At 65.3% G+C, this 115,343-nt stretch carries 118 protein-coding genes and 4 tRNA genes (2 of these 122 only partly in view); 43 read left to right on the top strand and 79 right to left on the bottom strand.

The window, feature by feature from the left end:
- The 4 genes in view from CH281_RS02205 to CH281_RS02190 are tightly spaced (each overlapping or abutting the next) and all read left to right on the top strand, a layout consistent with a single transcriptional unit that may run on beyond the window.
- A protein-coding gene (locus CH281_RS02205; protein ID WP_094692724.1) for a type I polyketide synthase crosses the window boundary here: on the top strand, window positions 1-5,479 show its 3' portion. It extends 944 nt beyond the left edge of the window; only the last 5,479 of its 6,423 coding nucleotides appear in the window; its start codon lies beyond the left edge, outside the window; the stop codon is at window positions 5,477-5,479.
- A complete protein-coding gene (locus CH281_RS02200; RefSeq protein WP_094692722.1) occupies window positions 5,476-6,852 on the top strand; it encodes an aminotransferase class I/II-fold pyridoxal phosphate-dependent enzyme in 1,377 nt (458 codons plus the stop codon). The genes CH281_RS02205 and CH281_RS02200 overlap by 4 nt, the downstream gene beginning before the upstream one ends.
- Entirely contained in the window at window positions 6,849-9,005 is a 2,157-nt protein-coding gene (locus CH281_RS02195) for an MMPL family transporter (RefSeq protein WP_094692721.1), read from the top strand. The genes CH281_RS02200 and CH281_RS02195 overlap by 4 nt, the downstream gene beginning before the upstream one ends.
- A complete protein-coding gene (locus tag CH281_RS02190) occupies window positions 8,995-9,609 on the top strand; it encodes a GNAT family N-acetyltransferase (RefSeq protein ID WP_236254188.1) in 615 nt (204 codons plus the stop codon). The genes CH281_RS02195 and CH281_RS02190 overlap by 11 nt, the downstream gene beginning before the upstream one ends.
- On the opposite strand, the gene CH281_RS02185 is transcribed toward CH281_RS02190, so the two are convergent.
- The 16 genes from CH281_RS02185 to CH281_RS02110 all read right to left on the bottom strand — a co-directional run bounded on the left by CH281_RS02185 (window position 9,606) and on the right by CH281_RS02110 (window position 27,420).
- Window positions 9,606-12,176, bottom strand: a complete 2,571-nt coding sequence (locus tag CH281_RS02185) for an aminotransferase class III-fold pyridoxal phosphate-dependent enzyme (RefSeq protein WP_094692898.1) — start codon at window positions 12,174-12,176, stop codon at window positions 9,606-9,608. The two genes, CH281_RS02190 and CH281_RS02185, sit on opposite strands and share 4 nt — an antisense overlap.
- Window positions 12,177-12,388: 212 nt before the next feature.
- Window positions 12,389-13,267, bottom strand: a complete 879-nt coding sequence (locus tag CH281_RS02180; protein WP_094692719.1) for a hypothetical protein — start codon at window positions 13,265-13,267, stop codon at window positions 12,389-12,391.
- Window positions 13,268-13,325: 58 nt separating this feature from the next.
- Window positions 13,326-14,003, bottom strand: a complete 678-nt coding sequence (locus CH281_RS02175) for a hypothetical protein (RefSeq protein ID WP_032365277.1) — start codon at window positions 14,001-14,003, stop codon at window positions 13,326-13,328.
- An 83-nt stretch (window positions 14,004-14,086) separates the two neighbouring features.
- Window positions 14,087-15,334: an MCE family protein gene (locus CH281_RS02170; protein ID WP_032365276.1), complete on the bottom strand. Its 1,248-nt coding sequence runs from the start codon at window positions 15,332-15,334 to the stop codon at window positions 14,087-14,089.
- On the bottom strand, window positions 15,331-16,596 hold the full coding sequence (locus CH281_RS02165; RefSeq protein ID WP_094692896.1) for an MCE family protein: 1,266 nt from the start codon (window positions 16,594-16,596) through the stop codon (window positions 15,331-15,333). Before CH281_RS02165 ends, CH281_RS02170 begins: the two co-directional genes overlap by 4 nt.
- A gap of 29 nt (window positions 16,597-16,625) precedes the next feature.
- A complete protein-coding gene (locus tag CH281_RS02160; protein ID WP_032365274.1) occupies window positions 16,626-17,906 on the bottom strand; it encodes an MCE family protein in 1,281 nt (426 codons plus the stop codon).
- Entirely contained in the window at window positions 17,906-18,904 is a 999-nt protein-coding gene (locus CH281_RS02155; RefSeq protein WP_032365273.1) for an MCE family protein, read from the bottom strand. Before CH281_RS02155 ends, CH281_RS02160 begins: the two co-directional genes overlap by 1 nt.
- The gene (locus CH281_RS02150) at window positions 18,901-19,968 is read right to left on the bottom strand and encodes an MCE family protein (protein WP_032365272.1); all 1,068 of its coding nucleotides are present in this window, start codon (window positions 19,966-19,968) and stop codon (window positions 18,901-18,903) included. Before CH281_RS02150 ends, CH281_RS02155 begins: the two co-directional genes overlap by 4 nt.
- Window positions 19,965-21,320 carry an MCE family protein gene (locus CH281_RS02145; RefSeq protein WP_094692717.1) on the bottom strand — a complete coding sequence of 452 codons (1,356 nt, stop codon included), beginning with the start codon at window positions 21,318-21,320 and terminating at the stop codon, window positions 19,965-19,967. Before CH281_RS02145 ends, CH281_RS02150 begins: the two co-directional genes overlap by 4 nt.
- Complete coding sequence (locus CH281_RS02140; RefSeq protein WP_032365270.1) at window positions 21,317-22,177, bottom strand: MlaE family ABC transporter permease; 861 nt, start codon at window positions 22,175-22,177, stop codon at window positions 21,317-21,319. The genes CH281_RS02145 and CH281_RS02140 overlap by 4 nt, the downstream gene beginning before the upstream one ends.
- Window positions 22,178-22,182: 5 nt before the next feature.
- On the bottom strand, window positions 22,183-22,977 hold the full coding sequence (locus tag CH281_RS02135) for an MlaE family ABC transporter permease (RefSeq protein ID WP_032365269.1): 795 nt from the start codon (window positions 22,975-22,977) through the stop codon (window positions 22,183-22,185).
- Window positions 22,978-22,982: 5 nt separating this feature from the next.
- The gene (locus CH281_RS02130) at window positions 22,983-24,152 is read right to left on the bottom strand and encodes an ATP-binding cassette domain-containing protein (RefSeq protein WP_094622920.1); all 1,170 of its coding nucleotides are present in this window, start codon (window positions 24,150-24,152) and stop codon (window positions 22,983-22,985) included.
- 489 nt (window positions 24,153-24,641) lie between these two features.
- Window positions 24,642-25,028 carry a 50S ribosomal protein L7/L12 gene (gene rplL / locus CH281_RS02125; protein WP_032365267.1) on the bottom strand — a complete coding sequence of 129 codons (387 nt, stop codon included), beginning with the start codon at window positions 25,026-25,028 and terminating at the stop codon, window positions 24,642-24,644.
- An 81-nt stretch (window positions 25,029-25,109) separates the two neighbouring features.
- Entirely contained in the window at window positions 25,110-25,691 is a 582-nt protein-coding gene (gene rplJ / locus CH281_RS02120) for a 50S ribosomal protein L10 (protein WP_032365266.1), read from the bottom strand.
- Between the two features lie 332 nt (window positions 25,692-26,023).
- Window positions 26,024-26,455, bottom strand: coding sequence for a class F sortase (locus CH281_RS02115; RefSeq protein ID WP_052053114.1), 432 nt, complete (start codon window positions 26,453-26,455; stop codon window positions 26,024-26,026).
- Between the two features lie 197 nt (window positions 26,456-26,652).
- Complete coding sequence (locus CH281_RS02110) at window positions 26,653-27,420, bottom strand: CHRD domain-containing protein (RefSeq protein ID WP_032369727.1); 768 nt, start codon at window positions 27,418-27,420, stop codon at window positions 26,653-26,655.
- Between the two features lie 211 nt (window positions 27,421-27,631).
- Here CH281_RS02110 and CH281_RS02105 point away from each other — a divergent pair, with 211 nt between their 5' ends.
- Window positions 27,632-28,096 carry an RNA polymerase sigma factor gene (locus CH281_RS02105; RefSeq protein ID WP_094692715.1) on the top strand — a complete coding sequence of 155 codons (465 nt, stop codon included), beginning with the start codon at window positions 27,632-27,634 and terminating at the stop codon, window positions 28,094-28,096.
- Window positions 28,093-28,863, top strand: coding sequence for an anti-sigma factor domain-containing protein (locus tag CH281_RS02100; protein WP_032369729.1), 771 nt, complete (start codon window positions 28,093-28,095; stop codon window positions 28,861-28,863). The genes CH281_RS02105 and CH281_RS02100 overlap by 4 nt, the downstream gene beginning before the upstream one ends.
- Here CH281_RS02100 and CH281_RS02095 read toward each other — a convergent pair.
- Genes CH281_RS02095 through CH281_RS02075 form a run of 5 tightly spaced genes read right to left on the bottom strand, consistent with a single transcriptional unit; the run spans window position 28,845 to window position 34,473 of the window.
- On the bottom strand, window positions 28,845-31,139 hold the full coding sequence (locus tag CH281_RS02095; RefSeq protein ID WP_094692713.1) for an MMPL family transporter: 2,295 nt from the start codon (window positions 31,137-31,139) through the stop codon (window positions 28,845-28,847). The two genes, CH281_RS02100 and CH281_RS02095, sit on opposite strands and share 19 nt — an antisense overlap.
- On the bottom strand, window positions 31,136-32,302 hold the full coding sequence (locus CH281_RS02090) for a hypothetical protein (protein ID WP_032381283.1): 1,167 nt from the start codon (window positions 32,300-32,302) through the stop codon (window positions 31,136-31,138). Before CH281_RS02090 ends, CH281_RS02095 begins: the two co-directional genes overlap by 4 nt.
- Complete coding sequence (locus CH281_RS02085; protein WP_094692711.1) at window positions 32,299-33,039, bottom strand: phosphatidylserine decarboxylase; 741 nt, start codon at window positions 33,037-33,039, stop codon at window positions 32,299-32,301. The genes CH281_RS02090 and CH281_RS02085 overlap by 4 nt, the downstream gene beginning before the upstream one ends.
- Window positions 33,039-33,236, bottom strand: coding sequence for a hypothetical protein (locus tag CH281_RS02080; RefSeq protein ID WP_032369733.1), 198 nt, complete (start codon window positions 33,234-33,236; stop codon window positions 33,039-33,041). Before CH281_RS02080 ends, CH281_RS02085 begins: the two co-directional genes overlap by 1 nt.
- Before the next feature lies 1 nt (window position 33,237).
- Window positions 33,238-34,473, bottom strand: coding sequence for an SDR family oxidoreductase (locus CH281_RS02075; RefSeq protein ID WP_032381281.1), 1,236 nt, complete (start codon window positions 34,471-34,473; stop codon window positions 33,238-33,240).
- 236 nt (window positions 34,474-34,709) lie between these two features.
- On the opposite strand from CH281_RS02075, the gene CH281_RS02070 reads away from it, so the two are divergent.
- Both CH281_RS02070 and CH281_RS02065 read left to right on the top strand, forming a co-directional pair.
- Window positions 34,710-36,656 carry a CocE/NonD family hydrolase gene (locus CH281_RS02070; RefSeq protein ID WP_094692709.1) on the top strand — a complete coding sequence of 649 codons (1,947 nt, stop codon included), beginning with the start codon at window positions 34,710-34,712 and terminating at the stop codon, window positions 36,654-36,656.
- 10 nt (window positions 36,657-36,666) lie between these two features.
- Window positions 36,667-37,578 carry an alpha/beta fold hydrolase gene (locus CH281_RS02065; protein WP_032365255.1) on the top strand — a complete coding sequence of 304 codons (912 nt, stop codon included), beginning with the start codon at window positions 36,667-36,669 and terminating at the stop codon, window positions 37,576-37,578.
- A gap of 71 nt (window positions 37,579-37,649) precedes the next feature.
- On the opposite strand, the gene rplA is transcribed toward CH281_RS02065, so the two are convergent.
- The 11 genes from rplA to CH281_RS02010 form a co-directional block, all read right to left on the bottom strand.
- Window positions 37,650-38,369 (bottom strand): 50S ribosomal protein L1, encoded by a 720-nt coding sequence (gene rplA, locus CH281_RS02060; protein WP_027498276.1) that lies wholly within the window; start codon window positions 38,367-38,369, stop codon window positions 37,650-37,652.
- 83 nt (window positions 38,370-38,452) lie between these two features.
- Window positions 38,453-38,887, bottom strand: coding sequence for a 50S ribosomal protein L11 (rplK, locus tag CH281_RS02055; protein WP_008713829.1), 435 nt, complete (start codon window positions 38,885-38,887; stop codon window positions 38,453-38,455).
- A gap of 65 nt (window positions 38,888-38,952) precedes the next feature.
- Complete coding sequence (gene nusG, locus CH281_RS02050) at window positions 38,953-39,789, bottom strand: transcription termination/antitermination protein NusG (RefSeq protein ID WP_032381279.1); 837 nt, start codon at window positions 39,787-39,789, stop codon at window positions 38,953-38,955.
- A gap of 64 nt (window positions 39,790-39,853) precedes the next feature.
- Entirely contained in the window at window positions 39,854-40,315 is a 462-nt protein-coding gene (gene secE / locus CH281_RS02045; RefSeq protein WP_032369898.1) for a preprotein translocase subunit SecE, read from the bottom strand.
- A 30-nt stretch (window positions 40,316-40,345) separates the two neighbouring features.
- Window positions 40,346-40,418 (bottom strand) — tRNA-Trp (locus CH281_RS02040).
- Between the two features lie 190 nt (window positions 40,419-40,608).
- On the bottom strand, window positions 40,609-41,034 hold the full coding sequence (gene hadB / locus CH281_RS02035; protein ID WP_032381278.1) for a (3R)-hydroxyacyl-ACP dehydratase subunit HadB: 426 nt from the start codon (window positions 41,032-41,034) through the stop codon (window positions 40,609-40,611).
- Window positions 41,021-41,533, bottom strand: a complete 513-nt coding sequence (gene hadA, locus CH281_RS02030; RefSeq protein ID WP_048316186.1) for a (3R)-hydroxyacyl-ACP dehydratase subunit HadA — start codon at window positions 41,531-41,533, stop codon at window positions 41,021-41,023. The genes hadB and hadA overlap by 14 nt, the downstream gene beginning before the upstream one ends.
- Before the next feature lie 91 nt (window positions 41,534-41,624).
- The gene (rpmG, locus tag CH281_RS02025; RefSeq protein ID WP_027498281.1) at window positions 41,625-41,792 is read right to left on the bottom strand and encodes a 50S ribosomal protein L33; all 168 of its coding nucleotides are present in this window, start codon (window positions 41,790-41,792) and stop codon (window positions 41,625-41,627) included.
- Window positions 41,793-41,873: 81 nt separating this feature from the next.
- A tRNA-Met gene (locus tag CH281_RS02020) sits at window positions 41,874-41,946 on the bottom strand.
- 63 nt (window positions 41,947-42,009) lie between these two features.
- Window positions 42,010-42,082, bottom strand: a tRNA-Thr gene (locus CH281_RS02015).
- 183 nt (window positions 42,083-42,265) lie between these two features.
- Window positions 42,266-42,348: transfer RNA gene (locus tag CH281_RS02010), tRNA-Tyr, on the bottom strand.
- A gap of 175 nt (window positions 42,349-42,523) precedes the next feature.
- Between CH281_RS02010 and CH281_RS02005 the strand changes: the two genes are divergently transcribed.
- A complete protein-coding gene (locus tag CH281_RS02005) occupies window positions 42,524-43,024 on the top strand; it encodes a YajQ family cyclic di-GMP-binding protein (RefSeq protein WP_094692707.1) in 501 nt (166 codons plus the stop codon).
- Window positions 43,025-43,090: 66 nt separating this feature from the next.
- On the opposite strand, the gene htpX is transcribed toward CH281_RS02005, so the two are convergent.
- Window positions 43,091-43,960, bottom strand: coding sequence for a zinc metalloprotease HtpX (gene htpX, locus CH281_RS02000; protein ID WP_027498283.1), 870 nt, complete (start codon window positions 43,958-43,960; stop codon window positions 43,091-43,093).
- Window positions 43,961-44,047: 87 nt separating this feature from the next.
- Complete coding sequence (locus CH281_RS01995; protein WP_032365250.1) at window positions 44,048-45,067, bottom strand: polyprenyl synthetase family protein; 1,020 nt, start codon at window positions 45,065-45,067, stop codon at window positions 44,048-44,050.
- 294 nt (window positions 45,068-45,361) lie between these two features.
- Here CH281_RS01995 and CH281_RS01990 point away from each other — a divergent pair, with 294 nt between their 5' ends.
- Entirely contained in the window at window positions 45,362-46,609 is a 1,248-nt protein-coding gene (locus CH281_RS01990) for a geranylgeranyl reductase family protein (RefSeq protein ID WP_094692705.1), read from the top strand.
- Between the two features lie 12 nt (window positions 46,610-46,621).
- On the opposite strand, the gene CH281_RS01985 is transcribed toward CH281_RS01990, so the two are convergent.
- From CH281_RS01985 to CH281_RS01970, 5 genes are all read right to left on the bottom strand, one after another.
- Window positions 46,622-47,317: a demethylmenaquinone methyltransferase gene (locus CH281_RS01985; RefSeq protein ID WP_027498286.1), complete on the bottom strand. Its 696-nt coding sequence runs from the start codon at window positions 47,315-47,317 to the stop codon at window positions 46,622-46,624.
- A gap of 14 nt (window positions 47,318-47,331) precedes the next feature.
- Window positions 47,332-48,471, bottom strand: coding sequence for a glycosyltransferase family 4 protein (locus CH281_RS01980; RefSeq protein ID WP_179274081.1), 1,140 nt, complete (start codon window positions 48,469-48,471; stop codon window positions 47,332-47,334).
- Between the two features lie 63 nt (window positions 48,472-48,534).
- Entirely contained in the window at window positions 48,535-48,783 is a 249-nt protein-coding gene (locus CH281_RS01975) for a glutaredoxin domain-containing protein (RefSeq protein WP_094692701.1), read from the bottom strand.
- A complete protein-coding gene (locus CH281_RS26720) occupies window positions 48,784-48,960 on the bottom strand; it encodes a hypothetical protein (RefSeq protein ID WP_179274080.1) in 177 nt (58 codons plus the stop codon). It abuts the gene before it with no gap.
- The gene (locus CH281_RS01970; RefSeq protein ID WP_179274079.1) at window positions 48,953-49,411 is read right to left on the bottom strand and encodes a DUF3592 domain-containing protein; all 459 of its coding nucleotides are present in this window, start codon (window positions 49,409-49,411) and stop codon (window positions 48,953-48,955) included. Before CH281_RS01970 ends, CH281_RS26720 begins: the two co-directional genes overlap by 8 nt.
- 55 nt (window positions 49,412-49,466) lie before the next feature.
- Here CH281_RS01970 and CH281_RS01965 point away from each other — a divergent pair, with 55 nt between their 5' ends.
- Window positions 49,467-49,970 carry a DUF2505 domain-containing protein gene (locus tag CH281_RS01965; protein ID WP_027498290.1) on the top strand — a complete coding sequence of 168 codons (504 nt, stop codon included), beginning with the start codon at window positions 49,467-49,469 and terminating at the stop codon, window positions 49,968-49,970.
- Here CH281_RS01965 and menD read toward each other — a convergent pair.
- Window positions 49,967-51,577 carry a 2-succinyl-5-enolpyruvyl-6-hydroxy-3-cyclohexene-1-carboxylic-acid synthase gene (menD, locus tag CH281_RS01960; protein WP_094692699.1) on the bottom strand — a complete coding sequence of 537 codons (1,611 nt, stop codon included), beginning with the start codon at window positions 51,575-51,577 and terminating at the stop codon, window positions 49,967-49,969. The two genes, CH281_RS01965 and menD, sit on opposite strands and share 4 nt — an antisense overlap.
- 62 nt (window positions 51,578-51,639) lie before the next feature.
- Here menD and CH281_RS01955 point away from each other — a divergent pair, with 62 nt between their 5' ends.
- The 4 genes from CH281_RS01955 to CH281_RS01940 are packed head-to-tail and all read left to right on the top strand — an operon-like array spanning window position 51,640 to window position 55,606.
- Entirely contained in the window at window positions 51,640-52,227 is a 588-nt protein-coding gene (locus CH281_RS01955; protein ID WP_032365245.1) for a flavin reductase family protein, read from the top strand.
- Window positions 52,224-53,288 carry an AbrB family transcriptional regulator gene (locus tag CH281_RS01950; protein WP_027498293.1) on the top strand — a complete coding sequence of 355 codons (1,065 nt, stop codon included), beginning with the start codon at window positions 52,224-52,226 and terminating at the stop codon, window positions 53,286-53,288. The genes CH281_RS01955 and CH281_RS01950 overlap by 4 nt, the downstream gene beginning before the upstream one ends.
- Before the next feature lie 49 nt (window positions 53,289-53,337).
- Window positions 53,338-54,186 carry a siderophore-interacting protein gene (locus tag CH281_RS01945; RefSeq protein WP_094692697.1) on the top strand — a complete coding sequence of 283 codons (849 nt, stop codon included), beginning with the start codon at window positions 53,338-53,340 and terminating at the stop codon, window positions 54,184-54,186.
- A gap of 22 nt (window positions 54,187-54,208) precedes the next feature.
- The gene (locus CH281_RS01940; RefSeq protein ID WP_032390592.1) at window positions 54,209-55,606 is read left to right on the top strand and encodes a DUF2252 domain-containing protein; all 1,398 of its coding nucleotides are present in this window, start codon (window positions 54,209-54,211) and stop codon (window positions 55,604-55,606) included.
- 42 nt (window positions 55,607-55,648) lie between these two features.
- Here the strand turns inward: CH281_RS01940 and CH281_RS01935 are convergent, their stop codons facing one another.
- The 3 genes from CH281_RS01935 to CH281_RS01925 are packed head-to-tail and all read right to left on the bottom strand — an operon-like array spanning window position 55,649 to window position 57,757.
- A complete protein-coding gene (locus CH281_RS01935) occupies window positions 55,649-56,092 on the bottom strand; it encodes a DUF6918 family protein (RefSeq protein WP_027498296.1) in 444 nt (147 codons plus the stop codon).
- 52 nt (window positions 56,093-56,144) lie between these two features.
- Complete coding sequence (locus CH281_RS01930) at window positions 56,145-57,116, bottom strand: o-succinylbenzoate synthase (RefSeq protein WP_032365242.1); 972 nt, start codon at window positions 57,114-57,116, stop codon at window positions 56,145-56,147.
- Window positions 57,113-57,757 carry a PaaI family thioesterase gene (locus CH281_RS01925; protein WP_027498298.1) on the bottom strand — a complete coding sequence of 215 codons (645 nt, stop codon included), beginning with the start codon at window positions 57,755-57,757 and terminating at the stop codon, window positions 57,113-57,115. Before CH281_RS01925 ends, CH281_RS01930 begins: the two co-directional genes overlap by 4 nt.
- 68 nt (window positions 57,758-57,825) lie before the next feature.
- Here CH281_RS01925 and CH281_RS01920 point away from each other — a divergent pair, with 68 nt between their 5' ends.
- From CH281_RS01920 to CH281_RS01910, 3 genes are all read left to right on the top strand, one after another.
- A complete protein-coding gene (locus CH281_RS01920) occupies window positions 57,826-58,719 on the top strand; it encodes a 1,4-dihydroxy-2-naphthoyl-CoA synthase (RefSeq protein ID WP_027498299.1) in 894 nt (297 codons plus the stop codon).
- Between the two features lie 6 nt (window positions 58,720-58,725).
- On the top strand, window positions 58,726-59,847 hold the full coding sequence (locus CH281_RS01915) for a GGDEF domain-containing protein (protein WP_230591125.1): 1,122 nt from the start codon (window positions 58,726-58,728) through the stop codon (window positions 59,845-59,847).
- Window positions 59,848-59,948: 101 nt separating this feature from the next.
- Window positions 59,949-60,329, top strand: a complete 381-nt coding sequence (locus CH281_RS01910) for a VOC family protein (RefSeq protein WP_032386217.1) — start codon at window positions 59,949-59,951, stop codon at window positions 60,327-60,329.
- Here the strand turns inward: CH281_RS01910 and CH281_RS01905 are convergent.
- Together CH281_RS01905 and CH281_RS01900 are read right to left on the bottom strand one after the other, a co-directional pair.
- Entirely contained in the window at window positions 60,326-61,597 is a 1,272-nt protein-coding gene (locus CH281_RS01905) for a sensor domain-containing phosphodiesterase (RefSeq protein ID WP_027498302.1), read from the bottom strand. The genes CH281_RS01910 and CH281_RS01905 overlap by 4 nt on opposite strands.
- A 105-nt stretch (window positions 61,598-61,702) precedes the next feature.
- Entirely contained in the window at window positions 61,703-63,031 is a 1,329-nt protein-coding gene (locus CH281_RS01900) for a hypothetical protein (RefSeq protein WP_230591124.1), read from the bottom strand.
- 177 nt (window positions 63,032-63,208) lie between these two features.
- Here CH281_RS01900 and CH281_RS01895 point away from each other — a divergent pair, with 177 nt between their 5' ends.
- Genes CH281_RS01895 through menE form a run of 5 tightly spaced genes read left to right on the top strand, consistent with a single transcriptional unit; the run spans window position 63,209 to window position 66,496 of the window.
- A complete protein-coding gene (locus CH281_RS01895) occupies window positions 63,209-64,381 on the top strand; it encodes an inorganic phosphate transporter (RefSeq protein WP_032386216.1) in 1,173 nt (390 codons plus the stop codon).
- Window positions 64,382-64,386: 5 nt separating this feature from the next.
- Entirely contained in the window at window positions 64,387-64,674 is a 288-nt protein-coding gene (locus CH281_RS01890; protein ID WP_027498305.1) for a hypothetical protein, read from the top strand.
- Between the two features lie 26 nt (window positions 64,675-64,700).
- Window positions 64,701-65,030, top strand: a complete 330-nt coding sequence (locus CH281_RS01885) for a DUF3349 domain-containing protein (RefSeq protein WP_032369750.1) — start codon at window positions 64,701-64,703, stop codon at window positions 65,028-65,030.
- A 4-nt stretch (window positions 65,031-65,034) separates the two neighbouring features.
- The gene (locus tag CH281_RS01880; RefSeq protein WP_032386215.1) at window positions 65,035-65,349 is read left to right on the top strand and encodes a DUF3349 domain-containing protein; all 315 of its coding nucleotides are present in this window, start codon (window positions 65,035-65,037) and stop codon (window positions 65,347-65,349) included.
- A gap of 10 nt (window positions 65,350-65,359) precedes the next feature.
- Entirely contained in the window at window positions 65,360-66,496 is a 1,137-nt protein-coding gene (menE, locus tag CH281_RS01875; RefSeq protein WP_094692695.1) for an o-succinylbenzoate--CoA ligase, read from the top strand.
- Between the two features lie 22 nt (window positions 66,497-66,518).
- On the opposite strand, the gene aztA is transcribed toward menE, so the two are convergent.
- On the bottom strand, window positions 66,519-67,169 hold the full coding sequence (aztA, locus tag CH281_RS01870) for a zinc ABC transporter ATP-binding protein AztA (RefSeq protein WP_032365239.1): 651 nt from the start codon (window positions 67,167-67,169) through the stop codon (window positions 66,519-66,521).
- A 53-nt stretch (window positions 67,170-67,222) separates the two neighbouring features.
- Here aztA and aztB point away from each other — a divergent pair, with 53 nt between their 5' ends.
- From aztB to aztD, 4 genes are read left to right on the top strand one after another with little or no spacing between them, the layout of a single operon-like run.
- On the top strand, window positions 67,223-68,104 hold the full coding sequence (gene aztB, locus CH281_RS01865) for a zinc ABC transporter permease AztB (RefSeq protein ID WP_218829763.1): 882 nt from the start codon (window positions 67,223-67,225) through the stop codon (window positions 68,102-68,104).
- Window positions 68,086-69,309: a hypothetical protein gene (locus tag CH281_RS01860; RefSeq protein ID WP_032386213.1), complete on the top strand. Its 1,224-nt coding sequence runs from the start codon at window positions 68,086-68,088 to the stop codon at window positions 69,307-69,309. Before aztB ends, CH281_RS01860 begins: the two co-directional genes overlap by 19 nt.
- A complete protein-coding gene (aztC, locus tag CH281_RS01855) occupies window positions 69,306-70,232 on the top strand; it encodes a zinc ABC transporter substrate-binding protein AztC (RefSeq protein ID WP_032386212.1) in 927 nt (308 codons plus the stop codon). The genes CH281_RS01860 and aztC overlap by 4 nt, the downstream gene beginning before the upstream one ends.
- A 29-nt stretch (window positions 70,233-70,261) precedes the next feature.
- Complete coding sequence (gene aztD / locus CH281_RS01850) at window positions 70,262-71,455, top strand: zinc metallochaperone AztD (protein WP_179274078.1); 1,194 nt, start codon at window positions 70,262-70,264, stop codon at window positions 71,453-71,455.
- A gap of 47 nt (window positions 71,456-71,502) precedes the next feature.
- On the opposite strand, the gene CH281_RS01845 is transcribed toward aztD, so the two are convergent.
- Both CH281_RS01845 and CH281_RS01840 read right to left on the bottom strand, forming a co-directional pair.
- The gene (locus CH281_RS01845; protein WP_063216100.1) at window positions 71,503-71,883 is read right to left on the bottom strand and encodes a nuclear transport factor 2 family protein; all 381 of its coding nucleotides are present in this window, start codon (window positions 71,881-71,883) and stop codon (window positions 71,503-71,505) included.
- A 5-nt stretch (window positions 71,884-71,888) separates the two neighbouring features.
- Entirely contained in the window at window positions 71,889-73,445 is a 1,557-nt protein-coding gene (locus tag CH281_RS01840) for an alpha/beta hydrolase (protein ID WP_094692890.1), read from the bottom strand.
- A 182-nt stretch (window positions 73,446-73,627) separates the two neighbouring features.
- Here CH281_RS01840 and CH281_RS01835 point away from each other — a divergent pair, with 182 nt between their 5' ends.
- The 3 genes from CH281_RS01835 (at window position 73,628) to CH281_RS01825 (ending at window position 76,253) form a co-directional block, all read left to right on the top strand.
- Window positions 73,628-74,407 (top strand): PIG-L family deacetylase, encoded by a 780-nt coding sequence (locus CH281_RS01835; protein WP_027498315.1) that lies wholly within the window; start codon window positions 73,628-73,630, stop codon window positions 74,405-74,407.
- A gap of 62 nt (window positions 74,408-74,469) precedes the next feature.
- Complete coding sequence (locus CH281_RS01830) at window positions 74,470-75,423, top strand: ATP-binding cassette domain-containing protein (protein WP_094692693.1); 954 nt, start codon at window positions 74,470-74,472, stop codon at window positions 75,421-75,423.
- Complete coding sequence (locus CH281_RS01825) at window positions 75,420-76,253, top strand: ABC transporter permease (RefSeq protein ID WP_032390596.1); 834 nt, start codon at window positions 75,420-75,422, stop codon at window positions 76,251-76,253. The genes CH281_RS01830 and CH281_RS01825 overlap by 4 nt, the downstream gene beginning before the upstream one ends.
- Here the strand turns inward: CH281_RS01825 and CH281_RS01820 are convergent.
- Entirely contained in the window at window positions 76,250-79,519 is a 3,270-nt protein-coding gene (locus CH281_RS01820; protein WP_094692691.1) for a BTAD domain-containing putative transcriptional regulator, read from the bottom strand. The two genes, CH281_RS01825 and CH281_RS01820, sit on opposite strands and share 4 nt — an antisense overlap.
- Before the next feature lie 118 nt (window positions 79,520-79,637).
- On the opposite strand from CH281_RS01820, the gene CH281_RS01815 reads away from it, so the two are divergent.
- The gene (locus CH281_RS01815) at window positions 79,638-80,888 is read left to right on the top strand and encodes an Hsp70 family protein (RefSeq protein WP_143544750.1); all 1,251 of its coding nucleotides are present in this window, start codon (window positions 79,638-79,640) and stop codon (window positions 80,886-80,888) included.
- Between the two features lie 47 nt (window positions 80,889-80,935).
- Window positions 80,936-81,805, top strand: a complete 870-nt coding sequence (locus CH281_RS01810) for a 1,4-dihydroxy-2-naphthoate polyprenyltransferase (protein WP_032399445.1) — start codon at window positions 80,936-80,938, stop codon at window positions 81,803-81,805.
- Here CH281_RS01810 and CH281_RS01805 read toward each other — a convergent pair.
- The 5 genes from CH281_RS01805 to CH281_RS01785 all read right to left on the bottom strand — a co-directional run bounded on the left by CH281_RS01805 (window position 81,802) and on the right by CH281_RS01785 (window position 83,907).
- Window positions 81,802-82,182 (bottom strand): phage holin family protein, encoded by a 381-nt coding sequence (locus CH281_RS01805; protein WP_032390699.1) that lies wholly within the window; start codon window positions 82,180-82,182, stop codon window positions 81,802-81,804. The two genes, CH281_RS01810 and CH281_RS01805, sit on opposite strands and share 4 nt — an antisense overlap.
- 33 nt (window positions 82,183-82,215) lie before the next feature.
- Window positions 82,216-82,719 carry a Clp protease N-terminal domain-containing protein gene (locus CH281_RS01800; protein ID WP_094622729.1) on the bottom strand — a complete coding sequence of 168 codons (504 nt, stop codon included), beginning with the start codon at window positions 82,717-82,719 and terminating at the stop codon, window positions 82,216-82,218.
- Between the two features lie 6 nt (window positions 82,720-82,725).
- Window positions 82,726-82,941, bottom strand: coding sequence for a hypothetical protein (locus tag CH281_RS01795; protein WP_032365231.1), 216 nt, complete (start codon window positions 82,939-82,941; stop codon window positions 82,726-82,728).
- A 55-nt stretch (window positions 82,942-82,996) separates the two neighbouring features.
- Window positions 82,997-83,338: a hypothetical protein gene (locus CH281_RS01790; RefSeq protein WP_094692888.1), complete on the bottom strand. Its 342-nt coding sequence runs from the start codon at window positions 83,336-83,338 to the stop codon at window positions 82,997-82,999.
- A 68-nt stretch (window positions 83,339-83,406) separates the two neighbouring features.
- A complete protein-coding gene (locus CH281_RS01785; protein WP_052061312.1) occupies window positions 83,407-83,907 on the bottom strand; it encodes a MarR family winged helix-turn-helix transcriptional regulator in 501 nt (166 codons plus the stop codon).
- 74 nt (window positions 83,908-83,981) lie between these two features.
- On the opposite strand from CH281_RS01785, the gene CH281_RS01780 reads away from it, so the two are divergent.
- From CH281_RS01780 to CH281_RS01765, 4 genes are all read left to right on the top strand, one after another.
- Window positions 83,982-84,890, top strand: a complete 909-nt coding sequence (locus tag CH281_RS01780) for an NAD(P)/FAD-dependent oxidoreductase (RefSeq protein WP_032399446.1) — start codon at window positions 83,982-83,984, stop codon at window positions 84,888-84,890.
- Between the two features lie 67 nt (window positions 84,891-84,957).
- Window positions 84,958-86,352: an HNH endonuclease signature motif containing protein gene (locus CH281_RS01775; protein ID WP_094692687.1), complete on the top strand. Its 1,395-nt coding sequence runs from the start codon at window positions 84,958-84,960 to the stop codon at window positions 86,350-86,352.
- A 25-nt stretch (window positions 86,353-86,377) separates the two neighbouring features.
- On the top strand, window positions 86,378-88,837 hold the full coding sequence (pepN, locus tag CH281_RS01770; protein ID WP_094692685.1) for an aminopeptidase N: 2,460 nt from the start codon (window positions 86,378-86,380) through the stop codon (window positions 88,835-88,837).
- 5 nt (window positions 88,838-88,842) lie between these two features.
- Window positions 88,843-89,154, top strand: coding sequence for a hypothetical protein (locus tag CH281_RS01765; protein ID WP_094692886.1), 312 nt, complete (start codon window positions 88,843-88,845; stop codon window positions 89,152-89,154).
- Between the two features lie 6 nt (window positions 89,155-89,160).
- On the opposite strand, the gene CH281_RS01760 is transcribed toward CH281_RS01765, so the two are convergent.
- Window positions 89,161-90,243 (bottom strand): PLP-dependent cysteine synthase family protein, encoded by a 1,083-nt coding sequence (locus CH281_RS01760; RefSeq protein WP_032365228.1) that lies wholly within the window; start codon window positions 90,241-90,243, stop codon window positions 89,161-89,163.
- Window positions 90,240-90,593 carry a DUF4229 domain-containing protein gene (locus tag CH281_RS01755; RefSeq protein ID WP_027498324.1) on the bottom strand — a complete coding sequence of 118 codons (354 nt, stop codon included), beginning with the start codon at window positions 90,591-90,593 and terminating at the stop codon, window positions 90,240-90,242. The genes CH281_RS01760 and CH281_RS01755 overlap by 4 nt, the downstream gene beginning before the upstream one ends.
- 199 nt (window positions 90,594-90,792) lie before the next feature.
- Between CH281_RS01755 and CH281_RS01750 the strand changes: the two genes are divergently transcribed.
- Both CH281_RS01750 and CH281_RS01745 read left to right on the top strand, forming a co-directional pair.
- A complete protein-coding gene (locus tag CH281_RS01750; RefSeq protein ID WP_027498325.1) occupies window positions 90,793-91,008 on the top strand; it encodes a BldC family transcriptional regulator in 216 nt (71 codons plus the stop codon).
- Window positions 91,009-91,143: 135 nt separating this feature from the next.
- Complete coding sequence (locus CH281_RS01745) at window positions 91,144-91,341, top strand: membrane protein (protein ID WP_027498326.1); 198 nt, start codon at window positions 91,144-91,146, stop codon at window positions 91,339-91,341.
- A 9-nt stretch (window positions 91,342-91,350) separates the two neighbouring features.
- Here CH281_RS01745 and CH281_RS01740 read toward each other — a convergent pair whose 3' ends face one another.
- The gene (locus CH281_RS01740) at window positions 91,351-92,640 is read right to left on the bottom strand and encodes a MinD/ParA family ATP-binding protein (protein WP_080733441.1); all 1,290 of its coding nucleotides are present in this window, start codon (window positions 92,638-92,640) and stop codon (window positions 91,351-91,353) included.
- Window positions 92,641-92,644: 4 nt separating this feature from the next.
- On the opposite strand from CH281_RS01740, the gene CH281_RS01735 reads away from it, so the two are divergent.
- Window positions 92,645-93,157 (top strand): hypothetical protein, encoded by a 513-nt coding sequence (locus tag CH281_RS01735; protein WP_143536282.1) that lies wholly within the window; start codon window positions 92,645-92,647, stop codon window positions 93,155-93,157.
- On the opposite strand, the gene ccsB is transcribed toward CH281_RS01735, so the two are convergent.
- The 6 genes from ccsB to hemL are packed head-to-tail and all read right to left on the bottom strand — an operon-like array spanning window position 93,139 to window position 99,173.
- Window positions 93,139-94,122: a c-type cytochrome biogenesis protein CcsB gene (gene ccsB, locus CH281_RS01730; protein WP_027498328.1), complete on the bottom strand. Its 984-nt coding sequence runs from the start codon at window positions 94,120-94,122 to the stop codon at window positions 93,139-93,141. The genes CH281_RS01735 and ccsB overlap by 19 nt on opposite strands.
- A gap of 3 nt (window positions 94,123-94,125) precedes the next feature.
- A complete protein-coding gene (gene resB / locus CH281_RS01725) occupies window positions 94,126-95,745 on the bottom strand; it encodes a cytochrome c biogenesis protein ResB (RefSeq protein ID WP_094692683.1) in 1,620 nt (539 codons plus the stop codon).
- The gene (locus CH281_RS01720; protein WP_032365436.1) at window positions 95,742-96,551 is read right to left on the bottom strand and encodes a cytochrome c biogenesis CcdA family protein; all 810 of its coding nucleotides are present in this window, start codon (window positions 96,549-96,551) and stop codon (window positions 95,742-95,744) included. Before CH281_RS01720 ends, resB begins: the two co-directional genes overlap by 4 nt.
- A 5-nt stretch (window positions 96,552-96,556) precedes the next feature.
- The gene (locus tag CH281_RS01715; RefSeq protein WP_045840652.1) at window positions 96,557-97,147 is read right to left on the bottom strand and encodes a TlpA disulfide reductase family protein; all 591 of its coding nucleotides are present in this window, start codon (window positions 97,145-97,147) and stop codon (window positions 96,557-96,559) included.
- Complete coding sequence (locus CH281_RS01710) at window positions 97,140-97,802, bottom strand: histidine phosphatase family protein (RefSeq protein WP_094692681.1); 663 nt, start codon at window positions 97,800-97,802, stop codon at window positions 97,140-97,142. The genes CH281_RS01715 and CH281_RS01710 overlap by 8 nt, the downstream gene beginning before the upstream one ends.
- Window positions 97,803-97,853: 51 nt before the next feature.
- Window positions 97,854-99,173 carry a glutamate-1-semialdehyde 2,1-aminomutase gene (hemL, locus tag CH281_RS01705; RefSeq protein WP_032365224.1) on the bottom strand — a complete coding sequence of 440 codons (1,320 nt, stop codon included), beginning with the start codon at window positions 99,171-99,173 and terminating at the stop codon, window positions 97,854-97,856.
- Window positions 99,174-99,290: 117 nt separating this feature from the next.
- On the opposite strand from hemL, the gene CH281_RS01700 reads away from it, so the two are divergent.
- Complete coding sequence (locus CH281_RS01700) at window positions 99,291-99,797, top strand: pyridoxamine 5'-phosphate oxidase family protein (RefSeq protein WP_094692679.1); 507 nt, start codon at window positions 99,291-99,293, stop codon at window positions 99,795-99,797.
- Here CH281_RS01700 and CH281_RS01695 read toward each other — a convergent pair.
- Genes CH281_RS01695 through CH281_RS01680 form a run of 4 tightly spaced genes read right to left on the bottom strand, consistent with a single transcriptional unit; the run spans window position 99,794 to window position 103,539 of the window.
- Window positions 99,794-100,357, bottom strand: coding sequence for a hypothetical protein (locus CH281_RS01695; protein ID WP_094692677.1), 564 nt, complete (start codon window positions 100,355-100,357; stop codon window positions 99,794-99,796). The genes CH281_RS01700 and CH281_RS01695 overlap by 4 nt on opposite strands.
- Window positions 100,358-100,410: 53 nt before the next feature.
- A complete protein-coding gene (gene bioD, locus CH281_RS01690; RefSeq protein WP_032390605.1) occupies window positions 100,411-101,100 on the bottom strand; it encodes a dethiobiotin synthase in 690 nt (229 codons plus the stop codon).
- Window positions 101,097-102,230, bottom strand: coding sequence for an 8-amino-7-oxononanoate synthase (locus CH281_RS01685; RefSeq protein WP_094692884.1), 1,134 nt, complete (start codon window positions 102,228-102,230; stop codon window positions 101,097-101,099). Before CH281_RS01685 ends, bioD begins: the two co-directional genes overlap by 4 nt.
- 25 nt (window positions 102,231-102,255) lie before the next feature.
- Window positions 102,256-103,539, bottom strand: a complete 1,284-nt coding sequence (locus CH281_RS01680; RefSeq protein WP_373453874.1) for an adenosylmethionine--8-amino-7-oxononanoate transaminase — start codon at window positions 103,537-103,539, stop codon at window positions 102,256-102,258.
- A gap of 87 nt (window positions 103,540-103,626) precedes the next feature.
- On the opposite strand from CH281_RS01680, the gene CH281_RS01675 reads away from it, so the two are divergent.
- The 3 genes from CH281_RS01675 to CH281_RS01665 are packed head-to-tail and all read left to right on the top strand — an operon-like array spanning window position 103,627 to window position 107,237.
- Window positions 103,627-104,973, top strand: a complete 1,347-nt coding sequence (locus CH281_RS01675) for a serine hydrolase (RefSeq protein ID WP_094692675.1) — start codon at window positions 103,627-103,629, stop codon at window positions 104,971-104,973.
- Between the two features lie 46 nt (window positions 104,974-105,019).
- Window positions 105,020-105,226 carry a hypothetical protein gene (locus CH281_RS01670; RefSeq protein WP_027498338.1) on the top strand — a complete coding sequence of 69 codons (207 nt, stop codon included), beginning with the start codon at window positions 105,020-105,022 and terminating at the stop codon, window positions 105,224-105,226.
- A 43-nt stretch (window positions 105,227-105,269) separates the two neighbouring features.
- Complete coding sequence (locus CH281_RS01665) at window positions 105,270-107,237, top strand: acyl-CoA dehydrogenase family protein (RefSeq protein WP_032365221.1); 1,968 nt, start codon at window positions 105,270-105,272, stop codon at window positions 107,235-107,237.
- Window positions 107,238-107,251: 14 nt separating this feature from the next.
- Here the strand turns inward: CH281_RS01665 and CH281_RS01660 are convergent, their stop codons facing one another.
- From CH281_RS01660 to hemC, 12 genes are all read right to left on the bottom strand, one after another.
- The gene (locus tag CH281_RS01660; RefSeq protein ID WP_094692673.1) at window positions 107,252-108,049 is read right to left on the bottom strand and encodes a cyclase family protein; all 798 of its coding nucleotides are present in this window, start codon (window positions 108,047-108,049) and stop codon (window positions 107,252-107,254) included.
- Entirely contained in the window at window positions 108,049-109,224 is a 1,176-nt protein-coding gene (locus CH281_RS01655; protein ID WP_094692671.1) for a PQQ-dependent sugar dehydrogenase, read from the bottom strand. The genes CH281_RS01660 and CH281_RS01655 overlap by 1 nt, the downstream gene beginning before the upstream one ends.
- 85 nt (window positions 109,225-109,309) lie before the next feature.
- On the bottom strand, window positions 109,310-109,513 hold the full coding sequence (locus CH281_RS01650; protein WP_094692668.1) for a heavy-metal-associated domain-containing protein: 204 nt from the start codon (window positions 109,511-109,513) through the stop codon (window positions 109,310-109,312).
- A 21-nt stretch (window positions 109,514-109,534) separates the two neighbouring features.
- Window positions 109,535-109,816 carry a metal-sensitive transcriptional regulator gene (locus CH281_RS01645; RefSeq protein ID WP_027498342.1) on the bottom strand — a complete coding sequence of 94 codons (282 nt, stop codon included), beginning with the start codon at window positions 109,814-109,816 and terminating at the stop codon, window positions 109,535-109,537.
- 16 nt (window positions 109,817-109,832) lie between these two features.
- Window positions 109,833-110,084 (bottom strand): hypothetical protein, encoded by a 252-nt coding sequence (locus tag CH281_RS01640; protein ID WP_256983314.1) that lies wholly within the window; start codon window positions 110,082-110,084, stop codon window positions 109,833-109,835.
- Window positions 110,081-110,569 (bottom strand): hypothetical protein, encoded by a 489-nt coding sequence (locus CH281_RS01635; protein ID WP_027498343.1) that lies wholly within the window; start codon window positions 110,567-110,569, stop codon window positions 110,081-110,083. Before CH281_RS01635 ends, CH281_RS01640 begins: the two co-directional genes overlap by 4 nt.
- On the bottom strand, window positions 110,559-110,999 hold the full coding sequence (locus CH281_RS01630; RefSeq protein WP_027498344.1) for a hypothetical protein: 441 nt from the start codon (window positions 110,997-110,999) through the stop codon (window positions 110,559-110,561). The genes CH281_RS01635 and CH281_RS01630 overlap by 11 nt, the downstream gene beginning before the upstream one ends.
- Window positions 111,000-111,034: 35 nt before the next feature.
- Window positions 111,035-111,208, bottom strand: coding sequence for a hypothetical protein (locus CH281_RS26715; protein ID WP_155288423.1), 174 nt, complete (start codon window positions 111,206-111,208; stop codon window positions 111,035-111,037).
- Window positions 111,209-111,289: 81 nt separating this feature from the next.
- Window positions 111,290-111,928 (bottom strand): hypothetical protein, encoded by a 639-nt coding sequence (locus CH281_RS01620; RefSeq protein WP_256983313.1) that lies wholly within the window; start codon window positions 111,926-111,928, stop codon window positions 111,290-111,292.
- On the bottom strand, window positions 111,925-112,899 hold the full coding sequence (gene hemB, locus CH281_RS01615; protein ID WP_094692878.1) for a porphobilinogen synthase: 975 nt from the start codon (window positions 112,897-112,899) through the stop codon (window positions 111,925-111,927). Before hemB ends, CH281_RS01620 begins: the two co-directional genes overlap by 4 nt.
- A gap of 112 nt (window positions 112,900-113,011) precedes the next feature.
- Complete coding sequence (locus CH281_RS01610; protein WP_027498347.1) at window positions 113,012-114,574, bottom strand: uroporphyrinogen-III synthase; 1,563 nt, start codon at window positions 114,572-114,574, stop codon at window positions 113,012-113,014.
- A gap of 159 nt (window positions 114,575-114,733) precedes the next feature.
- On the bottom strand, window positions 114,734-115,343 hold the 3' portion of the coding sequence (hemC, locus tag CH281_RS01605) for a hydroxymethylbilane synthase (RefSeq protein WP_027498348.1). Its footprint extends 350 nt past the window's final position; the window shows 610 of its 960 coding nt (coding positions 351-960); its start codon lies beyond the right edge, outside the window; the stop codon is at window positions 114,734-114,736.

The raw sequence follows: 115,343 nt of genomic DNA, 5'->3' as shown, positions 1-115,343 counted from the left end.
GGTGGGAGACCCGCTCGAACTCGAGGCGCTCGGCGGAGCCTACGGCGTGGTCGACGGACGCGAAAGCCCGCTGGTGGTCGGGTCCATCAAAGCCGCGATCGGGCATACCGAAGCGGCCGCGGGCATTGCCGGCCTCATCAAATCGGCATTGACGCTGCACCACCGGACCATCGTGCCGCAGGCGTGGCTGCACACGCTCAATCCGGCAATCCCGTTCGACGAGCTGAACATTCGCATTCCGGTGACCGCGGAACCCTTCGCCGATGCAGACCCGTACGTTGCCATCAACGGCTTCGGATACGGCGGTACGAACGCACACGTCGTGATGTCTGCGGCACCGGCCCAGCCCGACGCGCCGGCCACCGGACCTGCGAACGACACCGTCGAACTTCGGCTGTTCCCCGTCTCCGGACGGACCGACACGGCCGCACGTGCGTCCGCCGCGGCATTCGGAACCACGGTGCAGGATCTGATCGATTCCGGCCGCGCGGACGAACTACCTGCGCTCACCTCGGCCGCGTGGTCGCGTCGAGCCCACCACCCCGTCCGGGCCGCACTCCCCTACACCGATGCAGACGACTTGCTCGGCGCCCTGGTCTCGTTCGCGGGCGGCAGTGGGTCGACCGCCCACACCGTCGTCGGCCACAGCGCGGCACCGGTGTTCGTCTTCAGCGGCATGGGCCCGCAGTGGTGGGCCATGGCCCGCGAACTGCTGCTCGCGGACGGCGAATTCGCCCGTGTCGCACGGCTCGTCGATGCTGCGTTCGTCGACATCGCCGGTTGGTCGATCATCGAGGAACTGACCCGGGACGAGGACGTATCCCGGGTCACCGATACCTCGATCGCGCAACCGGCGAACTTCCTCGTCCAGGTCGCTCTCGTCGCCGAGCTCGGCTCCCTCGGGATAGCACCGACCACGGTCGTCGGACACAGCGTCGGCGAGGTCAGCGCCGCCTACATCAGCGGAGCACTGAGCCTGCACGACGCCCTGCTCGTCAGCTACCACCGCGCCCGATTGCAGGCCACCACAGCAGGCTCCGGCGGCATGCTGGCCGTCGGATTGTCCGAGAACGATGCCATGGCCCGGATCCAGGAGCACGGCGTGTCCGCGGAGATCTCGGTGGCCGCGATCAACAGCCCGACCGCGGTCACGTTGGCAGGCGACACAACCACATTGGCAGCATTCGCCGAGATACTCACCGGCAGCGGAGTTTTTGCCAAGATGCTGCACGTCGAGGTGCCGTACCACAGCCACCTCATGGATCCCATTCTGGCGCAGATCGATTCGGCCCTGCACACCATCGATGCACAGGTCCCTGGCCTCGCGCTGTACTCGACGGTCACGGCAGAGCGCGTCACCGGCGCAGAATGGAACTCGAGCTACTGGTGCGACAACGTTCGACGCCCGGTGCGTTTCGCCGACACGATGGCCGCTCTCATCGCCGACGGCCACCGCGTCTTCCTCGAAGTCGGCCCCCATCCGGTGCTCTCGGGCAACATCAGAGAAATCCTCATCCGAGCCGGCGAGACCGGAACGTCGATCGGAACGCTGGTCCGTGGGGCGGACGACCGATCGAGCCTGACGGCAGCAATCCAGAGTCTGTACGCGAGCGGTTGCTTCGACGGCTCTGCAGCCGTATCGCCACACAGGGAGCTGCCCGCATACCCGTGGCAACGCACACGCTGCTGGTCCGAGCCCGAATCCTCGATTCTCGACAGGTTCGGTGCCCCCGACACCTACCCCCTGCTCGGCGAACGTTCCGACGCGGCCGGTTCCCACTGGAGCGTCGAACTGGCCGTTGCCCAACTTCCGTGGTTGCGCGACCATGTCGTCGACGGTCTCGTGCTGCTACCCGGTACCGCATACCTCGACGCCGCACTGAGCGCCGCGGCCGCGCGGACCGGACATCCCGAGGTCGCAGCCGAGAACGTGGAGTTCGTCGCCCCGCTGGTGATCGACGCCGACGACGTTCCCGTTCTGCAGATCTCGGTGGAGGACTCGACGAGAAGATTCGTGCTGCGCTCGCGGTCGGCGGCCGACACCCAATGGACCGTCAACGCCACGGGCCGCCTCGTGGAGGGGCGATTCGACGCCCCGTTCGTCGCCGCTGAGATCTCTGACGCCGCCGTCGAGATCACCGGAGACGCGCTGTATCCGCTGCTCGCCGCGGCCGGGTTGCACTACGGACCGGCCTTCCAGGGCATCGTCTCCGCCCGAATCGACACCGACACAGTCGTCGCCGTCATCGACGCCGGCCGTCACTCCGGCTCCCGTCACCTGGTGCATCCCGCGGTACTGGACACCGCGCTGCAATGCGTCGCTGCGCTGGCCGGCACAGCTGCACTGGCTGGAACAGCGCTGGGTTCGTCGGCTGCAGCCGGGGACCGCAGCGGCGCAGTGGTTCCGGCCACCATCGCGTCCGTCCGCAGGTACGGACCGATTCCCGACCATGCCGTCGTCGTGGTGCGGCGCACGGGAACCGACCCGATGCGAGCCGACATCACCGTGACCGACGACGAGGGCCGGGCCGCGGTCGCGTTGGGCGGCGTCGAGTTCAAACCGATTGCGCCGCCGCAGTCGCTGCACACCGAACTGGACCGGTTGTTCTACGAACCGGTGTGGGAATTGCGGGACAACCGCGATGCTCCGATGCCCGCAGCAGACACCGATCGCGACTTCGCTCTGGTCGTCGTGCTGGGCGACGCCGCAGCCGACAGCCGAGCACACACGCGCGCCGAGGCCATCGCCCGTGCCCGCCGAACGTCGGTGGTGTTGGCGCAGAACACCTTCGACGCCACCGACCTGACCAGAATCCTGCGTACCGGTCTCGAGGCCGACGGTGTCGACCGCGCCACCGTCGTCGCCGTCGCCGGCGAGTTCGCAGACCCGGCGTCGGCCGTGCACGCCCTGACCACCATCGCACGCACCGTGCAGAACGCGCTGTACGGCGACTCGAACGGGCCGGCCTCCGAGCCGGGGTCCGTCACCGCGGTGATCGTGACCGAGAAGGCCTTCTGCATGCCGGGCGATCCCGCCGGCGCGCACCTGACCCACTCCGGCCTCGTCGGTGCCCGACGGTCACTGCGCAACGAACAATCCCCTGCGGCGTGGCGTCTGGTGGACACCGAAGCCGACACCGACGTCGAGCAGGTGGTGACCGAGACGATCGCGTTCGGGCCCTACGCAGGCGACGATGCCGACGAGGTGGCTCTGCGCCAGGGTTCTCGATGGGCGGTGAGGCTGCGCAGCAATCTGCGTGACCACCTGGCGCTACGCGATACACCCGCCCCGCTACTGGACCGGGAGGCGTCCTTCGCGATCGAGACTCCGGCATCGAAGATGTTGTCCGATATCGCCTTTCGCGCGACAGCGCGCATGGAGCCCGGGCCCGGCCAAATCGAGGTTCAGGTCCGCGCAATCGACATCAACTACAAGGATCCGCTCAAGGTCATGGGAGTGCTGACCGAGCGCGAACTCGCGGGTACCTACTTCGGCACGACACTCGGGCTCGGCGGACTCGGTGTCGTGACGCGCGTCGGACCGGACGTGGACGGCATCGCACCGGGCGATCACATCGGTTTGTGCTCACGAAACATCATGGCGCGCTTCGTCACCCTCGACGTCGACGAAGGGGGCTCGGCGAAGGTACCGTCCGACTGGGAGTTCGGGTGGTGCTCGTCGATCCTGCCGCTGATGTGCGCGCGATTCGGCCTACTCGATCTCGCCCGAGTTCGACCCGGCGAGACCGTCCTGATCCACGGTGCCGCGGGCGGATTGGGATTGGCCGCAATCCAGGTCGCCCGCGGACTCGGAGCAGTGGTGATCGCGACCGCAGGCACCGAGGAGCGGCGGGCTGTCGCAACCGAGGCCGGTGCTCACCACGTGCTCGCGTCCAGATCACTGAACTTCGCCGACGACATTCGTGTGCTGACCGACGGACGAGGTGTCGACGTCGTATACAACTCCTCGCCGGGTGAGATCATGGCCCAGAACCTGCATGTGGCAGCGGAATTCGGCCGCATCGTCGAGCTGGGGAAAGCCGACATCTACTTCGGCGGCGTACTGGACCTCGCCCCGTTCGATCGCAATCTCACCTTCTTCGCCGTCGACATGGACCGAATGTTCGAGTTCAAACCGGCTCTGGCGCGGCAGGTCACCGAGGCCGTCATCGCGGGGTTGGTGGACCGCACGTACACACCGCTGCCGTACACGACGTACCCGCTCGCTCGCGTCGCCGACGCGTTCGACGCTGTCGTGCGCTCCACTCACACCGGCCGCGTCGTACTGTCCTTCGACGACGACATGCCCTCGGTCCGGCCCGAGGTCCCGACCGTACGCATCGATCCCACGGCCGCCTACATCGTCACCGGCGGATTCGGCGCGTTCGAAATGGCGATCGCGCGGTGGCTCGTCGCAGAGGGCGCACGACACCTCGTACTCGTCGGGCGCAGCGGAGCAACCACCGAGACCGCCATCGCGGGAGTCGCCGCGTTCGAGGCAGACGGAGTACGAGTGGTCGCCGAACGCGTGGACATCTCGCACTACGACGCAGTGGCCGAACTGATCGGACGCACCGTCGCCGACGCCCCGCTCGGCGGGGTGTTCCACACCGCAGGGGTGGTGGACAACCTGCCGGTTGCGAACATCACCGAGCAGTCCGTTCGAGAAGTGTTCGCGCCCAAAGTAACCGGCGCACTGAATCTCGATCGCGCACTCGACGTCGCCGGTATCGATCCTGCGATCTTCGTCCTGTTCTCCTCGATGAGCAGCCTCAGCGGTGGCACCCCGCAGGTGTCCTATTCCGCCGCCAACTCGGTACTCGATGCACTTGCCTGGTCCCGGCGTGCCCACGGCAAGTCGGCATTGACGGTCAGTTGGGGCGCGATGAGCGGAGGGGGCATGGCGGAAACTGCGGAGGAGGTGGTGCGATACCTCGACATGCTCGGCTTCCGCAATGTCGACATGGACGCAGCAGCCCGCTATCTGGGCGAATGCCTGACGCTGGACCTCCCGCACGTGGCCGTCGTCGGAATCGACTGGGAACAATGGGGTATCGCCAACCCCGCGTCCGCGCACATCCCACGCTTCGCAGCGCACATCGCCGCAGCGAGTACCGGCGGGTCGGGCGTCACCGCACTGCACGCCGAAATACTCGCGCTGCCCGAGGACCAACGCGCGGACGTGCTGACGTTCGTTCTGGCCGAGCAGCTCGCTGCCGTCATGGGCATCGATCCGGATGCAGTCGACACCTCGACACCGTTACCGGAACTGGGCCTCGACTCACTGATGGCAGTCGAATTCGCCGCTCGGGTCGGCAAATCCGTGGGTCTCGAAATGTCGGTGCTCGAGTTCGGGCGTGGTCAAGGCCTTGCCGCGATCGGAGCGAAACTCGCTGCGAGCATCACCAGGAATGCCGCCGCGGGTAACGCCGCATCCACCGTGCCCCCGTCCGCCCCTCTGGAAGCGGTCGCACCATGAGCGTCGATTCACGAGAGATCGCTCGCAGGCTGCTCGCCCGCGGCGGGTACTCCACGGTGAACGTGGACACCGGCCCCGAGTCGATCGGCCGTGGACCCACAGCCGCCGCACCTGCCGCCGCCGGGGACGGTAAGGGGCAGCGAAGCGGGTCTCTGGCCGATCATCCCGACGTCGCGGCGACCACCGCGCAATTCGACGGAGTCGACCGGATGTTCGCGGAACTCGGTGTGCCCAACCCGCTGTACCTGCCGCACGACGGCACGGCCGGAGCAACCATCCGACAGCTCGACCGCGACATGATCAATTTCGGCAGCTTCAACTACCTGGGCCTGAGCTCGGACCGGCGCGTGATGGACGCAGCCAAGGACGCGATCGATCGTTACGGAACCTCGGTGTCCGGCAGCCGCATCGTGAGTGGTCAGATTCCGCTCTACGAGGAGTTCGAGTCGGCGCTCGCCCGCACCTACGACGTCGACGACACGGTGATCACCGCAAGCGGGTACCTCACCAACGCCGCCGCGGTCGGCTACCTGCTGGGCAAAGGTGACCTGGCAGTGTGCGACACCCTGGTCCACAGCAGCATCGTCTCGGGAACCGAATGGGCAGGGTGTCGACGAGTGTTGTTCCGTCACAACGACCCCGATGCGCTCGAGGCGATACTGAAGATGTCGCGCGGCAGTTTCGCACGCGCAATGGTGATCCTCGAAAGCCACTACAGCATGGACGGCGACGTCGCCGTACTCCCCGAGTTGATCGCCGTGGCCCGGCGTTACGACTGCGCCGTGATGGTCGACGAAGCACACGCGTTCGGCGTACTGGGTCAGCGCGGCCTCGGCATCCGCGAACTCTACGACCTGCCCGGCGACGCCGTCGACGTGTGGATGGGAACCATGTCCAAGGCCCTCGGCAGCGTCGGCGGGTTCCTGGCCGGCTCCCGCGAGCTGATCCGCGGATTCAAGTACTCCGCACCGGGATTGAGCATGTTCACCGCCGGACCCGCGCCGTCCGCAGTGGCAGCGGCGAACACGGCGCTGAACGTGCTCACGGCCGAACCGGACCGTGTCGAACGCCTGCGCGAGAACGGCCGCTATGCGTTCACCCGCGCACGCTCTCACGGGTTCGACACCGGGACCGCCGAGGGCACGTCCATTCTGCCGATCGTCATCGGCGACACCCAACGAACCGTACTGGCCTGCGTCGCACTGCTGCACCAGGGCATCAACGTCAACGCCATCACCTATCCCTCGGTACCGGTGGGCCAGGAACGGCTTCGCTTCTTCCTCTCGAGCGAACACACGCACGCACAGATCGACGCCGCGTTGACCGCACTGGCGTCCTTCGTCGACGGCGTCGACGCCCCGGGTGCGTCGTGACCACCGGCACCGGACCGGTCGACTTCGTCGTCGAACGTGCGCGGTGGGTACTGGTCACCGTGGTCGCGCTCGTGTTGGCCGCGGGTGCGTGGGGCATCGGTGTCGTCGACGAACTGAGCCTGGGCGGGTACACCGACCCGGCCAGTGAATCGGCCGAAGTGGACGCGTTGGTCGAATCGCGTTTCGGCCGAAAGGTTCCCGACGTCGCGGTGGTCTACACCCCGACGGACGGACGCTCGATCGACGACATCGGCGACACCGTTCTCGGTCGCCTCGACGACATCGACGACGGACTGCTCGCCCGCACTCCCATCACCTACTGGACCGTGCCGGACGCGTTCGCGTCGGGTCTGCGATCGTTCGACGGCCGGTCCGCACTCGCGGTCCTGACACTGACCGGCGACGAGGACCGACGCGTCAAGACCTACCGGGACCTGCGTGCGGAGTTGACGATCGACGGCGCGACCGTGCAGTTCGGCGGCTTCTCGGCCATCGCCGACGCCTACAACGAGCAGGCGCGAGCGGATCTGGTACGGGCCGAGACCATCACGTTCCCGATTCTGCTCGTCCTGTTGCTGCTGATCTTCGGCGGACTCGTCGCTGCCGCAACGCCGTTGGTCATCGGCGGCATGAGCGTCGTGGCATCACTCGCCGTACTGCGAGCACTGAACGAGGTCACCGAAGTATCGGTGTTCGCGACCAATATCGCCTCGCTCGTCGGACTCGGGATGGCCGTCGACTACAGCCTGTTCGTCATCACGCGTTTCCGCGAGGAACTACGTGACGGCCGAGACCCGGCAGATGCGGTGCGTCGCACGATGTTCACCGCCGGCCGCACCGTGGCGTTCTCGGCCCTGTTGCTCGTGTGTGGATTTGTGGGCATGCTGATCTTCCCGCAGTCGATGATTCGATCTCTCGGCTTCGGCGGCATGGCCGCGGTGGCCGTTGCTGCCGTCATCTCACTGACCGCACTGCCCGCAGCGCTCGCGATCCTCGGACACCGTATCGACTCGTGGAGTTGGCGCACAGGCGCTATCGACCGAGGCGACGCACGCGCCCAACGGTTCTGGGGCACGGTCGCAGACCGCGTCATGCGCAGACCGGTGCTCGTCGCCGTATCCATCTTCGCGATACTTGCACTGCTCAGTGCGCCGATTCTCGGTGCCCGGTTGGGCGATCTCGACCACACGGGCCTCCCTTCCGACGCGTCCGCGAAGATCGCGACCGAGAAGCTGTTCACCGAATTCCCGCTCGCGAACACCGGTGTCACCGTCCTCGTCGAATCCGACACCGACTCCCCACCGAGTCCCGCAGCGGTCGCCGAAGTGACCAGAGCGGTCGACGGGTCGCTCGGTGTCGTTGCAGCAGTCCCCGGCGGAACCGTGGACAACCTGACCGTCGTCGACGCCATCATGAGCTCACCCGATCGCACGGCAGGTGCCCTGGAGACACTGGACTCCATCCGGTCGATCCCGGCCCCGACCGGGACGACACTCCGCGTGGGCGGCGGCACCGCGCAGAGCCAGGACGGCATGGACGCCATCTACGCGACGCTTCCGTGGATGCTGACCATCATGGTTCTCGCCACGTTCGTGATGACGACGGTCGCGTTCCGCTCGATCGTGCTCAGCGTCAAGGCAATTGCGATGGCATCGATAAGCCTCGGTGCCACCTTCGGAGCGCTCACCTGGATCTTCGTCGACGGCCACGGTGCCGAGTGGATCGGCGTCACCCCGGGGCCGTTGCAGTCGACGATGAGCATCCTCATCATGGCCGTGGTGTTCGGCCTGTCCACCGACTACGAGATCTTCCTGCTCTCCCGCATCGTCGAAGCACACGATTCAGGAGCCACCACCCGGGACGCCGTCCGCATCGGTGCCGCCCACACCGGACGCGTCGTCACGGCCGCCGCGCTACTGCTCATCACCGTCACCGCATTCTTCTCGCTGTCCGAACTCGCCATGATGCGGCTCGTGGGTATCGGCATCATCGTCGGTCTCGTCATCGACGCCACCATCGTGCGCATGATGCTGGTGCCCGCGCTCGTCGCGTCGATGGGCAACGCCAACTGGTGGCTGCGCCCCACCCCTAAGCGACCGCAGGCCACACCACGTCCGCACTCGCCCGCAGAGGAGACCAGCCGTGCCCATTGAGATCCGAACGGCCACCACAGCAGACATCGCCGAAATGTCCGCGATGATGGCACGCGCCTTCCAGGACGACGACCCGGTCAGCGAATACTTCTTCCCGGACGCGTCCAGCCGCCCGAGCAAACAGCGGCGCATGATGGCCGCACTGATCCGCCACCGCTACATTCCCGCAGGTGGGGCCGACCTCGCCGTCGAGAACGGCCGCATCGTCGGAGTGTCACTGTGGCATCCACACGACGCCCCCGCGACACCGCGGTGGCGGCAGCTGGTGTCCGGTCCACATCTGTTGTGGGCCATGGGTTCCGGCACCCGGGCCGGCATCGAGATGGATCGGCTCCTGACCGAGAACTCCCCCGCCCCCGACGCTGTGCTGTGGGTCTACCTCGGCGTCGAACCGTCCACACACCGATCCGGTGTCGGTGCTGCACTGTCGGCCCACGTGCAGGCGCGCACCGATCGCGAGGGCCGACCTCTGTACGGAATCTGCAAGGAGGGCAACCTCGGATTCTGGACGGCGATGGGCTTTGTGCCATGGGGAACCGCCCGCATCGGCGCGACGGGACCGGAGGTCCACCTGCTCTCACGACCTCCGGCCCCGGTCACCTAGTGAGAGTCCTGACGCCACCGGGTGGCCTCGGCGAGCGTGAAGCCGTGAACGTCGGCCAGCGCACCCAACCGTTCGACATTCTCACCGTCCAGAGTGGTGCCGATGCTGCGCAGCGCGAATTCGCCCGACAATGCGATCAGCATCGTCTCGGCCATGCACGCGTACGTCAGCCCCGGAGCCAACCCGTACGTCAAACCGAAGTCCGAGCCCGACGGCACCCGCACGATTCCGCCGTCGAACACCGTCACGTCCGGCCGTTCACCGCGGACGTCCCGGCCGATGTTCGGCGGCTGCGCCACGTCGCAGACGATGGCCCCCTGCATCAGGTCCGTCGGATCGATCAACGACTGCGGAGCCGACGTCGCCGCGATGACGATCAACGAATCCCGCACAGCAGCAACAGGATCGGTGAAGAATTCGATGTGACGCGAACGGATCAGATCGTCGAGGTCGCCGGCGACCTCGGCGGCAACCACCGCCAGGTCACCCGAACCCGAACCGGCACTCGCCACCATCTCCTGCGCCGCAGCCCACAACTTCGGCGCGATCACCGAGTTCTCGCCGCGCCTGCCCACCAACGCGATACTGCCGACCTCACCGGCCAATTGCTTGCCGATGGTCCGTCCGATCGCCCCACCCGCACCGAGAATCGTCACCCGAGCGCGAGCGACATCGATGCCCCGTTCCTGGCACACACGTCGGACGGCCCGCAGACTCGCGGCCGCGGTGAAGGTGTTGCCCGTCGTGATCGGCCGAGATGTCGCACCGAGACCCAGCCCGTTTCCGGTGATCACCGACGAGTACCCGCCGAGTCCGACCACGGTTGCCCCGCGCGAGATCGCGAGTTCGACGGCTCCGCCCACCACTGCCAGCGCACGCTCGGTCGGCAGCTGCAGCAACTGCTGGGAGGTGTACGGCAGCCCGATCAGGTCGCCGTGCGCAGTTGCGTCTCCGAATCCGGACACCCGCCCGCTGCCGATGACGAACGAGGCCGGATCGAGCTCGGACGTCGACGCAGCGAATCGCTCCAGCAAGTCCCGTCTCTCGGCATTGTCGAACACCTCGAGCGCAGGATCGAACGCAGCGAAGAAACCGAGATCGAGAGGATGGGCGATGAAGGCGAAGCGTCGATCACCTGGCCGTACCGCGATGTCGGGAGTACGGCCCGGACGCAATGCCGTGAGCGCCGCGGGAGTGGCGACAGTCGGACGCCCGAGCAGATGCCCGAACAATCCGTCCATGTCCCCTTCGGCCGCGTAGCCGAGCGCGCGATCGAGGGCCGCGACCAGACGCGAGCATGCCGACGAGGAAACCGTCAACGGTGGTTCGATACGAATCACCCTGTTGCCGAACAGAGTCGGAGCCACGCGAATGCCCTCGACGTTGAGCAGATACGAGCAGATCACCGCGGACAGGTTGTGCTGATCCGCGATCGAACCGAGCAGAGACTGCCGTCCGACGAAGTTCACATCCGCGGTGAGTTCGATTCCCAGCAGTAATCCGCGACCACGTACCTCGGTGACCACCGAGGGATACTTCTCGACCAGGCCGGCCAGATCGTTCTTCAACTGTCGTCCGAGCGCGGCAGCTCCGGTGACCACCGCGCAGTCGTCTCGGGTCAACTCCTCGAGGACGGCCAGACCGACCCGTGCGGCCAACGCGTTGCCCGCGAACGTCGACGTGTGGCGAAGAGCGAAACTCTCCCCCACCAACTCCGGGCGGCACAGCACCGCGCCCACCGGCACGACCCCGCCGCCGAGCGCCTTCGCGAGAGTCAGAATGTCGGGAATCACGCCCTCGTGCTCCGCCGCGAACATCCGGCCGGTCCGGCCCAGTCCCGTCTGCACCTCGTCGAGCGCGAGCAACACACCGTGGCGGTTGCAGATCTCCTGGACCTGCCGCAAGTAGCCGTCGGGCGGGCACACCACGCCGCCCTCACCCTGAATCGGCTCGACGAGGAACACCGCATAGTGATCCGGCGCAGCCGCCAGAGCCGCCTCTAGTGCCTCTGCATCACCGAAAGCGATGTGGTCGAATCCCGATACCGGGGCCCCGAATCCACTCTGGTACTTGATATTTCCCGTCGCCGACAGCGCCCCCAACGTCTTGCCGTGAAAACTGTTCCCGGTCGTCAACACCCCGAGGCGGCCGGTATGGGCCCGCGCGATCTTCAGCGCCACCTCCGTCGCTTCGGTGCCACTGTTGACGAACGTCGTACGCGTCAATCCCTCGGGTGCGATTCTCCCCAGACGATCCGCCAGTTCACCTGCGGCCGTGAGCACCGAGGGCTGCACGAAGATGGGCTCGCCGCTGCACCGAACATCGTTGATCGCCTGCCAGATGGGCGTCGGCCCGTGCCCGAACGGCAGCGCCCCGTAGGCACCCGCGAAGTCCAGATACCGACGGCCCGCAGAATCGAACAGCACGGTGCCGTCGCCGCGGACGTACTCGCGATCGAGATTCAGCGCAGTCAGCAGTCGGTACAACTCGGGATTGACGCTGCCCGCAAATCCCGAGCGACCCGACCGCTCGGGTACTACAGATACATCGATTGTCGTGTCAGTCATGACCAGCATGCTCCGTTTTCATCGGATCCATCCCTGGCCGTCGAGCATCGAATGGTTGTCCCGAACAACCAGGGCTCGCCCCAAGCCAGGACGCAAACGCGATGGTAGACCTGGCCAGGGACACCGACGGAGACCGTGAAATCAACGAAAAGCCCCGTCCGAGCAGCGCTGACGCTGCATCGGACGGGGCCGAAGTATCGACCGGTCGGGGTCTACTGGTCGTCGATCGCCGACAACTTCCAGGTGCCGTCGATCTTCTCCATGTTGACCGTCAGAGGGCCTTCCGCACTGCCGGAGGCAACGCCGTTCTGAGTCGCGCTGATGTTGACGTTCGCGATCAGTTCGGCCTTGTCGTCCTCGAGTCGCGAGACGCCGATATCGGTGACCATTGCCTCGGTGCCGGTATCGGTTTGCACCACAGCAGATTTGGTGGTGTCGGCGGTGGAGTTGAACTCGTCGAGCATCGACTGATTGAGCACCGCCCGCGCCGCGTCGAAATCTGCATCGATCGTCTCGGCCTTGTACGTGTACAGGGTCTGCAGAGCGTCGGTAGCTGCCGACGTCACCTCTTGCGTCGCCGAAGAATCCACCCATGCCTTGTTGTCGATCGTCGCGAACGGCTTGAATGCAGCGACGGCTGCGAAAGCACCGAGAACCACGGCGATGACCGCGACCACGATCACGTGCTTGAACCCGATACCCGACGCCGACTTCGGCGATTCGGTCGTCTCGGGCGAGGTCGAGGTCGAGGTGGGCGCGACCGGTTTCTTCAGCCCGGCCCTGGACGGGCGCGACTTGTCCTGCTGCGTGTCGACGGGCTGCGTCTCGGCTGGCTGTGTAGTGGCCGTATCCGTCTCGACCGGATCTGTCTTGTCCAGTCTGGGCTTCTTCGACGCGGGTGTGGTGCCGACTGCTGTCTCGGTAGCCGTGGCGTCGGGTGCCGTTGTCTCGGCAGCCGTGGTGTCGGGTGCCGTTGTCTCGGGTGCCGGTGCGCCGGTCTCGGCCGACGTCGGCTTGGCGGTGCCGGCTACCTTTCGACGTACCTTGCTGGTGGTCGTGGGGGGAACGATCTTGCGACGCTGGGGAGGCACTGCAGAACTCCTTCGAGGCTTACTTCTGTACAGATGGACGACGGCGCTGCCGGCAAACTCAATTGCCGCCGGTGTTCGGCTGGGGGGCCGGCGTCGCTTCCGTACTGGGGTCGACCGCGTTGGGGTCGGTGGGACCACCCGGTTCCGTCGGAATGACGGGATTGGTGTTCGGGTTGTCGAGAGAGATCCGCGAACCGATGGGATCGACCTTGTTGGTCTTCCACACCCCGTCTACGTCTTCCATGGCCATCCGCATGGTCAGCTTGCTGCGCTCCACCCGGTCGGGCCAGGTGGTGGTCGTGGCGATGACGACGAGCGCCGTTGCGGTGTTCTCGTCGGTGCTCAGCTCGGTGAGGGTGCCGTGCAGGACCTCGGCCTCGCTCTTGGCACCGGACTGACGAACCTGATCGGTGATTCCCGAACGGGTCTGCTCCAGATCGTTGAGCATCAGATCACCGGTGATCGAGGACTTCATGTTGTCGAACGACTGGTCGATGTTGGCTGCATCCACAGTGTTCAGGTTGACCGCAGCCTGCTGAGCGCCGGTGAGCGCCGCATCGCGGGTGTCGGCGGTGGGCTTCTCACTCAACAGCGCCGTGCCCCAGCCGTATCCGAAGAACACGGCCGCTGCGAGCGCCGCCACGGCAATCACCGTGACGACGGCCAACAGAATCTTTGCTGTCTTGCTTGACCCTGGAGTCGCGGGCGACTCCAGGGTTTCGGTGCTCGAGTTCACACTGTCACCCTACTACTCGGTAATATCCGGCCGAACCGCTCTCGGCCCGATAGTAGTGCTGAGCAGCAGTTCCTTCGGCCCCGCTACTTCGGCGTGACGCCGAGGAGCGGTGCCAACTGGGTGGCGATGGGGTTGAGGTTGAGCTTCTCGGGATCGACCTTGGGCTTGAGGTCCCACGGCTGCGGCACGTCCGGATCGGCGAACACGATTCGGTTCGCGCTACGGACACCGGTGACGCTGCCCTGCGGCGTCGCGCAGTTCGCGTCGAGGTTCAGTGGGTAGTTCTCCCGAGTCTCGTCGAAGTTCGGATTCTTCCGCTTCTCCTCGTCCAGGATGGCCTGGCTGCCCTCGTAGCCGACGGTGCACGGCGGCGGGTTGTTGGTTTCGAGCAACAGACCCTGATGGATAGTGCCGTCGTTCGGGACGATGGTCGAGATACCGGCACCGAGTGCAGGCAGGAACGTCAGGAACGGACGGAGCGCGACCGTCCGCGGCTCGGCCTGAGCCGCGACCAGGGCCAGATTGTTGATATCGGTCGTCAACGCCGGGCCTGCATCGGTGATGAGACCACCGACCTGGTCTCCGGCAGCAGTTCCGGTATCGATGAGACGACGGATATCGGGATCGCTCGACTTCAGCTGAGCCGTCACCTGATCCAGGCTCGTGCTGAATTCGCGAATCAGATCCGACTGCTCGGATTGAGTGTCGAGCACCGGCACCGCGTCACGAACCAGCGACAGAGTCTGCGGCAGAGCCTCGTTGGCCGACTCGGAGATGTTCCCGAGCGAATCGACCAGAGACTGCAGGTCGTTGCCCTTGCCGTCGAACGCGACACCGAGCTCGTTGACCACATTGGTCAACGTGTCCAGCGGCACCGACCTGACCAAGGTGTTCGTGTTCGCGAGCACGTCCTCCACCGGAACCGGCGTGGCGGTGTCGGCCTGTGCGATTTCCGAACCGTCCACCAGGAACGGACCCTGATCGGACTGCGGCTGCAGGTCGACGAACTGCTCGCCGATCGCGGAACGGTTCGCAACGACGGCCTTGGTGTCGGCCGGGATGTCGGGTCCACCGTTGTCGAGTTTGAGCGCCACCCGGACACCGTCCGACGTCAACTGCAGATCGCCGACGGTTCCGACCGGCACACCGCGGTACGTCACCTCGGCATTGGAGAAGATGCCGCCGGAGTCGGCCAGGTTGAGTGCGACCTCGTACTGCCCGAACCCGAGCATGTTGTCCAGGCGGACGTACTTGCCACCGACGTAGATCAGCCCGAGCAGGGCGACCACGACGAACGCGACCAACTGAAAGCGAACGAGCTTCGATCTCACTGTCCAACTCCGAATCGTTCGAGCAGATCGGTCACGGGAGCCAACGGGTCGAACGGTGCAGGCTCGGCAGCACCGGCGGCCTCACCCGTAGGCGCACCCGGTCCGGGAACCGGCGACGGAATGATGGGCGGCAACGGCAGCAGCGAGATCGTCGGCCAGCCCGGACGCGGGCCGTTTCCGTTGTAGTACGGATTCGACGGATCCACGACCGGCAACGTGTTGCCGTACTTCGGCTGGATGTAGACCGGATCGCCCTCTCCCACACCGAAGTTCCGCAGCGCCGTACCGATCGAGAGATCCAGCGAGAGGAACAGGTTGGCCGAGTTGCCCTCGATGATCTTCTCGGTGCCGTCCGCGAACGGCAGTGTCGGGATCACCGCGAGGGAGGTGACGACGTCGTCCGCGGAATCGGCCAGGGCCTGCAGCGTCGGACGCAGTGCACGCAGATCTGCGATCAGGTCGTCCTTGGAGCGATCGATGACATCGGTGCCGACGGCCCCGAGTCGATCGAGTGCCCCGAGCATCTCGGTGAGCTGCGGGCGTTGCTTCTCGAGAACTTCCGTCGCGATCGGCAGGTCTTTGAGAACTGCGTCGATCTTGTCGGTCTGCGAGTTGACGCGACCACTGAGAGTGTCGAGACCGTCGATGGCGCGGGTGATGTCGTCGCGCTGCTGATTGAGACCGTCGATCAACGTATTGGCCTGCTGCAGAAGCTCTTTGGTCTTGCCTTCGCGACCGTCGAACGCCGTGCTCAGCTCTTTGACGATCGGCGAGAGCTGCCCGACGCCGCCGCCGTTGAGCAGCAGCGACAGGGCACCGAGTACCTGCTCGATGTCGGTTGCATGGCGGGTGCGATCGAGCGGGATCGTGGCACCGTCCTGCAGACGTGCAGCCTCTTCGTCACCGGGAGGTGCGGAGAGCTGCACGAACTTCTCACCGAGCAGGTTGGTCTGCTGCACCGACGCGATCGCGTTGGCCGGCAGATCCACGTCGGAGTTCAGGATGACGTTGACATCGGCGGTCCACCCGTCGTTCGGCACCGAGATGGAGTCGACGCGACCGACGGGGACACCGTCGACCTTGACGGTCGACTGCGGCACCAGGTCCAGCACATCGTCGAACTGCACCGTCAGATTGAACGGGTTGTCGCCGACGTCGGCACCACCGGGCAGCGGGATGGCATAGATGCCGGCCGACGAGCACGCGCCGGCAGACAGCGCCACCACGCACAACCCGGCTCCGAGGGTCAACGAACGTTTCACGCGAGCTCGATTCCGATTCACAGAGGTCATCACTGTCCTCCCCCGATGAGCGACCTGTCGAGACCTGGCATGGTGGTGGACCCCAGTCTCGGCGAGACGTTGCCCGGCACGGTGCCCGGCACGGACACGTTCTGCTCGATGTCGTTGGTGAGAACCCCGAACGGCAACACAAGCCGATTCTGGTCGGCAAGAGGAGCCTGGATCATGGTGGTGATGTTGGCGCACTGATCGATGATCGGCTGAATCTGCGCACCGAGCGCCTCGAAACGCGGGTCACCGGGCACCAGCTTGCCGAGGTCGAGCAATCGGCAGACGGTTCCGAGCGGATCCTGGGTCTCGTTCTGCAGATTGGCACGCGATGCCAGCGTGCCCGATTCTGCGTCGTAGGCGTTGACCAGGTTGCTGATGGCCAACGGCAGCAGCGTCAGAGTTTGCACGAGCTGCTCACGGTTGTCGGCGAGGGTCTGAGTGGGGACCACCAGACCGTTCGCTGCGGTGGTCAGCTCGGTCCGGTTGTCCGCCACGAACGTCGCCACGTCACCGAGGGACACCGAGAGCTGCTGCAGGGCGGCTCCCAGGTCCTCGCGCTGGCCCGACAGGAAGCCCGTCAGATCGGCGAGCTGACTGTTGAAGTTACGAACCTGCTGATCGTTGACGGCCAGCGCACTGACGAAGGTCTGCAGATTCTTGATCGTGTCGAAGACATCGGAGCGCGAGTCGCTCAACGTACGGCCGGCAGCCGAGAGCTGAGTGATGCTGTTGCCCAACGCTTCCCCGTTGCCGTCGAGGTTCGCCGCACCGGTGTTCACGAGGTCGGTGAGAGCGCCGTCCTTGTTCGCGCCGTCCGGACCGAGAGCAGTGGACAGATCGTTGATCGACTTGTACAGCTCGTCGACCTCGACGGGAGTGGCAGTGCGATCACGGCCGATCGTCGTGCCGCTGGCCATGGTGTCGCCGCCGGTGTAGACGGGCGAGAGCTGGACGTAACGATCGGCGACAAGCGACGGGGTGACCTGAACGGCCTTCGCGTCGGCCGGAATGTCGATGCCGCGATCGACTCGCATGACGACCTCGACGTCCTCACCCAACGGCGTGACCGATTCGACGGTACCCACCTTGACGCCGAGAACTCTGACCTCGGATCCAGAGTAGATGCCGATCGACTTGTCGAAGTAGGCGGTGATCTTGGTCGAACCGGCCCTGGTGAACAGCCACCAGCCGGCGACGGCCAGAACCAGCGCCACGATCACGACGACCGCGATCAGTGCGAGCTTGTTCTTGTTCCTCGGTGCTGCCTGAGTCTCTGTCATCAGTTCCCCGCCAACGTATCGAGCGCGGGCTGGCGGTAACCAGGTATCAACGGAACTCCGGGTGGGGTGAGGTTGGCCAGAACGATGTCGAGCCATCGTCCGTTACCGGTCACGTTGGTGTAGAGCCGGATGAACGGCTCGTACAGCTTCAGCGCCCGGTCGAGATTGTCGTTGTTGCGTTGCAGGATGTCGATGACGCCGTTGAGCTGTTGCAACATCGGGTTGATGGTTGCCTCGTTGTCACGGACCAGACCGGTCAACTCCTGCGACACACGTTGCGTGCCGGTGAGCAGCTGGGAGATGGCCTGCTGCCGATTGTTGAGCTCCTCGAGCAGTGGACCCGCATCGGTGATCAGTTTGTTGAACTGCTCGTTGCGGTCGGCCAGCACCTTGGAGGTTTCGCCGGTGGCTGCGAACAACTTCTTGAGTTCCTCGTCGCGGCTGGCCACCGTCTGCGACAACCGAGTCACGCCGTCGAGCGAGGCTCTGATGTTGGCCGGGGTCTCGGAGAACGCGTCGGACAACGTCCGCATGCTGGTGGCGAGCTGATCCGTGTCGATGTCGTTGATCGTCGACGCCGCCGCCGAGAACGCGTCGATGACGTCGTACGGAGAGGTGGTGCGCGCCAACGGAATCGGATCTTTCGGGCTCAGGGTGTCCGAGCCACTCGGATCCAGTGCCAGGTACTTCTGCCCCAGCAGAGTCTTGATGGCGATGGCCGCTCGCGACTCGTTGCCGACCCAGGCGTCCTGCACCGTGAAGTCCACGAGCACCCGGTCGCCGTCGAGCCGCACGTCGGTGACCTTGCCGACCTTGACCCCCGCGATACGGACTTCGTTGGACGGCTTCAGACCTGCGGCTTCACTGAACTCCGCGGTGTACACCGAACCTGCACCGATGATCGGGAGACGGTCGAGGAAGAAGACCGACATCGTGGCGAGCAGGATGATCGCGATTCCCAGTGCCCCGATGGTGGCCGGACTACGTCGAGATGTCATTGCTTGATCCCCCCAGCTTTGCAGCGCTCTGCCGAGTTCGTGTACAGGGGCTGATTGACGGTCGGAAGCCCGGTCGGCAAATTCAGGTTCGGCGAATACCCCGGTCCGGCGACGATGTCGATACCGCAGAGGTAGAACGTGAACCAGGATCCCTGCTGAGCCGTACGAATCAGCTTGTCGAGCTTGACCGGCAGATTTCCGAGGACCGCGTCCACGTCGGCGCTGCGTCGATTGATGGTCTCCGACAACGTGTTCAGCGCTGTGACCGAACCCTGGATCGACGGCCGTGTCGGCTCGAGCAGGTCCGCGGTGGCGTTGGTCAGTCCGGCCAGCGAGGTCACGGCCGAGCCGACGACGTCGCGGTCGGCCGACAGGCCCGACACGAGCTGCTGCGTGTTGACGATGAGGCTGTCGAGTTGCCCGTCGTTCTGGTTGACCGTGGCGAGCACGTTGTTGAGGTTGGTGATGACCTGACCGATGACCTGATCCTTGTCGGCCACGGTGTTGGTCAGACTCGCAGTGTTCTTGACCAGTTCGTTGATGGTGCCCGATTCCCCCTGGAACACCTGGATGATCTGGTACGAGAGCTTGTTGACGTCATCTGCGCTGAGCGTGGTGAACAGCGGGCGGAATCCGTCGAACAGAGTCGTCAGGTTCACCGCGGGCTTGGTGCGCTCGAGCGGAATGGTCGCTCCCCCGGTGATCTTCTTGCCCTGATCGCCCGAACCCTGCTCGATGGCGATGTAGCGCTGACCGACCAGGTTGCGGAAGCGAATGGTGGCAGTCGAACTCGCCGGCAGCCAGTCGCGACTGCTCAGCGTGAAGTCGACCTTCGCCTCTCGTTCGTTGGCGATCTCGATCTTGTCGACCTGCCCGACGCGAACGCCGGCGATTCGGATCTCGTCACCCTCGTTGAGCGAGGTGACATCGGTGAACATGGCCGAGAACTTGGTGCCGCCACCACCGCTCGAGTTCGCGATGGTGAAGGCCAGGGTGGCCGTGGCGATGATCGTGATCACGGCGAACACGACCAACTTGATGATCGGCGCGAGAAGGCCTCTCATGGCACGGTCACCTCCGCTCCTCTCAATGCCGGTGCGCCGAGTGCAGCGGCCCACGACGGAACAGTCTCTGGTGCAACACCACTCGCTTGTCCGTAGATGACGGCAAGAGTGTCACGCTCGAAGTCCGAGCCCTCGTAGCTCGCGGGCTGCGCAGACGCGGAGACAGCGGGAACGATGGAACTCTGAGCCGACTTCGGTGGGCCCTGCCCGGGGATCTCCTGCGGGCCGGGATTACGGGTCGGTACCTGGTAGGACCCGTCGTTGACCGAACCTCCCGGGTACTGCGGGAAGAACTCTCCCGGTGCTGCCGGCTCGAAGCAGGTGGCTCCGCGGTCGTCGAACAGCCGTGGCTCGTCCTGGTTCGGCAAGTAACGGCCCTTCGGGTTGACGAACGATGCGGACACGTTGATTCCGGGGTACTCGTCGCCCTCACCGAGGACGATCTTGCCGCGCCTGGCACCTTCGGCGAACTGACTGAAGGTGCAGCCGAACGTCGGCGAGAACTCGGCCAGCAAATCGAGAGCCTCTCGCGAGTTCGAGGCGAGACCGATCAGATTCTCGGAGTTGACCTGCAAGAAATCGGCGGTCGTGTTCGATGCCGACGTCAGCGAGCCGTAGAGCGTCTCGAGGCTGGACTGCCGCTCGACGACCGTATTACCCGTCGTACGTAGGTTGTCCAGCGCCGAGATCAGCTCCGGTGCCGCGTCTGCATAGGTCTGGGAGAAGTCGGCGAGACCCACCAGCGTCTGCTGGATGTTCGGCAGTTCGGTGTTGAGACCGGAAACGACATCGGTGAGGTCGTCGATGGTCTGTCCGAGCTGCTCGCCGCGTCCGCTCAGGCCCTGCGCCAGTGACCCGAGGGTATTGGCGAGGTCCTGCGGCGGGATGGCTTGCAGCAACGGCAGCAACCCGTCGAGCAGCTGCCCGACCTCGATCGCGTTGCCGCTGGTGTCCTGTCGAAGAACGGTGCCGTCGGAGATCGGCGACGCCGAATCGTTCTCGGGCACGATCAGCGAGACGTAGCGCTCGCCGAACAAGGTCTTCGGCAGCAGCCGCGCAGTGGCATTCGACGGGATCAGCGGAGCCTTGTCCGGATCGATGGCGAGCTGCGAGGTGACGACGCCGTCGACGGTCGACGCCGAGCGCACCTCGCCGACGATCATGCCGCGCACCTTCACATCTGCGTTCATCGGCAGAGCGTTGCCGACCGAGTCGGTTTCGAGGCTGACGTTGACGACCGATTTGAACGTCTTGTTGTAGGAGGTGATGCTCCATCCGAGAAACAGGATGAGTACCAAGAAGAACGCAAGTCCGAGCAGTACTCGCTTCAGTCGCGACGGCGAGTCGATCATCCGGCAACCCTCACTGTGGTGGTCGTGCCCCAGATGGCGAGGCTCAGGAAGAAGTCCAGTACCGCGATCGTGACGATCGCCGTACGTACTGCGCGACCCACCGCGACGCCGACGCCTGCCGGTCCGCCGGAGGCGTGGTAGCCGTAGTAGCAGTGGATCATGATCAGCACGAACGCGAAGATGAGCACCTTGAGGAAGGAATACAGCACATCTTCTGGAGGTAGGAACAAGTTGAAGTAGTGGTCGTACGAGCCGGACGACTGCCCGTTGAAGATCGTGCTGATTCCGCGGGAAGCGACGTACGAGGCAAGCAGACCGACGATGTAGAGCGGGATCACCGCGACGAATCCGGCGATCATGCGGGTGGTGACGAGGAACGGCACGCTGGGCACTGCCATGACTTCGAGTGCGTCGATCTCCTCCGAGATACGCATCGCGCCGAGCTGGGCGGTGAAACCACAACCGACGGTGGCGGACAGTGCAAGCCCGGCCACGATCGGTGCAATTTCACGGGTATTGACGTAGGCGGACAGGAAGCCGGTCAACACCGAGCTGCCGAGCTGTTCCAGGGCGGCGTAACCCTGCAGACCGACGACGATGCCGGTGAAGCCGGACATCATGACGATGACACCGATGGTGCCGCCGATAACGGCGAGCGCGCCGCTGCCGAAGGTGACCTCCGCCAGCAGGCGGAGAACCTCCTTCTTGTAATGGACTGCGGTCTTGGGTATCCACCCGATGGCCCGCAGATAGAACGACATCTGCTCGCCTGCGCGATCGAGCACGTTGAGCGGGGCATTGCCGACGCGCTTGACGCGCATCAGCGTGCGGTCACCGCGACCTCTGGCGATCGTCATCGCGGTTACGCTCCCTTCGCTGGTACGACCTGGAGGTAGACCAGGGTGAGAATGAGGTTGGCGAAGAACAGCAACAGGAACGTGATGACAACCGTCTGGTTCACAGCTTCACCGACACCCTTGGGGCCGGGGTTGGGATTCAGGCCCTTGTACGACGCGATGATGCCGGCGATGAGACCGAAGATCGCCGCTTTCGCTTCTGCGACATACAGATCGGGCAGCTGAGCCAACGCGGAGAACGACGCCAGGTAGGCACCGGGGGTACCACCCTGCAGGATCACGTTGAAGAAGTAGCCACCGACGATGCCGACGACCGAGACGAGTCCGTTGAGCAGCAGCGCCACGAGGATCATGGCCAGCACTCGCGGAACGACGAGGCGGTGAACCGGATCGATTCCCAGTACCCGCATCGCGTCGATCTCCTCGCGAATGGTGCGAGAACCGAGGTCGGCGGTGACGGCAGAACCGGCCGCACCGGCCACCAAGAGGGCGGTCACGATCGGACTGCCCTGCTGGATGACGGCGAGCACGCTGGCAGCACCGGTGAACGATTCGGCACCGAGCTGCTTGATCAGCGAACCGGTCTGCAGCGATACGACCGCGCCGAACGGAATGGCGACCAGTGCCGTCGGCAGAATCGTCACGCTGGCGATGAACCAGGCCTGCTCGATGAACTCGCGGAACTGGAACGGCCTACGAAAGGTGTTTCGGACCACCTCGACGAACAGTTCGACGATATTGCCCGCTTGTGTCAGAGCGGCGTTCGCGGGCGCGAACGCGGACTTCTTCGATCCCCCCATGTCTGCTATTGACCCCGACCTTGTGTTGGAGCTTGGTAGCCCTGCTGATCATGTCCTTGGTCGTAGCCTTGTTGGCTGTACCCCTGTTGGTCGTAGCCCTGCTGGCCGTACCCCTGTTGGTCGTAGCCCTGCTGGTCGTAGCCCTGCTGGTCGTAACCCTGCTGGTCTGCGTACGCCGGGTAACGCTGCCCCGAGTCGGTGCTGTCGAGGCTCTCCTGGATCGCGACCTGAGCGCTGTGCGGCAGGGTGTGCATGATCTGGCGCACCCGCTCCTGCCTGCGTCCGACGGCCTGGCGCACCGGCGTACCCGGGGTGGCCTTCATCTGCGGCACGATGCCTTCGACGTCGTCGACGCCACCGGCGTGGTGACCGGCGTCGACCATGGCCTGCTCCTGCGCCATCTGCGCCTCGTCCTTCTCTTCCGACATTCCGATCGGCCCGATCATCGTGCCGTTCAGGAATTGCTTGACCACCGGCTCGTCACTGGTGAGCAGCACCTCACGGGGGCCGAACATGACCAGCTGACGACGGAACAGCATGCCGATGTTGTCGGGGACCGTTCGAGCCAGATTGATGTTGTGCGAGACGATGAGGATCGTGGCATCGATGTTGGCGTTGATGTCGATCAATGTCTGCGAAATGTACGTCGTACGAACAGGATCGAGGCCGGAGTCCGGCTCGTCGACGAGAATGATCTCCGGGTCCAGCACCAGCGCGCGGGCGAGGCCGGCACGCTTGCGCATACCACCGGAGATCTCACCGGGCAGCTTGTCCTCGGCACCGAGCAGACCCGTCAGTTCGAGCTTCTCCATGACGATCTTGCGAATGTCGGACTCGGACTTCTTGGTGTGCTCGCGAAGCGGGAAGGCGACGTTGTCGTAGAGGTTCATCGAGCCGAACAGGGCACCGTCCTGGAAGAGCACTCCGAACAGCTTGCGGATCTCGTAGAGCTCACGCGAGGAGCACTGCAGGATGTCGGTTCCGTCGATGAAAATCTTGCCCTGCTCGGGGCGAAGGAGACCGATCAGCGACTTGAGGAAGACCGACTTACCGGTACCGGAAGGACCGAGCAATGCACTGACTTCACCCTTCGGCAGAGTCAACGTCACGTCCTGCCAAATCTTCTGTACACCGAAAGACTTGGTCAATCCTTCGACCGAAACCTCGACTCCCACGCTGACCTCCACAATTCATACACATCGACCCGGATGTGGGTTGCGTCACTGTATCCCATGCACGTGTCCGCTCCGACACAGGAGCTTACCGCCCAGTAAGAACTTCCCCGAGTCAGGCTGTAGAGCTTGCATCAGTGTGGCTCATCTCACGCGAGCCGGTCGGGAAGTCGCCCGAACTGTGACAAGTCCCTGCCGTCGGATTCTGTGACAAGACACAACTGCACCCGGCCGAGACCATTCGGAAAGCTTCGGACTTCGGCGTTCACGAGTAAACAGTGACGCGTTGCCGATGTCCCGGGATCGAGAAGACTCCGTGATCGGTCACAACGCAGCGCGATGCGATCCGCATCGAACACAGGAGAAGGCTCCATCGAACGCAGGAGCAGCCCTCCCCCGAACACAGAAAAGGGCCGCCCTCACCGAAGTGAGGACGGCCCCTTCTGTGCGCTCGATGTTGAGAGCGCGAAGTACGACTGCAGTGAAGCGGTCTTACTTGACGGAGATCTTTGCGCCGGCAGCTTCCAGCTTCTCCTTGGCGGCCTCGGCTGCATCCTTGGCGACCTTCTCCAGGATTGCCTTCGGAGCGCTCTCGACGAGGTCCTTGGCTTCCTTCAGGCCGAGGCCGGAGACGACCTCACGGACGACCTTGATGACCTGGATCTTCTTGTCGCCGGCCGACTCGAGAACGACATCGAACTCGTCCTGCTCTTCGGCTGCCTCAGCCGGAGCGCCTGCTCCGCCTGCTGCTGCAACTGCGACGGGAGCAGCTGCGGTGACCTCGAAGGTCTCCTCGAATGCCTTCACGAACTCGCTGAGCTCGAGGAGGGTGAGCTCCTTGAACTGGTCGAGCAATTCTTCGGTGCTGAGCTTCGCCATGGTGGCGGTCCTTCCTGTAAGTACCTGGCCGCTGATCCGCGACATGGTGTTGGTGTGGAGCTGTTCGCTAATGCCAGCGGATCAGCTTTCGGCGGGAGCTTCCGCCGGTGCTTCTGCTTCTGCAGGGGCCTCGGCTGCGGCAGGTTCGCCGGCAGCCTTCTTCTCCTGCAACGCGAACGCCAAGCGGGCGAACTGCGATGCGGGAGCGTTGAACAGGCCTGCAGCCTTCGACAAGTTGCCCTTCATGGCGCCGGCGAGCTTGGCCAACAGGATCTCGCGAGACTCGAGGTCTGCGATCTTGTTGATCTCGTCCACGGACAGCGTTGCGCCGTCCATGTAGCCGCCCTTGATGATCAAGGCCTTGTTGTCCTTCGCGAAGGCCTTGATGGCCTTCGCAGCGTCGACCGGCTCGCCCTTGATGAATGCAATGGCGGTCGGTCCGACGAACAAGTCGTCGAGGCCGGTGATGCCGGCATCGGCAGCTGCGCGCTTGACCAGGGTGTTCTTGGCGACGGAGTACGTGGCACCTTCGCCGAGCGCACGCCGGAGCTGAGTCAGACCGGAAACCGACAGGCCACGGTATTCCGTGACGACGGCAGCCGTCGAACCCTTGAACTGGTCGGTGATCTCCGAAACTGCGGAGACCTTTTCGGGCTTTGCCATACTTCGCCTCCTCTCGTGGGAAGTTGTGTCGATCGCGAGAGGGCCGGAAAACGACGAACGCCCCGGTGCAGGAAGCACACGGGGCGTGAACAAGTGGCAGCCGAAGCTGCACGACAGGTTCCCTACCGCGTTCTCCTGCGTGGGCCGTCCGAAGCGATCTCGGACCTTCAACCGCACACCTGTCAGGAAATTTCCCTCGAGAAGGCGGTGACCAACGGTCTTGGGTAGAACTTGATTGGGCGGAACGAAAGAAATGCACGCACTGCGAGCACATTCCTTCTGGACCGTCGACCAGGCTACAACACCTCGGGGGTCAACTCCAAAACGATCGGCTACTGCCGCACCCCGTAGACGACCAGGTTGCGTTCGTAACTGCCCACGGTCGCATCGAAATCGCCCGAACAGGTGATCAACCGGATCTCGTCGCCGGGCACCGCGCCGAACACCGACGCCGTCGGGAAGTCCGCCTTGCCGTGGTCGCCGATGCGCTCGATCCGATAGTCCGCTCGGCCACCTGCTTCGTCGCCGACCGTGACGATATCGCCCGGGTTCAGATCCGACAGCCGATCGAACACCGCAGGCCCGGTAGTCGAGTCGACATGCCCGGCGAACACCGTCGGACTGCCGATCCCACCGGGTCGGCCACCGCCGGTGAACCACCCGACGTCGTCGTAGTCGGTGGGTACCTCCATCTCGCCGCTGTCGGCAATACCCAGGCCGACGAGCCCCTCGTCGAGCGCGATGGCAGGAATGCTCAGGCGCATCGGGATCGGCCGATCCCCCACTACGCCGGACAGTTCGGGCGAGGGCACGGGCACGGGCGACGAAGAGGACACCGTCGGGGCCGGCTCAGGTTGTGACGACGGTGGCGACGGTGGCGACGCACCACATCCCGTCACCACCGCCGTCAGAACCGCAGCCGTCAGAACCGCGGCCGCGAGTGCAGCCCGCGTGGGGAGCTTCAGCTCTGCACCCCGCGGGTGCGCCGTGCCACCAACGTCACGCCCGCGACAGCCATCGCGCCGAGGGCTACCGCGCCGACGACGGGAGCTGCGGAGCCGGTCGCCGAATCGGATGCCGCGGCGAGCGCCGCGCCGCCACCTCCGGTTGCTACCGATCCGACCGGAATCCGGGTCAGCTGTCCTCGGACCGCTCCGGCCGAGAAGTCGACGGTGTGGGTGTCGGCCGCGAAGCCTGCTGGGTCGGCTTCGATCCGGTCCAACGTGAATCCGGTACCGCTGTCTGCATCGGCACCGGCCGGGGTCAGACCGGTGGTGAACGGACCCTGCATGCAGCCGTTGCTGTTGCGCGGGCCGTCCCCGACGGGGGTCGGGTTCGGGAACGCGAGGCGCGGCGGTCCCGCTGCACCTGCTGCGGCCTGGTGGATATGAGTAGCCGTCTTGGCCGGGCTCATGTAGTCACCTGTCACACCGTTCAGCGAGATGTCGTAGCAGATGATGTCGAGGTCGGAATTGATCCGCAGCGTGAAGGTGCCCATCGCGCCCGGCTGACCCGGAGTGGCCACGCCGTCACCGTTCAGAACCTGATCGGGCGTGGCCATCGCGGTGAATGCGCTGGTGAAACTGTCCGGTTCGGCGACCGGGGTGTCGGCAGCGGCCGGGCCCGCCGAGAACAGCAGCAGCGCCGCCGCGGTGGCCGTACCGCCGACGAGTGCCGTGGCGGATCTACGAACGGACGCCGCCCGGCGTGTAGTGGAACGTGTGATCATCTCGTGTGCCTTCCATGAAAGTATCGGGCAGGCGAGCCCGTACACGGTGTACGACGGTCGGCGCGTAGATGTTCAAATATCGGTAAAGAAATATTCCAGTCTTGGATATGAACGCCTGCGGGGCCGCAGACGTAATCACTGTCATGAGCATCGGGAGCGTGATCGAGCTGACTTCGATGTCGCGGCCGCATACGACCAGCACGCGTCGGAGATGCTCGGTTACGCCGTCAATGCCCTCCGCGATCGAGCCCTCGCCGAGGATTGTGTGCAGGAGACGTTCCTGCGGGCCTGGCGGGCCAGAGCGCGCTTCGACCCGAGCCGAGGTTCACTCCGCACGTGGCTCTTCGCGATCGAGCGAAACGTCATCGTCGATCTCGTTCGGTCCCAGGCGAGAGTGCCTGCGACGACATCGGACCGGCCCGACGAGCACGAACGCGGACCGAGCGCCGTCACGCGCGACACCACCGCCGACACCGACGAGCGGCTCCGCATCATCGCGGCACTGGCACAGCTCTCGCCCGACCACCGCGAGGTCGTCGTGGCTGTGCACGTATCCGGAAGCAGCTACGCCGAACTGTCGGAATCGACCGGAGTGCCGGTACGCACGCTCCGCACCCGCGCCTTCTACGCCCTGAAGGCACTACGCAGAAACCTCGACAGAAAGGAGGACCGATGACAGCCTCACCCGATCGGCGAGCAGAGCTGATCGCTGCAGCAGTCGGCGACGATCTCGACGATGCCGAAGCCGGCGAACTTCGCGCGCTGGCCGCGTCGGACCCCACGGTCGACACCGAGATCGCTGCACTGCGCGCGACGACGGAGCAGCTCGAACGCCGGGGCCCGAACCTGCCGTGGCTCGACTCGACTCCGCCGCCCGGACTCCGCGAGCGAATCCTGGCCGCCACACAGAACGCCGACAACACCGAGAACACGGTTGCCCCTGAGCGTTCGGACAGCTCCGGATTGCAGCCGGTCGCCAGGCCGCGGTTCGGTGTCAGAAACGGGTCGGCCGGGTTGGCCGCTGCCGCAGCGCTCGTCGGTGTCGTCGTCGGCAGTGCAGCAGTACTGGGCATCGACGCATACCGCTCCGAGCCCGGTGAACCCCAGGTCGTGGTCACCGGACCACCAGGAACTCTCGGGGCCTACGAGGAAATATCGTTCACCACCAGCGGACCGACTGTCGACGTCGAAGGCGGTCTCGTCGCCCACACGTGGGGAACGGAAACCGTCCTCGAAATGGACGGCATCTCCGAGGGCGGTCCGTACGACGTCGTTCTCGTCGACCGATCGGGCGTCGACCGGCCGTCCGGCACGTTCCTCGGCAGCACCGTCACCATCGAGTGCCGGATGAATGCCGCCGTCCTGCGCGGCGACGTCGCCGAGATCGAGATCAGGGGTTCGGACGGAGTCGTACTCGCGTCGGCTCAGGTGCCGTCTGCCTGAACGCTTGTCTCGGAACGCAATCCGGGCCACCAATTTCGCTCGCCGAACAGCTTCATCATCGCCGGCACCATCATCATGCGCACCAGAACCGCGTCGAACAAAACGGCGACAGCGAGCGCGAACCCGAACTGTTGGAGTTCGAGAACATCGGCAGTGAGGAAGCTGGCGAACACGGCGATCATGATCGCGGCCGCAGCAGTGATCGGCCTGGCGGTGTGCTCGAGGCCGTCGACGATCGCGGTGTCGTTGGCGCTGGTGTCGTTGGCACTGGTGTCGTTGGCACTGGTGTTGGTCACGCTGTGTCGGTTGCGATGCGAGACGAACACCTCGCGCATCCGGCCGATGAGAAACACCTCGTAATCCATCGACAGACCGAAGACCACGGCGAACACGGTGACGGGCAGATACACCTGGATGTAGCCCGGACTGTCGAATCCGAGTAGCGACGATCCCCATCCCCACTGGAACACCGCCACCGTCGCACCCAACGCCGCGCCGGTGACGAGCACATTCATGGCGACCGCCTTGATCGGAATCACCACGCTCCGAAAGACGATGCCCAGGTACACCAGCGAGAATGCCAGTACTGCGAACACGACCCACAGGAATTTGCTCGAAATCTCCTGGGAGGCATCGACGACGAGGGCGGTGGTTCCGCCGACCGATACGGTGGTGCCGTCGCGGTCTGCGGCAACAACTGCCTGCGACCGGATCGACGCGACCAGGTCGGAGGCCTCGGTCGAGTCGATCGGCACCGCGGGCACCACGATCAGCAGCGTGCGACCGGAGTCCTGTTGCGCCAGGGCGTAATCGACGCGACCGTCGGCTCGGATGTCGTCGGCGAAGGCCGCGACGGTGGCCGCCTGCGCCGGTTCGAGGGGACGGTCACCGCTGCCGGTGAACACGACGGTGATCGGCGAAATCGTTCCAGGAGCGAACTTCTCGGTGAGGACCGTATTGGCCCGGCCGCTCGGCTCCGCGGCAAGGGCGTCGGCTCCGAGGTCCACCCCGTACTGGATGGTCCCGATCGGCACCAGGGCGGCCAGCAGCACGGCTGCGGTGACGGCCGTGTAGCGCCACGGGCGTTCGATGACGTGTCGCGCCCACCGTGACCACCACGTGGGTATCGCGGCATCGTGCTCACCGACCGCCGGAGGCTGAAACCTCTGCGGTAGCGACAGTGTCGAGATTCGCGGGCCGAGGACCGCGAGAATTGCCGGTAGCAGCGTCCAGGCCACCACGACGACGCACGCCACCGTCAGCGCTACGACGAACGAAATACTCTGCACGGCAGGAACATCGACGATCGCCAGAGCACCGAGCGAAATGAGTACGACCAGACCGGAGATGACGATCGTGTGGCCCGCCGTTCCCATCGCGGCCCCGACGGCCGCATTCGTACGCCCCTGACCCGTGGCGTCCCCCGGCAGCGTGGTGCGGTCCATTTCCTCTCGAAATCGGCTGACGATGAAGAGCGCGTAATCGATGCCCAGACCGAGACCGAACATCGACGCCACCGTCGTCACGAGGACATCGAAGGTCATGACGTGCGAGAGCAGCGAGAACACTCCGAACGCCGCCAACACTCCGATGCCCGTGGTGACGAGCGGCACGATGCCGGCGACCACGGATCCGAGAGCCAGGATCAACAGCACGAATGCCAGTGGTAGGCCGATACTTTCGGCCCGGACGGCGTCCTCGGACTCGACTTTGGTCAGATCGACGGTCATCGGCGAGTATCCGGTGGCCGCCACGTCGATACCACCGTCGGATGCCCCGTCGATGAGCTTCTGAATGCGTTCTGCGGTCGCGATCCGGTCGCGAGGGTCGCCGCCGACACCGACGAAAGCCAGTGCCGACGTTCCGTCCTCGGAGATCTGGGGCACGAATCCGGCCGTTTCGTAGGGATCGACGACCCGCAGCACATCCGGGGATTGCCGCAGCGCAGAGACGGTCTCGCCGACGCGTTCGCGGAAAGCGGGATCTGCGACGCGGACCCGATCCGACGTGAACGTGACGACGAGCTGCTCGGACCCGAACGAGGAGAAGTGCTGTTCGACGAGCGCGTCGGCACGACTCGATTCGGTACCGGGGACGGAGAAGTTGGCTCCCACCAACGAGTTCTGCAGTGCCGGATAGAGCGCAGCAGAACCCACCGCGATCAGCAGCCAGACGGCCAGCACGAGCCACCTGTGACGGCCGACCGTTTGCCCCCAGCGGTCACCGATGCCGAGCCTGGTCTGCGCGCGGTCGAGCACCACCGTCCGATCGATCATGGCCGAGGCAGCTCGAGATCGCGGTTGTAGATGCGGTACGTCCGGTGCGGAGTCTGCTCCATGCGGGTCAGCACCGATCCCTTCATCCAGGGGCTGTCGTCGAGCACCGGCGCTGCCTCCACCCGGGTGTAGCCGAGATCGCGCATCCGCACCGACAACTCCATGATCAGCAACGACGACACCGCGCGATCGGGGCAGTCCGGATCGACGAACAGCATGTCCACCCGCACCCCGTCGATGACGTCCGTTCGGCTCGGCTTCTTGACGTGCCACAGCGTCACCAGGTCTCGCAGCCACCGCGACTTCAGGTGCGCGGCCTTGGCCGCGGCCTGATTGACGTCCGGGATGCCCATCAGAAATCCGACGGGCTTGCCGTCCAATTCGGCCAGCAGGGTGAGCCGTCGATCGAGGACCGGGAGCATCATCCTCAGCAACTCGAAGAGTTCGACGAACGACAGTGGTGAGAAGCCCCAGAAGTTCACGAACGTCTTGTTGTAGAGATCGCGCACGATGCGCGCGTCGCGGCGAACCGTTCGGTACTTCATGGAGCGGAACGTCACTTCCGAACGCGACTTGATCTTTTCGAAGATCTGCATGTGCCGCGCATATTCGGGGCGGTTGTAGATAACGCACGGATCGTCGAACAGGTAGCTGTAGAAGTCCTTGATCCCCACGAGCCCCCACTTCTCGAAATGGGCTGCGTAGTACAGAGGATTGTGCGGCATGCCCACCAACGGAAGGGCAGGCTCGTCGTCGACGACGATGCCCGCGCTGTAGAACATCGACGGACCGAAAGGCCCGGACATCGCGCCGAGCCCGCGCGCGGCAAGCCACGCCGCTGCGGCATCGAGCAGGCCGGTGGCGACCTCGTGATCGTCGACGGCCTCGTAGAACCCGAAGAAGCCGATGGATTCACCGGTGTACTGGGTGAAGCTCGTGTCGTGGATGGCCACGACTCGTCCGACGACGACCCCGTTCTCGCGTGCGAGGAAGGCCGCGATATCGCGGGTCGACGCGATGGCGACCGGCGGCGAAATCAGGATCCGATCGAGATCCATGGGTTCGTCGGGCAATCGGTACGGATCACCCTGGTAGACGAGATCGGTGACAGCCTTGAATTCGTTCCAGTCCTGGGTGGACTCGACCCGGTCGACAGTGATCATCGTTCCTTCTCACGTGAAGTGTTGTCTGCCACCGGGATCGGTGAGCGGGCGACGACGCTCTCCCCCGCGAACACGTACTGGCCCGGTCGGACGGTGATGGTTTCGGCGAGAGCGTCGGGGACGAACACGTCGCATTGAGACCCGAAGCGGATCATCCCGTACTGCTCGCCGCGTTCGACGGTGTCGCCGACGGCGACGTGCGCGACGATCCGGTCGACCCACAGATCCGCTATCTGTGTCACCGTCACCACCGACCCCGATGAATGTTCGATGGAGATGGTGAGCCGCTCGTTGCTCAGTATGTAGTCGCACCCCTCGTCGTACGGGGTGCGCCGCGTCAACAGGTTCGCTCCCACTCGCGCCATCGACTTGTTGAACGGTGCCGCGGAGCGATGACGCCGCATGCCGATGGTGCCCGAGATCGGAATCCTGTTGCGGTGCACCGAGTATTCGGACATGTAGATCCCGATGAGGTATCCGCTCTCGGTCGCTGCCACACCCGCGATCTCGTCCAGCGGAATGGTTCTGCCCTTCTTGACGGCGAATGCCGTCGAACCCGCGTCGACGCGTTTGACGTACGTGACGAACCCGTCGGCGGGTGCCACCACCGACTGCGGATCGGCCGGCGGAACGCGATGCGGGTCTCGGAAGAAGAACCGGGTGCGCCAGTACAGGAACAGCCCGAACGGCGCCGCCACGGCGACACCCACACCGACGAGTGCTCGTCCGAGCGACATCAGAGATGTCGCTGTTCGTCGATGCTCTCCGACCAGGTCACGAACGCGTCCGCTGCCCGGTGACGTAGCGCACCGGGCAGCAGCCCGATAGCTGCACACACGACGTAGAAGCCAACGGAGAGCACGGCATTGGTGACCTCGTGGCCGAGGGAGAGTTCCCGCAACCGCACCGAGGTCGGCTCGAATCCGTCTGCCACGTCAGTTGACGACAGGGGTGAGCGTCTTGAGCTGGGCCTTTTCGAAGTACAGCTCGAAGAGCCTGCGGTGATCGCACCAGGAGGTGTCGTGGTCGACGGGCAGGATGGCCTCGGGCTTGTGCACCAGCCGCATCAGCTTGTCGATGTTGTCGGCAAGCATGGTCTCGGCGAACCGAGGAGAGATACGGACGCTGACGCGTTCGACGAACTCGTCCCAGCTCACCAGGTCGAGGCCGAGGAGCTCGGCATACAGATCGTGTCCGTAACCGGTCGGGTTACTGGGCAACAATCGGGTGAGCGGGTGGCTCCGCAGTGCGTTGCCGGCCATGACGTCGCACATCACGTCCACCGGGACGTAGTTCATTCCCGGCCCGTCCCAGATCGCGCCGGCGGCGATCGCCAACTCCACGATGCGCCAGAAGCTGTAGACGCGGCCCGGATCGAGGCCCAAGTCGGTACTGCCGAGGATGTAGGGGGCCTCGGCCAGCGTGACGGAGTACGTGTCCGACATCGACAACCACCCGAGCAAGGTGGCGTTGACCCACTTCATCTGGGCGTACCCGGAGTACCACCACGAGTCGGGACGACGGAAGTCCTCGGGCTTCTGATAGAGATGCGCGCCGATGCTGCCGACGTAGGTCAGATGCTTTCGGGCCGAGGTGATGCTGAATTCGAGGATGCGCAGCACGCTGACGAACCAGTCGTCCCGCAGCTCGGCGTAACTCTCGGTGTAGTCGGTCGAGCTGGCGCAGTTGAAGATCTGGCCCACACCGGCGGCGAGCTCGAAATACGCGGCCTTGTCCAGACCGAAGCGGAACGAGGTCGGCGTGCCTTCGACGATCCGAATCTTGTCCGCATCGACCGTGATCTCGTACTGATCGAACGTGCGCTGGAGTCGCCCTCGAGCCGACTCCTCCTCGGTGGGACGAACCACGGCGTACACGACGTCGACGGCGGAGTCCCGGGTGAGACGGCCGATCAGATGCGCGCCGAGAAACCCGTTCGCTCCGAACACGAGCGCAGTGTCGGTACGCGGTGGTGCCATGCTCGCGACGCGGCGACGAGTCTCCTCGTCGATGAACGGCCGCAGCGCGGTGGGATCGCCGTTGCTGAGGGCAACGACATCGGCGTACTTGCCGGCAAAGCGAAGCCCCGGGCATTCGCTGGTGATCAGTGCGTCCGCGTGCGGCCAGATAGGCCGTTGCGATCCGTCTCCGAACAGTGCTTCTACGTGCATTCGTACTCCCCTGCAACGGTCGGTGTCCCACATCACTCGGACGGGCAGACGTTAACAACGCAGCGCTCTCCATACTCGCTGGTTTCGAAAGTCTGGTATGCCCCACAGCAACGCTCAACCGGCGTTGAGAATGTTCCCAACAAAACACAGAACTGAAGCCGTCTCGTTGGAGCACACCACGACCGATTCGCGTTCCACAGGACAAAGAGGGTCGTTCGAAGGTCTAATCGTTCTTCATGACCGCCGTCGAGCCCCACCCCCTCCTGAGACCCCAGCGCGACCCCAGCGGCGGCGAGGCCGCGCAGGCCTGGGCAGCGATCACGGCGCAGGCTCCGCAGTACCCACGAGTGTCCGTCTCGGCCGACGTGCGCATTCCGATGAGCGACGGAGCGGCCCTGCGCGCATACGTCTTCCGCCCCGCCGATGCGTCCGGGGCGCCGGTACCGGGGACGTTCCCGACGGTCCTGAACCTGACGCCTTACAACAAGCTGCTGATCAAAGGTATCGATACGATCCTCGAAACACCGATACTCGGCCGAGCCATCAGGAAGTTCTCGTCGGCGTTCGACCTGACCGGTACCGCGTTCGACGGCATCACCGAAATCACTCGTGTGGTCGCGGGCGGAGCCGCGGATCTGTTGTCGGTCAACCGCCACCTCGTTCGTAGCGGGTACGTCCAGATGATCGTCGACGTTCGAGGAACCGGAAGCTCCACCGGAACCTGGGACGTACTGGGCACCCGAGAACAACTGGACTCGATCGAAGTGATCGAGTGGGCGCGCCGGCAATACTGGTGCAACGGCAGAATCGGCATGGCGGGCATCTCGTACTCAGCGATCAACGCACTGCAGGCGGCAGCCAAGAGACCCGACGGGCTCGACGCGATATTCGCCGTCGAAGGTTCGGTGGACATCGTTCGCGAGATCTTCGCAACCGGAGGCGCGACCTCGGCGTTCATTCCCCTGTGGCTCGCTGCTGTCAACGGACTCAAATGGGCACCTGCGGTGAGAGGAATCGATACCGTCGCCTGGCTTCGCGATCGCGTCCGATCACCTGCGACCGACCTGTTCGATCTGGCCAAAGGCTTTGTCACGGGGAATGATCCACGAATCTACGACGACCCGTACTACGACACCATCGACGCCGTCATCGAGGACATCACCGCACCGACCTTCCTCTACGGCTGCTGGCACGACATCTTCGGCAGCTCGGCCCCGGACATCTACAACCGACTCGCTCTCGAACGCGGCTCCAAACAACTACTCGTCGGCGACGGCTACCACGTCAATCCCGGAATCGGTTTCGGTGAACCGGGATTCCCACCGCGACTGGACGTACTCGAGCGAGCCTGGTTCGACAGGTGGCTGTGCGACATCGACAACGGAATCGAGAACTACGGGCCGGTCACCCTCCGACAACAGGGCGGCAATTGGACTGCGCACGGCCGCTTTCCGGCTCCCCAGGCACAGTCGCGCAGGCTGTATCTGTCGACCGAAAAGTCGAACACCGCCGCCCACGCCGCCGGCGACGGCAGCCTCGCCTACGAGCCGTCCACGTCGTCCGGCGTGCTGACCGTACGTCCGTCCCTGCGTGCCGTCGTATCCCGGGACACCACACAGGTTCTCGCCGGTGTCACGGCTCTACTGGGCGGCGGCTTCACCTACGACAACCGATTCGCCGAAGGTGCCGCCGCCACGTTCACCACCGAACCCGCCCGCGCGGACGCCGTGCTGTCGGGGCCGATGAACCTGCATCTGCGCGTGATCTGCCGTGCCCGAGAAGCATTGTGGGCGATCATGATCTGCGACGTCGCCCCCGACGGTAAGTCGACCGTGCTGAGCAACGGGGCGTTGCTCGCGTCTCGCCGAGCCGTGGACGACGAGCGATCACTGTTCGCACCGAACGGCGACTACACCCGGCCGTACCACCCGCTCACCAAGGCCGCTGTGCTGCCGGTACCCGTCGGGCAGCCCATCACACTCGACATCGACATTCTCGGCACCGAAGCTGTGATCGCGACGGGTCATCGCCTCCGGGTGGCCGTATTCGCCACTGACGCAACACGGTTCATCCCCATCCTGCCGGACCTAGTGCGCACTCGACTGAAACCGCAGGACATCGCGATCGACCCACACGATCCCAGTTACCTGGTGGTTCCGGTGCTGGGCACCCCCGACTGGTAGGAACGAGAACATGAGAATCGAACAAGGCATCGCGCCGTCGAACTCCATCGACATCGCGTACGAGGACATGGGTTCGGTCGACGACCCCGCCGTACTGCTGATCATGGGTCTGTCCGCGCAGCTGACGCTGTGGCCCATGGACTTCTGCACGCGTCTCGTCGACGCCGGCTATCGGGTGATCCGCATCGACAACCGCGACATCGGGCTGTCGACGAAGATGACGGGCAGGAAGGTGCACGGCTGGCAGATTCTTCGGCTCCTCCGGCACGAACTGGGGATGTCGTCGGACGTCCCGTACACGATCGTCGACATGGCCGCCGATGCGGTCGGCGTACTCGACCACCTCGACATCGACTCCGCGCACGTCGTCGGCGCGTCGATGGGCGGCATGATCACGCAGGTGTTCGCCGGTAGCTACCCGCAGCGAACCAAGTCCGTGTCCATTCTGTTCTCGAGCACCAACGAGGCATTCCTGCCACCGCCGGATCCCCGGGCACTACTGCCATTGATCGGTGGCGTCGGCAAGGACGCCACGAAGGACGAGATCATCGCGCATTCAGCGAAGACGCTGTCCACGATCGGCTCCCCCGGGTTCCGGACCCCGCTCGAGGAACAGCTCGAGATCGCCCAGGTGATGTACGAACGCAACTACAACCCGTCCGGAGTCATTCGGCAGATGGCGGCCATCACCGGTACCGGCAGCCTCAAGCCCTACGCACAGAAGATCGACGCACCGACGACCGTCATCCACGGGACCGCGGACCGACTGGTGCGGCCGGCCTGTGGCAAGGCCATCGCCCGGGCGGTTCCCGGCGCGGAGCTGACCCTCATCGAGGGCATGGCACACGACCTGCCGGCCGCGTTGCTCGACCGGATCAGCGGCCTCGTGCTGGCCAACTTCGCTCGCGCGAACGCAGCCTAGATCTCGGCAGGACAGAACGACGAAGGCCGGCCTCCCACAAGGAGACCGGCCTTCGTTCGGAGCTGAAGAAATTACGCGTTCGCGTCGTCCTCGAGGAGGTTGCGAGTGCGGTTGGGATCGACCTGGACGCCGGGTCCGGTGGTGGTCGAAACGGTGACCTTCTTGACGTAGCGACCCTTCGCCGACGACGGCTTCGCACGCAGGATCTCGTCCAGTGCGGCACCGTAGTTCTCGACCAGCTTGGTCTCGTCGAACGAGGCCTTGCCGATGACGAAGTGCAGGTTGGCCTGCTTGTCGACGCGGAAGTTGATCTTTCCGCCCTTGATGTCGTTGACGGCCTTGGTCACATCGTTGGTGACCGTGCCCGTCTTCGGGTTCGGCATCAGGCCACGCGGTCCGAGGACACGGGCGATGCGGCCGACCTTGGCCATCTGATCGGGGGTCGCGATAGCGGCGTCGAAGTCCAGGAATCCGCCCTGGATGCGCTCGATCAGATCTTCTGCACCGACGACGTCGGCTCCTGCTGCCTCGGCTTCAGCAGCCTTCTCACCAGCGGCGAAAACAATAACCCGAGCGGTCTTGCCGGTGCCGTGGGGAAGGTTGACGGTGCCGCGCACCATCTGGTCTGCCTTGCGGGGGTCGACGCCGAGTCGCACTGCGACCTCGACGGTGGGGTCGAACTTGCTCGACGCGGTCTCCTTGGCCAGCTTGGCGGCTTCCAGAGGCGAGTAGAGGTTGTCCTGGTCGATCTTGGCGGCCTGCTCGAGGTAGGCCTTACTGCGCTTTGCCATGTCTTACTGTCCTTCGTTCGAGTTCAGAGTGGTTGACGAGCCTGGCCGGCTCTCCCACGTGTGATGCTTGGAGAGGCTGAAGATCAGCCTTCGACCGTGATGCCCATCGAGCGAGCAGTACCGGCGATGATCTTCGCGGCCTGGTCGATGTCGTTGGCGTTGAGGTCTTCCTGCTTGGTCTTGGCGATCTCGCGCACCTGATCCATGGTCACCTTGGCGACCTTGGTCTTGTGCGGCTCGCCGGAGCCCTTCGCCACGCCTGCAGCCTTGAGCAGCAGCTTGGCAGCGGGAGGAGTCTTCAGCTTGAAGTCGAACGTACGGTCCTCGTAGACCGAGATCTCGACGGGCACGACGTTGCCGCGCTGCGACTCGGTCGCGGCGTTGTACGCCTTGCAGAACTCCATGATGTTGACGCCGTGCTGGCCCAGTGCGGGGCCGACGGGCGGTGCCGGGTTAGCGGCGCCGGCCTGGATCTGAAGCTTGATGATCCCGGCTAGCTTCTTCTTCTTCGGGGGCATGTCTTGTTTCCTTGTATTCGCTCGGGTTTCTTGCGGTTGCTACTGCAAGTCTGTGCGGTCGGCTTCTAGATCTTGGAGACCTGGGTGAAGCCGAGCTCGACCGGGGTTTCACGGCCGAAGATCGATACCAGCACCTTGAGCTTCTGCTGCTCTGCGTTGACCTCGCTGATGCTGGCCGGGAGGGTCGCGAACGGGCCGTCCATGACGGTGACCGACTCGCCGACCTCGAAGTCGACCTCGATGGTGGGCTTCGACGTGGTCTCGCTGCCCTGCTCGGCAGTGCCTGCGGCCGCTTTCGCGTCCTTCTTGGCACCTTCCTGAGGCATGAGGAACTTGACGACCTCGTTGATGGTCAGCGGCGACGGACGTGACGTCGCGCCGACGAAACCGGTGACGCCGGGAGTGTTGCGAACCGCACCCCAGGATTCGTCGTTCAGTTCCATGCGGACCAGGATGTAGCCGGGCAGAACCTTGCGGTTGACCTGCTTGCGCTGGCCGTTCTTGATCTCGGTGACCTCTTCGGTGGGAACCTCCACCTGGAAGATGTAGTCACCGACGTCGAGGTTCTGCACACGGGTCTCGAGGTTGGCCTTGACCTTGTTCTCGTATCCGGCGTAGCTGTGAATGACGTACCAGTCACCGGGGGCGCGGCGCAGAGCCGCCTTCATCTCGGCAACGGGGTCTTCGGGCTCTGCAGTGACGTCGACGTCAGCGGAGACCTCGGATGTCTCGTCGCCTTCGGCGGGAACGTCGTCCCCGGCGGCAGCGGCGACATCGGCCTTGATTGCTTCGTCCGTCTCGCGGTCCTGAGCGGCCTGCTCCGCTTCGAGGCCCTGCTTGGTCGCCTCGACATCGGCGTCGAATGCGGCCACTTCGGTGGCGTCGTTGTGCGGCGTGCTCACGTCAGCACCCTTTCTCTAGTTCCTGCTCGGTTCGATCGTCGAAAGTCACGGCAACTGCGTTCGGTCAACCGAACAGCCAGCCGACGCCCTTGATGAACAGCAGATCGAGGCCACTGATGAACGCGACCATGAACGCCAGGAAGACGAGCACGACGGTGGTGTAGGTGACCATCTGCTTCTTGTTCGGCCAGATGACCTTCCGAAGCTCGGCGACGACCTCGCGGAAGAACTGCAGCAGACGCAGAAACACATTCGGTCGCTTGTCGAGCTTGGCCTTGCCGGATCGAGCCTTGCCCGAAGCGGCCTTCGCGGGCGCGGCCTTCGTCATCGACACGCCGGCGGCGCTGCCACGGGACCTGCCGGACGCACGCTTGCCGGTGGGAGCCACTGCGCCTGCAGCGGCATCATCTGCGGTTGTGTCAGCATCGGAGAGACGGCCCTCGGAGCCAGGTGCGACGTCGTCTGGAGCCGAGGAGTTCTCGAACTCCTCCGATCGACCGTCGCGCTTACCGCGCTCCTCGCTCACGTCGTTCCTCTCAGTTGCTGACACCTTGGGCAGGGGCGACAGGACTTGAACCTGCAACCTACGGTTTTGGAGACCGTTGCTCTACCAATTGAGCTACGCCCCTTCGGCCGAAAACTTCTCGGCCGTTCTGGTGTCCACCCGACGCATTCACGCGAACCCACACAACCTCCGAGGAGGACGCGGGCAGCGCACAGCGCTGGATTACCCCAGAAATCTCAGTGTACTGCACACCCTTCGGAACAGATAAATCCCGTCGTTCCGGCAGCTCGGTGGCCGTCCGGATCGACCCATCATCAGGCCAAGCGAACCGTAGCGGTCGCTCGCCCGAAAATCTTCTTGCCCTCGAACTTCGCCACGATAGCGATGACGGCAGTTCTCTCGTCCGCATCCACCGACTTGATCTTGCCGGAGAACTCGACCGCAGCCGCGGAGTCCTCGGACACGTAGACCGAGCTGGTGAAGCGAACGTTGTATTCGGTGACCGCACCGGGATCACCCAGCCACGACGTGACGAACCCGGCACCGAGGCCCATCGTCAGCATGCCGTGCGCGATCACGTTGTCCAGGCCGGCCAGGCGGACGACCTCGTCGCTCCAGTGAATAGGGTTCGGGTCTCCCGAGACACCCGCGTAGTTCACCAGATCGCCGCGCGTGAGCATGACGATTCGCTCCGGCAACTCGTATCCGACGGAGACGTCGTCGAAGCTACGAAGCGCCATGCATGATCACTTCCTTGACCGCGTGCGCGATGTTCTCGTCGACCTCGCCGCCGGTACGCGCGACGATGGTCGTCCACGTCGTCTGCACGACCTCGCCGTTCTGGTCGGTGACGATGTTCTTGGTGGTCATGATGTCGCTGCCACTCATCTGACGGAACGACTCGAGGTGCACATCGCACACCAGTCGATCGCCGACCTGAATCGGGCGGTGAAATTGCAGCCGCTGATCGGTCTGCAGAATCTGGCTCGGGTCGTACCCGGTGATGACCTCTTTGAACATCCGCGTCTGCGCGATGATGCCGACCAGCGAAATGAAGGTCAGGGGCGCGAGGAGACCGTCGTAACCGAGGCCCTTCGCTGCGTCCTCGTCGTGATGCGCGGGATGGAAGTCCTGGACCGCACGCGCGTACTCACGGACCTTTTCGCGGCCGACCTCGTAGAAGTCGTCGACGCGGTAATGAAAACCGACCATGGACGCCGCGTGAGCGGATACATCCATGGCCGGAATTTCAGATGATGCCGCAGCATCGTGTGGTGCTTGTGACACGGTGGAAACGACCTTTTCTACCCTTACAGAAGGGCAGTTGGACCTAGCGAGACTCGCGGTGCGCCCGGTGCGTGCCGCAGTTGGAGCAGAACTTCTTCAGCTCGATGCGGTCGGGATCGTTCCGACGGTTCTTCTTGGTGATGTAGTTGCGGTGCTTGCAAACCTCGCAGGCCAAGGTGATCTTGGGCCGCACATCGGTGGAGGAGGCCACTGGACGCCTACTTTCGGGTAAATCTGATCTGGGTCAATCAGGACTGTTCATGCGTGCTACTTGCCGTGCTTGCCTACTGTGTAGCGGTGACCGGACTTGAACCGGCGACGCAACGATTATGAGTCGTTTGCTCTACCAACTGAGCTACACCGCCTCAGGTGCTCATCGTCCACCATCCCACGAACGGGAGCGCGACGTCGAGCCATCCAATCCAGCGAGCCCCCTAACGGAATCGAACCGTTGACCTTTTCCTTACCATGGAAACGCTCTACCGACTGAGCTAAGGGGGCGGGTGACTACGGGAACTCTCGTTCCGCAGGCTCCACCTCAGAACACGAACAAGCCGTGCGCTGAAGCCTTCAAGAGGTTACACATTCCGAGCACCGACTGCCAAATTGCGAGGTCAGCGGCCCTGATATGTCCTCTTCACATGGAAACCCCAGCGAGAAAATCTCTCGCCGGGGTTCCAGGTGTGGCAGATGTAGGATTCGAACCTACGTAGGCATAAGCCGACGGATTTACAGTCCGCTCCCATTGGCCGCTCGGGCAATCTGCCGTGCTGCGATCGAAGTCCGTGCTGGTCTTCGGCGCGGTGAGAAGAATACAACGAACGTCCCCCCGGAACGCAAACCGGGTGGATACGGTCGGTAGCGGGCCGATAAAGTCCCAGCGGGATGTGGACCGACACCACCGCAGAAACAAATTTTCGATTCGACTGGAGAGTGTGAGAAGTGGCTGATTCGTCCTTCGACGTAGTGAGCAAAGTCGACCGGCAGGAAGTGGACAACGCTCTCGGACAGGCCGCGAAGGAGCTGGCGACCCGCTTCGACTTCCGAGGATCGGACACCAGCATCGAGTGGTCCGGCAGTGGCGAGTCCGAGACCATCGTCATCACGTCCGAATCCGAGGAGAAGGTCAAGGCAGCTCTGGACGTCTTCAAGGAGAAACTGATCCGACGCGACGTATCGCTCAAGGCTTTCGAGACCAAAGACCCGGCCGCGTCCGGCAAGGTCTACAAGGTCACCGGCAAACTCGTGCAAGGCATCAGCACCGAGAACGCCAAGAAGATCTCCAAGAAGATCCGCGACGACGGCCCCAAGGGCGTCAAAGCGCAGATCCAGGGCGACGAGCTGCGCGTGAGCAGCAAGAAGCGCGACGACCTGCAGGCAATCCAACAGTTGCTCAAGAACGAGGACTTCGGCATCGCCCTGCAGTTCGTCAACTACCGGTAGAGCGCCGCATGTGAGTGGAACCTCGTAGCAGACTACGAAGTTCCACTCACATGCCGCAGGCTCCGGTCAGTAGGGCCGATGGCCGGCCATCCGCTCGAGCCGTTCGATTCGGTCGGCCATCGGCGGGTGGGTGGCGAAGAGCGCGCCCGCCTTGTCGCCGATGCGGAACGGATTGGCGATCATCAGATGCGACTCCGCGGCCAGCCGCGGCTCGGGCGGCAGCGGTGCCAGCTGCACCCCCTGCTCGAGCTTTCGCAGTGCCGACGCCAGCGCCAACGGGTCGCCGGTCAGCTCGGCACCGGACTGGTCGGCCTGATACTCCCGAGAACGAGAGACCGCGAGGCGAACCAGGCTGGCCGCAATGGGTCCCAGCATCGACACCAACAGCAGCGCGAGCGGGTTCGGTCCCCCGTTGCCGCGTCCGCCGAAGACGTTGGCGAAGAAGGCCAGGTTCGCCAGACCCGAGATGACCGACGCCATGGCACCGGCCACCGACGAGATCAGGATGTCGCGGTTGTAGACGTGCGAGAGTTCGTGTCCGAGCACCGCTCGAAGTTCCCGCTCGTCGAGGATCCGAAGAATGCCCTCGGTGCAGCACACGGCTGCGTTGCGCGGGTTCCGCCCGGTGGCGAACGCGTTGGGATTGTTGGTCGGGCTCACGTACAGCGCGGGCATCGGCTGATGCGCCGTTGTCGCCAGTTCCCGCACGATCCGGTACATCGCCGGCTGTTCGAGCTCACTCACCGGCACCGCGTGCATCGACTTCAGAGCCATCTTCGCGCTGTTGAAGTACGCGTAGCCGTTGACGCCGACGGCCAGCACGATCGACCCGATCAGAATCATCGAGTTACCGAACAACGACCCGATGAAGACGATCAGCGCAGACATCCCGACCAGCAGGCCGAATGTCTTCGCACCGTTGGCGTAACTGTTCATCGTGACGGGTGCCTCCTCGTACCGGGTGTTCCTACCCGATTCAACGACGGCACCCCGACGTGCAGTTCCCGACCACCGAGTGGGCGACTACCCCACGCGTTCGACGGTGTAGTTCACCAGTCGGCCCAGGGCGTCGTTGGCCGGTCCCTGTGGCAGCAGTGCGAGCTCGGCGTGGGCGCGGTCGGCGTACTCGCCGAGGGTCTTCTTGGCCGCGACCATGCCGGGTGACCGCTGCAACAGCTCCAGGGCCTCGGTGACCAGGGCATCCTCGGTGACCGGGCCGGCCAGGATCTCGCGGAGGCGGTCGCCGTCGGCACCTTCCTCGCGGAGCGCGAACAGCACCGGGAGGGTGTGCACTCCTTCCCGCAGGTCGGTGCCGGGAGTCTTACCCGACTGCTCGGTGGCCGAGGAGATGTCGATGATGTCGTCGGAGATCTGGAACGCGGTGCCGACAGCGTCACCGAGGCGCTCGAGGCGTCCCACGTGCTCGGCATCGCCGCCACTGAACGTGCCGCCGAAGCGCCCACAGGAGGCGATGAGCGACCCGGTCTTCTCCCACACGACCTTCAGGTAGTGCGCGATGGGATCGTCGGTGCTCTTGGCCCCGATCGTTTCGCGCATCTGCCCGGTGACCAACTCGGCGAAGGTCTCGGCGATGATGCGGACGGCGTCGGGTCCGAGGGTGGACACCAGACGCGACGCATGTGCGAAGAGGTAGTCACCCGCGAGAATGGCCACACTGTTGCCCCAGCGTGAGTTCGCACTCTCGGCTCCGCGGCGCATCGACGCCTCGTCCATGACGTCGTCGTGATAGAGCGTCGCCAAGTGCACCAGCTCGACCACGGTGGCGGCGGTGACGATCGCCGGATCTGTCGGCGACGGCCCCAGCTGGCCGGTCAGCACGGTGAACAGGGGTCGGAATCGCTTACCGCCGGCCTTCGCCAGATGCAGAGCAGCCTCGGTGAGGAACTCTTCGCCGTCGGACAGTTCGCTGATCATCAGCTCTTCGACGCGCGCGAGACCGTCGGCGACGGATCGAGCGAGCTCCGGGTCACCCAGGTCGACTCCGGCAACGACCGTTACTGCGGTCGCGTCGTCTGTACTCACGATGTTGATCCCTGTCCTGTCGTCGGCGTCGAGCGGCGATGGATGACGGAAACTGCTGCTCGGGTACTACCGTAGTGAACCTAGTGTGCACACTCGCACGACGGTGCCGCCCACCACAGGTGACTATTCCCTCACCGAACCGAGCCCGAGTCGCTTCCCGACGCGGCCTGCAGGGCCGATGAGTGAACGACGTCACCGCTGCGACGGTGAACACCCCCGATGAGCAGGGCCTCGACAACGGTCGACCGAAGGCCCTGACGGCGCAGCACCGCGGCAATCGGGATACTGGGATCTGTGACCTCATCCAACCCGGCCCTGCCCTCCTCGACCGATGTGTTGGTCGTGGGCGCGGGCCCCGCAGGATCGTCCGCGGCAGCGTGGGCAGCGCGTTCCGGCCGCGACGTCGTACTCGCCGACGCGGCCGTCTTTCCCCGGGACAAGACGTGCGGCGACGGGCTGACTCCGCGCGCGGTCGCCGAACTCGATCGGTTGGGCCTGGGTGAATGGGTTCGCGGTACCGCGCGCAATCGCGGGTTGCGCCTGAGTGGGTTCGGCCAGGAACTCGAGCTCGAATGGCCGAGCAGATCTTTCCCGGCGGTGGGCAGCGCCGTCCCGCGAACCGAATTGGACGACCGTATTCGCCGCGTCGCCGTCGAGGCCGGGGCTGTGATGGCCGAGGGTGCCAAAGCGGTGTCCGTCACCCGCGACGGAAATGCGGTCCGATCGGTGACGCTGCAGACCGGCGAAGGCACCCACGAGGTCGCGTGCCGCACTCTGATCGTCGCCGACGGAGTCCGGTCCACGCTGGGCAAGCAACTCGGACGCCAGTGGCACCGCGACACCGCGTTCGGCGTCGCCGCCCGCGCGTACATCACGTCTGCTCGCAGCGACGACCAATGGATCAGCTCGCACCTCGAACTGCGCGACGGCGCAGGCACGCTGCAGCCCGGCTACGGATGGGTCTTTCCACTGAACGACGGCAACATCAACATCGGCGTCGGCACGCTGGCCACCGCCACCCGGCCCGCACCGGGAGCCCTGCGTCCCCTGCTGGACCTCTACACCCAGCAACGGCGGTCGGAATGGGAACTGACCGGCGAGCTGCGGTCGGTCGCGTCGGCACTGCTGCCGATGGGCGGGGCGGTCTCCGGAGTCGCGGGGGTGAACTGGGCGATCATCGGTGACGCCGCAGCGTGCGTGAACCCACTCAACGGTGAGGGCATCGACTACGGACTCGAGGGCGGCCGCATGGTGGTCGACCTTCTCGATCACGCCGACCTGACCGACGCCTGGCCGACTGTGCTGCGTGAGCACTACGGTCAAGCCTTCTCCATTGCTCGACGCCTCGCCGGACTGCTGACCGTGCCGAGGTTCCTGCCCGCAGCGGGCCCGGTGGGCATGCGCTCGCGGGCACTGATGAAAGTCGCGGTCCGGTGCATGGGCAACCTGGTCACCGAGGCCGACAGCGACCTCGTCGCTCGTACGTGGCGAACCGCGGGAACCACGTCACTGAAAATCGATTCGCGGCCGCCGTTTTCGTAGCCGCGTGCAGACTCAGGGCCGAATCGCCTTGTGCAGAGCCACGATTCCGCCGGTGAGGTTGCGCCACTGCACGTCGGTCCAGCCGGCGTCGGCGATGCGCTGAGCCAACTGCTCCTGGGTGGGCCACGCGCGAATGGACTCGGCGAGATAGACGTAGGCGTCGGGGTTGCTGCTCACTGCGCGAGCGACTTTGGGGAGCGCCTTCATCAGGTACTCCATGTATGCCGTGCGGAACGGGCCGAAGACCGGGGTGGAGAATTCCGAGACCACAAGACGCCCACCGGGTTTGGTGACTCGGGCGATTTCGCGCAGACCGGCATCGAAGTCGGAGACATTGCGAAGGCCGAACGAGATGGTGGCGGCGTCGAAACTGGCGTCGGCGTACGGAAGCGCCATCGCGTCACCGGCAACCATCGGCACTCCGCGGGAGAGTCCGGCTCGGAGCATACCCTTGGAGAAGTCGGTGGCGACGCACCAGGCTCCGCTACGTCCGAGTTCGACGGTGGAGACGCCGGTGCCGGCGGCGAGATCCAGGACCCGCTCGCCGGGCTTCAGATCGAGGGCTCGGCGGGTCAGCTTGCGCCAGCTGCGGTCCTGGCCGAACGACAGAACGGTGTTGGTGATGTCGTAGCGGCGGGCGACGCCGTCGAACATCGACGCCACCTCGTGGGGCTCTTTTTCCAGGGTTGCGCGCGATGTCGTGGCCACGAACTCCAGCTTACTCAGGCTGCTTCGGTCGCCCGTGGCGCTGTGATGCCTTGCACGTCGTAGTAGTGGGAGATCAGCTCGTCGCAGATGGCAGGCCAGGTGCGGTGCAGAACCGATCGGCGGGCGGCGTTGCCGAAGCGGGCGCGGGTGGTGGGTTCGGCGAGGGCGCCGACTGCACTGGGCAGCAACTCGGTGAACTTGTCGACCGGCAGTAGGTAGCCGTTGCGGCAGTGCGAGACCAGATCGCGGGGTCCGCCGGCGTCGGGACCGATGACGGGGACTCCGCTGGCGAGGGCTTCTTGGACTGCTTGACAGAAGGTTTCGTGTTCGCCGGGGTGGACGAAGATGTCGAAGCTGGCGTAGGCCTGCGCGAGTTCGTCGCCGCCGAGTTGCCCGGTGAAGATCGCATTCGGCATCAGTTCGCGCAGGGCCGCCGTATCGGGACCGCCGCCGACGATCACCAGCTGGATCGACGGATCCGTGGCCAGCACGGCGAGCCGCTCGACGTGCTTCTCCGGCGCGAGCCTGCCGACGAACCCGACGATCAGCTTTTCGCCGGCTCCCCATCGGCCGCGAAGGGTGGCCGACGCGGCCGAGGGCGCGAACCGAACCGCGTCCACTCCCCTGGCCCACCGGTGTACGCGCGGGATGCCGTGCTGCTCGAGAGCGTCGACGGCCGAGGTGGACGGTGCCAGAGTGCGGGCCGCTCCGCGGTGCAGTCTCCTGGTCCAACGCCACGCGGCCTTCGAGGTCAAGCCGAGGCCGTAACTCGCGGCGAATCCTGCGACATCGGTCTGGTAAACGGCGACGGCAGGCACGTCGAGGCGGTTCGCGGCGGCCAGGCCGCCCGCTCCGAGCAGGAACGGGGACGCCAGATGCACGACGTCGGGCACGAAGGTCCGTAGCGCCGAGACCATCCCGAGGCCAGGAACACCGACGGGCAGGGAGCTGACCTTCGGCACCATCACGGACGGCACTCGGTGGACCGGGACGCCGTTGTGCCAGGTCGCCGCTCGCGGTCCCGACGGGTTGTCGGGAGCGACGACGATGGCGTCGTGCCCGGTCTTCTCGAGATGTTCGAGGACACGGATCACCGAGTGGGTGACGCCGTTCATGTTGGGCAAGAACGATTCCGCAACGATGGCTACTCGCACGGTCCTCAGTGTGGGTGGCCACGCAGTCGCCCAGGCATGGACGACGTTACGTGTGGGCCAACGTCACACGAATTGCTGGGCGACCCACGACGGACTCGGGTTGGTGCGGTGTCCGGTACCCACGAACACCGTCGGAACCGTCTCGTTCCCGTCGTTCACCGACCGAACCCGCGCTGCGGCAGCAGCATCTGCGCGGATGTTCGTCCAGACGGCCTTCTTTCCGCGGAGGACCAGCGCAACCCGCAGCCGAAGGCAGAAGATGCAACCGGGACGCCAGTAGATCAGCGGCACCGATTTTTCGGTCGCGAACACTCAAGACGCGTCGTCGGACAGAGAACGGGGATACAGCACCGGAGTCGTCAGGACGAGCAGAAACACCACCACGAGCACCATGATCACGATCGAGGACGCGATGTTGCCGAAGTTCACCAACGCGAACCCGGCCCCTGCGGCGACAGCAGCGATGACCCACTGCCTGGCATTACGCATCCAGTAGCTCCTTGCGACGTAACCAGAACAACGCCGGCCCGGCGATGAGCCACGTGACGACGATGACCGATCCGGCAGGAACGATCGCTACCGCGGCGTCACGGCCGGCGACACGCACCAGCAGGTCGCTGTCGCTGTCGTTGTCGTCGGAGTCCGCCTTGTAGTACTCGACCTCGATGCGCTGACCCACGACGAGGTTGGTGGGGTACAGCACGCCGAGTCTGGGGTTGTGGGTCACGCCGTCGGGGGTGATGAAACTGACCGCCGAACGCAATTTGCCCGCCGAGAGCACCTCGGCCGTCGCGACGCCCTTGTCGGAGTCGATGGTGACGTCGTTTCGCCAGGCACCGACCACCAAGAGGACCGACAGAACCGAGATGGCGACCGCGACCACGAGCACGACCAGCCGGATTCTGTGCAGAGTTCGGCTGCCCCTCTCGGTGTCGCTCACAGCATTCAGGTTACTTCGCGGCCGGTTCGCCTCCGCTCCGGTAGCCTCTGTGCTCATGTCGCGCAGCTTCGAGTTCACCGTCGAATCGTCCAATCCGCCCGCTGACGTGCATGCCGCACTCACCAGTGAAGACCAGTGGGCCGCCCGCTTCGCCAAGGCGAAGAAGACGGACGGGTACGAGATGACCAAGCACGACGACGGCGGCTTGACCGTGGACATCACCGAGGAAGTCGGCACGTCCGAACTGCCCGGGTTCGTCACGAAAGTCATCAAGGGCAAGCTGATCGTCTCGCGTACCGACCACTGGGGTCCGCTCGAAGGCGACCACGCCGAGGGCACGCTGGTCGGCGGCACCACGGGTCTCCCCGCGAAAGTGAACGGCACCCTCTCGCTTCGCCCCGACGGCACCGGAGCGAAACTGGTCGTCAAGGGTGAGTCGACGGTCAAGATTCCGCTCGTCGGCGGCAAGATCGAAGACCTGATCAACAAGATGATCAAGGACATGATCGATCAGGAAACCGGCGAAACACTCGAATGGGTTGCTGCGCAACAGAATTAGAGACGGGCCCGGATCGCTGCGTGTAGGTCGCGCAGCCCGGACCGTTCCGTGGTCACTTCCAACACGCGGATTCCGTCGGCGTGCCCGGTGAGTTCGGTTGCCAGATCGGCCACGTCCACCAGGCGATGTTCGACGCGGTAGGCCCCGCACAACGCTCCCAGGTCCATTCCGTGCGGTGTTCCGAACACCCGCTCGAACACACCCGCGTACTGCGGGTCGCCCTGTTCGAGAAGCTCGAAGATGCCGCCGCCGTCGTCGTTGGCGACGACGATCGTCAGGTCGTCCGGACGCGGCTCGCCGGTGCCGATGAGCAGACCCGCCGCGTCGTGCAGGAACGTCAGATCACCGAGAAGCGCCACGGTGCGGCGCTTTCCGGCCATCGCCGCACCGATGGCCGTCGAGACGGTGCCGTCGATGCCGGCCACGCCACGATTGGACAGAACCTTCACGCCCGGGATCGGAGTAGAGACCAGGGCCGCGTCGCGCACGGGGTTGGAGGCTCCGAGCACCAGCTGATCTCCGGGCTGCAATGCCGACATCACCGCGTCGGCAACGTGCAGACCCGTCGGCTTGGGGTGCTCTCGAAGTTGTTGGTGCACAGCCTTTTCGGCGCGTTCCGATACGGCAGCGCAGCGCGCGATCCACGCGGGATCGGGTGCGCCGGTGGTCACGGCACGCGTGCCGGTGGCCAGTACGTTGCCCGAGACGTCGGGCCAGCGCGGGCCGGTGGTGAGCGCGATGACGTCCACCGCCGGATCCGCGAGCAGCGCTGACACCTGCCGGTGCAGGGTCGGGCGACCGGTGATGACGGCTTGACGCGGCTTCAACTGCGCCAGAGCCAAGGGGTGCAACGCAATTCCGTGCAGTGGCGCGGTCGGCTCGGCAACGGTCGGCAGCCCGGCCAACTCCGGACGAACGGCTCCGCCGTGCCCGGACACGACGACGGTGTCGACCGACAGATCGAGTTCGACCGGCACGTCGAGGGTCGCCTGGGTGGTCGAGGTCCACGGCATCCCGTCGGGACGTCCTTCGGGCCGAGCCCCCGGATCGCCGAGGGCGGGAACCAACGGTTCACGCAGTGGAATGTCGAAGTGCACCGGCCCGGCGTTGCCCGAGCGCGCACCTCGCGCAGCAGCGATGACCCGCGAGACCGCGCTGCGCCACTGACTGTTCTGCTTGGGTCCTTCCTCGGCGAGCCCGAGGCTGATCGTCGCGCGGACCTGCGAACCGAACAGACCCAACTGCTCGATGGTCTGGTTGGCACCGGTGCCGAGCATCTCGTACGGCCGGTTGGCACTGATGACGATCAGCGGGATCCGGGCGTAGTTCGCTTCGAGCACCGCGGGCCCGAGGTTCGCCACCGCTGTTCCCGACGTCATCACCACCGGGACAGGTTGGCCGCTGCCCAGGCTCAGTCCGATGGCCAGGAATCCGGCGGTCCGCTCGTCGATCCGCATGTGCAGTCGTAGCCGTCCGGCCGCGTCTGCTTCCTCCAGAGCGAAGGCCAACGGGGCGTTGCGCGAGCCGGGACAGAGCACGACGTCTTCGATCCCGCTGCGCGCCAGTTCGTCGACGACTGCAGTGGCCTGAGCGGTGGACGGATTCACAGTTTCCAGAGTGTCAGATGCTCCGGTCGGCCGCCGCAACCGGGCTTTGACAGTATTGAGACGTGCGTACAGTCTTCCGGCCCGACGAGGTCTCCTCCCGCCGCTTCTACCAGCTACTGACCGCGTCGGTGGTCCCCAGGCCCATCGCCTGGATCTCCACGGTCTCGGCCGACGGTGTGGCGAACCTCGCGCCCTACAGCTTCTTCACCGTCTCGTCCGTGGAACCGCCGGTCGTCCAGTTCACGTCCGTGACCCGCAAAGACAGTCTGCGCAACATCGAGGCCACCGGCGAGTTCGTCGTCAATCTGGCCACGGCACCGTTGGTCGATCAGGTCAACGGCAGCTCGGCGAGCTTCGAGCACGGCGTCAGCGAGTTCGAGGCCGTCGGCATCGAGAGTGAACCCAGTGCGATCGTCACGCCGCCGCGGGTAGCTGCCGCCCCGATCGCCATCGAAGCCACGCTGCACCGCGTCGTCGAGGTGGGAAACTGCTTCGTCGTCATGGGTAGCGTCGTCGCAGTGTCCGTTCGACCTGAATTTCTCGCCGAGGACGGCCTGCCCGAGTTCGAGACCATCGCTCCGCTCAGTCGACTCGGCCGTACCGAGTGGGGACTGCCGCCCGAGGTTCGCGAGATCGAGCGACCTTCTTGATTCGCTGGCTGCTGCTGGTTCTCGTCACGGTCGCACTGACCGTCGGGGCCGATGCACTCGGTGTGCCGTCGGCTGCGTTGTTCGTTGCACTGTTGGTGGCGATCGTGTTCGCGCTCGCCGGGTGGGCTCCGACGACCGGAACCGAGCGAGCGCCGCTCCCCCGCAGACTCGGCATGGCGGCGCAGGCAATCCTCGGCGTCGAGATCGGCACGCTCGTGCAGAGCGACACTCTGAGCTCGCTGGGCGATACCTGGCTGCCGGTACTGCTGGCATGCATCGGCACCCTGTTGCTGTCGATCGCGGCCGGCGCACTGTTGGGGCTTCGTAAAGACATCGATTCACTGACCGGTTCGTTGGCGCTGGTCGCGGGCGGAGCCTCGGGACTGGTGGCGATCACCCAGGAGTTGGGCGGCGACGAACGCGTGGTCGCGGTGGTGCAATACCTGCGTGTCGTGCTGGTGACCACAACGCTGCCGCTGGTCGCAACCCTGGTGTTCGACGCCCAACCCGGACAATCGTCGGTCACCGCCGACGTGCACGAGGCGCTCTGGATCGACCTCGCCTTCGTCGTGATCTGCGGCGTCATCGGCGTGATGCTGGCCAAGATGATCCGGCTGCCCGCCCCCGCCCTGCTCGGCCCGCTGATGATCGCCACGCTCGCCGACGTGCTCGGCGTCTCGTTCGACGCGTCCGTCCCAACGCTGTTGCTGTGGGCGGCGTACATCGTCATCGGCTGGCAGGCCGGACTGCGGTTCACCGTCGCCAGCTTGAAGTCGATCTCGCGGGTCTTGCCCGCATCGCTGATGTTGATCATCGCCGTCACCGTCTGCTGCGCGATGCTCGGCCTATGGCTGGCGTCCGCGACGGGGACGAGCGGCTACGAGGGATACCTCGCGACCACTCCCGGCGGGGTGTACGCGGTGCTGGCCATCGCCGCGTCGACCGGGGCGAACGTCACCTTCGTCGTGGCCGCCCAGGTGATCCGCGTGTTCATGATGTTGTTCGCAGTACCCGTCGGAGCCAAGGTGGTCCAGCGCTACCGGCGCGGTCGGCCCGAGTGAGAGATCGACGCAACCCCATCGCAGCTTAGGGTCGGCTAACCTGTGCGGCATGGGTAAGTACCTCAAACCGGAGAACCCCGCGTTCTACCGCCTGACCGTGCTCGGGAGCGAGCGAATCAGCCCCAGCTTCATCCGGGTGACCCTCGGCGGCGATTCGTTGTCGAACTTCCGCTACATGGGCTACGACCACTGGTTTCGCCTGTTCCTGCCGCAGCCGGGCCAGGACGAGCCGCGCATCCCCAGCGCCACCTCGATGCTCTGGTACGCCCAGTATCTGACGTTCTCCAAGGACACAAAGCCGGCGGTCCGCAACTACACGGTCAGCCAGTACCGCGCTACGGGAGAGGGCACACACGGCGACGGCCCGGAGCTGGATGTGGACTTCGTGGCGCACGGCGAAGTAGATGGTGGCGGCGGAACCAAAGGTCACAGTGGGCCGGCGTCGTCGTGGGCTACCAGGGCGGTCCCAGGCGATCGCGTCGCGATCTTCGACGAAGGGCGCATCTACACGTTCGAGGGACAATCGAGCTGGCAGTTGCTCGTCGGCGACGAGAGTGCTGCCCCGGCGATTCTCGGCATACTGCGGTCGTTGCCGGCCGACGTTCGGGTCAAGGCCTTCGTCGAAGTGCCCACCGAGGCCGACATCCAGAAGCAGGACGTGCATGCAGGCGTCGAGATCGAATGGATCGTGCGGCCCAACCCCCTGTCCAAGCCGGGCGAGGCCGCGTTGGCCGCGGTGCAGAAAGCCGAGCTTCCGGACGGCGATCCGTTCGTCTACGTAGCAGGGGAACAAGGGCTGGCGACGGGCCTGCGTAGATACCTGGTGAACGAGCGTTCCGTACCCAAGTCTCGGATCTGCTTCACCGGATACTGGAAGTTCGGTAAAGCCGCCCCGTAGCCCTCGATTAGTGTGACTTCACATGCCCGGCTCCGGAAAAGGTCATACCGTCGTCACCGACTCGGCAGCAGTCGACAGCGCACCGTACGCATCGTTGCGTGCGCGGCCACTCCCCCGAGCGGAACGATACGAGCTGGGTCGACGCCTGCGCGACAAGGTCCCGATCGCATCGCTGGGCGACTGGACACCACCGCCGGATCGTCCGGACCCGGTGCAGCAGATCGAGTACTCGCACCAAGGCCGGATCGAATGGCTCATCCCCACGCGCCTCGAGCGCATGGTCGAATCCCCGTACGGCTTCCTGCGCGGGACGGCCATCGTCATGGCCCGTGACGTTGCGATGCTGCCGTCCACCGGCATCAACCCGGTGATCAGCGGCGACGCCCACCTCGGAAACTTCGGCTTCTACGCCTCCCCCGAACGCGACCTCGTCATCGACCTCAACGACTTCGACGAAGCACACCCGGGTGCCTGGGAATGGGATCTACGACGCCTCGCCGCGAGCATCTGGGTAGCCGGCCGTCAGAACGGACGCAGCGAGGATCGGTGCCGCGATGCCGTCGCCGCCTGCGTGTCCGCGTATCGAATCGAGGTCGCGCGCCTCGCCGACGAACCGCTGATGTCGCGGTCGTTCCAACGGCTGACGGCCGAGAAACTGCAACGGGACGCCACCGCGGGATCGTTGCGCAAGGAAATAAAACGCGCCACCAAGAAAGCGCGTCGACGCACCAGTGACCGCGTCCTGCCGCGATTCACCGAGGAACACGAGGGCACTCGCAGGATCGTCGAGGAGCCGCCGATCACCACCCGAATCTCGGCCGAGGACGAGGAATTGCTGGCCGTCGGACTGGACGAATACCTGCTCACTCTCACCCCGCATTGGCGTCGGGTACTGGGGGGATACACGTTGATCGACGTCGCGCATCGCGTCGTCGGAGTCGGCAGTGTCGGGCTCCGGGCGTACGTGGCACTGCTCGAAGGCACCAGCGCGGACGACGTCGTGTTCCTGCAGCTCAAGCAGGCCAGACGGTCGGTGCTTGCCCCGTACGTGCACGGCGAATCGGCCTGGCACGACCATCAGGGACAACGCGTGGTGGAGTACCAGCAGGATCTGCAGACGGTCAGCGATCCACTGCTGGGGTGGTGCACCATCGCCGGACGGCAGTACTACGTGCGGCAGTTCCGCAACATGAAGGGGACGATCGACCTCTCGTCGATCGATGCACCCGCGCTGGTGGACTACGCGCGGGTGGTGGGTCGACTACTGGCGAAGGGACACGCTCGCACCAGCGGCGCGTCGATGATCTCGGGATACACGGGCGATTCCGATGAACTCGACGTCGCACTGTGCCGATTCGCGCGACTCTACGCCGACCAAACCGAGGCCGATTGGGAGTGCCTGCGGCAGTGGCGTGGTTGAGTGCCGCAGGGGGCACATAACCACGCCACTGCGCGGAGCGCACTAGGCGTGCTTGGCGACCAGATCGCCGACGCGCGGCAATGCCTCGGTGACGTTCTTCTTCGCCGAGCCACGCAGGCTGCCGTAGAACTTCTTGACGACGGACTTGTCCGTCTCCTCGATGCGCGCATCGGTGACCGAGAGCAGAGCGTCGGACGCGGCATCTCCGTTGGCGGCGAGATACTCACCGAACGTGCCCTGCGGGGCAGCGTTGTACGACTGCCAGAACGGATCGAGCTTGTCGACGAAATCGGGCCACAGAGCCGAGACCGCATTGTCGATGTAGGACGGACCGACCTTCTTCACTGCGCCGTAGCCCCCCTTGACCGCGAGGCCACTCGCGCCCTTCTTGTCGGCTACCTCGGCGTCGATCAATGCCAATACGTCGACGCGCAGAGCGTCGGCCTTCGACTCGTCGAGCAGCGAATCCTTCAGTGCAGCAACCACTTCGAACTTCCTCCCAGATGTGTCGGCGGCCCCACGCGGACCGGGCGCAACACTACCGCAGCAGTGCGTGGCAGCGTCGCACTCGCTCGATCCACCACTGCGTGCGCTCGGCGTCGGCACCGAGTTCGATCAACGCGTGCGGATCCGGCTCGACGCTCTGGACCGGATACGTTCCGTCGACCACCTCGGGTGCCGGTGCGACGTCGCGAACGAACAGACTGCCCGTCCCCAGTCCGCAGGCGAATTCGAGATGCGGCAGCGCGGCGGCAGCGGCGAGCCCCGAGGCGATGCCCACAGCCGAATCGAGTGCACTCGACACGACCACCGGCACGCCGTACTCCCCCAGTTCGCCGGCCAGTTCGAGCAGTGCGCGCATGCCACCGAGCGGAGCGACCTTGAGTACCGCGATGTCCGCGCCGCCGGCCCGCACGACCTTCATCGGATCCTCGGCCCGACGGATGCTCTCGTCCGCGGCCACCCGAACTCCCGGAGCCCGTCGCCGCAGCTCGACGAGCTCGGCAACCGTGGCGCACGGCTGCTCCGCGTATTCGAGTGGCCCGTCCGCAGTGATCGCAGCCAACGCAGTGACTGCCTCGTCGACGGTCCAGCCCCCGTTGGCGTCGATCCGCACCCGCGGCACCAGCTCGCGCACCGCACGAACGCGAGCCACGTCGTCGGCCAGGCTCTGCCCCTTCTCGGCCACTTTCACCTTCGCCGTTTCGGCCCCGGGTGAGCGGCTCAGGACGGCCGCCACATCGGAGGCGGCGACCGCGGGCACGGTCGCGTTGACCGCGATGCGTCGACGCACCGCATTCGGCGGGCCATCCCACGCGGCCTCGATCGCCGACGCCAACCACGGGGCGGACTCGACGTCGTCGTACTCGGGGAACGGAGAGAATTCACCCCACCCACCGGGACCACGAATCAACATCACCTCACGGGTGGTGATCCCACGGAACTTCGTCCGCATCGGCATCGAGAGCACGTGCGCACCGTCGAGCAGATCGTCGATCGGGGGAATCATTGCTGCCCCGGGAGCAACTGCACCATCAGTGCCTCGCAGTCGGCGAGCAGGTTGCCGTCCAGGTCCGTCAGCCTCGCGCTGATGAACGTCTTGCGACCCTCCACCTTGTCCACGGCACCCTCGACGACCAACTCGGTGTTCAGTGGGGTCACCTTGCGGTAGTTGATGTGCAGATATGCGGTCCTGCTGATGGGCCGACCGTACGCATGTTGGATCAGGCCGAAGAGGTCGTCGAACAGCAGCGGAAGGGTGCCGCCGTGCGCGGCGGCGTTGCCACCGAGGTGGAAGCGACGGAACATGCCACGGCTGCGGACGCCGTCGGCTGCGAATTTCTCGATGATCCACGGCGGCAGCAGCAGCGAACCCCGGCCCGGCAGAGCAGGTACCCGCCCCGCGGTCTGCTTGCCTTCGGCGACCACGTGCGGCTCCAACAACTCGATCAATTCTCGAGTCTTGCTCGCGGCTGCCTCGGTGACGTCTGCGGGCAACGACGTGGACACCGCGAGATCCTGGACCGTGCGCAGTGCCTCGAGCAACTGTCCGTATTCCGGCCCCACCTTCGCCGGAACGAAACGAGGGAAGCCGCCGTGGTGGTCGTAATCGGGGTCGGAACTGCGGTCGAGCTGCATCGGATCGGTCATGACCTGCACGCTAGCTGCATCGCCCGGCCGCAGCGGATTCAGCCCTCGCCACCGTTAAGCTGGCCCACGTGACCTTCACTCCCGCACTGTGGCGTCCCGTTCCCGGCTTCGAAGATCTGACCGACATCACCTATCACCGCCACGTGTCCGACGCGACCGTGCGGGTGGCGTTCGATCGTCCCGAGATTCGCAACGCTTTTCGGCCGCACACCGTCGACGAGCTGTACCGCGCGCTCGAACACGCTCGCGTGAGTTCGGACGTGGGAACGGTGCTGCTCACCGGCAACGGGCCGAGCAGCAAGGACGGCGGCTGGGCGTTCTGTTCCGGCGGCGATCAGCGCATTCGCGGACGAAGTGGCTACCAGTATGCGGACGGTGAAACGGCCGAGACGGTCGACAAGGCGCGCGCGGGCCGTCTGCACATTCTCGAGGTGCAGCGGCTGATCCGCTTCATGCCCAAGGTCGTCATCTGCCTCGTCAACGGGTGGGCAGCGGGTGGCGGGCACAGCTTGCACGTGGTGTGCGATCTGACGCTCGCGAGCCGCGAACACGCTCGCTTCAAGCAGACCGACGCCGACGTGGGCAGCTTCGACGGTGGTTACGGCAGTGCGTACCTGGCCAAGATGGTCGGGCAGAAATTCGCCCGAGAGATCTTCTTCCTCGGCGAGACGTACTCGGCCGAGGAAATGCACCGCATGGGCGCGGTGAACAAGGTGGTCGATCACGCCGAACTCGAGAACACCGCCATCGAGTGGGCCGCGAAGATCAACGCCAAGTCGCCGCAGGCACAGCGGATGCTCAAGTACGCCTTCAACCTGCAGGACGACGGTCTCGTCGGCCAGCAGTTGTTCGCCGGTGAAGCCACCCGGCTGGCGTACATGACCGACGAGGCCGTCGAGGGACGCGATGCGTTCCTGGAGAAGCGCGAGCCCGACTGGTCGCCGTTTCCTCGATATTTCTGACGCTTCGTGACCCCGAACTCGCATCACCGCGATCGCGGTACTGCCGCGGGTGCTCTGTGGGCCTGGTTCACGCAGCCGTACGACTACCGCTGGATGGCGGACTTCCAGAACTCGCGGCCCACCGGAAAACTCATCCGATGGGTGATGGCGATCCTGACGCTGAACTACGGCGCTCTGGCGGTGGTGGCCCTCTTCTCCGACGGCACCTCGCGGAACGCCGCGGCAATCGGCTGGAAGGCATTCCTGGTCGTCATGGCGGTGGCGGTCGCGGCCGCGTGGATCGTCAAGCCGTTCCCGGGCCGTCTCGGGGTGGTGGCATTCGCGGTGTTCGCCGATCTGGGCACCGCGTCGTCCATCCTCGTCAACCCGATCGCCGACGCGATCCTGACGTGCGCGCTGTTCGCCGTCATCGGCACGTTCTGCACGTTTTTCGTCAGTCCACGGTGGCTGGTGGCTCACCTGATCTTCTCGGTGGCGTGCACCATCGCTGCCGCGGTGGCGACGTACCGCACCGGCGACGTGGACGTCGCGTCACTGATCTTCCGGACCGACGTGGTGTTGCTCGCGATCGCCGGGGTGCCGCTCACCTCGCATCTGTTGGTCACCGTGTTGACCGACGACGCCCGCAGTTCGTTGCTCGACCCGCTCACCGGGTTGCTGAATCGGCGCGGGCTCGAATCGGTGATCCACGACGTCTGGTTGCTCGGCCGCGAGGAGGATCGCTGCTCGGCCGTCGTGGTCGTGGACATCGATCGCTTCAAAGCCGTCAACGACGACTACGGGCACGAGGAGGGTGACGCCGTCATCGTTCGCGTCGCCGAGCGTCTGGGCGCACACATGGGTAGATACGGCGTGATCGCACGCACCGGCGGCGAGGAATACCTCGCGGTGGTCTCGACGTCGCGCCTGCACATCGATGCGTTGATCCATGGTGTTCGACGAGCCATGCGCGATCCCGACGACGGCGTCGCCGTGACGGTCAGCGTGGGGGCAGCCATCCTGCACGCGAGTTCACCCCTGTGGGAGCAGAACCTCGACCTCGTGACGCGGGCGATGCGGGTGGCGGACTCGATGATGTACGAGGCCAAAGCAGCCGGCGGAAACCGGATCGTCACGACGGTGCTGTGATGCCACTGATCGATGCCACTGATCCGGGTCGTTCCGCAGGCTCCACTCTCGCTGTGACCATCCTGCGGCAGTGATGGTCGGTTGCGTGATATCCATGCGAGGTGGACATCCTCGCTGCACGTACCATCCTGCGCCCGGTCGACTACCGGAAGACCCTCGAGTTCTATCGAGACGGCCTGTCTCTTGCGGTGTGCCGTGAATATCCCGGCGGCACGGTGTTGTTCGCAGGCCAAGGGTTGATCGAGATCGCAGCGCACGGCGGCACCGAGGAGCCGGGATTGTTCTCCGGGGCACTGTGGCTGCAGGTTCGCGACATCGATTCTGCCACAGCGGAATTGGAGCAGGCCGGCATTGCGATCGTGCGGGCGGCGACCACCGAACCCTGGGGGCTCATCGAGATGTGGATCGAGGATCCCGACGGAATCCCCATCGTGCTGGTGCAGATTCCGCAGGACCACCCACTCCGCCGGGATACTCGCTAGCCACCCGAGACGGTTCGCAGTACCGCCGACGCCGATTGCGGCCTCGACCACAGATATCCCTGCGCCAGAGTGCATCCGAGATCGAGAGCGGCGTCGGCCTGAGCTCGACTTTCGATCCCCTCGACGATCATCGTCAGCTCCAAATCCTTGGCGACCGAGGCCAACGACTTGATCATCGCCCGACCGGCCACGGTGTCGATGAACCGCGTCAGATGTCCGTCGATCTTGATGCCGTCCGGTTGCAACGTCACCAAGCGTTCGAGAGACGACCAGCCGGAGCCGAAGTCGTCGAGCAGGACGCGGAAACCCAGCCGGTGCACGTCGTCGATGTGCTTGCGCAGCAACGGCCCTGGCGTCACCGACGAGGTCTCGGTGAGTTCGAGCGAAATGGATTTCGGGGACACCTCGGTCGACGCGATCGCGCGTTCGAGTTGGCCGACGCCGTCCGGATGCGCCAGATGACGTCCGGAAATGTTGACGGTCAGCCGCAGGTCCGGTCGGTGTACGTGCCACTTCTTCATCTCCGCGGCTGCCTGCGCGAGCACGCTCAGATCCACGTCGATGATCAGTTCACTCGCCTCGGCGAACGGCACGAAGTCCGCGGGCACCACCAGACCCCGAGTGGGATGGTGCCAGCGCGCCAATGCCTCGAAGCCGACTATCTCCTCTGTCCGTAGGTCCACGATCGACTGGAACCACGGGACGATGTGACCGTCGGCGAGGGAGTCGGCGATGTCGTTGTCGCTGCCGAGTCGGGTGGATCCCGAGCCGACCCGCCGATGCAGATCGAGCTGCTCTTCGAGGACGGACGCGAACTGTTCGAGCTCCTGCATCTGGTCGTTGGAGAGGGGCCTCGAGGTGCGGTCGAGCAAGCACAGAGTGCCGATCACCAGACCTTCTCGTCCGCGAAGCGGAACCGAGGCATAGGACTCGATGCCGTTCTCGTCGAGCAGCGCGCGTTGCCGGGTGGTGGCATCGACCCGGCCGTGGGCGACGACCGCAGGCACTCCCGTGCGCACCACGTCGTCACACAGGGTGTCGGCCCGCACCACGGTGGACATCGGTGGACCACCGATGTTGACCAATGTGTACTGGGTGTCCTCGTCCAACACGTTCAGCTGGGCGATGGCGAATCCGACACTGCGTGCCGCGAATTCGACGGTGGAGCGCAACGCGGGTGTGGTTGCTTCCAGATCGAGGTAGCGGCGAGCCGAGTCGCTCTGCCGCCGGGACTGGGAGCGTGCGGTGTCGTGCACCTCACCGTCCACCAGCATCTCCTCGCAGCCGACATCCGGGCACGCTCTCGACCCGGGTGGAACCGAGTTTAACCGTGCACGAACGGCAGACCGCAGGCAAACCCCATCTCGAGCTCGTCACAATGCCGGGAAGCGTGTGTGCAGGAGCCGATGACGCAACACAGCCGCAGCCACCCGTGCGCCTTCGTCGGTTGCGACGCGGTTGTCGGCCGAGCGGAACGCTCCGAGAGCGTCGAGTTCTGCGATCAACGTATCCGCCAGAGTCTCGGCGTGCTCCGACTCCGGCTCCTCCCCCGCATGGGTCCATCCCTCCGCACGCAACAGTCGAGCCGAATCGTCGGCCGTCGCCTGCGCGTCGGCGATGTCGTTGCCCAGGATCATCCGGGCCAGGAGAACCTCCGCCGCGATCGAGTCGGGGTGGTAGTCACTGCCGACTATTCCCCCGGTGAGCACGCGCCACAATCCGTCCGAGCTCAGCTGCCGGGTGCGCGTCGTCGGAACCAGCCTGCCTGCGGATCGACGCATCAACCGAAGTCGCATCACCAGGCGCCGGAGAGCGAGAACCTTGTCGGTATCGAGTTCGCGTCCGACGAACTGCGGACGCTCGGCTACCGGAAAGACGGTGCGAGCGATCCGCGCCACCAGATCGTCCGGCAGATACCCGGCATCGGTCAGCGCCACGCCGTCGCCGATGCACCCGATGAAGCTCTCGAGTCTGCGCACGCACCCGTACACCGGCTCGACTGCCTCGTGCAGCGCCTCGCGCAAGCCCAGGTAGAGCTCGGCGCGTGGAGCGCTGTAACTGCTCCACAGTTCGATGCGGTGGTCGAGAAGTTGTTCGAGCAGAACGTCGTCGGTGCCGTTCTTGCCCTGATCCGAGGTCAGCACCGCGTCGGTCACGCCGCGGCGACGCGTCGCCCGTGCGGTGACTCCCAGCGGCCTGCCACCGGGCTTCGACGGCTCGAACTCACCGGCAATGGTCGCCACTTCGAGTGTCTCACCGATCTTTTCGACGATGGCCCGCTCGACCCCGGTCGGAGCGTCCTGCCACGTCACCAACTCGGTGTCGACTGCTCCGATACCGGATTGCTCGGTGGCGGCGCGATACTGCTGCAGCCAGATCGCATCGTCGGTGGCACGTACGAGCTCGTCCGTCACGCCGCTGCGTGCGATCTCCGCATACGCGACGCGTCCCAGCCGCTCGAGCAGATCCCCGAGCGCTCGGGCGATGTCGACGGCCCGATCGGGGCCCTCGGCCGCGTGGCGCAGATAGATCCACAGAAATGTCTGTACGGAATGCTGTGTCGGCCCCGCAGGCGGCGACACCGCGGCCAGTCCGTCCCACCCGAGCCGGGCGTCGGCGGCAAGAGCCGGATCGACGGAATCGAAGTACGACAGGGCGGCCGACACCGCATCATCCATACCGGATCCCTTCACGTCGTCCACTGTTCCACAATGCTTCGACCGGAGGAGACCACCGTCGTGCGCTACGCCACAGACGAAGTGGACATATAAGGCAAAAAGGTGAACGGGAGGTGAACTGAAGACGACTTCGCGGCACCCGAGAAGAACACTTCGCAAGAAATTTCCTCGAATGGCCGTTCGTGTCCCACACTTTCCACCGTGAGCGCTGAATTTCTCGTACTTCTCGTGGTGGTCGTGACGGCCCTGGCCTTCGACTTCACCAATGGTTTCCACGACACCGCCAACGCCATGGCGACGTCGATCGCAACGGGGGCATTGAAGCCCAAGGTCGCGGTCACCCTGTCTGCCGTCCTCAACCTGGTCGGCGCCTTCCTGTCCGTAGAGGTCGCAGCCACCGTCGCGAAGGGGATCGTCAATCTCGGCGACACCGGCGGCCAGGCCCTGCTGACCATCATCTTCGCCGGCCTCGTCGGCGGCATCCTGTGGAACCTCGCCACCTGGCTGCTCGGCATCCCGTCGAGCAGCTCGCACGCACTGTTCGGCGGCCTCATCGGTGCCACCATGGCGGGCCTGGGAACCAGCGGCGTCGTGTGGGACGGGGTGTGGAGCAAGATCGTGTTGCCCGCCGTGCTGGCCCCCATCGTCGCCGGCCTCGTCGCCACCGTCGGCACCTGGATCATCTACCGCATCACCAACGCAGTCCCCGAGAAGTCCAAGGAGCGCGGATTCCGTTGGGGCCAGATCGGTTCGGCCTCACTCGTCTCGCTCGCCCACGGCACCAACGACGCTCAGAAGACGATGGGCGTGATCTTCCTGGCGCTCGTCGCCTACGGGACCGTCTCGCCGGACGCCGAGATGCCCCTGTGGGTCAAGGTCACGTGCGCCCTCGCCATCGCGTTGGGCACCTACCTCGGCGGCTGGCGCGTCATCCGCACCCTCGGTAAGGGCCTCGTCGAGATCGCATCCCCGCAGGGCATGGCAGCCGAGTCCTCTTCTGCGGCAATCATTCTGACGTCGAGCCACCTCGGCCTCCCGCTCTCGACCACGCAGGTCGCGACCGGCTCGATCCTCGGATCGGGACTCGGCAAGCCCGGTGCCGCCGTGCGCTGGAACGTCGCAGGACGCATGGCCGTCGCCTGGGTCATCACCTTGCCGCTCGCCGGTGTGGTCGGCGCCGCATGCTGGCTGCTCGCCCACACGATCGGCGGTCTGCCCGGCATCCTCGTGGTCTTCGCCATCCTCGTCGCCCTGGCCACCGTCATGTACATCCGCTCGCGCCGCGAACCCGTCGATCCGGACAACGTGAACGCCGAATGGGACGGCGGACTCGTTCCTGCCGCCGCCGAAACCGACTCCCCCGCGAAGGTCTGAACATCATGGAAACCCTCAAGCACACACTCGATTCGCTCTGGCAGGTCGTTCTCGTCGGCCTGCTGCTCGGTGCCGGACTGCCCGCGATCTTCGCTTTCGGACTCAAGGCACTCTCGGTCGGTGAGCCCTCGGACGAGGCCACTGCCTCGGGCACCACACGCGTGGCCCGACCGGCAGTGGCCACCGCCGCGGCCGTCCTCTGTTTCGCAGTGGTCGTCGTCGCCATCGTGGCCGGAATTCTCTTCATCATGAAGAACTTCCTCGACAGCACATTCGGCATCTCCGTCTTCTGACACACCCGAGAAGGGGTACAGCTCTCATGACCGACTCCACCAAGACCGCATTCCCGGCCTCGGTGCTCGAATGGCTCCGAGCCGGATACCCCGAGGGCGTTCCGCCCAAGGACCGATTCCCGCTCGTCGCCCTTCTGCGCCGCGCCGCACTCACCGACGCTCAGGTGCAGGAGATCGTTCTCGAACTCGTCTCTCCCGCCAACGGTGCACTCGACGACGGTGCCATTTCGACCGAGGAGATCGCGACGTACATCCGCGACCAGATCGACGCCGAGCCGACGGCCGAGGACATCTCCCGTGTCTCGGCACGACTGGCCGCCGGTGGTTGGCCGCTCGCGGATCCGGCTGCCCTGTAAGACCATGCCGGTCCCGTCGTTTCTCCACTCGATCGTCGAGTGGCTCCGCGGTGGGTATCCCGACGGGGTACCCGAAGCGGATTACGTTCCCCTCCTCGCCCTTCTGAATCGGCGACTGTCCGACGACGAAGTGCAGTCGGTGATGGATGCCCTCATCGCCGACGGCCAGCTACCTGCCGACAAGGCCGGAATTTCCGTCACCATCACCAAGGTCACCAACGAGCTGCCTAGAGAAGAAGACGTCAATCGGGTGCGCGCGAACCTCGCCGCCGGGGGTTGGCCTCTGGCCGACCCGTTCACGATCCGGCGCAAGGACTAATCTCGCCAGTGTGCTCGAGAGCGTTCCCATTCCAGCAGGCTCGGCCGCGGCAGACATCCTGCCGCGGCTGAGCCGTCTGCTGGCCGGCGACGGCCCGGCCGTCCTCCCCGTCCCCGCCGACGATCCACGCGAGATCCGACGCCTGCACGACGCGTTGGCCCCCGGAACCCCCGTCGACGACGACGTCGCATTGGTCGTCGCGACATCGGGGACGACGGGAATTCCCAAGGGTGCCATGCTTTCTGCGTCCGCACTGGTCGCGTCGGCGACGGCAACAGAGGAGCGACTCGGCGGCCCCGGCTCGTGGCTGCTGGCGTTGCCCGCACACCACATCGCCGGGATGCAGGTGTTGCTGCGCAGCGTGCTCGCCGGCACGTCGCCGGTGATCATGGACGTCTCTGCCGGCTTCGACCCGGCCGCCTTGATCGAGGCCGTGGGACGGATGTCGGGTCCGCTGCGCTACACCTCCCTGGTGCCCGGCCAGTTGGTCAAAGCACTCGAGAACCCCGAGGCCACTGCTGCACTGGCATCGCTGGACGCCGTGTTGATCGGCGGCGCTGCCACGCCGATTCCGTTGCGCGAGAGAGCCATTGCCGCGGGCGTTCGATTGGTACGCACCTACGGCATGAGCGAAACCGCGGGCGGCTGTGTGTACGACGGAGTTCCGTTGCACAGCACCGTCGTTCGGATCGACGACGGACGAGTGGTTCTGGGCGGGCGGACTCTGGCCTCGGGCTATCGCGGATTACCCGATCACCCGGCGTTCGCCGAGCCGGGATGGTTCCGCACGGACGACGCAGGCACGATGATCGACGGGGTGCTGAGCATCACCGGTCGACTCGACGAGGCCATCTCGACGGGCGGCTTGACCGTCGTACCGCAGGTGGTCGAAGCCGCGCTGGCAACGCATCCCGCTGTCCGCGAGTGCGCTGTCGTCGGATTGCCGGATGAGCGCCTCGGCCAGAAGGTGGTGGTAGCAGTGGTTGCCTCTGCGCCGGTGACGTTGGCGGAGTTGCGCTCTCACGTCGAGCAGTCGCTCGATGCCACCGCTGCACCGCGGGAGCTGTTCCTCGTCGACGCACTGCCGACGCGGGGTCCGGGCAAACTGGACCGCGCGGGATTGCGAGCCGCGTTGGCAGCGCGGTGAGAGCACCCGACGCGCGTATCCGTCAGGACACGATTCGACCGTCCTCGAGTCGCACGACTCGGTCGGCCGCGGCCAACACCTCGGGATCGTGAGACACACACGCAACGGCAACTCCGCGCATCGTCTCCTCACGCATGACGGCTCGAATCCGTTGTCCACTAGCGGCGTCGAGACCTGTCGTGGGTTCGTCGAGCAACAGGAGATCGGCCCGGCGGGCCACACCCTGAGCCAGTAGGGTGCGCTGACGCTGCCCTCCGGACAGGTCGGCGAACGGCATGCCGGTCAGTTCCGCGATGTCGAGGCGCTCGAGAGCGTCGCGCACCGATGCCCGAGCCTCGGTGTTCATCGGACGCCACCGGCCGAGGCGTCCCCACGCACCCACTGCCACGACGTCCCATACGGTCAACGGCAACCGATCCGGCACAGCAGCGCGCTGCGGAACGAATGCAATTGCGCGAGTTGCGCTTCGGGTCCCGCCCGTCAGTGGCCGGGTGCCGGCGACCACCTCGAGCAACGTGGACTTGCCGGCACCGTTCGGCCCTGCGATGGCCGTGAGCCGACCGGGTAACAGGTCCAGATCGACGCCTGCGAGTGCCGTGTGGCCTGAGAACTCGACGCGGACGCCCCGGAGGCGAGCGAACTCGGACGACGCGCTGACAGCTGAGGTGTTCACATTGCCACTATACGATTTTGAATATCGTTATCAATCTCATTAGGCTCCCGAATGTGCCATTTCAGACAATCGACGCGCTGTTCGAGCCGTTCGCCCTCGGTTTCGTACAACGCGCCCTGTTCGGCGGAGCCCTGGTCGCCGTGCTGTGCGGGGTGGTCGGAACGTGGGTGGTGATCCGCGGCATGGCATTTCTGGGTGAGGCGCTCGCACACGGAATGCTGCCCGGTGTCGCTCTCGCGACCGTTCTCGGAGTTCCGGTGATGATCGGCGGCGCACTGAGCGCGGTCGCCATGAGCCTCGGGATCACCGCGCTGCAACGCCGCGGAACACTGTCCTACGACACGAGCATCGGGATGTTGTTCGTGTCCATGTTGGCGCTCGGCGTCATCGTCATCTCCCACTCGGGGAGCTTCGCCACCGACGCCACGTCCATACTGTTCGGCGACATTCTTGCCATCTCGCACACGGACCTCTATCTCCTGGCCGGAGCGGCCGCACTCGGAGTCGCCGTCGCGGCGCTGTTTCATCGACCGCTGGTCGCCGTTGCGCTGGACCCCCGAATTGCCTCGGTGCTCGGACTCGGGCCGCGCTCGGCTCAAGCAGTTCTCGTCGCACTGGTGACGCTGGCAGTCGTCGCGTCGTACCAAGCCGTCGGCTCGCTGCTGGTCGTCGGACTCCTGCTCGCCCCTGCCGTCGCCGCCGGGCAGTGGACCACCCGCATTCCCACTCGAATGCTGGTGGCGGCCGTCCTCGGCGTGCTGTCCGTGTTCGGCGGCCTACTGATCTCCTGGCACGCGGCCACCGCCGCCGGTGCCTCCGTGGCGGCGACCGCGATCGCGGTGTCCGGCCTGTCGTACGCGATACGCAGTGCCGTCACCGCCATCCATCCTCGCTCCACTTCACCCGAAAGGAACACGTGCGCCCCCGCATCCTGACCACCACAATCGCCGTCGGTGCCCTCGTTCTCGCATCGACTGCCTGTTCCTCGGAGACGAACGGGCCGCGCACAGACGAACCCGCAGTCGAAGGCCACGGGGCAATAGCCGGTGCCGCCGAACTCGCCGAACCGCGGCTCGGGCTCACGTCCGTGGACCCGACGGGGCGGGTGTCCCATCTCGATCTGCTCGACGACACCGTCACCGATCTCGGGACCATCGGAGCCCCGCAGGCTCTGCACACCGACGGCCGCTACCTGTTCGTGCAGACCGACGCGGGCGTCGAGATCGTCGACAGCGGGGTCTGGACCTGGGACCACGTCGACCATTTTCACTACTACCGCAGCGAGCCTCGACTGCTCGGCACGGTCGGCGGCTCAGGTACGGCAACCGTTGCCACGTCCAACCTTTCGACCTCGGGAGGTACCGGACTGTTCTTTGCCGACTCCGGCCACGCAGTGCTACTCGACACCGAGGCCCTGTCGAAAGGCACAGTCGTGGAACGATTCCGAAAGGTCACCACACCCGGTGCCGGAATGGTCGTTCCCGTCGGCACTTTCGCGCTCGTGACCGAGGGATCCGGACCGTCGACCTCGGTCGTCGGATACACCGCCGACGGCGAACGCACCGGGCCGGTCGAACCGTGCCCGCAGGCCCGCGGCACGATCACCACCAGGGTCGGTGCCGTGATCGGGTGCGCCGACGGCGCACTGCTCGCCTCGGCCACCGGTGACGAGTTGGCGGTCGAGAGAATCCCCTACCCGGCCGGCGCTACCGCCGCGGCAGCGACGTCGTTCGACAACCGCGAGGGCCGCCCCACGGTCGCAGGTTCTGCCGGAGCAGAGGGCATTTGGATGCTGGATACCCGCGAACGGTCGTGGTCCCTACTCCCGGCACCGGCACCCCTGGTGCACGTCACCGCCGTGGACGATGCGGACGAGCACGTGCTGGCCCTCACCGAGGATGGCCGAGTCCTGGTACTCGACGGCAACAACGGAGCAATTCTGGCCGAAACCGAACCGCTGGTGGCCGAATCACTCGAGGCCGGCGCGTCCCCGACTCTCGTCGCCGACGATCAGCGCGCCTATCTCAGCGCCCCGACCGAACGACGGCTGTACGAAATCGACTACGCCGACGGTGCCCGCATAGCGCGGACCTTCGACACCGCGACCGAACCGGCCTTCACCGCGGAGACCGGACGATGACGAGCGGACGCGTCGGCCGTTTCTCATCGGCAGTGGCGGTGGCCGCAGCAATCGGACTGTGCCTGAGCGGCTGCTCCGCCGACGGTGACGACCGCCCGGTGGTGATCGTGTCGACGAACATCCTCGGCGACGTCGTGCAGCAGCTCGTCGGCGACGAGGCAGACGTGGTGACGCTGATGAAGCCGAACGCCGACCCGCATTCCTTCGAGATCTCGGCGCAGGAAGGTGCCCGCCTACGCACGGCAGACCTGATCGTCTCCAATGGTCTCGGCCTCGAGGAAGGTCTACAGCAACACCTCGACGAGGCAACGGCGGAGAACGTGCCCACCTTCGTCGCGGGCGACGCCATCGACGTCCTCGAGTACACGGAAGGGGACGCCGCAGGCAGTCCCGATTCGCACTTCTGGACCGATCCCGCGCGCATGACAGCCGTCGTCGACGCCCTCGAGCCGGCGCTCGCCGAGCTGGACGGTGTCGATTCTGCCGAAATCAGCGACCGCACAGCAGGTTACCGGCTGCAGTTGAAGGGGCTCGACGACGACATGAGCGCCACCTTCGCTGCGATCCCGGATCAGCGCCGCGCACTCGTCACCAATCACCATGTATTCGGTTATCTCGCAAACCGTTTCGATTTCACGGTGATCGGGGCAGCCATTCCCGGCGGCACCACCCTGGCGGCACCGTCTGCTTCCGATCTGGCCGAACTCGTCGGAGCCATCGAAAAGACCGGTGTTCCTGCGATATTCGCGGAATCGTCATCTCCGGATCGTCTCGTCCAGGCCTTGGCGAGTGAGGCCGACATTCGCGTCACTGTGATCGAACTGTTCACCGAATCCCTCACCGCACCCGACGGCGGTGCCCCCGACTACCTCACCATGATGCGCGTCAACACCGAGCGCATCTCCGATGGACTCACCAGCTGACCGATTCGTCACACAGAAAAGGAACAATCATGCGTATCAACGATTTTCGAAGGGCGAGCGTCACCGCGCTCGCCCTCGGTGCGGTAGCGACCCTGGCGGCCTGCTCCTCCGGCACCACCCCCGCCGCCGAATCCACATCGATTGCGGCCGGGCCACGGGTCGCAGTGTCCTACGAAGGCGGCCTTCGGGTGCTCGACGCCGAGACGTTCGAGACCGTCGCTGATTTCGACTCCGAGGAGTACACGCGCCTCAACCTCGCCGGCGACGACCGCAACGTCATGGTCACCACGAGCGAGGGCTTCCGTGTGCTCGACACCGCGGCCGGGACGACCGAGCAACCGCAACTGACCGACACCGTCTTCGAAGCCGAGAAGCCCGGTCACGTCGTACGACACGGCGGCAAGACCATCCTGTACGCCGACGGCACCAGCGACACCACGATCTTCGACACCGCAGCGCTCGAATCCGCAGACGGGCTCCCGGAGACCGAGAGCATCCCCGGTGTCGACGCGCACCACGGCGTCTCGATCGTCCTCGAAGACGGCACGTTTCTCACCACGGTCGGGAACTCGAACGGCCGCACCGGCATCGAGGTTCGTGACGCATCGGGAGCGGTCGTCGCCAAAAACGATCAGTGCCCCGGCGTCCACGGAGAGGGAACAGCGGAAGGCGAGATCGTCGTCTTCGGTTGCGAGAACGGCGCTCTGATCTACGACAAGGGCCAGATAACCAAGCTCGACGCTCCGGACCAGCCCTACGGACGGACGGGCAACGCGTATGTGAGCGAGACCAGCCCCCTCATCGTGGGAGACTACAAGGACGACCCGGACGCAGAGGGCTCACTCCTGCACGCGGTCACCGTCATCGACCCCGCGGCCAAGACCCTCGACGTCGTGAAGCTCCCCGACGGTGCCGAGTACACCTGGCGCGGAGTCGCCCGAGGCCCCGGCGACCTGGCCTACATCATCGGATCGGACGGCGCAGTCCACGTATTCGATCCGACGACAAAGACATTCACCGCCTCGTACCCCGTCATCGACGCCTGGGAAGGTCCCGCGAAATACCAGGACGCCCACCCCGGCATCTCCATCGCGGGTGACACCGCCTACGTCACCGAACCGGACGGCAACAGCATCCACGCCGTCGACCTCACCACCGGAAACGTCACCGAGAGCAAGCAACTCGATGTCACGCCCAACGAATTCGTCGTCGTGACTGCCTGACCCTGCAACCGGGGACGCAGAAATCCACTCTGTGTCCCCGGGTTCGGCTACCCCGTCCGATCCGGCGGACCGTCGACCACAGGTGTGCCTTGGTGATGCACCAGTTCCCATCCATCGGAGGTGCGTCGCCAGATCGACGATCGACGGGCTCGACGTCCCGACCGTCGTGACGTCCACTGCACCAGAACGACACCCACGTCCAGTATCCGTCCGGAGAGATCGTGGACCTCGATGATACCGTCGGCCGTACTCTCTCCGCCCAACAGCTCGAGTATCGACTGCTTGGTCCACACCACCCCCGATGCTCCGATCTCGACGAAATCGTCCGCAAGCAGCGCCACGAGTCTGCTTCTGTCACGCCGGGTTTCGGCCCGCTGCAACTGCCGCTCCAGCTCCAACACCTGGCCGACCTCGTCGTTCTCCCGCACCGATGTCAACCCGCCATTTCGAGGTACAGCCGCTCGACGTCGGCGTCGGACCATCCCGGCGGTTCGAGGATGTCGGCCCACATGCGCACCGCGTCGGCTCCGTAGCTGTGGCCGTGCCCGTCGTCGACATCGGTGGAGAACACCTGGTCGAAGGTCAATTGCCAGAACGTCACGAACGGGAACCACTGCACTCCCGGATCGACGTCGGTGCCGCGGGGTTCCCGCAGCCAGTCGGGCCTGCCGAGGATCAGAGCGGGTGACCACCACACGATCGGGTCGGATGCGTGCTGCCAGTACACGATTCGCGGCTGTTCCCACGGACCACCGATGTCGAGATCCCCGGACGAACTCGCGAATCGCACGTGCTCTCCGCCGTCGATGACAGGCAGGATCTCGCGGGAACCGGCGTCGCGTCCGCTCGTGATACGCGCCCACTGAGGCGTGAAATTGGGGTTGCCGACCCACAGAGCACCGTCGATGCGCGCGATCATGTCCTGCGCACCGCTGAATGCATCCTGCCCGCCGTAGGCACCGAGGCTCTCGCCGAACAACACCAATTTGGGTCGTGAATCTTCCGGGAGTTCGCTCCACACCGCGTAGATCGCCTCGAACAGGGCTCGTCCGGCATCCTGCGGGGTCTGCCGATCGGCGAGAAATGCCATCGGGCTCGGCAGGAACGAGTACTGCATCGACGCAATCGCCGAATTTCCGTCGTACAGATACTCGAGAGGGCCGGCGACGGATTCGTTGACCCAGCCACGTCCGGTGGTGGTCGCGACACCGAGCACGGCCCGTGAGAATGCGCCGGTACGTTCGAGTTCGGCCACCACCCGCTCTGCCACACCCTCGACCGTTTCGGCCGATTCGACACCGGCGTACACGCGGATCGGTTGCACTGCAGGCCTTCCGGTGAAGTCACTGATCTCGTCGGGCGATGCCCCGGAGACCACGAAGCGTCGCCCCTCCTGACCCAGCGAATCCCAGTCCTCGTTCGACGCATCGGACCCCGACAGTTCTGCTGCATCAGGCTTTTCCACACCCTCGTGGTTGCCGCGGTCGGCGGTCGACGCCGACTTCTCCGCGACGGCCACGATCCCCCGGATCAGGGCACCGTTGACGGCGAACACCACCAGCAAGGCAACGACGATCACGCTGGCGATCCTCGCCACCGGCCTCGGCACGTACTGCTTGCCCCATCGCGTCAGTGCCCGAGTCGCTCTGCGCAGCAGGCGGCCGAGAGCAATCACCGCCACCGCTACCACCAGCGAGAGCACCAGCACCGCGACGTAGAGCGGCCGGCCAGGATCCTCCACGCCGACCAGCTTGCGCACGATCTGCTGCCACCACGAACCGAGGATCAGGAAGAGCGGAATCACCACCACCGCAGCCGCGGCCAACGCCCACCACCCACGTCGACGCCACTGCTCCGACCAGTCCGGTGACACTCCGCAGCGCCGGACCACCCAGGCAACGAGGCACCCCACGCCGTACCCGATCGCGACGCTGATCCCCGTGGCCACCGCCTGCAGGTACCACACACGAGGTAGCAGAGACGGAGTCATCGACAGCGCGAAGAACACCAGAGCGAAGACGATCCCCACCGGATGTAGTGCGCGACAGTACCGATCCGCTCGCGAATCCCGCCAATACGAACGTATCGAGGCCGACCGCCGTGTGGTCACCCATAGATCGTATTGGCCCGCCGACTGGTCCGCACCCACTTCGACGTGCAAGCATTCACGCCATGAGTGTTCTGGTCTGCTTCCACGCGCATCCCGACGACGAAGTGTTCGGCACGGGCGGCGTCATGCGGCTCGCGGCCGACGCCGGCCACCGCGTCGTACTCGTGACGGCCACCGACGGTGCCGTCGGCGAATATCCCGACGGCATCCTCGCCGACGGGGAGACGTTGGCCGCGCGCCGACACATCGAATTGGACCGTTCGGCTGCCGTCCTGGGGGTCGCGCGCGTCGTTCGCCTGCACTATGCCGATTCCGGAATGGCCGGCACGCCGGAGAACGGCAACCCGGAGGCGTTCTGCAACGTCGACGTCGACACCGCGGCTGGGCGATTGGCCGACGTGTTGCGCGAGGAGCAGGCCGACGTCGTCACCATCTACGACCCGAACGGTGGATACGGCCACCCCGACCACATTCAGGTGCACGTCGTCGGCAAGCGCGCCGCCGAGATCGCCGAGACGCCGTACGTGTACGAGACGACCACCAACCGTGACCACATGCGCAGGTTGATGGAAGCCAATCCCCATTGGAGCGAAGAGGCGTCACCACCGGACATGGAGTCGTTCGGACTGCCGGAAACCGAAATCACCACTGTCGTGGACGTGTCGAGCGTCATCGCGGCCAAGCGGGCCGCGATGGAAGCGCACGAAACGCAGGTCGGCGATTTCGGGCCGTTTCTCGCAATGCCGATCGAGCAACTGACCACTGCGTTCGGTCTCGAATGGTTCCGCAAACTGCGGGGCACCGGCGGGGTCGGACTGACAGAGACATCGTTGCCGCTCTGACGAGACAGCTGCTGCAAGCGCGACGTATGCGTCGTGCAAGCGGTCGGGGCGATCGTTGTCCCATGACCACACCAGCTATCGAGGCCGACGGCCTCATCAAGACATTCGGCAAGCAACGCGCGGTCGACGGCGTCAGCCTGACCGTCCCAACCGGGGCGGTCTACGGCGTCCTCGGCCCCAACGGCGCAGGTAAGACCACCACGGTCCGCATGCTCGCCACCCTCCTTCGACCCGACGGCGGCTCAGCCCGAGTTTTCGGCCGAGACGTCGTCGCCGACGCCACCGCGGTCCGGTCGTTGGTCGGCGTCACCGGTCAGTACGCATCGGTGGACGAGGATCTCACCGCAACCGAGAATCTGGTCGTCTTCTCACGGCTCCTCGGCCTGAGCCGCCGCGACAGCAAAGCCAAGGCCGTCGAACTCCTCGAGGAATTCGGGTTGGCGGACGCAGCGTCCCGACCCTTGAAGTTGTTCTCCGGTGGCATGCGGCGGCGCCTCGATCTGGCCGCGAGCCTGATCTCGGCACCGCCGTTGCTGTTCCTCGACGAGCCGACCACCGGTCTCGACCCCCGCACCCGAGCCCAGATGTGGGACACCATCCGCCGGCTCGTCGCGGCGGGCTCGACAGTTCTACTGACCACTCAGTACCTGGACGAGGCCGATCAACTGTGTGATCGCATCGCCGTCATCGATCATGGCCGCGTGATCGCCGACGACACCGCCGACGGGCTCAAGTCTTCGGTAGGCACCTCCGCACTGTCACTGACTCTCACGGATCGAAACCAGATCGACGACGCCAGAGCTCTGGTCGCGAAGCAACTGGGCACAGAAGTGTCGGTCAGCCCCGAGTCCGCTCGTCTGACAGCACCCATGACCGACACATCGATCACCCCCGACATCTTGATTCGCCTGCGCGACTTCGGCATCGACGTCAGGGAAATCACCGTCACCAAACCCAGCCTGGACGAGGTATTCCTGACCCTCACCGGCAAGAGCGCAGACGAGGACGCAGCATGACCACTACTCTCACTCCGCAACCGTCGACGTATATCGACCCCGCCGACCGTCCGGTCGTCCGACACATCGGCCTGGCCCGCACCGCCGCCCAGTCCGCCACCATGGGATATCGCGGGCTGCTCAAGCTTCGCCACAATCCCGAACAACTCACCGACGTGGTGCTGCTACCGGTGATCTTCACCCTGATGTTCAGCTACATCTTCGGCGGCGCGGTTGCCGGCGACGTCACGTCCTACCTGCCGATGATCGTGCCCGGAATCCTGGTACAAACAGTCATCACCGGTTCCGTCGTCACCGGCACACAGCTGCGAGAAGATATGGACAAGGGTGTCTTCGACCGATTCCGATCTCTCCCGATCGCCCGAATCTCCCCGCTTGCAGGAGCATTGATGGCCGACGTCATCCGCTACCTGATCGCGGCTGTCGTCTGTTTCCTCACCGGGTTCGCGATGGGTTACCACCCGGCCGGAGGATTTCTCGGCCTCGCCGGAGCCGTCCTACTGGTGATGTTCTGCGCCTGGGCGATCAGCTGGATCTTCGCACTGCTGGGCACCCTGATGAGCAAAGCCTCCTCGGTCCAGGGCATCTCGATGCTGGTGCTGTTCCCGCTGACGTTCCTGTCCAACGCCTTCGTCGACACCTCCACGATGCCGAGCTGGCTCCGGTCCTTCGCGAACATCAACCCCGTCTCGCACCTGGTGACCGCGGTGCGCGAGCTGGCGAACAACGGGCACTTCGGTATCCACGTCGTGTACTCACTCGTCGGAGCCGTGGTCATGGTCGCCGTCTTCGCCCCACTGACCGTGAAGTCGTACATGCGCAAGGCCTAGGACACGGGTAGCGAACTCAAGATCTCTTGCAGTGCAGCATGTCTGGTGATACCAGCAGCCCGCGCGATACCGGCATCGACCGTAGGGTCACCGACAATCGCGCGGGCCGCGGCCACGTGCCGATCGATGCGCATCGACGGAAAATCCTGGCGACCCACCGCCCGCTCCGACGCCGCCAACAAGCGCAGACCCAACTCTGAGTCCCCGCAGTGCACCTCGAAAGAACCCACCGCGCAGGCGACGGCACCGAGCATCGGGATATCGTGAAAGCCGCTCGGCATCAGCTTGTTCCACGGTGTGCGCACCAGCTGCTCCACCGCGCCGCGCACATCCTCGGCACGTTCGTGCAACACATGTGCGCCCACGGCTGCGCACACCAGGATCGACATGAACGGATCCGTCGGATCGTCCGACGGCCACCCACCCATCGCCAGCGCCTCACGAAACAGCGTCAGCCCCTGCTCGATCGAACCGTCCTCCAGATCCGCCGCGGCTCGCGCCGCGGTCAACGACGCCGACGTCGACCTCTGTTGAGCTCGATCCCATCGAGCACCGACACCGTCGCCCTCACGTTTTGTTCTTTCTGCACCCCCATCGAGAACCCACTCCGGTTGCCCCGTCGACGAGGATAATTCGTCGATCAGCGTCCGAGCCTCGGCAGTCTGCCCCGCGCCGGTCAAGGCCATCGCGAGAAAGGTTCGGGTCTGCACACTCTCCTCGTACGCATGCATCTCCCACATCACGTCAGCGGCCGTGCGGTAGTACTCGGCCGCGCGAGCGTGGTCACCGGACAGACCGTACGAGCTCGCCAACGTCTGCGACGTCGACCCGACCGCCCACAGGTCGCCGCGTCGACGAGCGATACTCAACGCGCGCTCACCGTCCCTGATCGACTCGAACAGTCGACCCGAGTTCTGCGCGAGCATGGAGCGAACCACGTACGCGTTGCACCGCACATCCTCATGTTCGGAACGACTGGCGCGGGCCAGTTTTCGGGCCAGCCCGCGGCCGCCCGTGTGATGGACCACCACCTCGGAATTGAACCTCAGACCCGGCGACATTCCGGGCCTGGTGCGCAGGAGATGCCGTAAGTCGATCCGCATCCTCGCCACCTGGCGCAGGTTCCCGCCGTAGGCGAAGTGCGCCACCAAGACCAGCAGGCACATCGCGGCATTGTCGTCGGGTGCCCCGGCAAGGCCGCGGCGCATACTGTCCTGCACTCGGCCGGCCCAATTCAGCACCTCCGCGTGCGCGCCGCGCATGGCCCAGAAATAGCCCAACACCGAGAACAGGGTGCACACGTTGGCCGAAACATCATGCGCGAAGGAATGTCTCATCACCGACAACAAATTGTCGTGCTCGGCCTCCAACACCACAACCATCTCGGCCGGTTGTCCAGCAGAGTAGCCCGTGGACACCCGAACCGCGACGGCCTCGGCCCACAAGCGCATCCGCGCGGCGACGTCGGCCGCCTCTCTGCTGACGTCGAGCTGCTCCTCACCGTACTCACGGACCGTCTCGAGCATGTGATAGCGGATTCCCGACTGCGTTTCGGCAACGGAGAGCAAGGACTGATCGACCAACCCATCGAGTGCAGCCGAAACATCCTCGACGTCGGCCCATTCCGCGACCCGGCGTGCGGCATCGAGATCGAAGCCCGCCGGAAACCGACACAGACGCCGCAGCGCCGCCTGCTCGATGGGTGCGAGCAGATTCCAACTCCAGGCGATCACCGCATGCAGGGTCCGGTGCCGTTCGGGCCTCGTCCGATCGACCGAACGTAGCAAGACCAAACGCCGGTCCAATCTGGCGGCGATGTCCTCCACCGTCATTGATTTGACCCGCGCCGCAGCCAATTCGATCGCCAGCGGCAACCCGTCCAACGATCTGCACAACCGCGCGACCGCATCGAGATCGAGCACCACAGAAGGGCGAACCGCGCGTGCCCGAAGGCAGAACAGTTCGATAGCAGGCGAATTCGGACCGGTTGACCTCAGAGGCGGCAGCGGATACACCGTTTCCGACGTCGACCCGATCGGAGAACGTGAGGTCGTCAACACGGTCACCGCATCGGTCGCCGAGACCAGCTTGTCCACTACCGCCGAAACCTCGTCGATCACGTGCTCGCAATTGTCGAGAACGAGCAGACCGGGTCGGGCCGAGAACACGTCGACCAGGCGTTCCTGAATCGAATGTATCCGAGCGACCTGCAACCCTCCCACCAGGTAATCGGCCTCGGCCAGACCGAGGGTCGCAGCCACGGCGGATGCCACGTCCTCTCCGCTGCGGAGCGAGGCCAGCTCGACGAACGCAACCGGCATTCTCGCAGCAGCCCGACGTCCGAGCGCGTGAGCGATCCGCGTTTTTCCCGCCCCACCGGGCCCGAGCACGGTCGTCACGCGCGAGCCGGCCAGGACTCGTTCGATCGCGACGAGATCGTCGTCTCGACCGATAAGGGCATTGGGTGCGGCACGCAATCCTATTGTGTGCAACACCTTCGGGGCCGCATCCATCCGTCCGAGAATGTCGGCGTTCACAGCCGCCGCCGCGGGCGACGGATCGGTTCCCAACCGCTGTGACAATTCGGTTCGCAGCGACGCGAACACCATCAACGCATCGTTCGATCTACCTGCGCCGTGCAGAGCCCGCATGAGCTCCACGGCAGCGCCCTCGTCCGCTGGATCGGCCGTGACCCGAGCTCTGACGAGCGGGATCACCTCGCCGAATCGTCGCAGCCCTAGCAACGCGGCTACCCGAAGGGATGTCAGGGCAGCCTCCACCACGTCGGCCTCGACGCGCACGGTTTCCGGTGGCTCGCCGCGCCACAGGCCCAGCGCCTCGGTGACGGTATCGAGGGCCTCCTGACAGTGCCCGTCTTGGAGCATGCTGCCCGCTGCCCCAGCCAGCGCCTGCGCACGGCCGAGGTCGGTGTCCTCGGCACCGAGGACCAACCGATAGCCCCCAGGGCCGCCGGCCAGTGCACCCTCGGGCAACACCGACCGCAACCGAGAGATCTGCGTCTGTAACGCGTTCTTGGGAGATCGAGGCGGTTCGTCGGGCCACACGTCGTCGATGAGAGTTTGCGGTGATCGCGCCCGCCCCGGATGCAAGGCCAGAGACACGAGCAGGGACTGCGCTCGCGCACCGGGAACCGGCACCGAACGGCCGTCGATCGCCGCGGTGACCACGCCGAGAAGCCCCACCACCGGTTTGTCGGTCGTGGGGTCCGTCGTATTGGGGTCGGAGATGTCACTGCGCACTGACATCAGATCGTAGGCCGCCCGTCGAACACCCTCGACCTGACGTTCGGATTGTTTTGGACCTCTAATCAAACCTCGAGACGGTACAGTGTCCACGTCGCCGTACAGGAGAGGCCGGTTGGAGATGCGTTCGTCGGTAGGTGTGTCCCTGGGAACGTGCGGCATCCGCACGTCTCGGACGACCGAAGACGGCACGTGGACAGACGCCGCTCCCTTCGACGACTGGCAGCTCTCCCCCTCCCCCGAGGACGTCGCGCGGGTCGTTCGCGGAATCGTCGACCGCCCGGACGCGCCGCAATCGCTGGGCATTGCATACCGGACCGCCGACGAGCGTGATCGCATCACGAAGGCTCTGGCCGAGGAATACGTCTCGGACGTACATCTGATCGACGAGACCGACGCTGCCCTCGAGTACCTCCGTCCCGGCCTGGCCAGCCAGCACCGCACCATCGCCCTGTTCGACGCAGGCGAGACCGGTGTCGACATAGACATCGTCGACGTCGAATCCGGCCGCTCCTACGGCTCGACTCGTACGACGGCAATCAGCGGAGCCTCGTTCGACGCGGTGGTTCGGGAACACATACTGGGCCTCGGCATCGTGCGGGAGCCGCACACACACGACGAGGACACTGCTCTGACGGCATTCTGCCGTGGCATCAAAGAGGCACTGTCCACGCACGAGACCACCAGCACGCCCGACGGCGAACACATTCTTCTCGAGCGCCACATCTTCGAGCTGTCGATCGCCCGGGCCACCGAACAGGCGGCCACCACGGTCCGCCAACTGGGGCTCGAAGCCGAGTTCTATCCCGACGCCATCATCGCCATCGGCGGTACGAGCAATGTCCCTCTGGTCCGCACGACACTCGAACGGTTTCTGCAGCTGCCGATCATCGTCCCCGAGCAACCAGAACTCGTCGTTGCAGGTGGGGCGGCCGTGCACGCTGCACGCGTCGACGTCGACCGCATTGCACCGGTCGTCTCGCACCGACCGGCGCTGGCGCGGCTCGGATTGATCGCGCTACCGATCGTGGGCGTCATCGCCGCCGTCGGACTGTTCTCGGGCCTGAGTTCCGAGAGCGAAGACCAACCGCTGAGCACCCCTGCCAGCGTGGACGAGGGCATCCGGCAGACCACGACACCCTCGGCTGCACGGACCACCACCGCCACACCGTCACCGACCCCGGACATCCCGGCCCCGCCGCCGACGTCAGCTGCACCACCTCCGGCCGCCGACAGCGTGCCGTACGTGCAGTATCAACCGCACTACAACCCGCCGCCACCGCCGCCCGCTCCGACGGTGCCGCTACCGCAGATCCCCGGTGTCCAGATGCCTGTCATACCGCTGCCGGTACTGCCGCGCCTGCCGTTCTGACCGGCCGCGTCCGCACCCTCCCGGCAGATACGGAAAGATCGTCGCTCATGGCCACCACAGCACAATGGATCGAAGGGGCGCGACCCCGAACGCTCCCCAACGCTATCGCCCCCGTCCTCGTCGGCACCGGTGCAGCCGTGTCCCTGGACGCAGGCGTGTGGTGGAAGGCTCTACTGGCACTGATCGTCTCGTTGGCGCTGATCGTGGGCGTCAACTTCGCCAACGACTACTCCGACGGAATCCGCGGCACGGACGACGACCGAGTCGGCCCACTCCGACTCGTCGGCTCCAAGGCCGCCTCGGCAGGAGCCGTCAAACGGGCAGCCATCGGCTGCTTCGCGGTCGGTGCCGTCGCAGGTCTTGTCCTGGCCGCCACGAGCGCTTGGTGGTTGGTGATCGTCGGCCTGATCTGCATAGCCGGTGCCTGGTACTACACAGGCGGCTCGAAGCCTTACGGCTACAGCGGATTCGGCGAGATTGCCGTATTCGTGTTCTTCGGACTCGTCGCCGTGCTCGGCACCCAATACGTGCAGGCCGAGCAGATCGACTGGGCGGGCGTGCTCGCCGCGGTAGCCGTCGGATCTTTCTCCAGTGCCGTACTCGTCGCGAACAACCTTCGGGACATTCCTACCGATACCGAATCCGGAAAGCGAACGCTCGCAGTGCGATTGGGCGATACCCGCACGCGCTATCTGCACCTGGCACTGTTGGTCGTCCCGTTCGCCATGACCGTCGCGCTGACCGCCCGAACCCCGTGGGCCCTGGTTGCCCTGCTCGCGCTACCCCTCGCTGCGCGCGCCAATTCGCCGGTTCGCGGCGGTGCTCACGGCTTCGAATTGATACCGGCGCTGCGTGATTCGGGACTGGCAATGCTCGTCTGGGGTGCCGCTACCGGTGTGGCGCTGGCGTTCGCCTAACGCTTCTCGGGCACGAATGCGCCCAGCAGAAAGTTCACGATCGAGATGATGATCGCGCCCCAGAACGCGGCAGCGAAACCGACGATCTCGAGGCCGTAACCGGTCTGCGACGACAGCCACCCCGTCAACATCAGCATCAACGCGTTGATGACGAGAGTGAACAGCCCGAGGGTGAGAATCAGCAGCGGCAGTGACAACAGCTTCACCATCGGCCTGATGAACGCGTTGACGATCGTCAACACGGCCGCAATACCGAGCAGGACCACGATGTCCCACCCGTCACCGCGGCCCGAGCTGGTCACGGTGATGCCGTCGACGAATTCGTTCGCAACCCAGATGGCGACGGCATTGATCACGAGCCGAATCAGAAAGTTCATGGCGCCCATCGTAGAGTTCGGGCCCGCTCGGAGCTATGTCGTGCGAACCAGCAGGACGGCGTCGCGCAGATCGTCCAGGCTGCCGCGAACACTCACGAGCTCGGTGAACGATGGATCGGCACCTGCGATCACACCGAGAAGCATGTGCTCGACGCCGATCTCCCTGTCCCGCAATCGGACGGCCTCCTTCAAGGCCAGCTTCAGCGCTTCCTTGGCCGACGGCGCGAACGGCAGGTGAGAATCGTTCGAATGGTCGACGTCGCCGAACCCCACCGCATTCTCGACGGTGTCGATCACGTCGTGAAGGTCGATGCCGATGGACCGTAGGGCCCGGGCGTCCCTCGACAGCACGTCCTCGAGCGCGTTATCGAGGGTGAACCCCGCCTCGGCCAGCGCAGACCCGAGCGGTTCGTCGGTCTTGTCGAGCGCACCGAGGAAGAGATGAATGGGTTCGATCCGCTCCGAGTGCAACGCCCGGGCGTGCAGCCGGGCACTGATGACGACCGCCCTGGCCTGTGTGGTGAATCGCTCGAACATGGTTGTCTACCTTCCCTTTCCGCCGTGCTTCTTGTGAACGGCCTGTCTGCTGACACCCAGCGAATCCGCTATCGCCTGCCACGCCCATCCCTGATTCCGCGCATTGCGAACCTGGACGGCTTCCAGACGTTCGAGTAGACGGCGAAGTGCGGCTACGGCACGCAACCCCTCCCCCGGATCGGAACTGGCGGCCGCGGCGGCCAATGCAGTGGCTTCTGTCATGCATGTCAATGTAGGTTGACAGAGAAGGGGTTGTCAACCTTTATTGACACACAAGTCAGTGGTCCACAGCGATATCGACAGAGACCCGCCCACGGTCGTCACGGGTCGCCGTCGCGAGGCCGGAGTACTGGACACCGCCGAGGTCGACATCGACACGACCGCCGCCGTCCACGAAATTTCGCCACCAGTTCTTCTTGTCCGGCATCGCCACCCTGACCTTCAGGTGCTCACCTTTCCGGCTGATCGCAACCGGCAATGCGATCCTCTTGCCGGACTTCCGGCCGGTGTAGGTCAAAATGCCCATCGAGCGTCCGAGCACCCTGTCGAGCACCGGTGCCTTCATCACGACCATGAAGACCGTGTTGAACCCTGCCGCCGACTTCTGAAATGTGTTCATCGTGTCCGCCTTACGAATCGCCCCGCACGTGTTGGCGAGCGTAGCCGTGACACAGGCCGACGGGAACGTCACCGAGACGGCAGACCGGACTCCATCGACTCGGCGAGCGTGGTCAGGGCCTCGAGAACACGGTTTCGACGTGCACCCAACACATCGAACAATCGTCCGTGCGCTTCGAGCTCTCGGGGAAATACATCATCCACGATGCGCCTCCCCTGATCGGTCAGGGTGATCGACGCAGACCGTCGGTCTTCGGCGCTGGGCACGCGCTGCAGAAAGCCGCGGCGTTCGAGCTTTCCGAGCGTCTTGCTCACACCTGCGCGGGTCATGCCGAGCAGCTCCGCCAACCGCGCTGCCGTCACCGGTTCGATCGCGTAACGCAGGGGCACCATCAATTCCACCTCGGCGACGGATACATCGGCCGCGGCGTATATCGGTTCGACGGCCACGTCGAGCAGCGCGACGATGCGCTTGATCTCGGCCACCACCTGCATCGGCGAGGTGTCCAGCTCCGGGTTGAACTCGGCCCACCGTGCACAGGTCAGCTCACGAAGCGAGGCATCGGTCATCGGCACCACCAATATCGTTAACTAGTTGACAGTTCTGCTACGTTCACAACATATCCCACCACCGAGGAGGCATCTTGACGTACGACACCGTGGTAATCGGTGGCGGCCCAGCCGGACTCAGTGCCGCGACACTTCTGGCTCGCGCCCGCCGAAAAGTGATCGTTGTCGACGCCGAAGAACCACGCAACGCGCCTGCCGACCATGTTCACAACTTCCTCTCGCGCGATGGTTCCACACCCGAGGAGTTGCATCGGGCTGGATGCGAGGAAGTCCTCCGATACGGCGGAGAAATTCTGCGCGGCAAAGTAATTGAACTCGACGAGGGATTCGAGGTCCGCCTCGAGGGCGGCGAGTCCCGGCACTCGCGGTCGGTCTTGGTGGCCACCGGGCTTCGAGACGAACTGCCCGATATCCCCGGCGTTCACGAACAGTGGGGCTCGGGAGTGCTGCATTGTCCGTACTGCCACGGCTACGAAGTTCGGGATCAGCCGATAGCCGTGGTCGGCGGATCCAACCGACCGTTCACGATCCACCAGGCGTCGCTGATTCGCCAATGGTCGGACGACGTCGTCTTCTTCACCAACGGCATCGAACTGAGTGAAAACGAACGCCTTCGACTCGACGCGCGGTCCGTCGGAATCGTCGACGTACCGGTTGCTCGAATCGTTGTGCAGGACGGTCGCGTCATAGGCATCGAGCTGACGAACGGGACCGTCGTTCCTCGAACAGTCGTGTTCGTCGGGCCGACGTTCGTTCCGAACGACGCGCTCCTGCGATCGATCGGATGCACTCGCCTCGACAACGGCTGGGTGGCCACCGACCCGACCGGGCTCACCAGCGTCGACGGCCTGTGGGCTGCGGGGAACGTCTCGGATTCCCCCGCCCAGCTCATCAATTCGGCAGCAGCAGGATCGAAGGCTGCAATCGCCATCAATCACTACCTACTCGAACTCGATGTGACCCGAGCCGTCAGCGCGGTCTGACGCCTCCTGCCAGCGCCGAAGAATGTGTCGGTGCCCTGTTCTACACTTGCCGCAGTGGATCGAATACGTGTTCGATCTTCAGTCGCTGGGGGGTGACATGGGGCTACGGAAAGCGGCGTGGGTGACGGGGGACCATTCTCCGCTCGCCGACGTTCTGGGAGCGCGACGGACGATCAACGCTGCCGTCGCTTCGGAACTTGCTCTGCTGGACGAGTATGTCCGCAGCCGAACGGCCGGCGCGTCACCGTGGGACACCGGGGTCACCGAGAAAGATCTGTTCAACTCGGCAGTCTGTGAACTGGCGGCGGCTCTGTCGTCCACGTTTGCCGCCATCAACAACAAGGTGCAGATGTGGCGTCAACTGCGCCCTCTCGTGCGTCAGGGCTTCATCGACGGTGCCCTCGATCTGGAGCGAGTCAGAACGATCCACGATCATCTACTTCATGCCCGTCCGGAGACGGCCGTTGCCCTGGAGACCGAGATTCTCAAGGCCGCCCGGGAGATGGCACCGGGAGCTCTGGGCCGCGAAATCGATCGACTGCTCATCGAGGCCGACGCCGACTGGGACCGTGCGGTACGCAAGCGTGCCGCACGCACCGAGAAGCGAATCCGCCTTCGTCGCCGGGCACGAGGACTGTCGAGCCTGACCACACTGATGACCGACGGCGAAGCCGACGAACAACTTTCGCGGATCGACGCCGAGGTCATACGCCTGCACCCGGAGGATCCGCGGTCGGACGACCAACGACGGGCCGACGCTCAGACCGCCTTGATGCGCGGGGAGACACTGCTGTGCGAGTGCGCGACATGCCTGACGCCGCGCGACGGCGACAGGGCCCCCGAGCACGATGATCCGGACACAGCGGACAACGAACCATCGGACACCGACTGCGCCGCAACCGACGGAACACGCAGCGGCAGTTCCACTTCCGCTGCAACGGGGGACGAGCCGCCGACGAGCCAATCACCGAACACGATCCCACCGGACGCACCGCCACCCAGGCTTCCCACGCCCGGCTCTGTGAATACCAGAGCTACCCGATCGCGGCCGGGTGGAGGAACGCTGATCGAACGGTGGCGTGCCATCGTCGGGGACGACCCCATCGGGATCCACGCCTTGTACCCCGACGGCCATGGGGGCATGAAACTCCCGCCGCCAGGCGCGCTGAGCTATACACCCAGTCGAGCTCTCGCGGCGACGGTTCGAGCCGAGAACCCGTACTGCCTGCATCCTGGCTGCAACGTGCCCTCGGAACGATGCGACCTCGACCACATCGTCGAATTCGACCGACACCGCCCCGAGAAGGGCGGCTGGACCATCCTCACGAACATCGGTCCGCGCTGTCGGCTCCACCACAACCTCAAAACGCGCAAACTTTGGCGCACCGAACTGCTTCCGGACGGAGTGCTGCATATCGTCGATCCACTCGGACGTCACTACTTCACCCCACCCGCCCTGTGAAAAACAATCACCTAGGGTTGGTTCGGTGAGCACCGCGAATCTGACCCGAACCGAAACTCGCAGGCGATCGCGCCACATAGACGGGGTGAAGTATCTCGTCGATCTGAACCTCTTGCGCGCCGAGGACACGGACGTCGACACCTTCGAGTCGGTGACGACTATCGAGTTCGATGCCACGACTGCGGCGACATGGGTCGATTTCATCGGTGCGTCCGTGGACGAGGTCACCGTCAACGGCACCGATGCGCAGGTCGATTACGACGGAGCTCGCATTCAACTGGTCGGACTCGCCGACCACAACGTCGTTCGGATACGGGCACGCGGGCGGTACAGCAGGTCGGGTGAAGGACTCCACCGCTTCGTCGACCCCGTCGACGACAACGTCTACCTGTACACCCAGTACGAACCTGCCGATGCGCGACGGGTGTTCGCGAATTTCGAGCAACCCGATCTGAAGGCCTCGTTCACGCTGAGGGTCACAGCACCCCCGGCATGGACGGTCCTGTCCAACCGCGCGGGAGTCACCGACGGCACAGTCACCACGTTCGCCCCGACGCTGCCCATATCGACGTACATCACCGCGGTTGCGGCCGGGCCGTACCACGGCGTCGAATCGTCCTGGACCCGAGGCGATCTGACTGTCCCGCTCGGCGCGTACTGCCGCGCATCCCTCGCCGAGTATTTCGACGCCGAGGACATCTTCGACATCACCGAGCGTGGCCTGGACTTCTTCCACGACAAGTTCGACTATCCGTACCCGTTCGGTAAGTACGACCAGATTTTCGTCCCCGAATACAACCTCGGTGCCATGGAGAACCCCGGTCTCGTCACGTTCACCGAATCGTACGTATTCCGTTCGGCGGCAACCGAAGCCCAGTACGAGGCTCGGGCGAACACGATTCTGCACGAGATGGCGCACATGTGGTTCGGCGACCTCGTCACGATGCAATGGTGGGACGATCTGTGGCTCAAGGAGTCGTTCGCCGACTACATGGGTGCGTACGCGTCGGCCGAAGCCACCCGGTTCACCGATGCCTGGGTCAGTTTCGCGAACCGCCGAAAGGCGTGGGCCTATTTGCAGGATCAGCTTCCCACCACTCACCCGATCGTCGCCGACATCACCGACCTCGAGGCAGCCAAGCTCAACTTCGATGGCATCACCTACGCGAAGGGCGCGAGCGTGCTCAAGCAGTTGGGGGCGTTCGTCGGTGCCGACGCCTTTTTCGCTGCGTCCCGCAACTACTTTCGCACGCATGCCTTCGGTAATACGACCCTGACGGATCTCTTGAGCGAGATGTCCACCGCCAGCGGGCGAGACCTCGAGACCTGGGCGGGCGCGTGGCTGCAGACCACCGGCGTGTCCACCCTGACTTATACCGGCGACGCCGTCGAGCAGACGGATCCGCGTCCGCACCGCATCGCGGTCGGGCTCTACGATCCGGACGAGGCCGGAAATCTCACGAGGACCCACCGCTACGAACTCGACATCACCGACTCGCGAACGCCCGTCGACTTCCCCGATTCTGCACTGGTTCTGCTCAACGACGACGATCTGACCTACGCCAAGATCCGATTCGACGAGCGCTCCACCGCCACAGTGCGGACCTCCCTCGATCGCATCGTCGATCCCCTTGCACGAGGGCTGGTGTGGTCGGCACTGTGGAACTCCACCCGGGACGCCGAGCTCTCTGCGATCGAATACCTGGACATCGCAACCAGATTCGCGCCGACCGAACCCAAGATCGGGTTGCTCTCCGCAGTCACGGCCAACGTCACGTACACACTCGCGCACTACCTCCCCGAAGACCGACGGGACGAGCCCACCCGGCATTGGCTCGAAGCGTCGTGGCGGCAGCTGCAATCGAGCGAACCCGGAAGCGACGCGCAGTTGGTGTGGGCGCGGGCGGTCGCATCGGCTGCGCAACTCGACGACTTCCTGGCCGACGATCTACGCTCCCTGCTCGATGGCACCGCGACCATTGCCGGGCTGAGGCTGGACCCCGATCAGCGCTGGGCATTCTGGCTGGCACTCGCCGCCACCGGACACGCAACTATCGCAGAGCTGGATGCCGAACTCGGTTCGGACGACACACTTTCGGGGCGCACTGCCCACACCGCGGCGGCGACGGCGATCCCTGACGCCACAGTCAAAGCGAGCGCGTGGACTTCCATCACCGAGCGCGACGACGTGTCCAACGATGTTCTCGACGCCTACATCACCGGGTTCGGGGCGGGTCACCGACCGGACCTCACTCAACCGTACGAGGACCGGTATTTCGAGTCCATCTCCTCGTTGTGGACCTCACGCAGCATCGAGATCGCACGGAGGATAGTTGTTCGCCTCTTTCCTCAGCAATCGTCGACCGACAGTGCAGACGTGTGGCTCGCCGAGCACGAGTGGGCACCGGCTGCGTTGCGGCGCTTGGTGATCGAGCAGAGAGATCACCTGGCCCGGAGTTTGCGCGTGCAGGCTCGGCTAGGGTGACGATCATGTCCGACCATGATGCTCGACGTTCGTTCGCCACATCCGCTCTCGCCGCAGGCGGCTTGCTCGGCGGCTTCGCTGTTGCTCGCCGGTCGCACAATCGCCAACTCGGCGGAGCAGTGCTCGCTGCAGTCGGCGTTGCCTGCACCACTCAATGGCAGAAATCCTCGGGCTCGGCTCGTGCCGGCGCACTGCTCGGGACGTACCTCGTAGCGTTCGGTGCGTCGCATCCGCTCGCGAAGAAGATCGGTGCGTGGCCGGCCGTCGGGACGGTCGCCGCTGTCACTGCCGTGACGTCGATGGTGGTGACCAGGTAGATCTGCTCAGAACACCCCGGTACGGATGAACTGCTCGAGCGCGGCGGTCGGTTCGTCGAGATCCATTCCCTGGCCCGCGACCCAGGTGTCGTCGAAATAGGTTTGCGAGTAACGGTCTCCGCCGTCGCACAACAACGTCACCACACTGCCGGTGCGTCCCGCGGCAATCATCTCGGAGATCAAGCCGAAGGCACCCCAGATGTTGGTGCCGGTGGATCCTCCCACTCGTTTACCGATCGCAGCCGAAGTGAATCTCGCGGCCGCCACCGACGCAGCGTCGGGCACCGCGATCATTCGATCGATCACCTGGCCGACGAAGGACGGTTCCACCCGCGGTCGCCCGATGCCTTCGATACGTGAGGACTTACCGGTCTCGAAACTCGCGTCACCGGTTTCGTAGCCTCCGATGAAGGCCGAATTCTCTGGGTCCACGACAGCCAAACGCGTTGCGTGTCTGCGGTATCGGATGTAGCGACCGATGGTGGCGCTCGTTCCGCCCGTTCCCGCGCCTACGACCACCCAATCGGGGATGGGACATTTCTCGAGCCGAAGCTGATCGTAGATGGACTCGGCGATGTTGTTGTTCCCTCGCCAATCGGTGGCCCGTTCGGCGTGGGTGAACTGGTCCATGTAGTGGCAGTCGGGTTCGGCTGCGAGCCGGTGCGCCTCGGTGTACATCTCGCCGGGGTGGTCGACGAAGTGGCATCGCCCACCGTGCGATTCGATGAGGGCGATCTTGGCGGGACTTGTACTTCTGGGCATGACTGCGACGAACTTCAATCCCAGCAGGCCGGCGAAATATGCCTCACTGACCGCCGTGGAGCCGGAAGACGCCTCGACGACCGTGGTTCGCGCGGTGACCCAGCCGTTGCAGATCGCGTACAGAAATAGCGATCGCGCCAGCCGGTGTTTGAGGCTGCCGGTGATGTGAGTGGATTCGTCCTTGAGGTACAGCGAGATTCCCCATGCGGCAGGCAGTGGATAGCTCAGCAGGTGTGTGTCGGCACTGCGCTGAGAATCGGCTTCGATCAACCGGACTGCGTTGTCGACCCACTCACGCGATCCGGAGTGGTCCACCGATCCGGTCACTTGCGGCCGTCTTCACCGCGCAGCTTGGACTGCAGGTCCGCGCGAGCGGTGCGTCGGTGTTCGTCGACCGCAGCGATGGACTCGTTGACGCGGATGCGCATCTGCTTGAACAGAAGCAGGGACAACGGCAGCGAGATGAGGACGCCGAAGATCGCGGCGACGAGGATCGGAACCTCGATGCCGAAGAGTAAACCGACACCGATGATGATCGCGGCGATGACGATGACGAGCGCCAGACGCGCGAACGTGTACACGGCGAGATTGACGGCAAGGGACTTCTTCGCAGAACGGCCGGGCGTGGGGTTTCCGCTGGTCGGGTCGCTTCGGTCGGCATTCGTCGCATCGCTCACGAGCTCAAGGTTACCGGGCCGTGCAGGGCTTCCCACCCACCCCTGGCGTGACCGATTTGTCCATTACCTCCCCTTTACCAACCTTGTATCAGTCGAGTACCTAGGGGTCCGAGTGCAACCATGGGGCTCACAACACCGCAGACCGATATCTCCGGTTCGACGCAAATGCACAGAACCGCACCGTAGGAGGACACGACAGATGAGCGCACCCACGTTCCACAAAGCTCAGGACTCACTTCTCACACCGGGTCAGGTAGCAGCGCTTTTTCACGTCGACCCCAAGACCGTGACTCGCTGGGCACACGCCGGACGTCTTGGATCGCTCCGCACTCCCGGCGGACACCGTCGCTTCCGCGAAACCGAGGTCATGCAGCTGCTGACTTCTCTGACGACCGAAGCCGGCGTACAGCACTGAGACAGGCCATTCGGCGCAGTTTCGGCAACGACCTCCGCACCCGTACGAACTCATCGAACATTCTCAGGAATCTTCGACGCTCGACGGGTGCGGAGGTCGTTGCATGACGGCTACCCTCGTAGTAGGAGGTGCGTCGTGATCTATCTATTGGCGTTGATCGGTTTGGTGGCAGTGATTGTGCTGCTGTGGAAGGCATTCGGACCCAGCACGCAGCCCGAACCCCCGCGGACTGTCGGGCCCGATGACGATCCGGAATTTCTCTGGAAAATCAACCGGGACGCTCGTCGCGGAGGCAAGGACGGGACCGACGCCGGCACTGAAGTCGGCGAATAAAGTTTCCGATCAGCTGCGGCGAGAAGTAGTGGGCGAGGCCGGAAAGCCTGCTGCCACCGCCGCAGCTACTTCGAGGAGTGCCTTTCGCGTGCGTCCACGAAGCCTGCCCAGTTCGATCTCAGCCCCCTCCTCCAGATGCGGGTCGAACGGAATCGTCCGAACCTGAGCGCATCGCTGCTCGAAATGTTCGACCACCTTCTGCAAGTCGACTTTTCCCGCCCTCGGTCTTACCGCGTTGACCACCGCCACCGACGTGGCCACCAATTCTCGATAGCCATGAGCATCCAGCCAATCCAATGTCGCCGACGCGCTCCGCGCCCCGTCCACAGACCCTGAGCTGACGACGACCAGAGTGTCCGCGCCCTCGAGAATGCTTTCCATCGCCGAATGCATCAATCCGGTGCCGCAGTCGGTGATGACGATGCTGTAGAACTTCTCGAGCAGTGTCACCGTTCGGTCGTAGTCGTCACCGCTGAATGCCTCGGACGCCGCCGGGTCCGAATCGGAGGCCAGCACCTCCAGCCGATGGACGTTCTGTGAGGTGTAGGCCCGAACGTCGCTGTAGCGCTCCAAGGAATCCATGTCTCGCAACAGATTTCGGACCGTCGCCGTCGTTTCCGACGGTACTTTCTGCCCCAGCGTTCCGCGGTCGGGGTTCGCGTCGATCGCAATCACGCGGTCACCGCGGATGTCCGCGAACGTCGAGCCCAACGTGGCCGTTGTCGTCGTCTTTCCGACCCCACCCTTCAACGAGAGCACCGCGACGCGGTAGCACCCCACCAATGGTCGATCGACCTGCGCGGTCAATTCGAGGCGTCGCTGTTGCGCCGGACTGTTCCCCACATCGATCCGACCACCGGACATCAGATACAGCGCACGACGCCACCCGGCCACCGGAGCGACACTTGCCGACCTGATCAGCAACGAATCGCCGAGGTCGGCCGCCGACATCGGCTGCGACAGCGGTCGATGATCCGGCTGAACGACAGCAGCCACGGCAGGAACCACAACAGGAACATGGCCGGGCAACATCGGTTGCGGCCACGAACCGGGTTGCGGAGCCCACTGCCCATACCCCTGACCCTGCCCATACCCCTGCCCATGCCCATGCGTCGGCCAGCCGTTCTGGGCCTGCCACTGATTCTGGGCTGCCCACTCGTTGTTCGGCTGCCAATATTGCTGGGGCACAACAGCATTCGGGGGCAAAACCACCCCGTTCTGCGGCTGGACAGGGTGCTGACCCTGTTGCCCAGGCGGCTGCGGCTCGCCCGTGGGCCGAGTCGGCGGACCAGGGAGCATGGCCGTGTCGGACGAAACCGGTGGCACAACCGGTGGACCCGACGCTTCGGGCATCGTCGGCATCTCGTCGGTCGGTGGCGTCACCTCGACGGGTGGAGTCGACATTGCCGCGACAACAGGAGTCGGGCTCGGAGCATCCGCGGGCGGCATGGCGATGGGGGTGGATCGGAACGGTTCACGCTCCCCCGAAACCCGAGACTCCCCCACAACCCGAGAAGACCCCGCAGTCTCAGCAGACCCCGCAACCCCCGAAACTTCCCCAACTCCAGCAGACCCGGGAACCGGGGTCTCGGTCACCACCGGCTCCGGCGTGTTCGGGGGTTCGTCGTCGTCCATCGGTCGGACGGGTTGCCAATTGTTTCCGTGCCGATCGGCCATGACCGATTTCCCCCCACTGTGCGTCCCGCGTCGAGTGCCGGCTCGGATGTCTCCCCCATCGAGCCGGATCGGACGCTACCAGCTGCGCGTCGGCAGCGGAGCGTGTGGAACGCGCAGAGGTCAGTTCAGTCCTGCGTAGCTGTGCAGACCGGAGACGACCATGTTGATTATGAAGAGGTTGAACAGCATGGCAGTGAATCCACCGACGTTGATCCACGCGGCGCGGGTGTTTCGCCAGCCGGAGGTGGCGCGGGCGTGCAAGTAAGCGGCGTAGATGATCCACGTGATGAAGGACATCGTTTCTTTGGGGTCCCAGCCCCAGAAACGTCCCCATGCGGCCTCGGCCCAGATCGCGCCGAGGATGACGCCGGCTCCGAACAGCGGGAAGGCGACGATGGTCGTCTTGTAGGCGAGTCGGTCGAGGGCTTGGGCGTCAGGGAGCTTGGAGGCGAAGCGGCCCCAGAATCCCACGCTCTCCTCGCCGAGCGGTTGTTTGATGCGCAGCAGGAACAGCAGGCTCGCGACTCCGGAGACCAGCAGGATGCCGCTGCCGACGCTGACGATGGTGACGTGGATGGGCAGCCAGTAGGAGCGCAGTGCCGGGACGACGGGTGCGGCGTCGGCGTAGAGCTTGGTGGCGGCAAAGAACATCAGCACGATGATGGGTGCGAGGACGAACACCAGCATCGGGCGCATCGTCTTCTTGCGCAGCACCACCACGGAGGTCAGTGCTGCGGCAGCAGTTGCCATGGTGACGAACTCGTACATGTTGCCCAGCGGGAATCGGTGGGTGGCGAATCCGCGGAGCACGACCGAGGCGATGTGTAGGACGAGGGCCGGTGCGAGCAGCGCGAAGCCCATGCCCGCGAGGCGTTCGGACAGCGGGCGCTTGGGTGCCTCGATGACGCGTCCCGGGCCGGAGGACGCAGCCTGCGACGACGCGGTTACGGGGGCTCCGGCACCGACGAGTTCCTTGGCCTGAGCGGCCGTCGCCTTGGCGGAGGCGTACTGAGCGATGAGCAGGACGAATGCGAGCACGTAAATGGTGAAGGCTGATTCGAACGACCAGTCGCTGTACTGCGAGAGTGTCTCGTTGATCGGCATCGGTCAGTTCTCCTGTTTCGAGGTGTCGCCGAGCAGGCGGGTGCACAGGCGGTCGAACTCTTCGCCCCACCCCGCCTGATCGGTGCGTGCAAGTCCGCCGAGTTCTACTACAGTACGTCGTGAGTCGCCGTCGGCGGTGAGTCGGACCCAGATTCTGCGACGTTTAATCACCAGTGAGACGAGCAGTCCGCCCATCATCGTCAGCGCGAACACCAGGACCCAGGTCTGAGCCGGGTCGTGCGAGACCTGCAGGTTGACGAATTCCTTTGCCCCGTCGAATCTCACGACGGTGCCGTCGCTGAGTGTGGCCGATTCCCCGGGCATGAGGTTGACGCGGTCCTGCTTGACGAGCCTGCCCTGGGCGATCATTTCCTGATCGAGCGAGAAGATGGACTGCGGGAGTCCGGTGTCGAGTCCGGTGTCGCCTTTGTAGATGTCGATGGCGACGGCCGGGTCGTTCATCGCCGGGAAGCTCGACGACAGCAGACTGCCGTGGAACGACGCCGTCGGGGCGAACAGTCCTTCGATGGCGATCTGGTTCTTACGCCGGTCCAGCGCGTCGGGGTAGAGGCCACCGGGTGGGTCGACTCGCAGTACCCCGCTGGAGAGGAATGTGGTGGCGTCCGTCGGCTGCCATTGGATGGTGTCGGTGCGGGTCTCGCCGTTCGGGAACGTCACCGTGAACGTGGGCGCGTAGCCGTGGCCCTGCAGGTAGACGCGGTCGCCCGCGACCCGCAGCGGGTGGTTGACCTGCAGTCGGTCGTCCTGCCAGACGTTGTTCGCCAGGTCTTCGCCGGCCTGGTACTGGATGTTCGAGGTGAACATTTCCGCCTGGCCGTTGTCGAGGTAGTCCGCCTGGAAGTCCTTGACGCGCAAGCACAACGGCTCGAGGTCGGTGCCGTCGACGAGGTTGCCCGCCCGGAACGAGTCGTAGTTGGCGGGCGTGGAAGTGCAGAATCCGGGGCCGTCGTCGGCGATGACGATGCGGTTTCCCTCGTAGCCGAGCAGCTTGCCCATGGCGATCGCGGCCAACAGTCCGACGAGCGAGAGGTGGAACACGAGGTTGCCGAGTTCGCGAACGTAGCCCTTCTCCGCCGAGAGCGTCACTGCCCCGCTGCTCTCGGACCGTTGCGCGACGCGCCACCCACGCAGCTGAGTACGGACCTGGGCTGCGATCTCCTCGGGTCCTCCGGCGACGTCGTACCGGGTGTGGTGCGGCAGGCGCGAGAGGTTCCGCGGCGCACGAACGGGCTTGGTGCGCAACTGTTTTGCGTGCTCGATGCACCGCGGCAGGATGCAGCCGATCAGGGAGACGAACAGTAGTGCGTAGATCGCGGTGAACCAGAAGCTGCCGAACACGTCGAACAGTTCGAGCTTGTCCATGATGGGGCCGAGGGTCGGACGGTCGGCGATGTATTGGTCGACCTTGCCCGCGTTGAGGCTGCGTTGCGGTACCAGGGCACCGGGCACGGCGGCGAAGGCCAGCAGGAACAGCAGCACCAGTGCGGTCCGCATACTGGTGAGCCCGCGCCAGGTGTTGCGCACCACGGCCACGGCCTTACCGAGTACGGATTGCTTGTGCGGCGGCGACGCTTCTGTCCGCTCCTCGGTCTCGGTGGTCATATCGGCAACACCACATCGGAGACGAAGGCGTCGCGCACCCAGCCGACGAATTGATCCCAGGCACCGGTGACCAGTGCAATTCCTACCGCTATCAACATGATTCCGCCGAACACCTGTATCTGTCGTGCGTGTGTACGTAGCCAGCCGACGCCTCGCAGTGCGCTGACCGATCCGAACGCGAGGATCACGAACGGCAATCCCAGACCGAGGCAGTACGCCACGATGAGGGTGACTCCGCGCGCAGCCGTGGCACCGTCGGTGCCCGCGGCGAGCGAGATGACGCCGGCAAGGGTGGGCCCGAGGCACGGGGTCCAGCCGAGTGCGAACACTCCCCCGAGCAAGGGCGCTCCGGCGAGGGAGCCGATCTGCTTCGGCTCGAACCGCACATCGCGCTGCAGCGCGGGAATCAGTCCGACGAACACCAGGCCCATGGCGATGGTGACGACGCCGCCGATTCGCATGAGCAGTTCGCGGTTGATCGCCAGTACCGAAATTGCGCCGAACACCGACGCGGTGGCGAGAACGAACACCACGGTGAATCCGAGGACGAACAGCCCCGCGGCTCCCGCGACGCGCAGCCGACCGCTGCGCACCTTCGTCTTGACGGCCGCTTCGTCGGCGCTGACCGCCGGTGCGTCGGCTCCGACGACCCCGGCGAGGTACGACAGATATCCCGGAACCAGCGGTACGACGCACGGTGATGCGAAGGAGACGAGCCCGGCCAGGACGCAGGCTCCGAGGGCCAGAATCAGCGGCCCGGAGGCCGCAGCTTCCTGGAAACTCGCGCCGACGCCGGCTAGGTACATCTCGCTCACGGCTGCACAGGCTCCTCGGCTGCCACGCGCTCGACGACGGGCTGCAGGTCCTCGACGAGCAGTTCACGCAGGAACACGGCGGCGACGCGGTGCTGTCGATCGAGCACGATGGTCGTCGGAATGACGGAGGTCGGAACGCCACCGAGCGCGGTCAGGGTGCGCATCGGCGGGTCGTAGATCGAGGAGTACGTGACGTTGTTGCTGACGACGAAATCCTGTGCTGCGGTCTGTGATTCGTCGCGCACGTTGATGCCGAGGAATTCGACGCCGGAGGCCTTGGTGGCCTCGTAGACCTTCTCGAGGTCGTCCGCTTCTCCGCGGCACGGTCCGCACCACTGACCCCAGACGTTGAGGACGACGACGTCACCCTCGTAGTCCGACAGCGAGGTCGTCTTGCCCTCGGTCATGAGGTCGGGCCCGGAGAGTTCGCCGAGTGCGCCGCGGTCGGACGGCGGATCGTAGAAGATCTCGGTCTTTCCGCCGGGCGAGACGAACTGGAAGGTTCCGCCCTGAGCAACCGCGTCGGTGCCGGTCGAACAGCCGGCGACGAGGGCCACAGCGGAAACCGCGAGCAGTAACCTACGCACCGGTGATCCTCGGGTCGGATGCTCCTGCTGGCTCGGAGTAGACGAGATCGACGAGCTGATCGCCCTCGTAGACCAGTGACGTCAGCGATGCGAGTCCACACTGGCGATTGCGCGGGTCGTGCCAGAGCCGGTCGCCCTGGAGGAACCGGCGCAGCGTCCAGACCGGGAGTTGGTGGCTCACGCAGACGGCCTCGTGCCCGACGGCTGCGACTCTGGCCGCGTTGACGGCCGCGAGCATGCGGTGCGCGATCTGCAGATACGGCTCGCCCCAGGACGGGGTGAACGGGTCGCGCAGCTTCCACCAGTGCCGAGGCCTACGCAGGGCTCCGTCGCCGACGGCAACGCGCAGCCCCTCGAACTCGTTACCCGCCTCGATGAGGTTCTCGTCCTCGGACACCGTCAGGCCGTGGGCTGTCGCGATCGGGGCGGCAGTCTCCTGGGCGCGTTGCAACGGCGACGCGACGACGTGGGTGATGTCGTGACCGGCGAGCGCATCTGCGACGGCCTTGGCCTGGGACTGGCCGGTGACCGACAGCTTGAAGCCGGGCAGCCGCCCGTAGAGGATGCCCTTGGGGTTGTGCACCTCGCCGTGCCGGAGGACGTGCACGATGGTGCGCGTCGTCGAGTGCGGATGTGTTGCGGGGGCCTCGGTCACGTCGGGGTCCTGTTTCTCGCTAGTCGGGTGGTGATCACTTCTGAGTGGACGTCACAGTGGTGCTACAGCGGCTGCCGCAGCCTTCGCGGCGGCCGGGGCCGCGTCGGCGATGATCTCGAAAGCTCGGTCGTCGAGCGCAGCCGAGACGAACCATGCCTCGAATGCGCTCGGCGGCGGGTACACCCCGCGAGAGAGGAACGCGTGGAAGAACGCCGGGTAGCGCCACGTCTGGGCAGCCTTGGCCTGCGCGTAGTCGGTGACGGGTCCATCGGCGAAGAACACACTCACCATAGTGCCCGCGAACTGCACGTGGTGGTGGACGCCTTCGGCGGTGAGAGCATCGCCGAGCAGTGTTCCGAGTCGCTGTGAGTTGGTCTGCAGCTTCTCGTAGACGGCGGCGTCGGCCAGTTGCAGGCTCGTCAGGCCGGCTGCGACGGCGACGGGGTTTCCGCTGAGGGTGCCCGCCTGGTATACCGGCCCGGCCGGTGCGAGGTAGGCCATGACGTCCGCGCGGCCACCGAATGCTGCGGCCGGTAGCCCGCCGGACATGACCTTGCCGAAGGTGTAGAGGTCGCCGGCGACACCGTCGATGCCGTACCAGCCTGCGGCGCTGACACGGAATCCGGTCATCACCTCGTCCATGATCAGCAATGCGCCGCGCTCGGTCGCGAGTCGGCGTAGTCCCTCGTTGAAGCCGGTGACCGGCGGGATCGCGCCCATGTTGCCCGCGGCGGCCTCGGTGATGATGCACGCGATCTCGCCGGGATTAGCGTCGAACGCGGCGGTGACGGCGTCGAGGTCGTTGTAGGGAACGACGATGGTGTCCGATGCCTGAGCGCCGGTCACTCCGGGTGACGTCGGCAGTCCGAAGGTGGCCAGTCCCGAGCCCGCGTCGGCCAGCAGGGCGTCGACGTGGCCGTGGTAGCAGCCGGAGAATTTGAGGATCTTGGTGCGACCGGTGAAGCCGCGCGCCAGACGCACCGCGCTCATCGTGGCCTCTGTGCCCGAATTCACAAGGCGAACCTGGTCGACGGGGCCGACGCGGCGCACGATTTCCTCGGCAAGTTCGATTTCGCGCTCGGTGGGTGCGCCGAACGACAGTCCGGTTGCGGCCGCCTTCTGGACTGCCTCGACGATGGCCGGATGCGCGTGTCCGTGGATCATCGGACCCCAGGACGAGATGAGGTCGACGTAGGACTTCCCGTCCGCGTCGGTCATCGTGTATCCGCTGGCCTGCGTGATGAAGCGTGGAGTGCCGCCGACCGATGCGAACGCACGCACCGGAGAGTTGACGCCACCTGGAATCACTGTGCTCGCGCGGGCGAAGAGTTGGGCCGATACGGGGGCGTCGTTGCCGTCAGGAACAGTCACGACTTCCAGTGTCCCAGGTTCTGCGAAATCACCAACTACAGGGCGTAATAATCACCGAAACAGGGAGTCGGCCTGGTTTCGGCGATTGAAGACCCCCACCCCGGGTATTTACTTTCGATGACAAACACCGATGGCGTCAGCAAGGTCGCCGAATTGATGTCCGAAGCCGGACTGTGCATGTTCACCACCGTGGGCCGAGACGGCCACCTCATCTCGCGTCCGATGGCACTGCAGGAAGCCGAGTTCGACGGGGACCTGTGGTTCTTCGCAGCGCAGGACTCCAGAAAGGTACGCGACATCGCCGCCGACCCGACGGTCAACGTCTCGTTCCAATCCGGTCAGGGTTGGGTGTCGCTGTCCGGTACTGCTGCGGTCGTCGAGAACAAGGCCAAGGCGGAGGAGCTGTGGAATTCTCGGGCGGCCGCGTGGTTCGAGAAGAACCCCGATTCACGTGAGGTCGCTCTGATCCACGTGGCCGCCGAAGGTGCCGAGTACTGGTCCACCCCGGGCTCGAAGGTGTCGACCCTGCTGGCCTACGCCAAAGCGAAGGTCACCCACGAGCGTCCGAACCTGGGCGAGAACGACGTGGTCGAACTCGAACTGCCCAATACCTCGACGAGCTAGTTCCGCTCGTGCCGGGCTGCCGTCGGGGGCAAGTCCGGATTACCGGTCACGCCATGCGGTCCTGCCTCGGACCGGTCGGTACTCGCGTTCCGATCGACAGTCGCATTCCGATCGGCACTCGCGTTCCGATCGACATTCGCGTTGTGCTGCGCACCGAAGTCCCGATCCGCGCCCGCGTCGCGGCCGACGTTGTGGTCACCGGTCACCTTGCGGTCGCCCTTCACATCCGGATCGATGTGGTTCGCGCGCTCGAACTGTGAGTTCACTTCGTCGCGTGATGCCGCCGCGACTCCCTGGTGAGACTGGGCCTGCTGAGCAAGTTTCTCTGCCTCGGCAGCTTTGACGTCCGCCTCCGCCTGGGCGCGGCGTGCCTTGGCCTCGCTCTCGCGGGCCTGCAGTTCACGCTCCTCGACGACGGTCGCCTGATCGGCCGCCTTCTCGCGAAGGTGGTTCGCTTCCAGCCTCTTTCGCTCTTTGCCCTTGCGTGCCACAACCAGGGCGACGGCAACGACCAAAACTACGACTACTACTGCAACGATGATCCACACTGCGGTGCTCATGATGGAACTCCCGATCTGTTCCGACTGCCGAAGTGGCAGACGTTCCGAGCCGGTTACCCGAGTAATGAGCCGGCAAACTCGCCGAACATCGTCCAGGCGAGCGCACCGAAGTCTTTCTCGTCCAGCGCGGCGGCCCCGTTCGGCACGCACGCCAGCAGCTCGACGCCCGTCACGGGCGGCAGCTCCTCCACGTTGACCCGCGCCGCCAGATCGGGTTCGGTCGGCCACGATCCGATCACCAGGCCCGCACATGTCACACCCGCTGCGCGCACCGCGGCGACGGTCAGCGCGCTGTGGTTGAGCGTCCCCAGCTCCGCCCCTGCCACGATCAGGACCGATGCGCCGACGGCACCGGCGACATCGAGTGCGGTGAACCCGCCGACACCCAGGCGCACCGCTACCCCGCCCGCACCCTCGACCACGACGAGATCGTGGGCCTCGTCGAGCACTCGCACCGCGTCGACGACGTGGTCGAGTTCGAGCATCGACCGACCCGAACGGCGTGCTGCGACGTCGGGCGCGAGTGGCTCGGGGTACCGCGCCAGCTCGATTCCGCGGACTCCCGAAAGACGTTCCACCACATCCATATCCGACTCGTCCAGGCCGTCGTCACCGACTCCGGTCTGCGCCGGTTTGCACACCGCCACCGTCCGTCCATGTGCCCGGGTTGCGGCCGCGAGCGCCGCGGTCACCACGGTCTTGCCGACGCCGGTCGACGTTCCGGTGACGAGAAGAACCGTCATCCCGACACCGCCGCACGCAACACCGTCGAGAGAACGGACGTGGCACGGTCGATATCGGTGTCGCTGAGGTCGGCGCGCGCGGTCAAGCGCAGCCGAGATGCGTTCGCGGGAACCGACGGCGGCCGAAAGCACCCGACGCGCACGCCCAGGTCAAGACACTCCCCGGCCGCGCGGACGGCACGCACGGCGTCGCCGAGTACTACCGGAACCACCGCCGACGCCGTCGGCGAAACACCGGCGGCCGCCGCCAATTGCCCTGCCCGCCGACCGATCGCAGCGACCCGATCGGGTTCGCTGCGCAGCACCGCCAGCGCTGCCGATGCCGCGCCGACCGCGGCCGGGGCGAGCGCGGTATCGAAGACGAAGCTGCGCGCACTGTGCAGTACCTGGTGCCGTACCGACGCCGGCCCGAGCACCACCCCGCCCTGCGATCCGAGCGCCTTGGACAGTGTCGCGGTGATCACCAGGTCCGGCAGTCCCGCCACACCGGCGTCGTGCACGGCACCGCGCCCACCGTCACCTCGGACGCCCAGCCCGTGGGCTTCGTCGACGATCAGCACCGCGTTCCATCTCCGGCACGCCGCGTACAGCTCGTGCAGCGGCGCGAGGTCGCCGTCGGCGCTGAAGATCGAGTCGGTCACCACGAGCGCGCGAGATTCCGTTCGTTCGCGGAGCAACTGCTCGACGTGCTCGACGTCGCGATGCCGCGCCACGGCCACCCGCGCCCGAGACAGACGGCAGGCATCGATCAACGACGCGTGCGACGCAGCGTCCGAGATCACGACGGAGTCGCGGTCGGCGAGCGCGGTGACGACTCCGAGATTGGCGGTGTAGCCGGACGAGAAGACCAGTCCGGTCTCGGCACCGACGAAGTCGGCAAGGTGCTGCTCGAGCTGTTCGTGGGCGGTGGTCGTGCCGGTGACCAGTCGAGATCCGGTGGACCCGGCACCCCACCGACGCGTGGCCGCGCAGGCCGCGTCGACGACGTGCGGATGTCGAGACAGGCCGAGGTAATCGTTCGACGCCAGGTCGAGTGTCGAATCCTCGGGACTGCGAGCGAGGACGACGCGCTCGAGCCCGGCCGCGCGACGGTCGTATGCGGCGGCGTCGAGCCAATCGAGTGCACTCATGTCCACGACCATACTTGAACAGTGTTCAAGTATGGTCGCGCGCCACCGCCACCATGGCGTCGGCGATGGCTGTCACATCGGCCTCGGTACAGACATACGGCGGCATCGCATAGACCAACCTGCCGAACGGCCGCAGCCAGACACCTGCGTCCACGGCGACGGCCGTCGCACGTGCCATGTCGACCGCGCCGGTCAGTTCGATCACCCCGATTCCGCCGAGCACGCGCACGTCGGCGACGCCCGGGATCGACCGGGCCGGCTCGAGCCGTTCGGTCAGCACGTCTGCGACGGCGGCGACCTCGGCGCGCCAGTCGCGCGAGAGCAGCAGCTCCACCGACGCCACCGCGATCGCGCAGGCCAGTGGATTGCCCATGAACGTGGGCCCGTGCATCAGACCGCCCGCCTCACTGCTCGACACCGTCTCCGCCACCTCGGTGGTGCACAGCGTCGCCGCCAGCGTCATGTAGCCGCCGGTCAACGCCTTGCCTACACACATGATGTCGGGTGCGATGCCCGCGTGATCGGCGGCGAACAGCTCACCGGTGCGGCCGAACCCGGTGGCGATCTCGTCGAAGATCAACAGCACGCCGTACTCGTCCGCGAGTCGGCGCAGTGCGACCAGCAGACGTGCGTCGTGGAAGCGCATTCCGCCGGCACCCTGCACGATCGGCTCGACGATGATCGCGGCCACGTCGTTCGCATGCGCCGCGAGCTGCTGCTCGAACTCGGCGACGTAGGCGGCGATACCCGCCGCATCGGACGCGGCAGGTGGCGCGGGCGCGAACACCTGCTGCGCCAGCACTCCGGTCCACAACCTGTGCATCCCGCCGTCCGGATCGCAGACACTCATCGGCGCGAACGTGTCCCCGTGATAGCCGCCCCGCCACGTCAGCAGCTTCGTACGCCCGCTCTCACCCCGCCCACGCCAGTACTGCAATGCAATCTTCACCGCGACTTCGACGGACACGGACCCGGAATCTGCGAGGAACACCTTGTCCAGCCCGGCCGGCGTGATCGAGACCAGCAGCTCCGCCAATCGCGCCGCCGGCGCATGAGTGAGGCCTCCGAACATCACGTGACTCATGCGGTCGAGCTGGTCTCGCGCTGCCGCGTCCAGCACCGGATGCCGGTAGCCGTGCACCGCCGCCCACCACGAACTCATCCCGTCGACGAGTTGGCGGCCGTCGGCCAACGTCAGTCGAACCCCGGACGCGCTGTCGACGACCAACGGTGTCGTCGTCGACGGAAACCCGCTGTAGGGATGCCAGAGATGCTCGGAATCTATTCGACGGACGTCGTCTGAAGTCAGCACGCCAGAGCACACTGCCACAGCACCCGACCGGCCGTACCGAGACTGGGCGGGTGGCGAAATGTCCGAATCCTTTAGCATTGCGACATGACGACGCGCACCGTGACGAGACTGGCAGGGGTGGTCGTGGCCGTAACTCTGACGCTGTCCGCCTGCGGGGGACCGTCCGAAACGCCGACGCCCACGACCACCACGGCACCGGCGTTCGCGATCGACACCTCGACGCCGCTGGGCTCGGTCAACGACCGAATTCTGCAGTGGATCAACGCCGACGCCGCCCCGGATCCGGCGGCGGTGGACGCCGTGACCGGCGCGGAGCTGGCGGCAGCACTCGAGCCGATGGGCGGGCTCGTCACCCCTCTCGAGCAGTTGCGCGCCGGGGCGCCGAACGTGGCGACGGGTTTCGAGGCCGGCCCGGACAGCGCCGTTCTTCGCTTCACCACCGCCGGCATTCCGGCCACGATCACCACTTCCCTCGGTGCCGACGGCACGCTCGACGGCATTCTGGCCAGTCCGGAAACTCCGAAGATCTCGTCCTTCGACGAGCTCGATGCCGCCCTGTCGAAGGTGGCTCCGAATTACTCCTACAGCGCGTCTCGTCTGAACGGCGGTGAGTGCGAGTCGGTGTACTCGGTCAATGCCGACGCGATGCTCCCGCTGGGATCGGTGTTCAAGCTGTACGTTCTCGGGGCGCTGACCGACGAGATCGAGGCGGGCAGCGTGCGATGGGACGAGCAGCTGACCATCCGCGACGAGAACAAGAGTGCGCCATCGGGTGAGCTGCAGAACCGCCGCGACGGCACGACGGTGTCGGTACGCGAGGCCGCGGAGAAGATGATCTCGCTGTCCGACAACACCGCCACGGACCTGCTGATGGAACGCCTCGGTCGGGGCCGCGTCGAGGCTCAGCTCGCCACGATGGGTCATCACGATCCCGCGGCGATGACGCCGATGATGGACACCCGACAGTTCTTCGTCATCGGGTTCGGGAATCCGAATCTTCGTTCCGAATGGGCGGACGCGGACGCCGACGCTCGCGAGCAGCTCCTGAAGCAAGCCGATTCCCGGCCGCTGGACATCGACTTCGAGAATTTTCTCGACAACCCGGCATCGGCCGACGGCGTGGAGTGGTTCGCGAACGCGCAGGACGTGTGTGCGGCCATGGGGTACCTGGCAACCGGCCCGTCGGCGGAGGAGAACCGTCGGATCCTGGCCATCACCCCGGGTGTGCAGCTCGATCCCGCTCGATGGCCGTACTCCGGCTTCAAAGGCGGAAACGCTCCCGGCGACCTCGCCGCGGCGTTTTTGACAACCGACGCCTCGGGCCAGGACTGGATCGTCACCGAGCAGTTCCGGGCGGACGGTGCCATCGACCTGATCCCGTCCAGCTACGCGTTCCTGGTTGCGCAGGAAGCTTTCGCTTTGTTGAAGTGAGTGGGATTTGTAACACCGGTGTTACCGCTGGATTACACTCGTGCCCGTGGAGGCACAACACGAACCGGCTCAGCAGGCGTGGCCGACGGGCTTCAAAGAGTTCCTGGTCTGCGAGTTCACCGACTTCAGTCCCCTGGTGACCAGGGCCATGGAGGACAACTGCGCGTCGCTGTTCCACGACGGTCCCTACGGCAGATCCGGCTTCTGGCGGACCTTCCGGGCCGTGTTCCGAGAATTCGTCTGGCCGGTCTGAAGTTCCGGGCCTCACGGGCCGCGGCAAAAGGTTACCGTCGAGTATGGCAACCACAACGGATCACCTTCGGAACACTCTGGACGGCCGCTGGCGTGATGTGAAGAACGAGGCGCGCAAGCAACTCGCGCGCGACGAGTTCCGCCCGCATTACACACCGAACACCGTCATCGCCCGCACCAAGGCGCTCGAGCAGCTCAAGCTTCTCGCCGCGGCCGGGGCTGCCGACAACGGATTCAAGAAGGAACACGGCGGTACCGGAGACGTCGGTGCCGCGGTGACGATGATCGAAATGCTCGCGATGAGCGACCTGTCGTTGATGGTCAAGGCCGGGGTCCAGTGGGGACTGTTCGGCGGTGCCATCGAGAACCTGGGTACCGAGCGTCACCACGAGGCGTACGTACCGAAGATCATCAACCTCGAGTTGCTGGGCTGCTTCGCCATGACGGAGACCGGACACGGCAGTGACGTGCAGTCTCTCGAGACGACGGCGACGTACGACCCGAAGACCGACGAGTTCGTGATCAACTCACCCACTCCGTCCTCCCGCAAGGACTACATCGGTGGTGCCGCCGAGACTGCGACCGTCGCTGCCGTCTTCGCGCAGCTGATCACCGCAGGGCCGGGCGAGGAGCCCGAGGGCCACGGCGTGCACTGCTTCTTCGTGCCGCTGCGGGACGAGAACGGCGACGACCTCCCCGGCGTGACGACCTCGGATTGTCAGTACAAGGGCGGACTCCCCGGCGTGGACAACGGCCGACTGATGTTCGACCATGTCCGCATTCCGCGGGACAACCTGCTCAACAAGTACGCCGACGTCTCTGCCGACGGCACGTACACCTCCCCCATCGAGAATCCGTCCAGGCGGTTCTTCACGATGCTCGGCACGTTGATCCGCGGGCGCGTCACAGTCGGCGGCAGCGCTGCGGCCGCAGCTCGTGTCGCCCTCGACATCGCGACGCGATATGCGTTGCAGCGCAGGCAGTTCGCTGCTCCCGGTTCCGATCAGGAAGTGCTGATCATGGACTACCTGGTGCATCAGCGTCGACTCTTCCCGCTCATCGCCAAGTCGTACGCTCTGCAGTTCGCGCAGAACGAGCTGGTGTCGAAGATGCACGAGCTGCAGACTGCGGACAACCCGGATGCCGAGGAGCAGCGCGAGCTCGAGTCGCGTGCCGCCGGCCTGAAAGCCGCCAACACCTGGCACGCCACTGCCGCGATCCAGGAAGCACGCGAGGCATGTGGCGGCGCGGGCTACCTGGCCGAGAACCGGCTGATCTCACTCAAGGCCGACACCGATGTGTTCACCACCTTCGAGGGCGACAACCACGTGCTCACGCAGTTGGTGGCCAAGGAACTGCTCACCGCGTACGCCGACGACGTGAAGTCGATGAGCCCGGTCGAGTGGGTCAAGTTCGCAGCCGACATGGTCGGCGATCGCGTCGTCAAACGCACTGCGGCGCAGGCGATCATGCAGACCATTCTCGATCGGCGTCAGGACAACGAAGAGGAGGGGTCGCTGTTCAATCGCGGCACCCAGGTCAAGATGTTCGAGGATCGTGAGGAGTATCTGCTGTCCACGGTGGCGCGCCGTCTGCAGTCGAAGTCGAAGGAGAGCAGTTCGTTCGACGCGTTCAACGCGGTACAGGACCACGTTCTGCACGCTGCGAGCGCCCACATCGACCGCATCATCTTCGAGGCCTTCATCGCCGGTATCGAGTCGTGTGAGGACGAGACCACCAAGGACCTGCTCGAGGAGGTCTGCGATCTCTACGCCCTGTCGGTGATCGAGGACGACAAGGCCTGGTTCATCGAGCATCGCTACCTGTCCACCGAGCGCTCCAAGGCAGTGACTCGTGCAATCAACGAGCGGTGCCGCACCCTGCGTCCGCATGCGGAGTTGCTGGTCGACGGCTTCGGCGTGCCCGAGGCTCTCGTCGGTGCCGCGATGCTCGGCGAGCCCGGAGCGGGTACCGAGGAAGAACCGGCCGGAAACCCCAGCCACGCGCACTGACGCGTAGTCGGGGGTCAGCCGGGAGAGATCGCGAAGACCCGGCAGGGACCACCGGTCGCGCCCGCGTGCTTCGGTGCGCCGACGACGACCGTGGCCCCTGCCGGGGGCACGGCATCCAGATTCGCCAGTGCCTCCACTCCGTATCGGCCCGCGCCGAGTACCGCTGTGTGCGCTGGATAGTCGCGGTCGCTCATCCGATCGAGACTGAGCGTGTCTACCCCGATTCCGACGACGTTGCGCTCGCGCACCAGCATCCGTGCCGCGTAACCGCCGAACCCGGGTGCGGCACGTTCGGCGAGCCGGTCCTGCCATCGACTGTGCATGACCACCAGTGCGCGATCGGGTATCCGTCCGTGCTCGCGCTCCCACCGGGCGATGTCCTCGGTCGTCACGACCGATTCCGGATCCGACGCGGCCCGCGCGGAGATGTCCAGCACGACCAGCGGGGCGATCAGGTCTTCCAGCGGCAGGATGTCGGCCGTCGCACCGCCGCGCACTCGATGCGCGGGGGCATCGATGTGCGTGCCCGTGTGCTCGTAGTACGAGAGCTTGTTGACGAGGAAGCCGCCCAACTCGTAGGCGGCGACCGGGTGCACCGAGAACGGTTCGTTACCCGGCCACACCGGAAACGTCGGACTCAACGTGGGCGTCAGATCGATCAGTCGACCTGCGGGGATCGCCGCTGCGGCCGCCGGTGCGGCGCGTGCAGCACCGCCGGCCGCGACCGTCAGAGCAGCTGCCCCCAACGACCCGAACAGCGCCCTACGTCCGATCCTGCGGTGAACAGACTCGACGACTTCGGGGCCGCACATCAGTCGGCAGCAGGGGTGACGAGCAGAATCTTGTCGTCGGATCCGTTGTCCGTGGTGAGCAGGAAGGCTCCGTCGCTTCCGAAGCTGGTGAGCGAGCGCAGCCGACCGTAGGTACCCACCAGGGCGTCGGCTTCGTCGACGTAGTCCGTGCCGTCCTCGGACAGCTTGAGGAACACGAGCTTCTCGCCCTGCTGACTCGACACCACTGCGGAACCGTTCCAGGAGCCCCATCCCGCGCCGTTGGCGAACGTCAGGCCGGGCGTCGCGATCGTGGGACTACCCGAACTCCACACCGCCGCGCGGGCCCCGGGCACCCGGGTGGGATCGGTCATCGGCACCGACTCGTCGTAGACGAACGGCAGCCGATCCGGCCGGTAGCCGTAGTTGCCGCCGGGGACCAGTAGGTTGAGTTCGTCGTCCCTGGTGGTTCCCTGCTCCACCTCGTAGATGTCTTGAGTGCCGGGCCGTATCGCGAGCCCCTGTACGTTCCGATGACCGAGCGTGAAGACACGTCCGGGTGCATCGGCCGCCGCCGAGCCATCGGCGTTGATGTGCAACACCTTGCCGCCCAACGAGTTTCGATCCTGCGGCACCGACGGCGACGCGGTGTCGCCGGTTCCGATGTACAGGGTGCCGTCGGGGTGGGCCAAGATGCGGCAACCGCCGTGGCGACCACCGTCGGCGACGGGGATGTCGTCGACGAGTGTGCCGGTGCGCGTCAACTCGGTCCATGCGGAGTCGACGGTCCACGACACCACGGCGATGTGATTGTCGGTGCCCCCGCCCGCACTACCGGTGCCCGCACTGCCGGCACCTGTTCCCTGACCCTGCACGCCCTGGCAGGTGTAAATGGTTCTGGATGTGGCGAAGTCCGTCGCCAGTGCGATGCCCATCAGGCCTGTCTCACCCGACGCGTAGAGATCGCCGAGATCCGCTTCGAGTTCGCGAGTGGCACCGCCGACGTCACGAATGACGAATCGTCCCGCTCGCTCGCCGGTCAGCACCGTCCCGTCGGGGGCAACCACGGCATCCCACGGTTTCGCGAGCCCGTCGAGCACGGTGGTGACCGTCAGGTCGGGCAGTGGATCGGCCTGTGCCGTCGCGCCCGTCGAGCATGCCAGCGTCAGGAAGACGCTGGCGGCGAGTACACCGGAACTGGACACCAGCTTGTTCATCCACACTCCTGACGACGATCGGCCACCAGCCCGATATGACCGGTATCACACGATCATAAACACACCGAGGAGATGGCCGACGCAGTCAGGACGCGATTCGGTAGCCGGCTTCTTCGATCGCGGCGTCGACGGCAGCAGCGTCGAGTTCCGCGTCACTGCTGATCACGACGGCTCCGGTGTCGACGTCCACATCGACGTCCGTGACGCCCGGAACCTCGGACACTTCTTCCTTCACCGACGCTGCGCAATGCGCGCACGTCATACCCTCGACGGAGTAGGTCGTCTGCATTGTGTTACCTCCTGTGCCTGGTCAGGAACGAACGAGACGCGCAATGGCCTCGGACGCCTCTTTGACTTTCGCGTCTGCTTCGGGTCCGCCCTGCCGCGCGGCGTCGACGACGCACCCGGCGAGGTGGGCGTCGAGCAGCTTCAGCGAGACGGACTGCAACGCCTTCGTCACCGCAGATACCTGGGTGAGGACGTCGATGCAGTACCGGTCGTCGGCGACCATGCGTGAAATGCCGGCCACCTGCCCCTCGATGCGACGCAGTCTTTTCAGCAGGTCGTCCTGTTCGGCGCTGTAGCTGCTCATGCCGTCGATCATACCCCTACCCGGTATGGGGAGGGTCGACCGTCAGCAGTCGACGGACGCCATCGATGGCAACCAGTCCCCCGACGATCACTGCGAGGGCGGCGACCGCAATCCACGACCCCGAGTAATAGATGCCCGTGTACGCCGGAGAGACGTCGGGAACGGCGGCGAATTCGGTGGTGCGAACGCCTGCCTTCCAGCACACCACCGCGCAGATCACCGCGAATACTGCGAGGACCAGTTCCACCCAGCCGACGGACTTCCTCACACGTACTCCTGCTTCGCCGTCTCGAGTGCGGCGCGTAGACCGTCGTCGTCCTTCGCCCACGCTTGCACCAGTCCGCCGCCGACCAGTCGCAGCCCGATGCCGTGCCGTTTGCGCGGCACCCCCGAGAGCTCCCCGAGAACGCGTGCGGTTTCCCACTTCTTCGGCTCGTATTCGCCGTCCTCGTACTCGGCAGGAGGGAAGATCTCCGTGATCTCGGCGACGTCGACGGTTTCGGTCCCCTGGCGCAGCTGCCGAGTGGTCAGCTCGACGCTGACATGCATCCGGGCTGCGCGGAGCTGTACGTAGGTCAGTCCGACGAGAATCAGCGAGAACAGCGCCAGGGCGAACCAGTGGATCACCGGTCCCGACGCCAGCTCGACCGCGAGCACCACCAGACAGAACGCGGGGCCCCACAGCAGAGCGCGCCAACGGCCACCGGGCTCGTGGAACAGAACGGGGTCGGTGCCGCCGAGATCATTGCTCACGAACGAACCACTCTCGCGCCGACGGGCGATACACCAGCACCGATGCAACGACCAGTGCGATCGTGATGATCAGCAACACGAACGGGAAGACGAGCGCGGCGAAGGTCAAGAGCAGCGCGGTGGCCCCGGACAGCGCCACCAACGCCCGTCGGAACCGTCGGTCGCCACCTCGGACGGGGCCCGACATCAGCCCCACTGCCAGGCCGACCACGCCGAAGATGACACCGAGACCTCGGAACACGGTCAGAAAAGAGTCGATCTGTTCGTCGCTCGCGCCGCCGTCGGTGAACGACGCGCGGATCTGATCGACGGGCAACGTGAGCGCGATCATGCAGACGACGATCAGCATCACTGCCGACGCCAACCACAACCAGTACGCGGTGGAGACCACCCGGGGACGAACCATCGATTCGTCAATGTCAGCACTCACGCTCGACATACTGCCACCGCGCGGCGGCGCAGAGTTCAGCCGGCAGATATTCCCAGCGCCATGATGGCGATGGCCGCCGACACGGCGAGCAGCAGACCGAGCAATGCCCACCCGGGCCTGCCGTTCTCGGCGGGACACGCGTTGCTCTCGGCCGCCGCGATCGACTCCGGGAGGGCACGACTGGGCGGCACCGGAATGTTCTCTGCCATGTTCGATCCGATCACTCGATACGTTTATCGAAAGTGATGGTAGTCACACTGACAGGCTCGGCGCGCGGAACACGCTCGAAATCAGCGCTTCCGCGAGGACAGGAAGTACTCGTTGGATTCCTTGCGGTGCATCAGGTAGATCGCACCCGCAGCAAGCACACCTTGGCCGATGCTCAGCACGCTCATGACGATGTTCATCGCACCGGTACTCGATGCGATCGCGAACAGGTCGAGAATCGTGGTGAACACGGTGATCGAGCCGATGACGGTCAGCAGCATGCGCGCCCACATCTTGCCGGCACGCATCCGCTTCACCCAGAACAGGAACAGGGCACCGAATCCCACGACGACGAACAGCGTCACGACGAGCATCACCGTCACCATCGACTGCGTGGATTCGACGGTCATGTCCGCCGCCGCACCCTGTGCTGCGAGGTCGTCGAGCAGAGACTGCGCGAATTCCGCGCGTGCGCCGAACAGCGTCCACACCGAGTACAGCGCCGAGATCGCACCGATCAGTGCAACTCCCCACCACAGGTGCCGGGCAGTCTCCACATCCACCGGTGCCGGGCGAGCGGACGGCTCGAGCTCGGGACCGGACTGAGGGAAGCCGTGTTCGAGCTCCCAGCGGTGCCAGTCCGGTTGCAACGGAGGATTGTTCGGCACGTTGCTGTCAGGATTGCTACCGTCCGCGTTGTTGCTCGGAGGAAAATCGTTCACAGCCAGCCCGCCACTTCGGTTGCCCAGTAGGTCAGTACGACATCTGCACCGGCGCGCCTGATGCCGACGAGCGATTCGAGGACGGCGGCATCCCGGTCGATCCACCCGTTCTGGGCAGCGGCGGTGATCATGGCATACTCCCCCGAAATCTGGTACGCCGCAACCGGAACCGGTGACATCTCGGCCACGTCGCGGAGAATGTCCAGATACGACATCGCCGGCTTGACCATCACCATGTCGGCACCCTCGGCAAGATCGAGCTCGACCTCGTGGGTCGCCTCACGGCGGTTGGCCGCGTCCTGCTGATACGTCCGACGGTCACCCTGCAGCGACGAGCCGACCGCTTCACGAAACGGTCCGTAGAACGCAGACGCGTACTTGGCCGAATACGCCAGCTGCCCCACCTCGACGTGACCGGCCGCATCGAGTCCAGCACGAATGGCACCGACCTGGCCGTCCATCATGCCGCTCGGCCCGAGCAGGTGCGCTCCGGATTCCGCCTGCGCGACGGCCATGTCGACGTACCGCAGCAACGTCGCGTCGTTGTCGATCGAGCCGTTCTCGCTCAGCACACCGCAGTGGCCGTGCGAGGTGAACTCGTCGAGGCAGGTGTCGGCCATGATGACCGTCGAGTCACCGAGATCGGCTTTCAGACGGGCCAGGCCCCGGTTGAGGATTCCGTCGGGATCCGTTGCCCCCGAACCGTTCTCGTCCTTGTCCTCGACCTCGGGGACACCGAACAACATCACGCCGCCGACACCGGCTGCGACTGCTTCCTCGGCGGCCCTGCTCAGCGAGTCCAGCGTGTGCTGGAACACTCCGGGCATCGAACTGATCGCGCGGGGCTCGGAGATGCCGTCGGCGACGAACATCGGCAACACCAGATGCCGTGGCTGCAGCGACGTTTCGGCCACGAGGCGGCGCAGTGCCGGAGTGCGGCGAAGGCGTCGGGGACGGTCGGTGGGGAACAAGCGAACCTGCCTCACTTGGTTCGTCGTGCGCGTTGTGTGTGGCCGGAGCTACGCACAACGCGCACGAGGCGCATTCAGCGCCTGCGTGACTTCTTACCGCCTGCGTGACTTCTTACCGCCTGCGTGACTTCTTGCGCGGTGGCGGCAGTGCACCCTCGGCCCGCAGCCGAGCCGCGTGTTCTGCCAGTGCCTCGACCAGCGGTCCGACCTGAGCCGACTCCGGCTGCACGTCCACGCGCAGACCGAACTCGACGGCCGTCTCGGCGGTCTTCGGGCCGATGCACGCGACGAGCGTGCGAGCATGCGGCTTACCTGCGATACCGACCAGGTTCCGCACGGTGGAGCTCGAGGTGAAGCACACCGCGTCGAATCCACCGGTCTTGATCATCTCGCGGGTCTCGGCGGGGGGTGGCGCTGCCCGGACGGTGCGGTAGGCCGTGACGTCGTCGATCTCCCAGCCGCGTTCGCGCAGCCCTTCGGCGAGCGTCTCGGTAGCAATGTCGGCGCGCGGCAACAGAACTCGATTGACCGGGTCGAAGACCTCGTCGTACGGCGGGAAGTCCTCGAGCAGTCCGAGCGAGCTCTGCTCCCCCGACGGAACGAGTTCGGGATTGATGCCGAACGAGCGCACCTTGGCCGCGGTTGCCTCACCGACACAGGCGATCTTGACGCCGGAGAACGCACGCGCGTCCAGGCCGAATTCCTCGAACTTCTCCCACACCGCGCGAACGGCGTTGGTCGAGGTGAACACGACCCACTGGTAGCGGCCGTCGACCAGGCCCTTGACCGACCGTTCCATCTGAGCCGGGCTGCGCGGGGGCTCGACGGCGATGGTCGGAACTTCGATGGGGATGGCCCCGTGGGTGACGAGGCGATCGCTCATCTCGCCGGCCTGATCCTTGGTGCGTGGCACCAGCACGGTCCAGCCGTACAGTGCGCGAGACTCCCACCAGGACATCTTGTTTCGTCCGGAGACGACCTTGCCGACGGTGACCACCAGAGATCCGACGAGCTCGGATCCCGCGTCGTTGAGGGTGGCCAGTGTGGCCTCGACGGTGCGCTGCTGACGGGTGGTGCCGCGCACGGTGATGGCTGCAGGTGTCTGCGGTGCCAGGCCGTGTTCGACAAGGGCACTGGCGGTTTCGGCCAGGTGCCCCGCCGTGGCGTGCAACACCAGCGGGCCGGGAGCAGCCGCGAGTGCAGCCCAGTCGACCTCGCCGCGAACGTCCGCTTCGGTGTGGCCGGAGCCGAGTGCCATGCCTGCGTAACTGGGTACCGCGGAGCCCGAAGGCAGACCGGGCAGCACCTCGAACGGCACGTGAGTGCGGGCCACGGCACTGACCTCGGCGATCACCGAGTCGGTGGTCAGCGGATCTCCCGAGACCAGACGCACCACATCGTGGCCGTTCTTGGCTTCGGCGAGAAGGGTTTTGGCGACCTCGGCGGGCTCGCCCAGTGCCGGGCGCACCTCGACCCCGTTCTCACCCGTCTCGGCATCGCGAGGGACGTCGGCACCGACGAGAGCGGTGACACCCTTGTCGACGTCGGGATCGGTGAAAGCGAGCTCGGCCGCTCCGAGCACTTCCCGTGCCCGGACCGTGAGCAGAGCCGGGTCACCGGGCCCGGATCCCACGAACAGGATCCGTCCGTTGGTGTTCTTGCGGACTGGGCTCATCGGTTGTTCTCCAGTGCTGTCTTGTATGGGTACTGCAGTTCTATCGGGGTTGCGGTGCCCCGTTTGGGAATCAGCCGGGCAGTGGCGATCGACTCTCTTCGCACTACGGGACGGGTCGCCGCGCGTTTGGCGCGTCCGCGAACGGGTGCCGTTATTGCCCTAGACATGAGATCCGCCCTGTGCTGGTTCGGTGACCGAAACGAGTTCGCGTGCACCGAGATCGAGTAGTTCGCGGGCCAGTTCGCGGCCCAGTTCCTCGGCCCGGTCGGGTGACCCGACGATCGACGCGCGAATGGTGTCGCTGCCGTCGATGGCCGCGACGCAGCCGCGCAGCGACAACTCGTCGAAGATGCGGCCGTCCTCGTCGATGGACTCGACGACCTCGGCGATGGCACCCACCGGCGCGGTGCAGCCGGCTTCGAGTTCGGCGAGCAGTCCGCGTTCGGCGGCCACTGCGGCCCGCGAATGTGCATCGTCCAGTGTGGCGATGGAGGCAGCGAGATCGGTGTCGCCACTGCGACATTCGACGGCCAGTGCACCCTGTGCGGGAGCCGGCAGCAACTGCACCGGATCCAGCGCTTCTGTGACGACGTCCAACCTGCCGATACGGGCCAGTCCTGCCCGCGCGACGATGACGGCGTCGAGCTCACCCGAGGCCACCTTGCCGATGCGGGTGTCGAGGTTGCCGCGCAGGGGTCGAACGTCCAATCCCTGTCCGAGAGCACGCAATTGAGCAATTCGGCGGGGTGCGGAGGTACCCACCTTCGCG

This window comes from Rhodococcus sp. 06-221-2, assembly GCF_002258365.1.
GTDB classification, from domain to species: domain Bacteria; phylum Actinomycetota; class Actinomycetes; order Mycobacteriales; family Mycobacteriaceae; genus Rhodococcoides; species Rhodococcoides fascians.
Note: the sequence above shows the minus strand (reverse complement) of the source record. Positions and strands in the feature narration are given on the sequence as shown.

Coding starts and splice junctions, on each gene's coding strand:
- CH281_RS02200 (WP_094692722.1), top strand. CDS start 5,476: ATGAGCGTCGATTCACGAGAGATCGCTCGCAGGCTGCTCGCCCGCGGC.
- CH281_RS02185 (WP_094692898.1), bottom strand. CDS start 12,176: ATGACTGACACGACAATCGATGTATCTGTAGTACCCGAGCGGTCGGGT.
- CH281_RS02160 (WP_032365274.1), bottom strand. CDS start 17,906: ATGACAGAGACTCAGGCAGCACCGAGGAACAAGAACAAGCTCGCACTG.
- CH281_RS02155 (WP_032365273.1), bottom strand. CDS start 18,904: ATGACATCTCGACGTAGTCCGGCCACCATCGGGGCACTGGGAATCGCG.
- CH281_RS02150 (WP_032365272.1), bottom strand. CDS start 19,968: ATGAGAGGCCTTCTCGCGCCGATCATCAAGTTGGTCGTGTTCGCCGTG.
- CH281_RS02145 (WP_094692717.1), bottom strand. CDS start 21,320: ATGATCGACTCGCCGTCGCGACTGAAGCGAGTACTGCTCGGACTTGCG.
- CH281_RS02140 (WP_032365270.1), bottom strand. CDS start 22,177: ATGACGATCGCCAGAGGTCGCGGTGACCGCACGCTGATGCGCGTCAAG.
- CH281_RS02135 (WP_032365269.1), bottom strand. CDS start 22,977: ATGGGGGGATCGAAGAAGTCCGCGTTCGCGCCCGCGAACGCCGCTCTG.
- rplL (WP_032365267.1), bottom strand. CDS start 25,028: ATGGCGAAGCTCAGCACCGAAGAATTGCTCGACCAGTTCAAGGAGCTC.
- rplJ (WP_032365266.1), bottom strand. CDS start 25,691: ATGGCAAAGCCCGAAAAGGTCTCCGCAGTTTCGGAGATCACCGACCAG.
- CH281_RS02115 (WP_052053114.1), bottom strand. CDS start 26,455: ATGCGCCTGAGCATTCCTGCCATCGCGCTCGACGAGGGGCTCGTCGGC.
- CH281_RS02110 (WP_032369727.1), bottom strand. CDS start 27,420: ATGATCACACGTTCCACTACACGCCGGGCGGCGTCCGTTCGTAGATCC.
- CH281_RS02105 (WP_094692715.1), top strand. CDS start 27,632: ATGCTCGGTTACGCCGTCAATGCCCTCCGCGATCGAGCCCTCGCCGAG.
- CH281_RS02100 (WP_032369729.1), top strand. CDS start 28,093: ATGACAGCCTCACCCGATCGGCGAGCAGAGCTGATCGCTGCAGCAGTC.
- CH281_RS02095 (WP_094692713.1), bottom strand. CDS start 31,139: ATGATCGATCGGACGGTGGTGCTCGACCGCGCGCAGACCAGGCTCGGC.
- CH281_RS02090 (WP_032381283.1), bottom strand. CDS start 32,302: ATGATCACTGTCGACCGGGTCGAGTCCACCCAGGACTGGAACGAATTC.
- CH281_RS02085 (WP_094692711.1), bottom strand. CDS start 33,039: ATGTCGCTCGGACGAGCACTCGTCGGTGTGGGTGTCGCCGTGGCGGCG.
- CH281_RS02075 (WP_032381281.1), bottom strand. CDS start 34,473: ATGCACGTAGAAGCACTGTTCGGAGACGGATCGCAACGGCCTATCTGG.
- CH281_RS02070 (WP_094692709.1), top strand. CDS start 34,710: ATGACCGCCGTCGAGCCCCACCCCCTCCTGAGACCCCAGCGCGACCCC.
- CH281_RS02065 (WP_032365255.1), top strand. CDS start 36,667: ATGAGAATCGAACAAGGCATCGCGCCGTCGAACTCCATCGACATCGCG.
- rplA (WP_027498276.1), bottom strand. CDS start 38,369: ATGGCAAAGCGCAGTAAGGCCTACCTCGAGCAGGCCGCCAAGATCGAC.
- rplK (WP_008713829.1), bottom strand. CDS start 38,887: ATGCCCCCGAAGAAGAAGAAGCTAGCCGGGATCATCAAGCTTCAGATC.
- hadB (WP_032381278.1), bottom strand. CDS start 41,034: ATGGCGCTTCGTAGCTTCGACGACGTCTCCGTCGGATACGAGTTGCCG.
- hadA (WP_048316186.1), bottom strand. CDS start 41,533: ATGGATGTATCCGCTCACGCGGCGTCCATGGTCGGTTTTCATTACCGC.
- htpX (WP_027498283.1), bottom strand. CDS start 43,960: ATGAACAGTTACGCCAACGGTGCGAAGACATTCGGCCTGCTGGTCGGG.
- CH281_RS26720 (WP_179274080.1), bottom strand. CDS start 48,960: ATGCGTAATGCCAGGCAGTGGGTCATCGCTGCTGTCGCCGCAGGGGCC.
- CH281_RS01965 (WP_027498290.1), top strand. CDS start 49,467: ATGTCGCGCAGCTTCGAGTTCACCGTCGAATCGTCCAATCCGCCCGCT.
- CH281_RS01945 (WP_094692697.1), top strand. CDS start 53,338: ATGGGTAAGTACCTCAAACCGGAGAACCCCGCGTTCTACCGCCTGACC.
- CH281_RS01940 (WP_032390592.1), top strand. CDS start 54,209: ATGCCCGGCTCCGGAAAAGGTCATACCGTCGTCACCGACTCGGCAGCA.
- CH281_RS01930 (WP_032365242.1), bottom strand. CDS start 57,116: ATGATTCCCCCGATCGACGATCTGCTCGACGGTGCGCACGTGCTCTCG.
- CH281_RS01925 (WP_027498298.1), bottom strand. CDS start 57,757: ATGACCGATCCGATGCAGCTCGACCGCAGTTCCGACCCCGATTACGAC.
- CH281_RS01890 (WP_027498305.1), top strand. CDS start 64,387: ATGGAAACCCTCAAGCACACACTCGATTCGCTCTGGCAGGTCGTTCTC.
- CH281_RS01885 (WP_032369750.1), top strand. CDS start 64,701: ATGACCGACTCCACCAAGACCGCATTCCCGGCCTCGGTGCTCGAATGG.
- CH281_RS01880 (WP_032386215.1), top strand. CDS start 65,035: ATGCCGGTCCCGTCGTTTCTCCACTCGATCGTCGAGTGGCTCCGCGGT.
- aztC (WP_032386212.1), top strand. CDS start 69,306: ATGACGAGCGGACGCGTCGGCCGTTTCTCATCGGCAGTGGCGGTGGCC.
- aztD (WP_179274078.1), top strand. CDS start 70,262: ATGCGTATCAACGATTTTCGAAGGGCGAGCGTCACCGCGCTCGCCCTC.
- CH281_RS01840 (WP_094692890.1), bottom strand. CDS start 73,445: ATGACTCCGTCTCTGCTACCTCGTGTGTGGTACCTGCAGGCGGTGGCC.
- CH281_RS01835 (WP_027498315.1), top strand. CDS start 73,628: ATGAGTGTTCTGGTCTGCTTCCACGCGCATCCCGACGACGAAGTGTTC.
- CH281_RS01830 (WP_094692693.1), top strand. CDS start 74,470: ATGACCACACCAGCTATCGAGGCCGACGGCCTCATCAAGACATTCGGC.
- CH281_RS01825 (WP_032390596.1), top strand. CDS start 75,420: ATGACCACTACTCTCACTCCGCAACCGTCGACGTATATCGACCCCGCC.
- CH281_RS01820 (WP_094692691.1), bottom strand. CDS start 79,519: ATGTCAGTGCGCAGTGACATCTCCGACCCCAATACGACGGACCCCACG.
- CH281_RS01815 (WP_143544750.1), top strand. CDS start 79,638: ATGCGTTCGTCGGTAGGTGTGTCCCTGGGAACGTGCGGCATCCGCACG.
- CH281_RS01810 (WP_032399445.1), top strand. CDS start 80,936: ATGGCCACCACAGCACAATGGATCGAAGGGGCGCGACCCCGAACGCTC.
- CH281_RS01805 (WP_032390699.1), bottom strand. CDS start 82,182: ATGAACTTTCTGATTCGGCTCGTGATCAATGCCGTCGCCATCTGGGTT.
- CH281_RS01800 (WP_094622729.1), bottom strand. CDS start 82,719: ATGTTCGAGCGATTCACCACACAGGCCAGGGCGGTCGTCATCAGTGCC.
- CH281_RS01795 (WP_032365231.1), bottom strand. CDS start 82,941: ATGACAGAAGCCACTGCATTGGCCGCCGCGGCCGCCAGTTCCGATCCG.
- CH281_RS01790 (WP_094692888.1), bottom strand. CDS start 83,338: ATGAACACATTTCAGAAGTCGGCGGCAGGGTTCAACACGGTCTTCATG.
- CH281_RS01785 (WP_052061312.1), bottom strand. CDS start 83,907: ATGACCGATGCCTCGCTTCGTGAGCTGACCTGTGCACGGTGGGCCGAG.
- CH281_RS01765 (WP_094692886.1), top strand. CDS start 88,843: ATGTCCGACCATGATGCTCGACGTTCGTTCGCCACATCCGCTCTCGCC.
- CH281_RS01750 (WP_027498325.1), top strand. CDS start 90,793: ATGAGCGCACCCACGTTCCACAAAGCTCAGGACTCACTTCTCACACCG.
- CH281_RS01740 (WP_080733441.1), bottom strand. CDS start 92,640: ATGCTCCCTGGTCCGCCGACTCGGCCCACGGGCGAGCCGCAGCCGCCT.
- ccsB (WP_027498328.1), bottom strand. CDS start 94,122: ATGCCGATCAACGAGACACTCTCGCAGTACAGCGACTGGTCGTTCGAA.
- resB (WP_094692683.1), bottom strand. CDS start 95,745: ATGACCACCGAGACCGAGGAGCGGACAGAAGCGTCGCCGCCGCACAAG.
- CH281_RS01720 (WP_032365436.1), bottom strand. CDS start 96,551: ATGTACCTAGCCGGCGTCGGCGCGAGTTTCCAGGAAGCTGCGGCCTCC.
- CH281_RS01700 (WP_094692679.1), top strand. CDS start 99,291: ATGACAAACACCGATGGCGTCAGCAAGGTCGCCGAATTGATGTCCGAA.
- CH281_RS01695 (WP_094692677.1), bottom strand. CDS start 100,357: ATGAGCACCGCAGTGTGGATCATCGTTGCAGTAGTAGTCGTAGTTTTG.
- bioD (WP_032390605.1), bottom strand. CDS start 101,100: ATGACGGTTCTTCTCGTCACCGGAACGTCGACCGGCGTCGGCAAGACC.
- CH281_RS01685 (WP_094692884.1), bottom strand. CDS start 102,230: ATGAGTGCACTCGATTGGCTCGACGCCGCCGCATACGACCGTCGCGCG.
- CH281_RS01675 (WP_094692675.1), top strand. CDS start 103,627: ATGACGACGCGCACCGTGACGAGACTGGCAGGGGTGGTCGTGGCCGTA.
- CH281_RS01665 (WP_032365221.1), top strand. CDS start 105,270: ATGGCAACCACAACGGATCACCTTCGGAACACTCTGGACGGCCGCTGG.
- CH281_RS01660 (WP_094692673.1), bottom strand. CDS start 108,049: ATGTGCGGCCCCGAAGTCGTCGAGTCTGTTCACCGCAGGATCGGACGT.
- CH281_RS01655 (WP_094692671.1), bottom strand. CDS start 109,224: ATGAACAAGCTGGTGTCCAGTTCCGGTGTACTCGCCGCCAGCGTCTTC.
- CH281_RS01650 (WP_094692668.1), bottom strand. CDS start 109,513: ATGCAGACGACCTACTCCGTCGAGGGTATGACGTGCGCGCATTGCGCA.
- CH281_RS01645 (WP_027498342.1), bottom strand. CDS start 109,816: ATGAGCAGCTACAGCGCCGAACAGGACGACCTGCTGAAAAGACTGCGT.
- CH281_RS26715 (WP_155288423.1), bottom strand. CDS start 111,208: ATGGCAGAGAACATTCCGGTGCCGCCCAGTCGTGCCCTCCCGGAGTCG.
- CH281_RS01610 (WP_027498347.1), bottom strand. CDS start 114,574: ATGAGCCCAGTCCGCAAGAACACCAACGGACGGATCCTGTTCGTGGGA.